Source organism: Epibacterium ulvae, from assembly GCF_900102795.1.
Taxonomy (GTDB): Bacteria; Pseudomonadota; Alphaproteobacteria; order Rhodobacterales; family Rhodobacteraceae; genus Epibacterium; species Epibacterium ulvae.
The window spans coordinates 1-85,426 of the sequence record NZ_FMWG01000014.1; the positions used below are offsets into that span (position 1 = coordinate 1).

The following is an 85,426-nucleotide window of genomic DNA, read 5'->3' on the forward strand; positions in this document are numbered from 1 at the left end:
ATGGCTAAGGAAAAGTTTGAGCGTACGAAACCGCACGTTAACATCGGCACCATCGGCCACGTTGACCACGGTAAAACCACGCTGACGGCAGCGATCACCAAATACTTTGGTGACTTCAAAGCTTACGATCAGATCGACGGCGCACCCGAAGAAAAAGCGCGCGGCATCACCATCTCAACCGCGCACGTTGAGTATGAAACCGAAGGCCGTCACTACGCCCACGTTGACTGCCCAGGTCACGCGGACTACGTGAAGAACATGATCACCGGTGCGGCGCAGATGGACGGCGCGATCCTGGTTGTGAACGCAGCTGATGGCCCAATGCCCCAAACCCGTGAGCACATCCTGCTGGGTCGCCAGGTTGGCATCCCCAAAATGGTTGTCTTCATGAACAAAGTTGACCAGGTCGACGATGAAGAACTGCTGGAACTGGTGGAAATGGAAATCCGCGAGCTGCTGTCTTCCTACGACTACCCAGGCGACGATATTCCAATCGTAGCGGGTTCTGCTCTGGCGGCGATGGAAGGCGACAAGCCAGAAATCGGCGAAGAGAAAATCAAAGAGCTGATGGCGGCTGTTGATGAGTACATCGACACTCCTGAGCGCGCGGTTGACCAGCCCTTCCTGATGCCAATCGAAGACGTGTTCTCGATCTCTGGTCGTGGTACCGTTGTGACCGGTCGTGTTGAGCGCGGCGTGATCAATGTTGGCGACAGCATCGAAATCGTTGGTATCCGTGACACTTCCACCACCACCTGTACCGGTGTTGAAATGTTCCGCAAGCTGCTGGATTCCGGCGAAGCGGGCGACAACATCGGCGCCCTGCTGCGCGGCGTTGACCGTGACGGCGTTGAGCGTGGTCAGGTTCTGTGTAAGCCAGGTTCGGTTCAGCCGCACACCAAGTTCGAAGCAGAAGCCTACATTCTGACCAAAGAAGAAGGTGGCCGTCACACGCCGTTCTTCGCGAACTACCGTCCACAGTTCTACTTCCGGACCACTGACGTCACCGGCACCGTTACTCTGCCTGAGGGCACCGAAATGGTAATGCCAGGCGACAACCTGAAGTTCGACGTTGAGCTGATCGCGCCGATCGCGATGGAAAACGGCCTGCGCTTCGCGATCCGCGAAGGCGGCCGTACCGTTGGCGCGGGCGTTGTGTCTAAAATCACTGAGTAATTCGCGCCTGCGAATAACTTAAGAAAGGCCGCCCTTGGGCGGCCTTTTTGCGTTGGTCCCCTTGAGTATGACCAATCGCTCTACAAGTTGCCACACGTTAAAGCCTCAGGTCATTTGATGAGGTAAGACGACAGATTACCAAACATTGGAGCTTATATTGTTTTCACGCTTCTTCTTTAATCGCATTCCATGGTGGGTTTTCGGCAGTATGTTTACGATGTCAGTGCCACTTACGGGGATTGTAAGCTATCAGGCGTTTCACGCGCAAAGCGTTGCAGAGAGCGTTGAAAACCAACCTCCAATGCACACGATCTTATTAGAGAATTTCGACTATTCCAAAGTCGTCAATGTCTATGGTGAAACGCGCATATCAGGCGTATTCAACGGAGTTGAAGGGCCTTTTGGAGATGATGAACACTTTGTCCTGATAGAACCCCAAAGTGGGATAGGGGCACATGTCATTTTGGTTGATAAGATCTCGAACCGCGATGAAACACTCATACAGCTACGCTCCCAGACAGGATCAGATGGACGGCTGACACTTACCGGATTTGTCAGAGATGATCGAGCAACGGTCCTTGGGACCATGACCGATACAGCGGATGTAAAAAGCGCCCTTTTGCACAAGAACATTCAGCCTGCTGAAACGATTTATCAGATTGACCCCTATTGGGGAGATCGTCCGGATGCCCTATCGATGTACCGGATCGACAAATGGGGTATTTCTGGTGTTGCAGTGATACTAACGCTGATGCTTGGGTTTGTTACTCGGATGCGCTGGCGGATCAGGCGCGCCAAGGTTCTTGAACGCAAACGTATCAAGGCGGAACAGAAAGAGGCAGCCTGGGTGGATAGCCCCATTCAAACAGCCAAAGGCGGATGGTTTGGCCGTTAGCTATCGCAAAATCATTCAAAAACAAAAGAGCCTGGCATACGATATGCCAGGCTCTTTTTCTTTCAGGTCTGAACTACGTATTATTAGTCCAGTGTGCGTGTGACTTCTTCACGCTCAAAGATTTCGATCACGTCATTCGGGCGAATGTCGTCATAGTTTTCAAACGCCATACCACATTCTTGACCAGACTGAACTTCGGCAACTTCATCTTTAAAGCGCTTCAGCGTTTTCAGCGTGCCTTCGTGGATCACAACGTTGTCACGCAGCAGGCGTACACCAGCCGAACGGCGGGCGACACCTTCGGTGACCAGACAGCCTGCGACTTTGCCGACACCGGTGACCTTGAAGACTTCTTTGATGTTGGCATAGCCAATGAAGTTCTCTTTGATCTCGGCAGACAACAAACCAGACGCTGCAGCTTTCACATCGTCAACCAGATCGTAAATCACCGAATAATACCGGATCTCTACGCCTTTTTGGTTGGCGGTGTTGCGCGCAGATGTGTTTGCACGCACGTTAAAGCCCATGATCGGCGCGCCAGAAGCTTCGGCAAGACCGACATCGGTTTCGGTGATCGCACCCACACCAGAGTGCAGAACGCGCACGCGAACCTCGTTGTTGCCGATTTTCTCCATCGCCTGAACGATGGCCTCAGCAGAACCTTGCACGTCAGCTTTGACCAGAATTGGCAGTTCAGAGACGTTTTCGTCTTCTTTTGCCTTCTGCATCAGCTGTTCCAGCGTGGTCGCCGCACCCGCTGCTGCACGTTTGTCTTTCGCAGCCTGTTCACGGTATTCTGCAATCTCACGCGCTTGCGCATCAGTTTCAGTTACATTCAGAACGTCACCTGCTTCGGGGGTGCCGTTCAGGCCAAGAACCTCAACCGGAACGGAGGGGCCAGCCTCTTCTACGCGTTCGCCCTTATCGTTGATCAGCGCACGGACTTTACCGTACTGCTCACCCACAACAAAGATATCACCCTGACGCAAAGTACCGGTCTGAACCAGAACCGTCGCCACAGGACCGCGGCCCACGTCCAGCTGCGCTTCGATCACCGCGCCCTGTGCCGCACGGGCTGGGTTGGCTTTCAGCTCAAGGATCTCTGCCTGCAGCGCAATTGCTTCCAGCAATTCCTCAAGGCCTTGACCAGTGTGTGCTGAAACCTCAACGTCTTGGACTTCACCAGACATGGCTTCAACGATCACCTCGTGCTGCAGCAGCTCTGCACGCACTTTCATCGGATCCGCAGCGGGTTTGTCGCACTTGTTGATCGCAACAATCATTGGCACGTTGGCCGCTTTGGCGTGGTTGATCGCTTCAATGGTCTGCGGCATGACAGAATCATCCGCTGCAACAACCAGAATAACGATATCCGTCACCTGAGCACCGCGTGAGCGCATAGAGGTAAAGGCCGCGTGGCCTGGTGTATCCAAGAAGCTGAGCACAGTGCCGCTTTCGGTTTTCACCTGATAAGCACCAATGTGCTGAGTGATGCCGCCTGCTTCACCTGCCACAACACGCGCATTGCGGATCGCATCCAGGATCGAGGTTTTACCGTGGTCAACGTGGCCCATGATAGTGATCACAGGTGGGCGAGACTTCAGGTCTTCTTCTTTGTCTTCGATCTCTTTGATCACATCTTCGACGTCTGAGTCGGAAACCCGCGTTACCTTGTGGCCAAATTCTTCGATGATCAATTCAGCAGTGTCGGCGTCAATCGTCTGGTTTTGTGTAACCATCATGCCCATTTGCATGAGAGATTTCACAACATCAGCAACACGTTCAGCCATACGGTTTGCAAGCTCGGATACGAGGATCGCTTCGGGAAGCTGTACTTCGCGAATGATCTTTTCCCGCTCAACCGTGCCGCCCATCGCTTTTTGGCGTGCACGCTCTTGTTTACGGCGCATAGAAGCCACAGAGCGCTGACGTCCGTCACCACCACCTGTTGCCTGACCAAGTGTCAGCTTACCAGAGCGACGGCCGCCGTCATCACGGCCTTTGCCCCGGCCTCGTTCATCACGATCACGGTCGCCTTTACGGGGCGTTGCAGAAGGTGCTTTTCCGCTGGGCGCGGGACGTCCGCCACCTGCAGGTTCTGTTTTTTTCTTTTCAGCAGCAGCGGCAGCTGCCTGAGCCGCAACGCGTTTGGCATCTTCTGCCTCTTTGCGCTTACGCTCTTCTTCTTCTGCCTTTGCCTTTGCTTTGGCTTCAGCTTCGCGCTGTTCACGTTCCTTGGCTTCAGCTTCTGCACGGCGGCGCGCGCGTTCTTCCTCGCGTGCTTTTTCTTCGGCTTCACGTGCAGCCGCTTCTTCAACCTCGCGGGCTTTTGCAGCTTGCAGAGCTTTCAGACGGCGCGCCATTTCCACATCAGAAATACCTGCGGGGCGACGCGAACGATCCCCCGAACCACCGATATTACCACCAGATTTACCGGCAGGACCGGGCTTAGGAACCACAACACGCTTGCGTTTGGTTTCCACTACGACGTTTTTGGTTCGACCATGGCTGAAACTCTGTTTCACGTTCCCCGGACGGGAACCCTGCAGACCTAACGTCTTTTTGCCGTCATTATCGCTCATAAAGCTCTTTATCCTTCCGTGCGGCCCTTGCCGCCCTTCACATCTATTACATCACGCAACCCTTGAAGTCGTTGCGCCTCGTCTACAACACGTTTGCTGAGTCCACCAGAGGCGAGCGCCGCATGTATCACAGTTTCGCGCCCAAAAGCCATCCCCAGCTCATCTGCTGTCAGACATCCGATAAATTTCCCTTTGTAGGGCGTGCTCAGTTTTGACTTGCCACGTGCGGATCCATCTAGGGCCTGGATAAGTACCCAAGCATCTTCTTTGTATAGCCAGTCTTTGACTTTCTCATATCCGGCAATGGCATGGCCAGATTTACGCGACAGGCTGATCAGATCAACCAACCGTCGTAAAATCTGGCGTTCAACCTCAACAACCAGATCTTCACCGACAGTGGCCTGCGTTTTGAAACCGCGCGAAAAGAGTTTTTTCTTAACGGCAGTTTCTAGCGCATCTCGTGTTGAAGACACGTAAACCCCGCGTCCGGGCAATTTACCCATGACATCAGGATACACCTGCGCATCAGGCCCCAATACGAACCGGATCAGCCCAGATTTTGGCTGTACCTCACCTGTGGCAATGCATTTACGCTCTGCCTCTTCGGTGCGGTCTGTTTTGGTGCCTGCGCGCTCCATCTACACATCTCCCGAAGCCTGAAATCAGGCTTCGTCTTCCTCATCTGCGGTTTCATCTTCTTCAGCGCTTGCCAGCTCTTCTGGATCAACCCAGCCAAGCACAATGCGCGCAGTCATGACCATGTCCTGTGCCTCTTCCAGCGAGATGCCAAAAGGTTCCAGAACGCCGTCATCCTTAACGCGCTGACCATCTACAGTGGTCCAGCCACCTGCCAACTCCCAGTCCGCGCAGGTTGCGAAATCTTCTAGGGTTTTAACATCATCTTTGGCGAGCGCTTCTACCATCTGGGGTGTCAGACCCTCAAATGCAATGAGGTTTTCTTCGACGCCCATCTCACGCGCCGCATCCAAAGCTGCTTTTGCCTGCGCTTCCAGATAATCACGCGCACGCGCCTGCAGTTCAGAGGCTGTGCCTTCGTCAACACCGTCGATGACCAGAAGCTCATCAATTTCAACGTAAGCCACTTCTTCAAGGCTTGAGAAGCCTTCAGAAACCAGCAGCTGAGCAAAGAATTCGTCCAGATCCAGGGTGGACATAAACAACGCGGTGCGCGCTTCAAATTCTTTCTGACGGCGTGCGGATTCTTCCGCTTCGGTCATGATATCGATGTCGAGCTTGGTCAATTGTGACGCCAGACGCACGTTCTGACCACGGCGACCAATGGCAAGGCTCAGCTGCTCTTCAGGCACAACAACTTCGATTTTACCCGCTTCGTCATCCAGAACAACCTTGGACACTTCGGCAGGTTGCAGCGCGTTCACAAGGAAGGTTGGCTGATCTTCATTCCATGGAATGATGTCGATTTTCTCGCCCTGCAGTTCGTTCACAACCGCCTGTACACGAGATCCGCGCATACCCACACAGGCCCCAACGGGGTCGATAGATCCATCATAGGAAATCACAGCGATTTTTGCGCGCGAACCGGGATCACGGGCAACCGCTTTGATTTCGATGATGCCGTCATAGATTTCAGGCACTTCCATCTTAAACAGCTCAGCCATGAATTCAGGCGCTGTGCGGCTCAGGAAAATCTGAGGGCCGCGCTGTTCGCGACGCACATCTTTGATATAGCAGCGAATACGGTCATTCGGGCGATAGGCTTCACGACCGATTTTCTCGTTGCGGCGCAGAATGGCTTCGCCCGCGCCCAGATCCACGATGACATTGCCATATTCTTCGCGTTTGACCAGACCGTTGATGATGGTGCCGGCGCGATCTTTGAATTCTTCGTACTGGCGGTCACGTTCGGCTTCACGGACCTTCTGCAGGATCACCTGTTTTGCAGATTGCGCTGCAATACGGCCCATTTCAACCGGTGGGATCTCTTCGACGTAGGTGTCACCAACTGCAGGGTCAGCCATATATTGTTTGGCCTGTTCGACGGTCAGTTCTGACTGGTAATTTTCCAGTTCTTCCTCTTCGACCACGGTGCGCACACGGGTAAAGGTCGCACGGCCGGTTTTCCGGTCGATTGAGACACGAATGTCCATTTCCGAGCCGTAGCGGCTTTTGGCAGCACGCGCGAGCGATTCTTCCATCGCTTCGACCACCAGACCGGGGTCGATCATTTTTTCGCGGGCCACGGCCTCGGCGGTTTGCAACAGCTCCAGCTGGTTTGCAGAGGTAATCGCCATTACTTCGTCTCCTCTTCGGACCCTTGTTCGGTCTCAATCTCGTCGAATGCGTCTTCGTTCAATGTGCCTGCAGCCTTTCGTTGGCGCAGCATTTCAGTAATCAGATCGTCAGTCAGTACCAGTTTGGCATCAGACAGCCAATCAAACTGCAGACCGATGGTCACTGTTTCACCGTGTTCCTGGATATTGATCAGAACATCTTCATCCTCAACACCAGCCAGTTCCCCTTTAAAGCGGCGGCGGCCGTCAATCAGCTCGGTGGTTTCCAGTTTGGCTTCATAGCCTTGGAACATGTCAAAGTCTTTCAACCGGGTCAGCGGCCGGTCGATACCAGGGCTAGAAACCTCTAGGTCGTAAGCGTCCAAAATAGGATCTTCCACGTCCAGCGTTGCGCTGATGGCATTGGAAATTGTGGCGCAATCGTCAACTTCGATGCCACCTTCAGGCTTATCAGCCATGATCTGCAGCGTCGTCGTCTTGCCAGACATCAGGCGAATACGGACCAGCTCATAGCCCAGATCTTCGATCACCGGTATGATGATCTCAGCCAGACGCCGGTCTATCGCTGCTTTGGCGATCAGGTCATTGGTCATAGGGTGTCCAAACACAAAAAAACGGGCGCGCGGCCCGTTGACTTATCCGGTGGTGCATAAGGTACCAGACCCCAACGCGCCGCTGTTGCGCGCTGTATACGCCCGTTCATACGAATCTGCAAGGAAAACCTAAGACACCCAGTTTGCAGATCGAACCGGACACAAAAAATCACATTTCTTTAAAATATAACTGAATAACAATCCGGTCCAAATTGTTTCATAAGAAGAGCCATAAGGCACTGACCTAATTGAAACCAACAAAAATGGATTTTACGACATGTGGACCTCACTGATCAAACCGACTGCGATTCTTTCGCTGATGCTGTCATCCTCTGCCGTTTGGGCCAGCGATTGGGTTCTTAATGCGGACCAATCCGCGCTGACGTTCGGCTCGATCAAAAAAGATACGGTGGGCGAAGTACACAGCTTTGAAACCTTAACAGGTACCGTCAGCGATGCAGGCGCAGTTGAAATCACCATTTCGCTGCCTTCAGTTGAGACTTACATCGACATTCGCAACGAGCGCATGAATGAGCATGTGTTTAAAGGTGCCGAAGCCGCCAAACTGACTGCTAGCGTTGATATTGCAGCGATGAATGCCCTGGCTGTGGGCGATCTTCTGGCCACCGATGTAACCGCCAGCCTGAGCTTCCTTGGCCGTGACATTCCTGTTGATGCAGAATTGATCGTTGCGCGCCTCAGCGAAAAGAAAGTCATGATCTCGACCGCAAACATGATTTTTCTTTCTGTTGAAGACGCAGGCGTCACCGAAGGCGTTGATATGCTGCAGACGCTTGCAAAGCTCAGCGGGATTACCCGCACAGTGCCAGTCACAGCACGCTTTGTGCTTGAAACGGATGGCGAGACCGCTGCAGTGGCAACCGAAGCCCCCGTTGCTGTTGCCGCTTTGGGTGATGCAGAACGCGGCAAAAAGGTCTTTAAAAAATGCAAAGCCTGCCATGTGCTGGAAGAAGGCAAAAACCGCGTTGGGCCTAGCCTGCACAACATCGTGGGCAAAGCTGCCGGTAGCGTGGACGGATTTCGCTATTCAAAATCGCTCAAAGAAGCGGATTTGACCTGGACCGAAGAAGCACTGGACGCATTTTTGACCAAACCACGCAATTACCTGCCCGGTAACAAAATGTCCTTTCCCGGCCTGAAAAAAGAAAAAGACCGTCAGGATCTGATCGCCTACCTGCGTGAAGCAAGCTGATCACAAAACATTCAGGATGGGCGGTCTGCGCCCATCCACCAGCGTTCAGCCAAACGTCCATCGTCTAGAATTGCACCTGTACCAATCTGGCGAGGAAGACCAACCGTTTCATCAACTGCAAAAGCAACGTCATGGGACGAGGGATAGAAAAACACAGACCTCTGGCTGCGCAATGGATCTGGTTTTGGCAGAGCCGCGACATCCACAAAACCATCCCGCAGTGCTTCGGCACGGGTGTTCTCATCTGGGATGACAATAATTTCGACCGCCTCAAACCAACCGGCGTGACCGTCTTTGTAATGTGTCAATTGGCGCTCTGCCCGGAAATGGCGTGCTTCCTTGGCCCGAACGACCCGGTAAAGACCTGTTCCATCCGCCTGATCAAGTGGATCTACCGCAACACCATCTGCTGTAATAACATGGGTCTGATCTGCCAGAAGATAGGGCAAATGCGGATTTGGCCTATCAAGCTCCAGCCGCAGGACATGTGTATCATCACACCAAATTCCTAGAACCTCACCCTCGCTGAGTGGGGCACGCAACAGCGAGGCCTCAACATCGGCCGAAGTTAGCGACCGACCAGAGTGAAACATCACATCTTTGCGCAACTGAAAGGTCCAGACGCGCGCATCCATGCTGGATGTCCAGCTTTCTGCCAATTCACCGCGCACCACGCCATCTGGGCCAATTTCTGTCAGAGCGTCATAAACAGCCCAGCGCGCCACCTGCCCCATCACATCTCCGTCACGTGGGACGGCGAGGCGCAAAACACCGCCAGATTTTGGCGTCGCATGTACAGAGGCTCCGGTAGCCGCCAGCAAAGCGGCTGCAGCACCTGAGGTAAACAACGCACGGCGATCCAGACGTGTCATAGATCCGACCACTCAGCAATTCGTTTCATAGCGCGCACAAGTTCCAACGTGATTCCCGGTTCCGACAAAGCATGGCCCGCATCACGCACCATCACAAGTTCACTGTTTGGCCAAAGCTCATTCAGACGCCAGGCTGAGGTGGGCGGGCAAATCATATCGTAGCGCCCCTGCACAATGATACCCGGAATATGTGAAATTCTTCCTATGTTCGCGAGAATATGGCCATCACAATCCAGAAAGCCCTCGTTGATGAAATAGTGGCTTTCAAGCCGTGCAAAAGCGCGCGCATAATCACCGGGAGGCATTCCAGAGACACCATTTGATGACATCGATGCAAGCGCATTTTCCCACGCCGACCAGCTTTGCCCATACCGCTTTTCTTCCGTTATATCGCCAGAGAACAGGCGCTTATAGTAGGCTGTAATAAGGTCGCCCCGCTCATTTTCAGGGATAGGTGCCACAAATCGTGCCCAGGCTTCCGGCCAGAAACGCCCGGCATCACCGCCATAAAACCACTGCAATTCTGCCGCTGTCATCAAAAACACGCCGCGCAAGACCATCGCCATCACGCGATCTGGATGTGTCTGCGCATAAACAAGCGACAAAGTCGCGCCCCAGCTGCCTCCAAACACAATCCATCTGTCGATCTCAAACAGACGACGGATCTGTTCCATATCTTTGATCAGATGCCAGGTTGTGTTGTCCTTTACCTCTGCAAAGGGGCGTGATTTGCCACAACCTCTTTGATCAAAGAGAATCACCCGATAAACTTCTGGATCAAAAAAACGCCGCATCGCAGGGCTGCAGCCGCCACCCGGTCCGCCATGACACACGACAACCGGGATGCCGTCAGGATTGCCTGATTGCTCAACATAGATGCGATGGCCCTGGCCCACATCAATCATACGCTGATCAAACGGATCGATCGGCGGAAAAAGAAAATGCACTGCGCGCTTTTGGTCCGGGTATTTGTCCATTACAGGCCTATATTAACACTGAAACCTAAAAGAACATACGGAGACAGGAATGCAAGCGCCTCAGTCCACAGTAGACCCGTCCGAGATCGCAAAATTTGAGGCGATGGCCGCCGAGTGGTGGGATCCAAACGGCAAATTTAAACCGCTCCATATGCTCAACCCTTGTCGCCTAGATTATATCACATCACAGATTGCAGCTGAATTTCAGCGCGACCTGACCGTGCCGTCCCCGTTTGAAGGACTACGAATTCTAGACATCGGCTGCGGCGGTGGATTGTTGAGCGAGCCTATGGCGCGCCTTGGGGCAACTGTCGTAGGCGCAGATGCGGCCGAAGGCAATTTACCCGTTGCGCGCATTCATGCGGAAAAGTCCGGGCTAAATATCGACTACCGCCATACCACCGCTGAAGCTTTAGCTGAGGCTGGTGAGCAGTTTGACGTTGTCCTGAATATGGAGGTGGTCGAACATGTCGCCGATCCACTTAGCTATCTAAGTGCAACCGCAACCTTGCTGAAACCTGGTGGACTGCAGATCTGTTCAACCCTTAATCGCAACGCCAAAAGCTATGCGATGGCGATTGTCGGCGCTGAAGTCATTATGCGATGGCTGCCACGCGGTACACATGAATGGTCTAAATTCATCACCCCGGATGAGCTGTTTGATCTCCTGAAACAGGCAGGGCTTATGCCGGTAGATCGCAAAGGTTTTGTGTTTAATCCGCTTGGATGGTCCTGGTCCATTTCGGACCGTGATCTCAGCGTAAACTATGTTACGGCAAGTACAAAGCAGACCTGATGCTGTACGAATCTAACCGTCACAGCCCATATTAACCATATGTTTACATATGTGATCACAGACTGAACTAACCTTTCGGATAGGCCATCATCCTTCTGCACTATTTCTAGGATCGATTGTCTTTGATAGGTAATCAGAACACCAGAAGATGACCCGGTCTATTTCCACCACTCACATGACCCGGCGCTCTCGCACAATGATTTGCTGAGAAGCTAGGGTCTAAGACACATCGTGGTCCTTTTGGAGGATGGGGAGGGCGCCCGGCAACGGGTGCCCTTTTATCATTCTAGGTTTCATCATCCAATTTTTCACGAAGCTCTCGCAGAATTGGCAACGTCGCGCGAACCCTGTCCTGCCCCAGATCGCTCACCACTTCAGAGATGAGTGGAACAATCCCCGCCAAGGCTGCATCCCGCGCTTGACGTCCCGCGGGACTAATCGCAACCATTTTACGCCGCGCATCATCCCAATCTGGCCGGATGTGCACATAGCCCGCCATTTCCAGCTTGTGCAATGTATTGGTCATGGCACCGCGTGTCACATGGAACAGCTTTGCCAATTGGGCTGGGGAACGCTCTAGCCCTACGCCCACCCCCGCGAGATGATTTAATACTGAAAAATGTGACAGCTCCATTCCCTTGGGCAGAACCTTACTCAGCCGGGAGCGCGCCAGCTGGTCGGCCATCAGAATTTCACTAAAAAGTGAAACAGCAAGGGAGTTGGTTTCATCCATCAGGTCCGCTGAACTCTCGGTCATGGGTCAAGGAAGGCACACGCCTGCGTGCTTCTTCCACGTTTTCCATGCTAAGATCAACGTAAGTCACACCATTTGTGGTGCCAGCGTCAGATAAAACCTCGCCCCATGGCGAAATCGCCATGGAATGACCAAAGGTGGAGCGTTGGCGCCCCCGCACAGCGGGATGTTCCCCAGTTTGCGCAGGCGCAAGCACGTAACACCCTGTTTCAATTGCGCGCGCCTGCAAAAGCGCCTGCCAATGGGCAACCCCTGTGACAGGTGAAAAGGCGGCTGGGACTGTCAGAATTTGCGCGCCGGATTGTGCCAAGTGTCGATAAAGACCCGGAAAGCGTAGATCATAACAAATTGACAAACCGATCTGCGCGAAACCCGCATCGGCAACCACCGCCTGTGTTCCCGGGCGATAGCCAGCAGATTCCCGGTAGGTTTCTTCAGGAGACACCGCCACATCAAACATGTGGATCTTGTCATATTGCGCCGCAATACGACCATCTGGCGCGATCAAAAATTGACGATTTGCAAATCGCCCCTCTGGGTCAGAGGTTTTCAAAGCGAGTGATCCAATGGTCAGCCAAATCTGATGGTTGCTAGCCGCTTCTTGCAATGCGGCCAGCGTGGGATCTTGATCTTGCGTGTACAAAACGTCTTGCTGCCGTGCACGGCTGGCAGACAAACAATTCGTTACCTCTGGTGTCAGAACATAGCCAGCGCCCGCGTCCGCAGCCTCGGAAATCCAAGCCAAAGCGGATTTGATATTTTCTTCTGGGGTGTCAGAAGAGGTCATCTGCACCAAAGCTGCACGCATCTTATTCGGCCTTTAGGCTGCGAGGATGGAATCCAACTTGCCTGCACGCTCAAGCTCATAAAGATCGTCGCAGCCGCCCACATGATCTTTACCGATGAAAATCTGCGGTACGGTGCGGCCGCCATTGGCACGCTGGATCATTTCCTGTTTGCGCTTGGGACTGCGCAACACATCAACTTCTGCAAACTTAACGCCTTTTTGTTTCAGCAAGCGTTTGGCAGCGTGGCAATAGCCACAGAGAGGAGAGGTGTAAATTTCAACGGGCTTCATAGAGCACTCCGGGCTTAGAATTTCACTGCAGCGCAATCTGGGGATGGCTTCACGAAAAATCCAGTGTCATCACATTTTGTTCATCTTCTGCGCCACCCGCGCCAGAACCACAACCCGGACCTCTGCGGCGCCTGCGCGCAGACAGGCCTCAGTGCAGGCAGCCAACGTCGCGCCCGATGTCATAACATCATCAATCAGAATAACGGTTCGCCCTGCCAACAGCTCTCCATGACGGCTGTGTGCAGCAATTGCGTTTTTCATTGTCCGGTAGCGCTGATCACGGCTTTTGCGATCCAAGGAGGGTGTTGGCCATCTTCGACGCAACAGATCTGGCCAATAGTCCAGACGACCATGTTCCGCAAAAGCACGCGCCAGCAATTCAGATTGATTATATTTGCGACGCAGCATGCGCGTCCAATGGAGCGGTACTGGCGTCACAATCGGGTTGTCCTGCAAAATTGAACGGGCCGCGCGATACATCCACCCTGCGGCAGCCCGCGCAACATCTGTGCGGTCACCGTGTTTCAACCCCATGACCAGCTGTTTGGCCCGGTCTTCATACATCAAAGCAGCCCGCCCTTGGCTCCATGGTCGCGGTGTTCCAAGGCAATCGTCACATTCTAACCGATAGCCATCGTCTTCACCCTCAAGAGGAACCCCACATCCTTGGCACACTGTTCCGCCGATAAAATGCATCTCGCGCCAACAGGTGCCACATATTCCGTACTCATCCCCGACAAAACCATCGCAAGACAAACACTGCGGCGGGTAGACAAGTGAAACTGCTGTTTGAATCTGCGCGTGCATCATCATAAACATCCCTCATGACCCAGACATCCACGACACACCCTCAATTGTTTGATCGCACTGCCCTAGATCTCCATCGTGCCCGAGCCAAAAGAGACGCGCTATTTTTGCACGACATGGCCCGGGACGAGGTCGAGGATCGGCTCACTTTGGTTAACAGAAGCTTTACGCGACCAGCTATTGTTAGTGGTTTTGGCGAAATTTGGGAAAATTTTAGCCCAAACGCCACAATTGTGCCCGATTCTGAGGTGCTGGATCTCGAACCCGGTGCGCATGATCTGGTTATTCATGCAATGGGGCTGCATTGGGCGAATGATCCGGTGGGGCAGCTTATTCAGTGTCGCCGCGCCCTAAGTGAAGATGGATTGTTGCTGGTCATCATGCTGGGCGGGCGCACACTTCACGAACTACGCTCCGCTTTGGCCGAGGCCGAGACCCGTGTGATGGGCGGGCTTTCACCACGAATCGTGCCGATGGGCGAGGTACGTGATCTGGGAGGCTTGTTACAGCGTGCTGGATTTTCCCTACCCGTTGCTGATGTCGTGCCCCTGACCGTCGAATACCGCGATATTGTGCATTTGATCCATGATCTGCGGCACATGGGAGAAACCAATGCACTTGCGCAACGCCTGAAACGCCCCTGCCCGCGCCAGTTTTTTGTCGAGGCAGAAGCGCAGTACCGCTGTCATTTCGCGACGGAAAATAATCGCCTGCCTGCAACATTTGAACTGGTCTGCCTGACGGGCTGGTCCCCATCCGATAAGCAACAACAACCTTTACGACCCGGGTCTGCAAAAATGCGTCTGGCCGAAGCGCTGAAAGTGCCTGAAACCAAACTGCCGGATTGATAATCTAGCCTTATCGCTGCGCCAATATGTTGCAATTGGAATCCTTCCAACTACTTGCTTAGATCACATTTGATCTCTTCCAAACTTCAAAGGAATTCTCCATGACTGCAGATGCTCAGACCGCCGTTTGCCCGGCGCATGCGCCCGCGGATCACCCTGCGATTAAACCAGAGAAGGTTGGTATCCTGCTGGCCAATCTTGGCACGCCAGATGATTACTCTTATTGGCCTATGCGCCGCTATCTGAACGAATTTCTCTCAGATAAGCGTGTGATCGATTACCCGAGATGGAAATGGCAGCCGCTGTTGCAGCTTATTATCCTGACCAAACGCCCCTTTTCCTCTGGCGCGGCCTATAAATCGATCTGGAATCACGACAAAGGGGAAAGCCCTTTGATGACCATCACCAAGGATCAGACTGCCAAAATGGCAGAGGCCCTGCATGCGCGGTACGGTGATCAGGTCATAGTTGATTTCTGCATGCGCTATGGCAGCCCCTCAACCCAGTCCAAAGTGCGCCAGATGGTTGAGGCGGGCTGCACAAAAATTCTGTTTGTACCGCTTTATCCGCAATATGCAGGTGCAACCTCTGCGACGGCAAACGATCAGTTCTTCCGCGCCCTGATGAAAGAACCCTGGCAACCAGCTGTGCGCACGATCGCGCCTTATTTTGACCAGCCCGCTTATATCGAAGCCCTCGCCCAATCCGTAGAGCGCGCCTACGAAGCAGCCGAAAATCGCCCCGATATACTTGTGGTTTCGTATCACGGCATGCCCAAGCGATATCTTATGCAAGGCGATCCCTATCACTGCCAATGTCAGAAAACCACGCGCCTGCTACGTGAACGTCTGGGATGGGACAAAACCCAGATCACCACAACCTTCCAATCCGTCTTTGGCCCAGAAGAATGGTTGAAACCCTATACTGTTGATCACGTCGCAGATCTGGCGCGTGACGGTAAGAAAAACATCGCCGTGATTGCACCAGCCTTTTCAGCCGATTGCATCGAAACACTGGAAGAGATCAACGAAGAGATTCGCGAAAGCTTTGAACATGCTGGCGGGGAGGATTTTCTGTATATCCCCTGCCTGAATGACGAACCCGCCCATATCGACGCACTTTCAGGCGTCATCGCAGAGAATCTTAAGGGCTGGCTGGATTAATTGTTCTGTGATCGGTCCAGTTCACAGAAATTTGAGCAAGAAAAAAGGCGGTGTGAAAACACCGCCTTTTCTATGTCAGATGTGCGGTAATTAGCTACCAGCAACAGCCGCACCAACGATAACCAGCAGCAGCAATGGCAGCAGGATACCGGAAGAAGAGCCTTCAGCTGCTTCTACGATTACAGGTGCTTCTACGATTGGCTCTGCCAGGTTACCCGCATATGCGGTTGAAGCAGCAGCGACCAGAGCAGCGGCGATAACGAGTTTTTTCATATTAACCTCCAAAAAAGCGCACAGTTCAACTGTATACACGCAAGACTTACCTCGTGATTTTTACTAACCAGCTCGAAAGCAAAAATGCAATCACTTGCGCAATCAAACGGGCGGCAATCAGCCAACAATCGTCAAATTAGCAACACCTGTGTTCCCACTTTTGCAAGGCTATAAAGCTCGGCGATATGCTCATTATAAAGGCCAACACAGCCATTGGATGACTTGCGCCCGATCTTGCGGGTGTCATGCGTGCCGTGGATGCGGTAGTATTTCCAACTTAGGTAAAGCGCGTGTGTTCCCAATGGGTTATCAGGACCTGCCGGTATAAACGCTGGCCATTCAGGATTGCGTTTTCGCATGTTCGGCGTCGGCGCCCAGCTGGGGCCTTCGACTTTTCGGATGATCTGTGTCCGCCCGCGACGGGTCAAATCATCAGACAATGGAACCGAAGAGGGGAATAATTTGTAAGTTGCCTCATCTTCGGACCAATAGTGCAAAGCACGGCTGTCGATGTCGACGAGAATCGCCCCTTTACGAAGATGATCGAAGTAGGGGCGCCAGTCTTTGGATCGGAAAGACGAGATATTGCGTTTGACGGGCGGCTCAGGTTCTGGCGGTGGGCGCAAAGGATCAAAGGCAGGTTCAGCTACCTCTTGCGCAAGGGCAGGTGCAGCCAGAAATGCTGCCGCGCTGCTCAAGAACAGCCGTCGGGACGGGGTATTAATACGGAAGTCAGACATAAATGAACTCTCTGCACACTCAATTGAAGGCATGTGAACATGATATGACCCGAAAGCCGCAGTCGCAAATCAAACCCTACCGAAACCAGCATTATCCCGCCCGCCCATTTGCGCCAAAGCAACAGGAACGATATGAGCAACAGGAACAGATCCTATGTGGTGAACTATGTCGCGTCTTTTTTTGATACTCGCACTTTCTCTGACAACCCTGGCTGCTGCCTGCACGACCGCAAGTGTTCCGACAGCTAATCAAGGCGGTGTCTATAAAATCCGGAATGCAGACAGGGTGCAATTGCGCATGCTTGATTCTGTGAACGCGCTGCGCGAAGCAGCTGGCCGTCCTCCCGTAAAACTGGATGCATTGCTCAACGCAGCCGCGGCAACACATTCGCGGGACATGTCTGTCCAAAACCGTCCCTGGCATTTTGGTTCAGATGGTTCGTCCCCATTGGATCGCGTTGCGCGCACAGGCTACACGGGAACATTGGTGGGGGAAGCAATCTCGGAAACCTATGAGACCGAATTGCAAACGCTCACAGCCTGGATGGAAGAGACTGGCACTCGCTCGGTTATCTTGGATCAACAAGCGCAAAACATGGGTTTTGCTTGGTTCCAAGAGCCAAACGGAAAACTATGGTGGACCTTGGTGATGGCGATCTGAACGCCATCACAGTTTGTGAAATCACGCGTTGATAAAAATTGGGATGCCCGTGTTCACCATCGCGTAGATTTCAGCCATTTCTTTATTCTTCACTGAAATACAACCCGCTGTCCAATCATCGAGACGCGCTGCACGATCACGATCTTTCCGGCGATTGGGCTCACCGTGGATAAAGATATCTCCACCGGGGCTTTTGCCCATGGCGCGCGCCTTTGCGATGTCACGTGCGTTGGGATAGGAAATCCCGATCGACAGGAAAAAACTGCTATTGGGATTACGGCGATCAATCCAATAGGCCCCCTCTGGTGTCCGACCATCGCCTTCAACGGTCTTGTGCCCACGTGGAGCAAACCCCAAACCTACACGATATTTTCGCAGGACTTTGCTATCGTTCATTAGGTACATCCGACGCAGGCCTTTTTGGACAACAATCGAAGTCACCTCTGGCCCATGATAAGGGCGCACTGCAGGTGTGGAACGCGAACTACATCCTGCTACCGCCAGGCTGGCAACAGCTGCCAAGCCAAATGCACGTCTATCCATTGCTCGTTCTTTCTACTGCCTCAAGGACGCCAATAACGATGTTTTGATCTGCGCCCAAATCACTTCTTTGTTTGTTCAGCCAACAATTTTTCGATGCGCTCCAAACGCCCCAATACATCATCACGGTAGGCATCTGTCTGGACACCTTCTTCGGCACTGTGCGCGTCTTGCATAGAATTCACAATCAAACCTACCAAAAGGTTAACAACGGCAAAGGTTGTCACCATAATAAACGGAATGAAAAAGGCCCAAGCGTAGGGGTAAACCTCCATCACCGGGCGCACGATTCCCATGGACCAGCTTTCCAAGGTCATAATCTGGAACAGCGAATAGCCTGATTGTCCTAATGTGCCGAACCATTGCGGAAAGGTATCAGCAAAGAGCTTTGTCGCAATCACCGCACCAATGTAGAAGATAATCGCCATCAAAAGGAACACAGAGCCCATCCCGGGCAGGGCAGTCACAAAACCTTCGACCACCCGGCGCAGACTGGGCGCGACTGAGATCACGCGCAACACCCGCAAGATACGCAAAGCCCGCAAAACTGAAATCGCCTGCGATCCCGGAACCAATGCAAGCGTTACAATGATCAGATCAAATACACTCCATCCGCTGCGAAAGAACGCCAGTCGCCGTACAGCAAGTTTTGCGATGATCTCAACCACAAAGATGGTGAGGCAAGTTTTATCAAGTAAAACAATCAGGCCACCAAAGCGCGCCATGATGGTATGAGACGTCTCTAAGCCTAGCGTAACAGCGTTCAGCAGAATGACAAAAATGATAAACCGCCCAAAAGCGGCGCTGTTTAAGACATTGGACACAAGCGTGAGAGGCATGAAAGGCTCCGCAAAATTAAGAGTCTAAAGTGAAAGAGGCTGCGAGCTCCGCATGTGAGGACCAGCGAAACTGATCTACCACTTGAACCCAGTTCAGATGATAGCCTGCATCAACCAAAACACGGGCATCCCGCGCAAACGTGATCGGATTGCATGAAACATAGGCAACCACTGGCGTCTGCGCCTTTGCCAACTCTCGGACCTGCGCCTCGGCTCCTGCCCTTGGTGGATCAATGACAACCGCTTCATAACGCGCGCCAAACGGGTTCAATTCATCCGGCAGGACGGGACGGCGAAACAAATCACGGGTTTCTGATGTGACTTTGCGCAGCCCTTGGGCCTTGCGCCACCCTGTATCCAGTGCAGAAATCATATCACGTTCACCTTCAACCGCGTGGATTTCCGCACCCTCTGCCAAAGGCAGCGCAAAGGTCCCGCAACCGGCAAACAGATCCATAATCCGTTTGGCACCTGCGGTGATTTCTTTCACTGTGTTCAGCAGCGCCTGCTCTCCATCACGGGTGGCCTGCAAAAAGGATCCGGCTGGTGGGCACACACGCGCTGCGCCAAAGGCTTGTACCGGGGGTTGTTCCATGGCGATCAGCTCATCCTCCCACACGAGACGTGCGAGTTTAAACCGATCTACAAGCTGTGCCAGATCCATCCGTAACGGCCCATCCAACGGCTTTCCATGCTTCACAAGAACATCCAGCCCGACTTCGGAAGTGGTCACAGTCACCGCCAATGGCGTTTTGCGACTGGCTCCAATCATCGCCAATGCCTCAGCCATCGGCAGCGCGGCCATCAAATCAGGAGACAGCAGCTGGCAATCAGGAATTTCGGTGATCACGCCAGAGGCGCGCCCATGAAACCCAACAGTAGCGCCCTTTTTCGTGCGCCGCGCCGCAAAGGTCGCGCGCCTACGGGAGCGTTCAGGCGAGGTATTAATAGGGCGAAATTCAGTCTCTAGCCCTTGTGCAAGAAGGGCCTGCTTTACAAAATCCTGCTTCCAGTCAGCCACAAATGTATCTGCTGCATGTTGCAGCTGACAGCCGCCACATGATTTATAGTGGCGACAGGGCGCCTGCACCCGATTGTCACTGGGAGTTTCAATGCGGATCTCGTTCAGGTTTTGCCCATCTGCAATCCCGCTCACCACTTCACCGGGAAGCGTACGGGGTGCAAACAAGGGGCCATCAGCGATTCCGTCGCCCTGATGGCCTAAACGAGTGATGGTTGCGGTAAGTCTGGCTGCCTGTGTCATGTCGCGGTGATACCTGAGCCCTGCCCAGCGCAAAAGCGCTTTATTCGGCTGCCTCGGTTTGTTCATCGGTTTGAATGAACCCACCAGACTGACGCGCCCAGAACTGTGCATAGCGCCCTTGGGCCATCAGCAATTCACTATGACTGCCCATCTCAATGATCTGACCCTGATCCATCACAATAATCCGATCCATTTCGCTGAGCGTCGATAAGCGATGCGCAATGGCTAAAACGGTTTTCCCCTGCATTACACGTGTCAGAGCAGACTGGATCGCGGCCTCCACCTCAGAATCAAGTGCAGATGTGGCCTCATCCAACACTAGGATTGGCGCGTCCTTCAAAATTGCGCGCGCCAATGCAATCCGCTGTCGTTGTCCGCCTGAGAGTTTTACGCCCCGTTCGCCCAGATGCGCCTCATAGCCTTTGCGGCCCTGTCCATCTTCAAGATCCTGAATAAATGCATGCGCTTCTGCCTGCTCAGCCGCTCGCACCACTGCCGCTTCATCTGCATCAGGGCGACCATACAGAATGTTATCAAGCGCCGAACGATTAAACATGGCCGTTTCCTGCGTCACCATACCGATCTGATGGCGCAGAGAATCCTGTGTCACACGTGAAATATCTTGGTCATCAATCAAAACGCGACCATTTTCGGTTTCGTAAAGGCGCAGCAAAAGAGAGACGAGCGTGGATTTCCCAGCGCCAGATGCTCCCACAATGCCAATCTTTTCGCCCGGTTTAAATGTGAGCGAGATATCCCGAACACCGCCGATGTTACGACCATAGGCAAAACTGACCTGATCAAACTGAATTTCACCCTTTGACACAGAAAGTGCAGTTGCGTCTGGCAGGTCTTCAACCCGGTTGCGGGGCGTCAGGGTTTTCATACCGTTTTCGATTTCACCCACGTTGGAATAAATTGCCATCAGCGTAAAACTGACCCAACCTGTCATCTGTGCGATACGGATCGCTACGGCGCCAGCCGCCACGATGTTGCCTTCGGTTGCTTGGCCTTGCTGCCACAACAGCAATGTCGCACCGATCAATAAAACCGGTAAAACACCCGCAATTGCCACCAAACAGAACCGGAAACTGGCTGAAATATATCCAAACTCTAAGGCACGTTCACGAAATTCGACCATCGCATCTTGGGCCGCGCGCTCTTCATGTGCGGAATGCGCGAACAGTTTCACCGTTTTAATATTGGTGATCGAATCCACCACTTGCCCCGTGATATTGGCCCGCGCGCCTGCCCGTGCGGCTGATTTTTTGCGCACGCGGGGAATAAAATAGCGCAGCAAGGCAAAATACCCGACCAACCAGAACACAAAGATAAAGGTGATCCGCCAGTCCACCGACCCAAGCAGCACGATGGCACCCACCAGCGACGCGAGCGCAAAGGCCACGACATTGATCACTTCGGTTGTAACACTCGCTACGGCATTAGCCGTTTGCATCTGTTTTTGCGCAATCCGCCCGGCAAAATCATCATCGAAATAACTGACAGATTGCCCCAGCGTCCAACGGTTCAGGCGCGATTGCACCAAAGGCCCGATATTAGGTCCCACAATGATCGAATTTGAGGCTGCCGACAGACCAAAAAGAACCGGGCGAACAAACAGGAAGAACGCCAAACCGCCGAGTAACATCAAAAGGTTGCGACCTTGAAAGATCTGACCTGGTCCGGTTGTCAGCGCCGTGTCGATCACCAGCCCCAGAATATAGGCGGTACTTGCCTCCATCGCGCCTGCCAAAGCAGAACAACAGGCAGCTATACACAGCATTGGCCATGCGCCCGATAGACACCAGCGCATAAATGCACCAAGTGTCTCAGGCGGTTGACCCTTGGCTGGCCTGAATGCGTCGATTAAATGTCCCAGCTTCATTCTGCCGCCTCAAGATTCAAAAAGCCGCCGGATTGGCGCGCCCAGAACTGTGCATATAGGCCTTCTTTTTGCAAAAGCTCTTCATGGCGACCTTCTTCTACAATTTTTCCTTTATCTAACACCAGAATGCGGTCCATTTGCGCAATCGTGGACAATCGGTGCGCAATCGCGATCACGGTTTTGCCCTGCATCATCCCATAAAGCGTTTCCTGAATCGCGGCCTCGACTTCGGAATCCAAGGCTGACGTGGCCTCATCCAGCACCAATATCGGTGCGTCCTTCAAAATGACGCGCGCCAAAGTCACCCGCTGGCGTTGCCCACCAGAGAGTTTCACGCCGCGTTCACCCACGTGCGCGTCATAGCCTTTACGACCCTCTGGGTCCTGTAGGTCTAGAATAAAATCATGTGCCTCAGCCTGTTTCGCTGCTGCAAGCATTTCGTCTTCGCTCGCATCTGGACGGCCATAAAGAATATTATCACGCACAGAGCGGTGCATCAGCGCGCTGTCTTGTTGCACCACACCGATATGCCCGCGCAAAGAGGCTTGCGTCACATCACGAATATCCTGCCCATCAATGCGGATGGCTCCGTTTTCAACATCATAGAACCGCAGTAACAGCTTTACCAAAGTGGACTTACCAGCACCCGAGCGGCCAATCAGACCAATCTTTTCTCCAGGTCTGATCTTCAAAGACAACGCATCAAGGCCACCCTGCCCGCGGCCATAATGGTGGCTGACCTGATCCAGATCTACCCCGCCGCTTTGCAATTTCAGGGGTTTGGCATCCGGGCGGTCCACCAGATCAATGGGCTGTGCAATCGTTTCCATCCCCTCTGAAACAACGCCCAATTGGCGGAAGAAGGCTGTCAGCGCCCACATGATCCAACCTGTCATGGCATTCAGACGTAACGTGAGCGCGGTTGCCGCCGCTACAACACCGATGCTTGCGCTTCCTTGCATCCAAAGCGCAACACCCCAGCCAACCACGCCCACGATCAACAGACCATTTAAGGCAACCAACACGCCATCCATGATGGTAAAGATCCGCATTTCCACCTGAAATGTCTTTCGCGTGCCTTCTATCGCTTCCTTTGCATAGGACAGCTCACGATCATGATGGGCGAACATTTTGACAGAATGGATGTTGGAATAACTATCCACCACTCTCCCCGTAACTGTAGAGCGCGCATCAGATGATGCCTTGGACGCCGGGCCAACCCGTTTAACTGTCCATCGGACCAAAAGTGCATAGAGGGCAAACCAGATGGCCAATGGGATCATTAACCGCAAATCAGCAACCCACAACAAAACAGCGGCACCAATCAAGTAGGCCAGTGAAAAGGTAATTGCATCAAAGACTTGAAACACCACTTCTCCAGCAGCGGGGGGGGTTTGCATGATCCGGTTGGCGATGCGTCCAGCAAAATCATTTTCAAACCAGCCCACAGATTGCCGCAGTACATGTTTATGTGCGCGCCATCGAATAAGCGTGCCAAAGTTGGGTAGGATCGTATTGTTCAGCAGCAGAACATCCAACAACTGAATCACTGGGCGCACCAATAGAATAAACAAGGCAACGCCAATCAATTCGGCACCATGACGTTGCCAGACCTCTGCCGGATCCCCGTTCAAAAGATCAACGATACGGCCCATATAATAGATCAGACCAATTTCGACCGCGGCTACGGCAATTGACAGCAAAGCCGCCAGTATAAAAACCCGCTTAAAAGGCTGAGAATAGTCGCGTAGAAACGGCCACAGACGCGTCGGCGGCGTGTTCTTTTCGCTGTAAGTACAATAAGGGTCGACAAGGTTTTCGAAAAATCGAAACATGATAAAGCTCCATCAATGAGCAAAATATAGACATGCAGATGCGTGCTGCGGCCAACTAAGACCCCAGTCAAACGGGTAGGGTCTCAGACGTTAAAGAAACCAGATCCCGTAATGCATAGGCAGTCCTCCATCATGTGTGTGTGACATCCTATACGCGAAACACTCACCAAAGTCACCTGCAGAGTTGTGCGAGATCAATAAGTTTCCGTCATCCAGAGGATTTCAGCAATGCGTCTTTGTCTAGAGCAAAGCCACTGTTGATCCAAAGACCTTCAAGGCGGCGCAGCTCATCCCCCAATGCAACGCCTTGAAAACGTGCGATCAGATCTTTGGAAGAAATCGGGAATTTAGCCTGCGCGCCAAGCCTGATATCGCGCTCTAAATCAGAAATGACAGGTTGCTCCAACAAAGCTGCACGCAGAAAAAGCGCCTCTCGGGCCTCCTCGGAACCAAGGCGATAACCAAGTTCAGCAGCACCCTGCGTGCCTGTTGCGGCAGCGCGCAACCGGCGCAGACGTGCGCCTTGCGCTTTGCTTAACCGCATAGGCGCGACCAGTTCCTGACTGCCCAGCGCGGCCAGCCTGCGGATCGCATCAGGCATCATCCCTTGATCAAAATGACACAGCAAAGCGAGCGCACGGTCGTCTATGCCGGGGAGCAAAGTACCCAAAACACCAGTCTGGCGCATTCCAGCAACGGCCGGCGCAGGATCACGCGCCGCCAGGAGCTTTAATAATTCGGTGCCCACCCGTTCACGGGACAATTCAGACAACCCATCCAAATTGCTTGCAATTGCATCCAAAGCGTCAGGATCAAAGCCTGCATCAACATCGCCATACCACGCATGAAATCGGAAAAACCGAAGCGCGCGCAAATAGTCTTCGCGGATGCGATCACCGCCATTCCCGATAAAACGCACACGCCGGGCTTTCAAATCCTCTAGCCCCCCCAAAGGATCGAAAACCTGCCCCGCTGCATCGGCATAAAGCGCGTTCATCGTGAAATCGCGACGGTGCGCATCTTCTTTAATATCTGTAGAAAAAGCCACCACAGCCCGGCGACCATCCGTTGCAACATCTTTTCGAAAGGTGGTGACCTCGTAAGGTTTCCCATCGACCACAAGAGTGATCGTGCCATGTTCGATACCTGTTGGTATTGCCTTGATGCCTGCAGCGCGCGCCAATTCTAAAACCGTTTCCGGCCGCGCATCTGTCGAGATATCAAGATCATTCACTGGCGTACCCAGCAAGGCGTTGCGCACACATCCGCCAACAAAATAGGTCCGAGCACCTTTCGCGGTCAGCGCTGTACAGACCTTTTGCGTGTCCTTTTCAGTTAACCAAGGCTGGTCAATCGTGATCATACCGCCATCCGATCTGCCAACCCATGCAGCATACGCGCTGTGGCACCCCAAATATAATAGGGGCCATACGGCACTGTATAATAGTGTCGACGCTGCCCCCGCCATCTGCGGCCTTCTATGGTAAAATTCTCAAGGTTCAAAACATGCGAGAGAGGCACTTTAAATATCTCATCAACCTCACCGGGTTCGGGACGGGGAGTAAAGCACTGCTCAATCACCGCAACAACTGGCGTAACCGTAAATCCTGTCACGGTTTCATGGTTCGGCAATGTGCCAAGAACACGGGCATGGCTTTGTGGCAGACCAATTTCTTCCCATGCTTCACGCAAAGATGCTGCAACTGGTCCAGTATCATCTGCATCGACTTTTCCACCGGGAAACGCAATCTGCCCTGGATGATGTTTTAACGCCGAGGAACGTTTCGTCAGCACCACCTGCGGCGCAGCCTGCGTAAGGTCAATTGCCATCAGAACACCTGCAGGCCGTAATCTTCGTCCTGCAGGTAAAACCACATCTGGATTCAAATCAAAGTCAGACGACCCGTTTCCGGATCGCCCAAGCGCATGTTCGAGCTGGGTAAACAGCTTAGTCACGCGCATCCTTTTCCGCATCAAACCCTAGGGTCTTTGGATCCAAATCGTAATGCGCGCTGCAAAATTGGCAATCTGCAGTCACCCGTTCGTTTTCATCTGTCATCTTTTCAATATCTTTGGCGGAATAAATCGACAGGCTCTGACGAACACGCTCTTCAGAACAGGTGCAGCCGAACTTGACAGATTGTGCATCATAAACGCGCGGTTGTTCCTCGTGAAACAATCGCAGCAAAAGATCTGTTGGCGGCACCGATGGGCCGATCAACTCTAACGCTTCAACCGTGCTCAACAGCATATTGACGCGATTCCAGTTTTCTTCGATCTCACCGGAAACCAAATCCTCTGCCGTCATGGATTTGCCTTCGCCATCTTGGTCCGCCACAAAAGGCGATGCTTTAGGCATATGCTGCAACATCACGCCACCAGCACGCCAGTGTTCGGGCACACCCGGCGTGATAGAGCGGCCAAATTCCAGTTTAAATTTAGTCGGCAGCTGCTCGGACTGCGCAAAATAGGCTTCAGCACTGGATGAAATAGAAGTTTCATCCAAGGCCGTCAGCCCCTGATACGGCTTGGTCCCCTGCCCCTGATCGATCATTACCGCAAAATAACCGCTACCCACCTGTTCATAAGGTGTGCCGCCATGAACCAAACGATCTTTGTCAAAGCTTGCATAGGCCCGGATGCGAGCCGTTTCGCCCTCTTTCTGGGGCGCATAGTAATCCGTCGCGATCATGCGAACAGGACCATTAGACTGAACCTGTAGCGACAATTTCCACTGAAGCTTTACCGTCTGTCCAATCAGCGCGGTCAGCAACGCCATTTCAGCCACCAACGCTTCCACCACTGGAGGGTAATCATGTTGTTTCAAAATGCCATCCAAAACACCATCCAGACGCGCCACGCGGCCGCGCATGTCGGATGCATCGAGCTGAAAAGGAAGGACGGTATCGTCCCAGGCGATTTGAGAACTAAGGGTCATGGGGTTTCCTTAATGGCCAGAGATTGGCATATCGGCCCTATATAAGCTGAGGAACACAAAGGGGAAGAGGGCTAAGGCATGATCCCACGATTTGGTGCGCCAGCGCGCAAAGACAAACATTATACACTGCGTCACGGCGCGTATGCGCTATTGCCGCGCGATGGCAAATTGCTGATCACCTGTCAAATGACAGATATCGCGGACCTGCAATTGCCTGGAGGTGGCATTGATCCCGGCGAATCTCCAATTGCAGCATTGCACCGCGAAGTGTTTGAAGAAACCGGCTGGTCCATTTGTGCACCACGCCGATTGGGCGCGTTTCGGCGGTTTGCCTATATGCCAGAATACGATCTATGGGCTGAAAAACTGTGCCATATTTACGTCGCGCGCCCTGTACGCTCTCTTGGTCCACCTCAGGAGGACAATCACCAAGCACTTTGGACAACACCCGATGCCGCTATTGACACACTTGGTAACGATGGTGATCGCTACTTTGTCAAAACCTATTTTGACAGACTGTTCTGAGGCCGCTGCGCATCCATCAATCTGGATGATATTCAAAAAGAGTCGCTGAAACATCATCTTCAAGACCATGTTCCTTGCTCATGATTTGAGTAAGGTTCCAATAAAGTTCATCTAAAAATTCTTTGCCGCTTTGCCCTGTGTCACATTGGCGGACAAGATCCAGCAATCCCTCGTCATCCAACATTTCGCCGTTTTCAAGCCGAGCTTCCGTAATACCATCAGAGTACAGCAATAGCCGATCTCCCGCTTGCAGGTGCAGTTCTTCCTGCGAGTAGGAAATATCTGGCACCAGACCAACCGGCACACCACCCTGACCAATGAATTCCGTGGTGCCATCTTTGCGTAACAACAAAGGATGCGGGTGCCCGGCTTGTACCAGTTTCAACAGACCACTGCGCAGATCGACAATGCAGTAGGCCATCGTGAAATATTCTTCGATCCCAGTATCCGCAATCAATCTGGCATTCAGAATAGTGGCGACATCTTCTGGGCGCTTCAGGGCGTAAAACCGATTAAAGCGTTTTTCCATAGCAACATTCTGATCAAAATGTTTGGATGAAAGATAGCCCCCCAAACGGGCTGTCATCATCGCCGAAGTGATACCATGGCCAGAAACATCAATGGAATAAAATCCAAGGCGGTTTTCACCCGGAGAAAACATACCCACAAGATCGCCGCCAATATGTCCGCAAGGTCTTAACAGCAAGCTGACATTTGAACTGCCAAAATCGCGCGACAATTCAGGTACAAGTGATTCTTGAATCTTACGCGCCTGCATCAGATCCTTATCAATCGCATCATAGACGCGCTGCAATTCATCCAATGTTTCTGATACAATCTTGTTCTTATCCGAGAGCTCTCTCTGCATGCGTAATATACGCTCTCCAGCAGAGATACGCGCACGAAGTTCATCCGAGCTCACCGGTTTTGTCAGAAAATCATCTGCTCCAGAATGCAGACCTTCCGCGATTTCATTCTTTTCACTTTTGGAGGTAAGAAGAATAAAATAACTATAATTATCAGATGCTTGTTTTCTTAATGCCTGACAGAATTCCAGGCCATTCATGCCAGGCATCATCCAATCACTTAAAATAAGATCCGGTGTTTCAGCTTGGCAAATTTCCATCGCTTTTTCACCGCTCTCCGCCTCAACAACATCAAAGCCCCATTTCTTAAGAGAAGCGGCAAGAATTCTGCGTTGCAGCCGACTGTCATCAACCACAAGAACGCGCCTGATTGAACCAGTCATCGCGCCGGGATCCACATCATCAAATTGCGTGTTTGGCAGCACCAAAGGTACCTCGTTAAAAGCTGTGATCGATTATTCTTCACTCTGTACTATCCCGCCAGAGACTTAAGAGAACATGAAAATGAAATTTTTAGCGATTCCGTACTTTCATACTAATTTTACCCTTGTCAAATTATCATCGCGTGAAGTCTGCGACGAGTGAGAAAGTAAGGGTATGATAGATTGGTCAAGAGTAACCGAACTCAGAGATGAAATCGGAGCTGAAGACTTTGAAGAAGTTGTTGAAATATTTCTGGAAGAAGTCGAAGAGGTTATTGGAAAGCTACAGTCTGATGACCGTGGCACTCTTGAACAAGACCTACATTTCCTGAAGGGGAGCGCCCTAAATTTGGGCTTCCAGAGCTTTTCATCAAAATGCCAAGATGGAGAATCACTATCCGCTCGCGGTGAAGCAAGCACAGTGGATTTGAAAGAAATTTTAGCACTTTATGAAAATTCAAAAACTTCCTTCTTGGGGGAATTACCAACACGTTTCTAAATAACAAACTGGGCCATGGTGTCGTCATTTGTGATGTCTGTAAACGTCATTCCAGCGTCTTCCAAACGCGCAGATAGCTGCACAAAGTGACCGGGAGCATTGGTTTCGATACCAATAAGCACTGAACCAAAATTTCGCGCTGACTTTTTCATATATTCAAATCGCGTAATATTATCTTCCGGTCCGAGAAGTTCCAGAAAATCTTTTAACGCACCAGGGCGTTGAGGAAGACGTAGAATGAAATATTTCTTCAATCCTGCATACCGCTGTGCGCGCTCTTTGACTTCCGGTAAACGTTCGAAATCAAAATTTCCTCCAGAGGTCAGGCACACAACCGTTTTACCACGCAGATAGGCGTGGATATCTTCAACCGCTTCAATCGCAAGTGCACCTGCTGGTTCAAGCACAATTCCTTCAAGATTGAGCATCTCAACAATCGTATTACAAACCCGGTCTTCGGAAATTGCGATCGTGTCTGAGATATGCGTGTCTTTCAGCAGCTCAAACGGTTTATCACCGATGCGCCCAACAGCGGCACCATCAACAAATGTGTCAACTGTATCTAATGCAACCGGCTGATGCGCCATCAAAGCAGCCCTCAGACAGGCCCCACCCGCAGGTTCCACCAACACACAATGCGTGCGTTCATTAAAATACGTGACAACCCCAGACGACATCCCGCCACCGCCAACAGGTAAAATGACATGATCAGGCGCACGCCCCAGCTGCTCTTCGATCTCGACCGCGATTGAGGCCTGACCTTCGATGACATCATCATCATCAAAGGGGGATAAAAAATGCCCGCCATTGTTAGCGCACCACTCTTGCGCGGCAGCGAGACAGATATCGAAATAATCCCCCACAAGGTGGATTTTCACATGCTCACCGCCAAACATCTGCGTTTTCTGAATCTTTTGTTGCGGTGTCGTGACCGGCATAAAGATCACGCCCTGTTTGCCCATCTGCTTGCACATAAAGGCAACACCCTGAGCGTGGTTCCCCGCCGAAGCCGCAACAAAAAGATCCTGATCTGGCTGCTTGCGCATCGCATTCAGCGCGCCCCGGATTTTGTAGGATCTGACCGGACTCAGGTCTTCACGCTTCAGGTAAATATCTGCGCCAAAACGCTCAGACAGCAGCACATTGCGCTGCAAGGGAGTCGCGGGAAATACATCACGCATCGCAGCTTCAGCAGCACGCGCGCGGATTTCAAAAGAGGGCAAGGCATCAGTCATGCCCCCTTGGTGGCGCAAGCCCAGGCCGATGGCAAGGGGCGTGCGCAGTATTCATATTAATACAGTCAGGAAAGCGAGCGCCCTTCGACGTAGTGACCGTAAAGCGTGGTGATGACGCTGACTTGGACCATCCCCCAAACGCCTTGGACAAAAAGAAACAAGGGCAGGCCCAAAACTGGAATCGCCGCGATCGAATCCGCGCTCCGTTCCAATAGAAATGAAACCAAAGAAGAGAGGAGGACCAGTACGAGAATAGCGGTCTCTGCGCCTGTGGTCTGCCCCCAAGCTTCTTTAATTTTGAGAGGCTTTCCTATCGCTGCAGCTGGCAGGATTATAACCAGCCGATAAAAGCAAAAAGTCACTCCGATAACGATAAAAAACATCATCACCACCATCATCATTGGCCCAGCAGCCGATCCTATCGTCAAAAAAATACCGAAGGGGATCACACTAACAATCATTAGCAGACACAAAAGCAGAAAATGGGCAACATAGGACATCATCGGGCCAATCCTAAAAGCGGGTAAGAAAAACAAACCACGATCTTCAAGAAGCACGTAGCGGTGCCAAGCAGTAATCCCCCAAACCAATAGAGTAAAAAACATTAACACAATGGCTCCAGCTGACAGTTCTATTTGGACCGAAGACATTGCTTTGCCAGCAGCAGACCCAAAGAACCCGACAACGCCTAAGACCCACAGAGCACCGATCGCACTAAGAGGCAGGATGGTCTTGAGCACTTGGGGAAAATTACGCAGCACCATCACAACGGAATGTTTGAAAATAATGAAACCATGCATGATGGTTCTCCTTAGTCTTTCTTAAAAATCTTTGGGCACTATACGAGCGGTTTCGCCACGGAAAACCCTAATTTCCTTGCCTTGCTCGACAAAACCCGCTACGGCGCGTACGTTCTGACTGAGAGGAAAACCATGTCCGCGCCCAAGAAAGTTGTGCTCGCCTATTCCGGCGGCCTCGACACCTCGATCATCCTGAAATGGTTGCAGACCGAATATGGCTGCGAAGTTGTGACCTTCACCGCTGACCTTGGTCAGGGCGAAGAGCTGGAACCGGCCCGTAAAAAGGCTGAAACCCTCGGGATCAAACCGGAAAACATCCATATCGAAGATCTGCGCGAAGAATTTGTTCGCGATTTTGTCTTCCCGATGTTCCGCGCCAATGCACAATATGAAGGCCTGTATCTGTTGGGCACGTCTATTGCGCGCCCTCTGATTTCCAAACGTCTGGTCGAGATCGCAGAAGCCTGTGGTGCGGATGCTGTTTCACATGGCGCAACCGGCAAAGGTAACGATCAGGTTCGTTTTGAACTGGCCGCCTATGCGTTGAACCCTGAAATCACTGTCATCGCGCCTTGGCGTGAGTGGGATCTGGGAAGCCGTACCAAGCTGATTGAGTTCGCGGAAAAGCATCAAATTCCGATTTCGACAGACAAACGCGGCGAAGCCCCCTTCTCGGTTGATGCAAACTTGTTGCATACCTCTTCCGAAGGAAAGGTGCTTGAAAACCCGGCTGAGGATGCGCCCGAGTACGTCTACCAGCGCACCGTTCACCCCGAAGATGCACCAGATACGCCTGAGTTCATCGAAATCGGCTTTGAAAAGGGTGACGCAGTCAGCATCAACGGCGAGGCCTTGAGCCCAGCAACTATTCTGACCCAGCTGAATGACTACGGCCGCAAGCACGGCATCGGTCGTCTGGATCTGGTCGAGGGTCGCTATGTGGGTATGAAATCCCGCGGTATCTATGAAACCCCTGGTGGTACCATTTTGCTGGAAGCACACCGCGCAATCGAATCCATCACCATGGACAGTGGCGCGATGCATCTTAAAGATGAGCTGATGCCAAAATACGCCGAGCTGATCTACAATGGCTACTGGTATTCCCCTGAACGTGAAATGCTACAAGCCGCGATTGACGCCAGCCAAACCCATGTGACCGGGACTGTGCGCCTGAAGCTGTATAAAGGTCTGGCACGCACCGTAGGTCGCTGGTCTGATCACAGTCTCTATTCCGAAGAGCACGTAACCTTTGAAGAGGATATGGGCGCTTACGATCAAACCGATGCAGCGGGCTTTATCCAACTGAATGCTCTACGTCTGAAATTGATCGCAATGCGCAACAAACGCGTCGCGAAATAAATCCAAAAGAAAAAGCCCAGCTCGTTCAACAAGCTGGGCTTTTTTGTGTCTGTGGTGAATGGCTTAGTCGTCGTAGGAAATAATGGTCATAACTGCGACCATTACAATCGCGTATGCCACGTGACCAACAAGAGCGACCCAAGTGATACCTGAGAAGTTCAGGAAAAACGGCAGGCCTGCCACAGCCGTAATGCCGCCGATCGCAAACACCCACAACCCTACGCCATAGATCGCTGATGGCAGCAGCCAATGTGTATTCCCCATGATGCGTTGCCAAATGGGGCGGAAAATAAACAGCCATCCAATGGGATATCCAACCAATCCAACAAGGTAAAAGTGAACGAAGTAGCCTGCAAAGGTGCTTTTGGGCAAACCAAGCGTGCCCAAGAGGCTTTGTGCCAGCCCATGTGGAGACAATGTTGCAAAACCTAAGCTTGGGCTAACCAATTGCCCCCAAAGATCAAAAGCGATTGTTGCAAGCACACCTGAAATGAACATCAGTCCAAGGGTTTCTACGGTCAGTGCGGGGCGCGTAATTTTATGCTTCATCATCGTATCTCTTTTTTGTTTTGTGCGTTTGATCTCCAAATAGGGAGGAAATCGCGAATACAATAGCTCTTGTAAAACTTCTCTCACCAAGGTGACGATCGCGCAGAAACTGTAACATTCCCCTTTCTCCGTTCAACACAGCTGAACTCTGATAAAACGCTATAACACTGACGTGAGCACGAATTGCCAAATGCTGTAAACTCATCGAAGTATAGAGCAGGAGGGCCAAATCATGCGGCTATTTTCATCTGCACGTAAACACATGTTATTGGGCGGGCTGATCGCTCTGGCATCTTTTGCGCAAGCCAATTCAAGCTCTGCTGGTACCGAGACGCTAACGGTCGCCGGCGGGTGTTTCTGGTGTGTCGAAAGCGATTTTGAAAGCGTTCCAGGAGTTTTGGATGCGGTCTCGGGCTTTACCGGAGGCACGGTTGATAATCCTACCTATAAACAAGTGACGAAGGGTGGCACCGGCCACTATGAAGCGGTCAAGATCACTTTTGATTCTGACAAAGTCAGCCGTGCAAAACTGCTGGATCTGTTTTTCCAGTCCGTTGACCCAACCGATAGCGGAGGGCAGTTCTGTGACCGTGGTGCATCTTATCGAACAGCTGTTTTCGTCTCAAACACAGAGGAACAAAAGCTAGCTGAAACGGCCGTCCGAAACGCCCAGCGCGCGCTTGGTCAGACCATTGTAACACCTGTGCTGCAAGCAGGCGCATTTTATCCGGCAGATGCCTATCATCAGGACTACTACAAAGGGTCACGGTTGGTGATTACGCGCTTTGGCCCCAAGAAACAGTCTGAAGCCTACAAACGCTATCGGGCAGCCTGTGGACGTGATGTACGTGTGCAGCAACTGTGGGGCAATGACGCGCCCTTTATCAAAGCACATAAATAAGAAAGAACCGGGCGCTGATCAGCGCCCTTTCTTTTGACAGCACGTAGATAAGGCGTTTTGGTAGGACTGATAACCGAACAACCCGCATCACATTGAAAATTGAGCCTTATCGACGAGAGAGCTCCACAGCAAAATGCTCATTTCATAAATTGAATTTCTATTCCTTATTTTCAACAGGACGGAATTTTTCGACAGCTTCATCAAAGTAGTCAGTCATCTGGATTTGATGTCCAGATACATTTTCGAGTAATTGCATTTCTTCTTCTATGCTGGTCACGGGATATGTCCGATCAGCCCACGCATCTACGATCACAGCATCAGGGTTCCATGTATGTGGGTTTGTGATATCGCTGTCGGGATTTCGACCGATAACAACCATGGTGTGGTCTGGTCCGTCAGTCAGAGAATAAGGTTGGTCTGTGATGGAGTTGCGGAGTGTTGGGATTTTCATAAGTATACCTGCACTGTCCAAGTCATTGAGTTTTATCAATTCAGGATTTAGGTCAGGATGATTTTGATTTATTTTCGCAAATGCAATTTTCCCCATTTCGTCGCAATTCCCTGCGACCCAGGGTGTTTGATTGTTGGAAAAGTCATTTTTCATTGAACTTTTATAGTAGTCTGAAAGTGCAGTTAAGTCGGCATCTGCAACAATGTTTTTTATTTCTTTCTTACTTATGGAGTGGGGTGCTTCACTTAAAAATTCAGTAATTTCAAACTCAGATTCATCATCGACAATCTCTCGTAACTTTTCTAATTCTTTGCTAATGCGATGTTTATCCCCGTGTTTAAAAGCTCTCGCGTTCTCATCTAGTTTTAGCGTCGAACTATCCCTATTATCAGCTATGACACGCATCACATTTTTAATGTATGATATCGTCTCTCGACCAATTTTTTTTCTAATCTTAATGTTGTTATCAATTTCATACGAGTTAGCTTTCCAAGCCTCTGGGAAAGTATTGTTTGAGGGGTTGTTCACCTCGGCTTTAGTTTGCTCAAATAATTTTTGTTTCTTGTAAGCAGAAGATTTCAAAAATGCAGCAGTATTGGAACTTCCTGCTTCAGAAAAAATTCTTGTTTCAGGTACCGCTGGTTGGGAAGAATGTGTATTTGGGGTGATCTCCTTATTTCTCCAAAAAATTAATAAAATTCTCCAAAATGCACGTATATATATTTTTTATAAATACCTAATAACGCTATGACTAAGCTGGAGGTTTTCGAAAATATAGAGACAATGAAATTGCTGTCGTCAACCAAATTAGAGGTTCGATCACGCAGGTCTCTGGTGGGTCGTTGAACGCAGGCCGCTTCATACATGATCTTCAAAACTTATAGTAAGCGGCCTGAAAATAGGATCACAACTTGGCTTTGTTGACCTCATCAAGGGTCGGGATTACATCCGCCGTACCATGGCGCATCACCATCAATGCTCCTGCAACACTTGCTTGTGCCATGGCTTCTTCCATCGATAATCCTTGATCCAATCCCGCCAGTACATAACCCGTGAACGTATCTCCGGCCCCGGTGGTATCCACAGCCGTTACCGCATGTGCAGGAACATCCCTAACCGTTCCTGAAGCACCTTTGATATGACGTGCCCCTTTTGAGCCAAGAGTGATGATCACATCATCCACGCCCAGCGCATCAGGCGCTTTCCCGGTGCTGGCTTCAAGCTGCTGTGCTTCAATCTCGTTCAGGATCAGAAAATCAAGATTTGTCAGAACAGCTGCAACCGCCTCCGCTTCAAACGGTGCGGCTGCGTAGCAAACCCGCATACCCTTTTCGCGGGCATAGCCCACCGCCTCGGACTGCAAGTTGGTTTCGTTCTGACAGATAAACGTGTCACCGGGACCCGCCATTGATAAAGCCTGTTTCAGATCTACTTCCTGCAACGCTCTGTTTGCTCCGGGATAGAGAATGATTTGATTTTCACCTCCCGGTTCAACAGCAATGATTGCATGACCTGTCACTGTCTCTGATCGCGCCACATGGGCGGTATCAACATCAAAACTGGCCAGCCTGTCATAGGCCCAGTCGCCATCGGGCCCTACCCCACCGATATGGTGCACAACACTGCCCGCACGCTGCGCAGCAACGGACATATTTGCGCCTTTGCCACCCAAAAACCGCGAGAAGTTCTGCGCTGCAAGAGTCTCCCCTGCCGCAGGCATATGCGGCAGGGAATAGATCATATCCAGGTTAATAGAGCCGAGATTCCAGATCGCCATTCAGGATCACCCAATGTTGCTGGCAGCAAGCACCGCCATGTTCAGGATATCATTGGTGGTTGATGTGGTTGAACAGATCTGGATTGGCTTATCAACGCCTGACAAGATTGGGCCAATCACGGTTGCTCCCCCCATTTCTTGCATCAGCTTCACCGAAATCGAAGCCGAGTGGCGTGCAGGTACGATCAGGATATTTGCCGGGCCGGACAGGCGCTGGAACGGGTAAGCCTCTTGTGCCTGTGCATTCAATGCAACATCCACTGTCATCTCACCTTCATACTCAAAATCAACGCCGCGTTGATCCAAAACGGATGGCGCACGGTGCATTTTTTCAGCACGCTCAGACACTGGATAGCCAAAGGTCGAGAAACTGACAAAAGCCACACGTGGATCAAGACCCATATGGCGTGCAACACCCGCCGCGCGTTCGGCAATATTTGCCAAATCATTTTCATTGGGCCATTCATGCACCAATGTATCCCCGATCAGCACAATCCGCCCCTTTTGCAGCAGCGCTGTAACACCCGCCGCTCCATGATCAGCATCGGCATCAAACACATGGTTGATCCGGTCTAAAACATGTGCAGATTTCCGTGTTGCACCAGTCACAAGACCATCGCCATGCCCATGGGCGAGCATCGCCGCTGAAAAGACGTGACGATCCCGTCCAACCAAGCGATGCACATCTTTCTGATCAAAGCCTTTGCGCTGCAGGCGGTCGTAGATGAAATCTTTATAGAGATCGAAATGTGGCGTGTTGGCTGCATTCACAACCTCCAACTCGCGTGCGGCGTCTTCTAGCCCGGCTTCTGCCAGCTTTTGTTTCACATCATCGACACGGCCCACGACAATTGCTTTGCCGAAGCCAGAACGCTGGTAGGTCACGGCAGCGCGCAAGACCCGTGGATCATCTCCTTCCGCAAAGATCATGCGACTTTGAGAAGCGCGCGCGCGCGCATTCAAGCCGCGCAAAATCGAAGCTGTTGGATCCATACGGCTTTTCAAGTTCAGCTCGTATGCGTCCATGTCGATGATTGGGCGGCGCGACACACCCGTTTCGATCCCTGCCTTAGCAACCGCGGGAGGAATGCGATGAATCAAACGCGGGTCAAACGGAGTAGGGATAATATAGTCACGACCAAAAGAGAGCGATTTGCCATAGGCCAATGCCACCTCATCCGGCACATCTTCGCGCGCAAGTTTCGCCAAGGCATGGGCACAGGCAATCTTCATCTCGTCGTTAATTGCGCGGGCATGAATGTCCAGAGCACCCCGGAACAGATAGGGAAAGCCTAGAACGTTGTTTACCTGATTTGGATAGTCAGAACGCCCAGTGGCCACGATCGCATCAACGCGAACCTCATGTGCCTCTTCTGGTGTGATTTCCGGGTCTGGATTGGCCATCGCAAAGATCACTGGATTGTCCGCCATGGATTTCACCATGTCTTGGGTCACGGCCCCTTTAACAGACACGCCAAGGAAAACGTCTGCGCCCACCATAGCCTCTTCTAAAGTGCGCAGTTCAGTGGTGACAGCATGGGCTGATTTCCATTGATTCATCCCCTCGGTACGGCCTTGGTAAATCACACCTTTGGTGTCACAGACGATGCAGTTCTGATGGCGCGCGCCCATCGATTTCAACAGCTCAATACAGGCGATCCCCGCAGCCCCTGCACCGTTGAGGACGATTTTCACATCCTCGATCTTTTTGCCAGACAGGTGTAATGCGTTCAAAAGCCCTGCGGCGCAGATTACTGCAGTGCCGTGCTGATCATCATGGAAGACAGGAATATCCATCTCTTCCTTGAGCTTCTGCTCAATAATAAAACACTCAGGCGCTTTGATGTCTTCAAGATTGATACCACCGAAAGTAGGGCCCATCAGCTTTACCGCATTGATGAAGGCGTCAGGGTCTTCGGTATCCAATTCGATATCAATAGAGTTCACATCGGCAAAGCGTTTGAACAGAACCGATTTCCCTTCCATCACCGGTTTTGAGCCCAGCGCACCCAGATTTCCAAGACCCAAAACCGCGGTTCCGTTTGAAATCACTGCAACCAGATTGCCTTTGTTGGTGTAATCATAGGCTGTTTCGGGATTTTCTGCGATTGCCTCACATGGCACAGCCACACCGGGCGAATAGGCCAGTGAAAGATCCCGCTGCGTCGTCATTGGAACAGTTGCATTGATCTCCCATTTTCCGGGAGTTGGGTCCAAGTGAAACGCTAGCGCTTCTTCTTTGGTGATCTTTGTTTTGGCCATGGGGTCTGGGTGTCCTCTCCTACATGCTTCACTCATAGACCAGCAGGCAGAACCTCTCAATCCGGCATGATGAGTTTAGCGCTCACAGTTCAATGCCAGTTACGGGTTTTCCTTAGTGTCAGGTCACAGTAGAACCATCTACATAGAGTTTGGGGGAAAACCTATGGCTGTTACGCCCATGATGGCACAATATCTAGAGATCAAAGCTGCGCACCCTGATGCGCTCCTATTCTATCGAATGGGTGATTTCTATGAGATGTTTTTTGACGATGCGGTCAACGCTGCAGAAGCACTGGATATTGCTCTCACCAAACGAGGCAAGTTGAACGGTGAAGACATCCCCATGTGCGGTGTGCCAGTCCATGCAGCCGAAGGGTATCTGCTTTCTCTCATCCGCAAAGGATTTCGTGTGGCTGTCGGTGAACAACTTGAAAGCCCAGCAGAAGCCAAAAAACGCGGATCTAAATCAGTCGTAAAACGCGATGTTGTGCGTCTAGTGACACCCGGTACGCTTACAGAAGATTCCTTACTAGAAGCGCGCAGACACAATTTTCTTGTGGCTTATAGTGAAGTGCGCGATCAAGCTGCACTGGCCTGGGCAGATATATCGACCGGTGCGTTTCACGTGATGCCTCTCACCGCAGTCAGACTATCACCTGAACTTGCCCGTCTGGCGCCATCTGAACTAATTGTTTCGGAAGGTGCCTCTTTCGAAACAACACGCCCCTTGGCAGATGAATATCGCATTCCAATCACCCCATTGGGTAAAGCCAGCTTTGACAGTTCGTCAGCAGAACGTCGGGTTTGCAACCTATTTAACGTCAGTGCATTAGATGGATTTGGCACGTTCAGCCGCGCCGAAATCTCTGCAATGGGCGCATTGATCGACTATCTGGAGATCACGCAAAAAGGTAAATTGCCCCTGCTGCAACCGCCAGTGCAAGAAGCCGAAGATCGCGTAGTTCAGATCGACGCTGCCACACGGCGCAATCTGGAGCTGACGCGCTCGCTGTCTGGCGGACGCACAGGCTCGCTGCTTGCTGTGGTTGATCGCACCGTGACACCAGGCGGCGCACGTTTGCTGGAACAACGGCTTTCAAGCCCCTCGCGCAATATGGATGTCATCCAATCACGCCTTGCGGCTGTGGATTTCGCCGTTGATCAAAGCCCGTTGTCACAACGCCTGACCGAAGCTTTACGCAAAACACCCGATCTGGACAGGGCACTCTCACGTCTTGCACTTGATCGTGGCGGGCCACGCGATCTGGCAGCCATTCGCAATGCGTTGACGCAGGCAGAGATTATCGCAAATCTTTGCACGCCCCATGAGCTTCCACAACTTACGGCCAATGCCGTTAGCAGTTTGCTTGGCTTTGATGAATTACTTGCTCTGCTAGACACCGCCCTTATCGCAGAGCCTCCCCTACTTGCACGTGATGGTGGTTTCATCGCATCAGGGTATGAGCCGGAACTTGATGAAGCGCGTACCTTGCGGGATGAGGGGCGCTCTGTCATCGCTGGCTTTCAGCAGAAATATGCAGAGCAGACGGGTATCACATCACTGAAAATCAAGCATAACAATGTGCTTGGCTATTTCATCGAAACAACCGCAACCCATGCTGACAAGATGATGTCGCCCCCACTGTCCGAAACCTTCATACACCGTCAAACAACGGCCAATCAGGTCCGTTTCACGACAGTTGAACTGAGCGAGATAGAGACCCGTATCTTAAATGCAGGAAATCTGGCATTAGAGATCGAAAAACGGCTCTATACAGGACTATCAGAGGCCATTCTTATACAGGCTGCAGGCCTGAACCAGACTGCACGCGGCCTTGCAGAATTGGATCTGGTTAGTGCCTTAGCGGATCTTGCAATTGCTGAAAACTGGTCGCGCCCTAAGGTCGATAATAGCCGTACCTTTGATATTTGCGGTGGTCGGCATCCCGTTGTTGAACATGCGTTACGGCAGCAAAATGGAGCTCCTTTTGTGGCCAATGATTGCGATCTGAGCGCAGAAACCGGCGCTGCTGTATGGCTGCTCACCGGTCCAAACATGGCGGGTAAATCGACCTTCTTGCGCCAGAATGCCCTAATCGCGGTTCTTGCACAAATGGGCAGCTATGTACCCGCAGAACGTGCCCATATTGGATTAATCAGCCAATTGTTCAGCCGTGTTGGTGCCTCTGATGATCTCGCACGTGGGCGTTCAACCTTCATGGTGGAAATGGTAGAAACCGCGGCGATTTTAAATCAGGCCGACGCACGGGCACTGGTTATTTTGGATGAAATCGGACGTGGAACCGCGACCTATGATGGGCTCTCTATCGCTTGGGCCACGTTGGAACACCTACATGAAACCAACCAATCCCGTGCGTTGTTTGCCACCCATTATCACGAGCTCACGCAGCTTGCGACAAAACTGCAAGGTGTCGAAAACGCGACGGTTTCAGTGAAAGAATGGGAAGGCGAAGTGATCTTTCTACACGAGATCAAGAAAGGCGCGGCAGATCGATCTTATGGGGTTCAGGTTGCGCAGCTGGCAGGATTGCCGGCGAGTGTCGTTGCGCGTGCACGCGATGTTCTGGATATGCTCGAAAACGGTGCAACCCCCAAAATCCAGATCGATGATTTACCACTGTTTGCAGCGGTAGCCCCTACGCAGGTGAAAACAGCGACCTCAGCCTCAGACACACTTTTAGACACCATCAATCCTGATGAGTTGTCTCCACGTGACGCGCTAGAGATGCTGTACAAACTTAAAGACCTGAAAACAAAATAGCGGCCCGAATACATACATCAGACCGCTATCTATAGTTTGGAAGCTATCTGAGGCGGTGGAGCCTCAGATCCGTTAGGCAGGTGTGGATGACACGCCAACCTGCGCCGGCCGCAGCAAGCGGTCGTGCAGCATAAAGCCTTCGGCAGAAACCTGAATGATGTCGCCGGCTTTGGTGCCCGGCACAGGCGCTTCAAACATGGCTTCATGGAACTGCGGATCAAACCGGTCCCCTACTGCTGGGGTGATCACCTGAATTCCATGCTTTTCAAACACACCAACAAGTGCACGCATTGTCAGCTCAACGCCTTCGATCAAAGCAGCAGAGACTTCACGCTGCTCATCTGTTGCAGCTTCCAAAGCCCGTTTCAGGTTGTCATAGACAGGAAGCATATCCCGCGACAGTTTTGAGCCACCATATTGCTCTGCTTCGCGACGCGCCTTGTCACCGCGCTTACGTGCATTTTCAGCATCTGCCAATGCGCGCATAAAGCGATCTTTATACTCATCACGTTCCGCACGCAGGCTGTCGATTTCCAGATCGCCCTCGTCGATCTCATCCGTCAGCTCTGCCAACTCTTCCGCTTCCGCAGTTGCGATATCATCCAGGAAATCTTCGTTTTTCGGCTCTGCCATGTTTCACCTCTAGCTCCGGTCAGACAATAATTTGCCCACCAGTTGTGCCGTGTAATCCACAATCGGCACGATTCGTCCGTAATTCAGGCGCGTCGGGCCAATGACCCCCACCGCACCAATGATCTTTCGATCCGAGTTCATATAGGGAGACACCACCAAAGAGGAACCCGAAAGTGAGAAAAGTTTGTTCTCAGAGCCAATAAAAATGCGCACACCTTCGCCTTCTTCGGTTAATTGCAGAAAATCTGCGATATCCCGCTTGCGTTCAAGGTCATCAAAGAGGTGCCGCATCAGTTCCAGATCCGCCTCAGCATCATTTTCGGCCAATAGATTTGAGCGACCACGCACAATCAGGCGTGCATCTTCGGAATCATCATTGTCCCAAACCGCAAAACCACTTTCAATCAACTCGCCGGCGAGCGAATCAATCTCTTGGCGGCGCTTCTGGATTTCGCTTTGAACATCACGCCGCGCTTCGCTAAGCGTGCGCCCTTCGATCAACGCATTCAGGAAATTCGCAGCCTCTCGCATTGAACTGGGCGTCTGACCAGGCGGTGGTGTAAAAAGACGATTTTCGACCTGACCATCTGAAAACACCAAAACAACAAGGGCCCGATCAGGTGCGAGAGAGACAAATTCGATATGTCGAATCTCAGCCTCATGTTTTGGGGTCAACACCAGAGAAGCTCCTTGTGTGACTCCTGATAACGCAGCACCAACCTGATCCAGCATCGCGCCCACATCGCCGGCATTTTGGCCCATTGTGGCGTCTATTTTTTGTTGATCCTGACGGTCGAGATCTCCGACCTCAAGAAGGCTATCCACAAACATACGCAACCCCATTTGGGTTGGCACCCGTCCTGCGGACACATGTGGACTGTCAAGAAGACCCAAGTATTCCAGATCCTGCATAACATTACGCACTGTCGCCGCACTGATCTTTTCGCTCAATGATCGGGTCAAGGTACGACTGCCGACCGGACCGCCACTGTCCAGATAGGTTTCAACCACGGCGCGGAACACATCGCGAGAGCGATCGTTCATGTCACTCAGGATGCTTTCTGCGTCATTCATGATTTGCCACACCGATATTAGATCTGCTCTGTCATCTACGTAGAATAAACAGCAATGTCAGCAAGCCAAGCCTGAAATTCATGATCCGTGCTTGCATCCGCGCCGACGCCAAGGCTATCCCAAGCGCAGTAGATAAAGGATTACCGATGCGACCCTCCGGACGACAGCTTGATGAAATGCGTTCTGTTTCTTTTGAAACCGGCTTTACCAAACATGCAGAAGGCTCATGCCTGATCAAAATGGGTGATACCCATGTGTTGTGCACCGCAACCCTTGACGAGCGCGTGCCACCCTTCATCAAGGGATCGGGTTTGGGTTGGGTGACTGCAGAGTATGGAATGCTGCCCCGTGCAACCAACACACGGATGCGTCGCGAAGCGGCCAGCGGTAAACAAGGCGGCCGTACCGTAGAAATCCAGCGCCTGATCGGGCGCGCGCTCCGCGCCGGCGTGGATCGCGTCGCCTTGGGTGAGCGTCAGATTACCATCGATTGCGATGTCCTGCAGGCAGATGGTGGCACGCGCTGTGCGTCTATCACGGGTGGTTGGGTCGCTTTACGTCTGGCTGTGAATAAATTGATGAAAGCCGGCGACGTGAAAATTGATCCTTTGGTAGATCCCGTGTCAGCGATCTCATGTGGTATCTATGCAGGTCAACCTGTTTTGGACTTGGATTACCCCGAAGATTCAGAAGCCGGCGTGGATGGGAACTTTATCATGACCGGCAGTGGCAACCTGATCGAGGTTCAAATGTCCGCCGAGGGATCTGTCTTCTCACGGGATCAAATGAACCAACTGATGGATCTGGCCTCAAAAGGCACATCTGAACTGGCTGAAATGCAAAAGGCGGCCTGCGCATGACCCGTAAATTTGAAGGCGACCAGCTACTGGTCGCCACACACAACAAAGGTAAGCTGTCTGAAATGAAGACACTGCTGCAACCTTATGGCGTGACGGTTGTTGGCGCGGCTGAGATGAACCTCCCCGAGCCTCCAGAAACCGAGGACACCTTTGTTGGAAATGCACGTATCAAAGCTCATGCCGCTGCAAAAGCTACTGGCCTACCAGCTCTGTCTGATGACTCTGGTATCACAATTGATGCACTAAATGGGGCACCTGGTGTCTATACAGCTGATTGGGCTGAAACAGGTGAAGGCCGCGATTTCATGATGGCCATGACACGCGCGAATACTGAATTAGACGCAATCAACGCCCCCCTGCCCCGGACTGCTCAGTTTCGCTGCACGCTGGTTCTTGCCTGGCCAGACGGACATGATGAAGTCTTTGAAGGCGTCATGCCCGGTCAATTGGTCTGGCCCATTCGTGGCGCACACGGCTTTGGCTATGATCCAATGTTTCAACCCGATGGTGAAATCATCACATGTGCTGAGATGGCTCCAGAAGATAAACACAAGATCAGCCACCGAGGCCGCGCCGTAACTGCTTTCGTCAAAGGATGCTTCAGTGGATGACTGGCGTAACGGGGGCTTCGGCCTGTATGTCCATTGGCCATTCTGCCAAGCCAAATGCCCCTATTGCGATTTTAACAGCCACGTCGTTTCTCATATTGATCAAAGCCGTTGGGCAGATGCCTATATCATCGAACTCGAACGCCATGCGGAACAGCTAAAGGGTCGAGTTTTGAACTCGATCTTTTTTGGCGGTGGCACACCGTCTTTGATGCACCCAGATACTGTTGCGACAGTCATTGAAAAAGCGCGTTCCATCTGGCCCTTTGCCAATGACATTGAAATCTCATTAGAAGCAAACCCCGGGTCAGTTGAGGCTGGACGCTTTGCCGGCTATCGCGACGGCGGTATCAACAGAATTTCAATGGGCGTTCAGGCACTCAACGGCGAGGATCTACGGCGTCTTGGTCGTATCCATTCAGTTGCAGAAGCTAAAACAGCTTTTGACACCGCACGTTCTATCTTTGATCGGGTTAGCTTTGATCTGATTTATGCCCGACAAGGACAGAGCCTAGAGGACTGGCGGCTGGAACTGAAAGAGGCCCTATCTATGGCGATAGATCATCTGTCTCTTTACCAACTGACAATCGAGGACGGCACCGCATTTGGCGATAGATATGCACGTGGTAAACTTCGTGACCTGCCAACGGATGATACTGCTGCAGACATGTATCAAGCGACACAAGACATCTGCGCAAACTATGATATGGTCGGATATGAAATTTCAAACCACGCCAAAGCCGGCGCTGAATCGCGACACAATCTAATCTACTGGCGCTATGGAGACTATCTGGGTATCGGGCCTGGTGCACATGGTCGTTTATCTTTGAATGACACAAAGATCGCGACTGAGTGCCATCGCGCTCCTGGAGCTTGGTTAGACGCTGTCAAAAATGGCTCCGGAATATCATCAACCGAAACGCTAACACCCCAAGACAGCGCTGTTGAATTTTTGATGATGGGCCTTCGCTTAAAAGAAGGTATTGATATGCACCGCTATACACAGCTTTCTGGAACATCTCTGCCCGCTGCTGGCGTCCAACACCTTGTCGATATGGGAATGGTAACTACCTGTAAGGAGAGATTGGCCGCGACAGACAAAGGTCGTGCGGTTTTAAACGCTGTATTACGCGAACTTTTACTGGATTAATATGCGGGTTCTTTATTCAGCTTTAGGCTGCCTTTGTGTAGCCCTTGCAGCGATTGGTGCAGCCCTGCCCCTACTGCCAACCGTGCCATTTCTACTCCTCGCGACGTTCTTCTTTGCACGTTCCTCAGAACGCTTACACACCTGGCTTATTGGACACGCAACCTTTGGTCCAATGATTGAAGACTGGCAAAGCTCTGGTGTAATCCGCCCAAAAGCAAAAATAGCGGCAACCGTATCAGTTGCCGCTGCTTTCAGTCTATCGCTTGCTTATGGGCTTTCACTGCATCTTTTACTAATCCAAGCCACCACATTAAGCGTCGTATTACTGTTTATATGGACACGCCCTAACGGCTAAGCAAATTGCAAAGCTCATCCAATTGATCCAGATCGTTATATGAGATCGTAACTGAACCAGATTCTTTGCCTGGCGTGTGATCAATAGAGACTTGCATCTTTAAGGTTGCTGATAGGTCACCTTCCAATGCGCGCGTATCTGCATCTTTATCATCAGATGGTTTTGATCGACGTTTCGCAGCTGGCCTATCCCCTGTTACATCTTTCTTTACCAAAGCTTCGGTCGCGCGAACCGACAAGCCACCTTTAACGATCTTTTTGGCAAGATCAGATGCATTATCAGATGTGATCAATGCGCGCGCATGGCCTGCAGACAATTGACGTTCATGAACCAACTGTTGCACATCGTCAGGCAGGTGAAGCAACCGGACAAGATTGGCGATATAACTCCGGCTCTTCCCCAGTGCTTCCGCCATCTTCTCTTGTGTGTGGCCAAATTTTTCCATGAGCTGCTTGTAGCTCATCGCTTCTTCCATAGCATTTAGATCAGCACGTTGAATGTTTTCGATGATAGCAACTTCCATCATCTCAACATCAGAATAGTCGCGGATCAGAACCGGAACTTCGTGGAGTTTAGCACCCTGAGCAGCTCTCCAGCGACGTTCACCCGCAACGATCTCATACATTCCACCGGGTCGTGGACGCACGATCAGCGGCTGCAAAACGCCTTTTTCCCGGATCGATGCTGTCAGATCATCCAGATCTTCTTGAAGGAATTGCCGACGTGGCTGATCAGGATTTGCACGTACCTTTTCAATCGGGACCAATACTTCTGCATTCCGCGGCGCTTGCGTCGCGGTGCTCACGGGTTCAGGATTTACGTCTGCCATCAATGCCGATAGTCCCCGTCCAAGGCCACGGGGCTTTCCCTTTTCTTTTTCTTTTGCCATTAGTGCCTCCGTACGGCTAGGCCGCTATATTTTGATGCTTAGTCAACATTTCGCCTGCCAATTCACGATATGCCTTAGCACCTGTAGAATTGGTATCGTAACTGAGAACAGGTAACGCAAATGAAGGTGCTTCGCTGACACGTACATTGCGCGGAATTTTTGTCTCGAATACCAACTCTCCAAGGTTATCCCGTGCGTCTTGTTCAACCTGCAATGAAAGATTATTACGACGATCATACATCGTCAAAACGACACCTTCGATCCGAAGGTTTGGATTGGCTGATTGGCGCACATCCCGAATGGTGAGCATCAATTGTGATACCCCTTCTAGTGCGAAGAATTCACTCTGCAACGGAATCAACACTGAATCTGATGCAACCATTGCATTGACTGTCAGCAGATTCAGCGAAGGCGGGCAATCAATCAGGATATAATCCCATTCATATTCTTCCATTAGCGGCTGACGTAATGCATCATGCAAAAGGAAACTGCGTTTTTCATTTGCAAACAGTTCAATATCCGCTGAACTCAAATCGATCGTTGATGGAATAATTGCAAGATCGTCAATTTCTGTCTGACGAATTACATCAGCTAAGGGCGCATCTTCTACCAACAGATCATATGTGGTACGAATCCGATCCGGCGTTTCAATACCCAATCCAGTTGATGCATTCCCTTGAGGATCCAGATCGACAACCAGAACACGTAAACCACTTTCAACAAGTGCTGCTGCGAGATTGATTGTTGTCGTCGTTTTCCCTACACCACCTTTTTGATTAGCAACCGAAATGATGCGTGGCCCATATGGGCGGGAAAAATCAGACACGAGCGATCCCCTGAATTTTTAAAATAACCGCTTTTGGTTCGGTTTCACTTCTAATGCTTTCGCAATCAAACTGCCATCGCTCTCTTGCGTTATCCACTTCTTTTTTCCAAGTTTGCCCTTTGGGGAAAAGAGCCACACCATCCTTCGCAAGATGTCGCTCACAAAATTCAAAAAGAAGGCTTAAATCTGCAAGTGCACGAGCTGACAACACATCTGCGCACATTGCATCAACGTGCTCAATACGCTTACTAACAACGTTTATGCTTATACCGCATTCCCGCGCGACGTTTCGAAGGAATGCAGATTTACGTTGATCACTTTCTATCAAGGTAAATTTCGTATTTGGACTTATCTCATGAGCAAGGATTGCAGAAACGACGCCAGGGAAGCCGCCTCCGCTGCCGATATCTACCCAATTTTCAGAAAAATCTACTGAACGAAAAACTTGAACTGAATCTTGAATATGTCGCGTCCACAGATCCGTAAGGCTGTTTTTTGAAACAAGGTTGATCTTTGGGTTCCATTTAATGATGGTTTGTTCAAAGATCTGAAGTCTTTCAAATGTTTCACGTGAAACATTTAAACGTTCGTGCCAATCCTCGTTCATACCGCACGTGCCTTATTAATATTATCACGCTTTAAACGCGCCAGAAGCAATGCCAACGCCGCTGGAGTCACGCCTTCAACACGTGAGGCTTGCGCCAGACTTTCAGGTTTAGCACGGGTCAGCTTTAACTTCACTTCATTTGATAATCCATCAACAATGTCGTAATCAAAATCGACAGGTATACGATATCCTTCGTCTCGTTTCATCGCAGCAATTTCTTTTTGTTGCCGCGTAATGTAATGCGCATACAGTGCGTCACGCTCAACTTGCCGGCGGATATCGCTGGATGTATCGGACAATTCAGGCAGCAGCGCTATCAAATTTTCAAAATTCACATCAGGAAATGCCAAAATAGCCGTGCCAGTCCGCTTATTTCCGTCTTGATTTACTTTGATACCCACTCTTTGAATTTGGGTAGGTGTAAAAATCTGACGATCTAAAACATCCCTCGCCTTCGTCAACTGGTCCATCTTCTCACCAAACAATGCCTTGCGTGCATCAGAGACACAGCCAAGTTCAACACCTGTAGGAGTCAATCTTTGGTCCGCATTGTCAGCACGTAGTGAAAGCCGGAATTCTGCTCTTGATGTAAACATACGATAGGGTTCGGAAACCCCATTTGTTGTTAAATCATCAATCATCACGCCAATATAGCTATTTGATCTACAAAATACGAACGGTTCCTTATTCAAGCAACTTAAAGCAGCATTTAATCCCGCGACCATCCCCTGCGCTGCAGCTTCCTCATATCCCGTCGTTCCGTTGATCTGCCCCGCTAGATACAATCCTGGAATATCTTTTAAAGACAGTTGCGAGGTAAGCGTACGTGGGTCGATGTAATCATACTCAATTGCATATCCCGGTTGCAGAATTTTAGCATTCTCCAGACCAAAGATAGAACGTACATAATCATATTGAACATCTTGAGGTAGGCTCGTCGAAATACCATTGGGGTAAATAGTATGATCATTCACTCCCTCTGGTTCTAGAAATATCTGATGAGATGTCTTTTCAGAGAAGCGTACGATCTTATCTTCTATAGAGGGGCAATAGCGCGGACCAACACCATCGATATGTCCCCCATACATTGCTGAGCGTTCCAAATTTTCTCGGATGATATCATGCGTCTTCTGGTTCGTGTGCGTTATTCCGCAGCTTACCTGCTTCGCAGAAAGCCGCTTGGTCATGAATGAGAAAAATACAGGATCATCATCTCCTGGCTGAGAATCCAGTACATCCCAGTTGATAGTACGGCCATCTAACCGTGGTGGCGTACCAGTTTTCAATCGACCGAGTGGTAATTTAAAACTGTCGAGCCGTTCTGCCAATTTGATCGAAGGCTTATCTCCCATACGACCGCCAGGCCGCGAGACATCCCCTATATGAACAACACCGCGTAAGAACGTCCCGGAAGTCAGAATTACACTCTTTGAAGAAATCTCGCTACCATCTGCCAATTGAACACCAGAAACGTGTCCTTTTATCATAATAAAATCAGTAACTTCACCTTCGACTATATCAAGGCTTTCCTGATTTTCAGTAGCACGCAGCATTTCGGATTGATAAATGGCCCGATCAGATTGTGCGCGTGGGCCTTGAACAGCTGGTCCTTTACGTCGATTTAGAAGCCTAAATTGGATACCTGCTAAATCAGCAATTTTCCCCATCACACCATCAAGAGCGTCAATTTCGCGAACCAAATGCCCCTTACCCAGGCCGCCAATGGCCGGATTGCACGACATCACTCCAATTCCAGCACGCTTGAGCGTCACCAACAGAGTACGAACACCTAAACGAGCAGATGCATGAGCTGCTTCAGTTCCAGCATGGCCGCCACCGACAACGATCACATCGTAATCTGAATGTTTCACGTGAAACACTCCTTATTTTCCAAGACAAAAACTAGCAAAGATCTCATCGAGAAGATTTTCAACCCCTACCCGCCCTACAAGCATTTCTAGAGCGCGGATCGCAGATCTCATTTCTTCTGCAGCAATATCATATAACTCTGGGCCGTTTTGTAAAATCTGCTTGGCTTCGTTTAACGCTGCTAGGGCAGAATTCATAGCGTCTTTATGACGTGCGCGTGTTGCAATACCTGCAGAAGCAGCACGTAGTTTCAATTGGCTAGAAATATCTGCAACAAGCTGATCTACGCCTTCGCCGGTTTTACCCGAAATGGTATTCCCAGCTTCAGGTCTGATATCTGCCTTTGGTAACAAACGGATATCCCCTTTTTGAACGGTAATATCCAATATCTCATTTTCCTCTACGAGGAAAACACGAAGATCAGCGGACACCGCTCTGTTCTTTGCCCGTTCAATACCAAGACCTTCTACATGGTCATCCGTTTCGCGCAGGCCAGCCGTGTCCAATAGCGTTACAGGCAAGCCTTCCAAATCCATACTTACTTCAATGATATCCCGTGTAGTGCCCGCAAATTCTGACGTGATAGCAGCATCGCGCCCAGCAAGTGCATTCAGCAGTGTTGATTTTCCAACATTCGGTGCTCCAACGATCGCAACTTCAAATCCGCTTCTAATGCGCTCAGCTATTCGAACGCCAGCGGTTTCCCTCTCTAAGTCCAATATAACAGAAGACAATAGAGCTGATACCTCTGGTGTTACATCAATAGGAACGTCTTCGTCTGCGAAATCAATTGTAACTTCGATCAAAGAGGCTGCACGAATTAAATCTGCACGCCATTTTTCGGCCAATTCTCCAAGTGCGCCGGCAAGGATAATCTGTGCTTGTTTTCTTTGTGCCTCAGTCTCGGCATCAATAAGATCGGCAAGACCTTCAACTTGGGCGAGATCAAGTTGCCCATTTTCTAAAGCACGCCGCGTAAACTCACCTGGTTCAGCAATCCTTGCATCGGAACAACTTTCCAAGGCTTTGAGAACTGCAGATACAACAGCTATGCCGCCATGTATCTGAAATTCTACAATATTTTCACCGGTAAAACTTTTAGGTGCTTCAAAAGTAAGAACCAGAGCTTCATCTAGGACTTGGCCGGCTTCATCGATCAGAACCCGCAATCCTCTACCAGATTTAGGTAGGGGTTTCACACAAAGTGCCCGTGCCGTTTCAAAGGCTAGTGATCCAGAAATACGAATAACAGCAACGCCGGCCTTGCCTTGGGCAGTGGCCAGCGCGAAAATTGTATCCATGATGCCGTCGTCCTCTCTTGCCGGCGATAGGCTAGGTGTTCATCGAATCGAAAAACTCACCATTGCTCTTGGTCTGCTTCAATTTAGACAACAAGAATTCGATGGCATCCGTTGTCCCCATTGGATTGAGAATACGACGTAGTACAAATGTCTTTGCCAAGTCGCCTTTATCAACCAAAAGATCTTCCTTACGGGTTCCAGATTTAAGGATATCAATGGCTGGGAAGACGCGTTTGTCGGCAATCTTACGATCCAGAACGAGTTCAGAGTTACCAGTTCCTTTGAACTCTTCAAAGATAACTTCATCCATGCGGCTACCGGTATCAATCAGCGCCGTCGCGATGATGGTCAAAGACCCACCTTCTTCGATATTACGAGCTGCACCAAAGAACCGTTTAGGGCGTTGCAAAGCATTTGCATCAACACCACCTGTAAGTACTTTACCTGAAGAAGGCACCACAGTGTTGAAGGCTCTACCAAGTCTTGTTATCGAATCAAGAAGAATAACTACATCTCGTTTATGCTCGACAAGACGTTTTGCTTTTTCAATTACCATCTCAGACACTGCAACGTGACGTGTTGCCGGCTCATCGAAGGTTGAGGAGACGACCTCACCCTTCACTGAGCGCTGCATATCTGTGACTTCTTCCGGGCGTTCATCGATCAAGAGAACGATCAAGTAGCACTCAGGATGATTTTTTTCGATTGAGTTTGCGATATTCTGTAGAATGACCGTTTTACCAGTCCGCGGTGGCGCAACGATCAGCGAACGCTGTCCCTTACCGATAGGGGCAACAAGATCAATGACACGAGCCGATTTGTCTTTGATCGTTGGATCTTCGACTTCCATCTTCAGGCGCTCTTCTGGGTAAAGCGGCGTGAGGTTGTCGAATGCAATCTTATGGCGGGCTTTTTCAGGCTCTTCAAAGTTGATTGCAGTGACGTTTATCATCGCAAAATACCGCTCATTTTCGAGCGGCGCTTTGATCAACCCTTCAACAGTATCCCCTGTACGCAAAGACCACTGACGGATCATATCTGGTGATACATAGATATCATCAGGGCCCGGAAGGTAGTTCGCTTCTGGAGAGCGTAAAAAGCCAAACCCGTCTTGCAGAACTTCCAAAACACCATCGCCGGCGATCTGCCATCCCTCATCGGCGCGTTCGCGCAGAATCTGGAACATCATCTCACCTTTACGCATAGTAGATGCGTTTTCGATCTCCAGCTCTTCGGCCATTGCAAGCAAGGCTTTTGGGCTTTTTGCTTTGAGATCAGCAAGATTCAGGGTTTGAACGGTCATCAGAATACGGCCTTTGCTGCCCTATATCAGGGGGCGTCATCACAGAAATAATGGAAAATACGGTTACCCGAACGGGGCCGTTTGAACCACTTCATAAGCATTCAAACGGTATGAGTCAAACCGTGATCAAAATTTGAAAATTACAGAAACCACAATAACAACCATCAAAACGGTAGGGACTTCGTTCATCATACGATATTGTCGCCCCGTTAGTTTGTTGCGTCCTCTTTCAAAATCTTTGTGGCGATAGATTAGCCAATGATGGAACCATGTCATCGCTATGACGCTGACACCCTTCGTATAGGGCCATAGAGTGCTCCAATCGACTATTCCCGGGGTTATCACCATGAAAAGTCCTGCAAGCCACGTCACGACGCTTGCAGGACGCATGATCACTCTTAGCAATTTGTCTTCCATGACAAGAAAGACAGGTTTGCACTCTTGAACCTTCTCAGCCTGTTCCACGTGGTAGACGAAGAGACGAGGAAGATAGAATAGCCCTGCCATCCAAGAAATCACTGCCATGATATGAAGCGATTTTGCATATGGATAGAGCGTATAAAGTAAGTCTGTCAGATCCATAGGTTCGTTTTCTCGTCCATGATCACTCCCTTAAATAAATATATATATTTTAAGAAGATGATGTTTTTGTAGGTAAGGCCAATTTCCGTGGATAATTGAGTCTTCCTTTTGCTTATCCCCAGTGTGGGTAAGATTCCAGAACATGTTTCTGATTCTGTGCGCGACTCATCTTTTGAGCCTTAAGAATAAGTTAGTTTGAATTTTCGACTCAGCCGGCCGAATCTGGGGATAACTACGGGGGGAATCGCCGGCGAATCCTTTTTCCCGGATTTTTGAGTTATCCTCATCCACGAAGGGCGAATCTGCCGGCGAATGGGGCGAGATTTTCGAACTATCCAAGGGTTGCCATTTTGGAGCAGATTCATACAAACCATCCTGAAACCATTTCAATGTTGCACACGGGGTTTTCCACATGTCTGCCCACATCGTTCTGGCGTCTGGATCCGAGATCCGTGCCACTTTGCTGAAAAATGCCAAGGTTCCTTTTGAGGTACAGCCAGCACGTGTGGATGAGAGCAGTCTTAAACAGGCATTGCTGGCTGAAGGAGCAAGCCCGCGTGATATTGCCGATGCGCTTGCAGAAACAAAAGCTCGAAAAGTAAGCGGAAAGCACCCCGGGAAAATGGTATTGGGATGTGATCAAGTTCTTGATTTTGAAGGGTTAATTTTTTCAAAGTCAATGTCTGAAGAGGATGCGTTGCAACACTTGCGGCAGATGAGAGGAAAACGCCATAGCTTGCTGTCTGCAGCGGTCATATATAAAGACGGTGAACCGATATGGCGGCATGTTGGTCAGGTTCGGCTGCGCATGCGTATGAGTTCTGATAAATACCTGAAAGACTATGTAGCGCGTAACTGGCCAAGTATCCGGGAGTCCGTCGGAGCATATCAACTTGAAGAAGAAGGCGTTCGGCTGTTTTCCAGCATTGAAGGAGATTACTTTAATGTTTTGGGGTTACCGCTGTTGGAGCTTTTGAACTATCTCGCACTGCAAGGAGTGATTGAGCAATGAGCGACGCCAGAATTCCCCTCGCCGGCGTAATCGGCAATCCGATTGCGCATTCACGGTCGCCTTTGTTGCACAATCACTGGCTCAAAACCTATGGGATCGCCGGCCACTACGTGCCGCTTCATGTCGAAGAGAAAGATCTTGAACGGGTTATTCGGACGTTGCCCAAGGCTGGCTTTGTCGGGGCAAATGTGACGATCCCGCATAAAGAGGCGTTGATGGACATCGCTGATCAGGTCACGGATCGCGCAAAACTCATGGGTGCGGCGAACACGCTTATTTTCCGCACGGATGGGAAAATTCTGGCTGATAATACTGATGGGTACGGATTTATAACCAATCTTGCCCAGGGCGCACCAGATTGGGATCCAACATCGGGACCAGCAGTTGTATTTGGTGCCGGCGGTGCGTGCCGCGCCGTGATTGCATCTTTGCTTGAAGCCGGCGTGCCCGAAATCATTCTGACAAATCGCACCCGCGAACGAGCTGAGCAGTTGCAATCGGATTTTGGTAAAAAGATCCGGGTAGAAGACTGGGTTCAGGCGGCGAATATTGTTGAAGAGGGCAAACTGGTCGTTAATACAACTTCTTTGGGTATGGTTGGAAAATCACGGTTACGTATTCCTTTAGATGGCTTGCAGCCAGATGCTGTTGTGACTGATCTGATCTATACACCTCTAGAAACCAATCTGTTGGCAACTGCTCGGGAAATTGGTTGTACCACAGTGGACGGTTTGGGCATGTTATTGCATCAGGCAGTACCGGGATTTGAGCGTTGGTTTGGGAAACGCCCAGAGGTTGATGAAGCAGCCCGCGCGGCTGCGTTGGCATGAGTTTTTGCCTTGGTCTCACTGGTTCGATTGGCATGGGAAAATCCACAACAGCCCGTATGTTCAAATCAGCTGGTTGCGCTATTTGGGATGCGGATCAGGCAGTACATCGCTTGTATGAAAAATACGGTGCTGCTGTTGCGCCAATTGCAGCTGCCCTGCCCGAGGCGATCACTGACAACACAGTTGATCGGCGCAAGCTACGTGATCTCATTACCCGTGATTCAACTGTATTGGTGCAATTAGAAACGATAGTGCATCCATTGGTTCAGGCGGATCGCAAGACATTTAGGGATCAGGCACCGGCTGAGGTTTTGGTTTTTGATATTCCCCTTCTTTTTGAAACTGGTGCAGAGATCGAAATGGATGCAGTAGCCTGTGTTCATGTGTCAGCAGAGCGACAAAAAGAACGCGTTCTTGCACGTGGAACTATGACGGAAGTGCAATTTCAAAAGATCCTTGAGAAGCAGATGCCAATATCGGAAAAATTGACCCGCTCAGAGTTTCACATTGAAACGGATACGCTGGACCATGCACAGAAACAGGTAGAAGATATTCTGACACAGATCAGAAAACGGATTTCTCATGCGTGAAATTGTATTGGATACAGAGACAACCGGTTTTGATCCTGAATCCGGTGATCGGATTGTAGAGATCGGGGCAGTTGAACTGTTGAATCATATGCCAACAGGTGAAACCTACCACGTTTACATTAATCCTGAACGTTCAATGCCGGCTGAGGCTTTCGGTGTGCATGGTATTGGACCTGATCTATTGGAGCCTCCGCAGCCACCAGAACCCGGAGCAGTCACCCTGCGTGATAAGCCAGTTTTTGCTAAGATCGGCCGGGGATTTTTGGATTTTGTACGTGATTCAAAAATGGTGATCCACAATGCCAGCTTTGATATGAAATTTCTCAATGCTGAGCTGCGCTGGATGGGGCTGCCGCAGCTTCCAATGGAGCAGGCGTTAGACACCTTAGCGATTGCCCGCAAACGTTTCCCTGGCTCGCCGGCAACACTTGATGCGCTGTGCCGACGGTTTAGCATCGATAATTCCAATCGGACATTGCACGGGGCTTTGCTCGACTCGGAAATTCTTGCAGAGGTCTATCTTGAACTGATTGGTGGACGACAACCAGATTTCGGGCTGTCGGCAACGGCTGGCGCAGGTGGTGGTACGATTTCAGATGATTGGCGCCCCGAACCACGTTCAACGCCCCTGCCCTCACGTCTGAGCGCAGAAGAAAAATCTGCGCATGATGCGTTTGTTGAAAAACTCGGCGACGATGCACTTTGGAAAACGTTGGGTGCGTAAATAAAAACGCTGCTGAAAAAACAGCAGCGTTTCCATAATTAACGTGAATTTTTAGGCCTGTGCGGCCGGAGCCGTTGCTGCAGCTTGTTGGCGGCGTGCCAATTCATTCCGGTAGATTGCCACAAAATCGATGTTGTCGAGATTGAGAGGAGGGAAACCGCCGTCACGAGTGATGTCTGACACAATGCGACGCAGGAATGGAAACAGCATCCGTGGGCATTCGATCATCAAGAACGGGTGCATTTGGTCCTCTGGGATGCCGGCGATGTTGAAAATACCAACATATTCCAGCTCCAACATGAACAGGGTGTTTTCGTCGGCTTTGTTTTTAGAGGTAATCGTCAGTTTGGTGATGACTTCGTATTGGTTTTCAGCCGAGCGTTTTTTCGCATCGAGCGCAACCTGTACGTTCACATCAGGTTGAACATCACCACCGGTGCCTTTTTGTGCCATGACGTTTTCAAATGACATGTCACGGATATATTGGCCCAAGATGTTCATTTGTACTTGTGGCTGTTGTTGCGCCTGTGCGGGTTCTGCGGCGCCATTTTCTTCGGCCATGTTTAGCTCCTAAACGATAAATTTGCCGTTTGCTTAACAGTTTGACATCCATATCTCAACGGTTGCGGAAGCGCTGTGTGAATGAGGCTTACTTCTCGTGGTCAACCCATTTTGAAGGAGTATTGGGATCATGATGTGGTGTCAGATCTTCAAAGTCACCATCAATCACGTCATCACGACCTTGAGGTCGCGTATTTGGTTTAAAACCGCTGTTTTGGCTGTGAAACTCTTGAGAACCCATTTGAAATTTCGCCACGTTGATCCGTTTACGCAGAAATTTATAGATGGCTTCACGGCCCTTTGGGACCAGAAGCGTGAATCCCACAGCATCCGTAAAAAAGCCAGGTGTCAGCAATAATGCGCCGGCAAAAAGGATCATGGCGCCATGTGCCAAAGGTTCAGCGGGATCAGATAGGGTTTGAAATGAGTTGCGCATCTGACCCATTGCCATTTGTCCCTGCGCTTTTACCAATTTTGCGCCCAGAACCGCTGTTAGAATAACGATTAAAAGGGTGGGCCACAGGCCGATTAAGCCGCCAACCTGAATAAACAGAGCGATTTCGATCACTGGAACCAACAAAAAGGCCAAAAAAAGATACATCAGGGTTTCCTTAGTTGATGCGTGCTAAGGTAGACTTGCTCTACCCTGTCCCCTACATAAGAGCAGAGCCTTCGGGTTTCAAACAAAGCACGAACACCCAGCATGAGGTAAATATGGAATCTCCTATGGTTTCGATTTTGGTTCTGGCCGGCATTGCCATCTTCCTGTTTCTACGCCTGAGAAGTGTTTTAGGCACTCGAGATGGTTTTGAAAAACCCCGTATGCCCGAACCAACAAGCCGCCGTGGTCAACCTGATCTAGAGGTGATCGAAGGTGGACCGGATAATGATATTACAGATCATGTTGCGGAAGGCAGCGCACAAGCCGACGCTTTGGCAGCGATGAAGCGGGTTGAACCCGGATTTGGTGTCAGCGATTTTGTTCAAGGCGCCCGTGGAGCCTATGAAATGATCCTGATGGGTTTTGAAAACGGTGAACTGAACGATATTCAGCCTTTTATTGCCGAAGACATCTTTGAAAGCTTTGTCGAAGCTGTATCACAGCGCGAAGATCAGGGTTTGTCTATCGAGGCAAACTTTATCGGTGTGCGTGAAACCACATTGCTGAATGCGACCTTTGATGAGACCACACGCATGGCGGAAGTCACAATGCGGTTTGTCGGCGAGCTGACCTCGGTTGTATATGATCGTGATGGCAATGTTGTTGAAGGTGATGCAAAAACTGTCAAAAAGCAAAAAGACACTTGGGTCTTTGCGCGTAATATGGGCGGTGATGATCCAAACTGGCAATTGGTTTCAACAGACGCATGATCTCTGCATTTCGGAAGGCCTTGGGCACCGCAGCGCTTTGCGGTGCAGCCCTTTGGGCCACATCCGAAGTGCGCGCTGAGACATCTTATAGATTGGCATCCTTTGATCAGCTTGACGGGTGGGCACAGGATGATCATGAAAAAGCTTTGGGGGCTTTTTTAGAAACTTGCCGGGATCTAAAAGCCTCAGATTGGCAATCGCTTTGCGCATTGGCCCAACAGCAACCGCCATCGGCCGCACGTTCTTTTTTTGAACTCTTCTTTCGTCCTGTTCTGATCGAAGACGGCAAACAAGCTTTGTTCACGGGGTATTTTGAACCTGAACTGCGTGGATCGCGTTATCGTGGTGGGCGGTATCAATATCCGGTCTATAAAATGCCCGCCGAAGCCCGTCGTGCAGGGACGTGGCTAACGCGGCGCCAGATTCTGACAAGCGGCGTTATGGAAGGGCGCGGGCTAGAGATAGCCTGGGTAGATGATCCAGTTGAATTGTTCTTTCTTCAGATTCAGGGATCAGGACGTATTCGTCTTCCTGATGGCCGCGTTATTCGCGTAGGATATGGTGGGGCAAATGGACATAATTATCGATCCATCGGGCAAGAGTTGGTACGTCGCGGTATCTACAATGCGCATCAGGTCAGCGCGCAGGTGATCCAGAACTGGGTGAAACGTAATCCTGCGGCCGGCCGTGAGCTGTTGTTTCACAATCCAACATACGTGTTTTTTCGCGAAGTCACTGGAGTAAAATCCAGCAAAGGGCCTCTAGGCGCGATGAATCGCTCGATCACTGCAATGCGTAGCGTTGCTATTGATCCCTCATATACGCCCTTGGGCGCGCCGGTTTGGGTTGAAAAGGATGGCGCACGTCATGTGCGGCAATTGATGATTGCTCAGGATACTGGATCAGCAATCAAAGGGGCACAGAGGGCAGATATTTTTATCGGAACGGGGAACCAAGCAGGCCAAGAGGCCGGAAAGCTGCGTGATCCTGGCCGCATGTTTGTGTTACTGCCCATCCAACGGGCCTATGCGCTGCTGCCGGAAGACCTTTGAATGACACGCCGAAAACTGACCGAAGAAGAGCTTGATCTGTGGAAGCAGGTCGCGCGTCAAACAGAGCGGTTGCATCCAGAACGCCCAAGTGTGTCTGCAGATCTGCCAACGGCATCAAAGCAGGGCAAGAAAAAGCAGCCGGTTGAGCCGCCACTTTTTGAAGTTTTTAAGGTCGGGAGTAAGGCAACACCATCCACGACGGGCCATCGTCTAAAACCTGCCGTTGCCAGTGCGCTTGCAGCGCACCCTGTTAAGATGGACGATAAAGCGTTTCGCAAACTGAAACGGGGTAAGCTAAAACCCGAAGGAAAGTTGGATCTGCATGGTATGCGGATTGATACGGCCCACCCTGCCCTTACGGGATTTATCCTAAGGTCACATGCTGCAGGAAAACGTTTGGTTTTGGTGGTAACGGGTAAGGGAAAAGACCGGGACGAGCCGGGACCAATCCCAGTGCCGCGTGGTGTGCTGCGCCACAATGTGCCGCAATGGCTTGCCTTGCCACCGTTGGTACAGGTTGTGTTGCAGGTGACGCCGGCTCATATCAGCCACGGCGGAGATGGGGCTTATTATGTTTATCTCCGCCGCAGTCGCTAGTTTTGGGTCGCTACAGTACGTAACGACTCAGATCTGAAGAGCGTGACAGTTCTCCCAGATTTTTGCGCACAAAGTCAGCATCAACTTTGACAGTTTCACCGCCACGGTCTGGTGCGCTAAAGGAAAGCTCTTCAAAGACGCGTTCAATTACGGTGTAAAGACGGCGTGCACCGATATTTTCGACGGTTTGATTCACCTCGGCTGCGATTTTAGCAAGAGCCGCAATTCCATCTTCTGTGAAATCTACGACAACCTCTTCGGTGCCCATCAAGGCTGTGTACTGGCGGGTCAGCGCGTTGTCGGTTTCTGTCAGAATGCGGACAAAATCTTCTTCTGTGAGGGGGCGTAGGTTCACGCGGATCGGTAAACGGCCTTGTAATTCAGGCAAGAGATCTGATGGTTTGGCGATGTGGAACGCACCGGATGCGATAAACAGGATATGATCGGTTTTCACTGGTCCATGTTTGGTGCTGACAGTGGTGCCTTCGATCAGCGGTAACAAATCCCGTTGGACCCCTTCACGGCTGACATCCCCACCGCGCGCATCTGATCGAGCGCAGACCTTGTCGATTTCATCCAAGAATACGATGCCGTTTTGCTCAACGGATTCAAGAGCGGTTTTGGTGACGGTTTCATCATCCAAAAGCTTGTCCGCTTCTTCTCCAATCAAGATGTCGTAGCTTTGTGCAACCGTCATCTTTTTCCGGGTGGTGCGCCCGCCCATGGCTTTTCCAAATAAATCGCCAAGGTTCATCATGCCCATATTTGCGCCAGGCTGTCCCGGTATTTCAAACATGCCACCCATGGGGTTTGAGGTATCCGCCAGATCAAGCTCGATTTCCGTATCATCCAGCTCGCCGGACTTTAGTTTTTTGCGGAACATATCAAGCGTGGCGGATCGTGCATCTTCGCCGGCGATTGCAGCCAGGACACGATCCTCGGCAGCTTTGTGCGCTTTGACTTTTACGTCTTCGCGCATCAATTCACGGGTTTGCAGGATAGCGGTGTCTACAAGATCGCGCACAATCTGTTCTACGTCGCGGCCGACATAGCCGACTTCTGTGAATTTGGTTGCTTCAACTTTCAAAAAAGGAGCACGCGCAAGCTTTGCCAGCCGGCGTGAAATTTCGGTTTTACCAACACCAGTGGGCCCAATCATCAGAATGTTCTTGGGGTAGACTTCATCGCGTAAATCATCAGGCAGTTGTTTGCGTCGCCAGCGGTTGCGTAAGGCTACAGAAACAGCTCGTTTTGCTTCGTTTTGGCCAATAATGAAACGGTCTAGTTCCGAGACGATTTCGCGAGGAGTGAGATCAGTCATAAGCATCCCAAGTTAGTGAGAGGGGGGCAGCCGATGGATCGGCAGAATACCCGAAAAAAGTGAAAGCAGAGCTGCGCGGATACGGGTCCAGAATGCCCCAAGCGCAACAAGAAATACACCAAGGGCCAGAACAGTCACGGCGGTACCCTCCCCATCAAAGACGGTAGAGGCCAGCGTGACGATATATCCGATTGCGGCAATCAAGAAGGAGCGCCGGTCGATCACAATGGCGACAAGTGCGAAGAGTGCGAGAACACCTAAGAGGAGTATATCAGCAGCAGCGGTTTCCTGATTCATCAAAGACAGCGCAAGCGTGTTCACAAGGGCAGGGGCTGCGACAACATGCAGCCAGAACCCCTGTGCAGATCGACGTGTAACCCGATGTGGGTCGCTTAGATCAAACCACATTGCGATGGCAAAGACGACAAGGCCAAGGGCAAGTGTCACCAAGGCAAAAGGTCCATTGGCAGACAAAAGGAACAGATCACTGAATTGTTCTGGTGCACCGGCTTGCAGCCCAGCCAAGAGAAGCGCATGTGTAAACCCACCAAGCGCGATCAAAGCCATCGCAAAGGGAACTTTGAATCTGAGCCAGAATACGAACACAGATAGGGTCGTAAGACCCAGTGGTATCGACAGGCTGGAATAATCCTGCTGTGCAATCATAAAGGGTTCAGCAAAGAAAGAACCAAGACCAGACCCAGCGTTGCCTGCAAACAGGATCGATAGGGCAATTGCTGGCGCGACCATCCGTCGCCGGCGAATAAAATACTCGGACAAGCCCCATAAAATACCCGCGCCAAGGAGTGCTGACCAAATGATTTTATCTTGAAAACCGCCAATCTGTCCCACAAGTGAGAGACCGGTGAAGGCGATCCAACCGCTTGCCAGAATGATCAATCCGATGACGATAAAGATCTCGTTGAAGCCTTTGAACAGCTCAAACGGTTCATCTCCTTCGCGCAGACCTTCACGTGCACCGGTGCGGCTGTGTGCCAGTGCTTGTAGCGATGCGGCTTGTGCCTCAGATAACAAGCCCGAGCCGACAGCAGCGCGAAGATCATCCTGTGAAATCATACTTTGATGCGCTCCACGGTAAGTTTGCCATTGGTGTAAACACAAATATCCGCTGCTATTGCCATGGCGTCGCGCGCAACATCTTCGGCTGATCTATCGCTTTCCATCATGCCACGGGCGGCAGCCAGTGCAAAGTTTCCGCCTGATCCGATAGCAGCCACATTGTGTTCTGGTTCAAGCACATCGCCGGCACCTGTGATTACAAAGAGATCTTTGCCGTCCGTCACGATCAGCATTGCTTCCAGCTTTTGTAGGTATTTGTCGGTGCGCCAGTCTTTGGCCAATTCAACGCTGGCGCGTGCCAATTGACCAGGCGTTGCTTCCAATTTGGTTTCCAGACGCTCCAATAGCGTAAAGGCATCTGCAGTGGAGCCGGCAAAGCCTGCAACTACCTCATGGCCACCGGGAGAGAGGCGGCGCACTTTGCGTGCGGTGCCTTTGATCACAGTTTGTCCCAAAGATACCTGCCCGTCGCCGGCGATAACCACTTCGCCATCCTTTTTGACACCAATGATCGTTGTACCGTGCCAGCCCGGGAATTGCTCGTCTGCCATAATCGTCTCCGCTTTTATTGGCTTCTATATGGAACCAAGCGACAGTTGGTACAAGAGACCTGAGATTCAATGGCTGAGAAGTTTGAAAGAATTGGCCACTTATTGCTTTTGATGAAAAGTTTACAAACTGCACAAATGCTATGCACTGACTGCAATGCGGGGCTGAATAACGGGCAATTGTGAGACTCAGCTGGAGCTCCTAAGTAGGGCTCACAACCGACGCAGGGTCGGCTGTTTCAAAAAAGGAAGCGCACTATGGCTTACATCGCACAACACACCGCGCCATTCGGAGCAGTCAATGAAATCCGTTCGGTGAGTTTTTTCTCTTCGCTTGTTCAGGCTGTTGTTTCTTGGAATGACGCACGTAAAACCCGCAATGCTCTTTCCGAGCTGACAAAGGCTCAATTGGAAGACATCGGTTTGACCGAGTATCACATCGAAATCCAATAAGAGATTTCTGATTGACCACGAAGAGCCACCCTTTGGGTGGCTTTTTTGTGTTTAGAGGGTCTTTTATGCCTCTAAGCAAAAGACAAAAAGGCGCCCCAAAGGACGCCTTTCGAGAATTTTAAGCGATTTACTTAGATGGATTCATCAATCCAGCTTTGCAATGCCGCTTTGGGGGCAGCGCCAGCGCGGTTGGAAATGACCTGACCATCTTTGAAAATAAACAACGCGGGGATGCCACGTACGCCCATTGCAGCGGCTGCATTAGGATTGTTGTCTACATCAACTTTGGCGATTTTCACCTTATCGCCATATTCAGCGGCAAGCTCTTCCAGAGCCGGCCCGATTTGTTTGCACGGACCGCACCATTCGGCCCAGAAATCTACGACTACAGGAACGGATGAGTTTTTGACTTCGGCGTCAAATGTATCGTCAGTGACGGCTACGGTGGACATGCGCATGTCTCCAATATGAGTGGGCAACTGATGGGGAACCTAGGTAGCCCATCCACAATCGTCAAGGTTCCAGACGCTGGAAGTATGCATTGGACACCAGGTCGTGAGGCAAGTGCATCAACGTCGCTGTGCGTGTCCAGATCAAAGCTGTTTTGATCGGTTTATCTGGAAAAATCTGTTTTAAAGCATGTGCATAAGCACCCATTTGGCGCAATAATCCAAGTGGACAGTGATCACTGTCGCTGGGCACATGTGCATTTGATTTGAAATCAACGGCCAAAATATATTCGTCGGTGATAACCAATCTATCAATCACGCCATGCATTCGTGCGCCGTCCGTATCAGCGGTGATCGGGACTTCACATAAGGTATCTGTAGCAAAAATTTCAGTCAGATCCGGATTCGTAATTACGGATGTTGCTTCAGACAAAAGGTCGGGTAAGATTTCTGTGTCGGAAATTAACGCAGCAGCAAGGGTTGGCCAATCTTCAACAGCACGCCTAGGTAGATGTTCTAGCAGCAGGTGTAGCTGACTACCGCGCGCTTTGGCAGCGTCTTCATCTTGGCCTAGCTCACCCGGCAATGCTTTTGCTCCACCAAGGTCAGACGGGGACACAGTTGATGCCTCAGGAGAATAGTCTGGGGCAGCATAGGTGAATACGGCGGGTAATTCCGGCTTTTCAATGTTGTGCACTTCGGGCGTTACAAGCGGCAAACCATCCCAATCACCATGCTCAAGGCGTAATCCTGTGTCGCCATGTATCGAAAGCTCCACTGCGCCACGTTCCTGTGCACCTTGTTCGACCATTTGATACCAGCTGTCACCCTCTTTGGATAATTCACCCGCCGCAGCTACGATCAGCCATTTTTCTGCCCGCGTCAGTGCCACATAAAGCAGCCGCAACCGTTCATTGTGCAGCTTTTCCTGTGCTGTATTCCGTGCCTCCAGCATTGCAGGCGGCATTTGTTCTTTCGGCAGTTTCCACAAGGGTGCCCCCTGTGCGAGCATGATTTCATCATCACTGGGCGCACGGCGTTTGGCTGTATCCGGCAGAATCACAATCGGGGCTTCCAGCCCTTTGGACCCGTGTACAGACATCACACGGATCATATTGCCGGCGGCCCCCATCTGGCGCTTGATTTCAAGCTCATCAGCCTGCATCCAAACCAAAAAGCCTGTGAGACTGGGAATGTCTGTACGTTCATATGCCAGGGCTTGCGACAACAGAGCGTTTATCCCGTCTTCAGCTTCTGCTCCAAGCCGGCCCAGAAGATTTATACGACCCTTGTGCCGGGTCAGAATACGTTCGATCAAATCAAACGGGCGCAAAAAGTCTGTTTGATCTCGCAGGTCGTTGATAATGACAAGTGTGTCGGGAAATTCATCCGCGCGATCGCGTAGTGCGGTCCATAAATATTTGCTTTCCCGGCGGTGGGCGAGATCGAAAAGCTGTTGTTCGCTCCAGCCAAACAGCGGAGATTTTAGCGCCGCTGCAAGAGACAGCGAATCTTCGGGTGTTGCGAGGAAAGACAGCAGCGCTGCAATGTCTTTTACCGCAAGTTCAGCGCCGACTTTTAGCCGATCGGCGCCGGCGATGGGCAGGTTTGCAGCTTTGCAGGAACGGATGATTTCAGAAAACAATTCTGAGCGGCGTTGTACCAAAATCAGAAAATCACCCGGTTGCACCGGACGACGCTGAAAGGTCCCGCGCGCAGCCCCATCTTCGGGAATTGTGACACCGGAATCGATCATCGCACGAATTTCGCCGGCAATGCGTTCCGCCAATATAACAGTATGATGACGCGCGCCGGGGCGATCAACAGGATCGGTCCAATCCCGGTCATCGTCCTCATCAACCTTTTGAACCAACGGCCAGACGTCCACCCGACCCGGAAGATCGGATTTAAAAGCGCGATGCAGCGCGTCTTTGTGAAAGCCGGCGCGGGGGCTGTCTTTGAAGACCTGATCAACCAATCCCAAAATGGCTGCCGAGGATCGAAACGAGAACTCCAGCGCTGCATTTTGCAAACCGGGTCCAGTTTCTGCAAGCCGGTCAGAAAATTCCGCCTGCATACGTAAGAACGCATCTGGATCTGCGCCTTGGAACGAATAGATAGATTGCTTCATGTCGCCGACCACAAAGATCGTGCGTTCCACTCCAGATCGCGCGCCCTCGCCGGCTGTGAATTCCTGCGCCAGCTTTTCAATCACGTCCCATTGTACGGGGCTTGTGTCTTGGGCCTCATCCACCAGAATGTGATCGATGCCACCATCCAGACGATAAAGCACCCAAGCGGCAACGGCTGGATCGTTCAGTAATTGACGTGCTTTGAGGATCAGATCATCAAAATCCAGCCAACCGCGACGCTGTTTACGTCGCTCGTATTCGGGCAAGAAGGCCGCTGCAAATGCATGCAGCTTATGAGATTTATTTACTGCAACCAGTGCAAGCCGGTTGGCACGGGCCTCTTCAACACGGCGCATGAAGGGTTCCAACTGATCCATCAGGCTTAGATTGGCTTCGCGGATCTTCTTTGTTGGAAAGCTGTTTATCTTGGCGCTAAAGGGAGATTTGGCAGAAGCTCCGGTTAGAAAAACGGACTCTAATACGGGTAAGTCTGCCAACGTTGGATGACTGATACCTTGCAGTTTTGTAGCGGCTTTTTGGTCCGTTGTTCCCCCTGCAGATAGCGCATTGCGCAGCTGGTTGATAACATCAGCCTCCCCCCCGCAGAAAACGCGCGCCTCTAGTGCGGTTGCGTCAAAATCGCTGGGCACATCGAACAGAGCGCACAGTTCTGCGCGTGATAGCGGTATTTCAAACGCGGCGCGGCGCTGGCAGATGGCGGCCGTGATCGTTTGAAAATCGCTGCCTGCAACATGTGGCGCGAGTGCTTCGACTAAATCAGCTTGCTCACCTCTCGCAAGATCTTCCACCACTTCAGCCTGCAATAACGTCGCTGCTCGTTCTTCCATTTCAGAGAATTGTGGGCTGACACCAGCCTCTAGGGGGAAGCGTCGCAACAGAGACGAACAAAAGGAGTGGATCGTCTGAATTTTCAAGCCACCGGGTGTTTCAATCGCGCGCGCAAACAAGGTGCGGGCCTGTGCCAGCCCATCAGGCGTAATAACATCTTCGGCCCCTAGATCCGTCAAGGCACCGATCAATGCGTTATCGGGTAACATTGCCCATTCGCCCAACCGTTTGAACAGCCGGTTCTGCATCTCGCTGGCAGCGGCCTTGGTGTAGGTGAGACATAAAATATGTTGGGGTTGCACGCCTTTTAAAAGCAGGCGTGCTACACGGTCGGTTAGAACCTTGGTTTTGCCTGAACCGGCATTAGCAGCAAGCCAGGTGGAGGCATCAGGCCGGGCTGCGCGGAATTGCGCCTCGGATGCAGCGTCGCGTGCAGTCATGTCAGGTGTTCCTGTTTCGCCTCAGAGCTTCGATCCCATTCGCCAAATCTTGCAAGATGGTCATAATCGCCGGCGATATCGTCTCGGTGCACCATACGCCGACTGGAATATCCCTGGTTTGGATCAAAATAGGCCTCGATGAGAGATTTAAGCTCTGTCCAGATTTTTGCCGGCGGTTGTTCATCCAAGGGGGCGCGAACCTCTTTTAGGCTGCTGCCTAAACCAATGAAAAGTGCGCGCTGGACTTCGGATGGGCCAAGATCTGCAAATGCACCTTCTTCAGCCATTGCCGCTTCAATCAAGAGCTGTTTTTCAAATTTCTTCTGTTGGGCTTCAGAAGGCGGAGCCCCTGTTTTGTAGTCATACAAATGCAGGAAACCGCGATCATCCATATCTATTCGGTCAGCACGGCAGGCGATGGTGAAATCAAGCGGTTCCAGCCTCGCCTCTCCTTTGGCTTCAAATGCAACGGGGCGTGCGCGGCGTTGGCGTTCTTTTTCCGCTTGGATAAATTCATCTGCAATGCGTTTGATACGCGACAGCCATAAGGTGCGAGCAATGGGCCACGGAACATGTTCAGCCAAAAGCTGATGGGCTGCTGTGATCAGATTGTCTGAATGCAACGCATCCGGGTTTGCAAGCGTGTCTTTAATGAAGGTTTCAAACACCTCATGAACGACAATACCGCGTAACAGGGCATCAGGTTTCTGTACCAGAGAATCCAATGGTTTCAGGCGCAACACATGTTTTGCGTAAATAGCATACGGGTCGCGGATCAGACGCGGTATTTCCGTTATGGTCAACCGGCGGGGTCGAGCGCTTACTGGGGGGCAGGGAGCGGGGCGGGGTGCCGCTGGCGCCGGACGCGGTGTTTCCAATACATCCGCCCAACCCAGCCATGTTTGACCGCGCGCGCGCATTTCAGACAGAAGCTGAGGGCCGTGCAGATCTGGCAGGCCTGACAAAAGGTTTGTCATCCGGTTCAACCAGCGCGAGGGAACCGTGTCGGATTCGTCAGACCGTTCTGCACGGGTTAGCCAGACTTCAGGCGCGGCGATGGCTTGCTGAAAGTCATGAGCCGCCAGACCAATCCGACGTTCAGGCAGCAAAAGCCCAGCCTGATTGCGCAATTGGCGGTTCAACCATGGATCTGGCGCGGCTGCTTCGGGCCAGCTGCCTTCGTTCAAGCCGCCAAGGATGACGAGGTCTGCGCCCTGAACACGTGCTTCTAGTGTGCCCCAAATCATAATTGATCCATAGGGTGCGTCCCTGTCGCGCACTTCTCCTTGGCTCAGCAAAGCACCCAACAGATCGGCAAAATCCTGCGCGGACATCTCGCCTCCAAAGGGGGCCTCAGCGGTAAGGGTTTCGATCACTTTCAGCGCTTCACGACCAGCCTTTTGATCCCAAAGCGTGCCGGATCCTTCGTCCGCGCTGCCTGTTGAGAGCTGTTCGGCCAATTCCCGCAATTTGTTGACCCACATTGTAAGCGGGAGCGCGTGTTTCTGGGTTTTCTCGTTAAAACAGCCGGTTAACCATTGGATCCAGCCGGGGATGAGATCGCGCTCCATCCCAAAAGCGGCAAAGCTTTCGCCATCTGGGAAAGGTGGCCCATTGCGGCGCATATGCAGTTCTAGTTCCCGCGTATGACGCAGGTGATCTCCACGCGCGCCGCCATCATGGCACAGCGGATGTTTGAGGAGAGTAAATAGCGCATCTGGTGTCAATGGCCGACAAAACAGCCCGGCAACATGGCGTAAGAACCGCCCTGGTGGCGAGAGTTGCAAAGGGAGGCCTGCAGAATCATCTGGCAGAATATTCCAGCGATCCAAGGCCGCAGAAACCTGACGCGTTAACATACGATCCGGGGTAATTAACGCAGCGGTTTGTCCATCTTCTGCGGCTTTTCGTAAGCGCAATGCAATCGCCAGTGCCTCTGCGCGAGGGCTTGGCGCCTCCACCAGCGTTAGGTTTTGTGTGGCATGGTCGAGATCTTTGAGCTTTGGTCCCTCGCTCATCCAAGCATCTGTGACTGGGGCCGGGCGCAGGGCGAGAGAAACCAGACGATTGCGTGCAGGTGAGGGAGGCTGTTCCTTGGTCCAGAGCTGAACATCTTTCGGTTCCATCTCTAGATCGCGCATCATCTTGTGAAATCGATATTGTGGGTGGTCTTCTGAAATGAGCGGATCATCCAAACCTGCCCAAACGGCATCTGGTTGATCGAAATCATAACCGGGAAGAATGATTGCGCCTTGTGGCAGGCGGGCTATGGCCTCCATCAGCATCAAGGTTGTTCCACGTGAACCGGTGGAGCCGGCCAGGATAATGGGATGTTGTGGTGGGGAAACCTGCCATTGGTGGATTAGGTTTTCTACCATTTGGCGTTGGCGCGCCTGTGAATCCATTGCGCCATCGTGCAGTGCAACAAATTCATCTGCGATACCAATAAACGCCTGCGCCCGTGCCCAATGTCCTGACATGTCAGATACATCAAGGGTTCGGATTGTATCGGTGCTCACTCCTTCGCCCTGCATTTCGTCAATCAATTCCGCCAGACTGTCCGAGAGGTCATAAAGCGAAGCACGCGCTGCAAGATCAGGCTGTGCATCCAGTAACTTCGCAATCAGTTGGGAGAGTTCTAATCGCCGCCGAAGGGGTGGAAGCGCAGGAGGCAACCCATTCAATGTTGCTTGTTGGGACAGATCCGCCAAGAGTGACAGTTTTGGGAGCAACAGCGCTGGGCCTGCATCGAACAATTGTCGCACGCGTCGCTTCATACGGGCGGTGTTTACGATCACTTCAGCACGTGCCAGTTCCTGTGGTGGCAAATGGCGTGTGCGCGCAACCAGACCATGCACAAGGGCGCGTGGAAAGTCTACACCGCAGGGGACGGCAAACAGTCGGGGCAGCGCGCTTGGATCAAACATTTTTGGCCATTAAGTCTTCAGCTTGCGTGATACCTTCGGGTGTTCCAACATCACACCAAAAGCCGGGATATTCGACGGAATAGAGTCTGTTTTCCTGTGCCATCATGTCCCACACAACATTGAGCGAAAAGGACGTTTCAGGGATGTCTTTCAGCAGATCTGTTTTGAGGATTTGCACACCGCTATAGACCAGGTTCCCACCACGGATCAACGCGCCCGTATTTGTGACCGAGAAATCACCAGTGCCTCTACGGCCCACGCAGCGCTTTATGGGCACACAAACCAAGAGTGCGTCCATTTGCGATGGATCCCAGGCTTTGGCTGCGCAGCTGAGCGGGTTTTCCCCTTTCCAAATGACATCTGGATTAACGGTAAACACCGGATTGGGGCCCAGCGAAGGCAAAGCATTGCGCAGGCCCCCACCGGTATCCAGAATTTCAGAGGCTTCGTGACTGATTTCCACGCCTTTTGGTTCCAGATGTTGGTGTAGCGGGGCCGGTAGGTAATGGGTGTTGGCCACGATGATGTCGGCACCAAATTGATCGATCAGATCCAATGCGTGATCTATCAGCGGACGTCCTGCAACGGGGACCATGGGTTTTGGCATTTCAAGCGTTAAAGGACGCATGCGTGTGCCAAAGCCCGCCGCAAATAGCATTACGGACTTAGGAGTATGATCGGTCATGGTTGTAGTTTTTCCAATGTCTCGGGCGTTGGTTCAGGAAGCGCGACACGTAAAATATCAGCTATAGGATGTAAGGCAGGCTGGTCCAACCCGCGGCAGATATAGCGCCAAACTCGCGGTATGAACTGCAGGTATTTTGGCTTATTATACTGCTGTGATAACCGTGCAAAAACACCCATGATCCGGATGTTGCGTTGCACACCCAAACGCCAATACGCGGTTTCAAAGGATTGAGCCTCGATACCCGTTTGTGCAATGTAATGCGTGATCATTTGACGTTCCAATGTAGGGGATACATCGCGTCTGGCGTCCTGCAACAGCGACACGAGATCATAGGCCGCATGCCCTACAAAAGCATCCTGAAAATCTAACAGCCCGACATTTGCCTTGCCGCTCCGCTCAGGTAGCCAGATCAGGTTTTCAGCATGAAAATCGCGCTGGGCTAACACTTTTGGTGCCACCGTGATGTGTTCCATAAGAGGTTGGAACGTTTCAGTAAATAATTGCCACAACGCTGGATCACTCCCCCAAATTGGAGTGCGGTAGTGGGTAAATGCCAAATCACACATCTGTGTGAGGTGATGTGCATCGTAAGTGGCTAAACCGGCAGGTAAAGGCGTGTTGCGCAACGCAATCAGGACCTCTGTCGCAGCCGTATAAAGATGAAGCTCTTTTGCTTCATCGTTTTCGATCACCTCTTTAAAGCGCGTATCTCCCAGATCTTCGAGGAGCAAAAAACCGTTGTCAGGATCTTCGGCCAGAATTCTAGGCGCGCTAAAGCCATGTTTTACAAGATGCTGAGCGATTTTCACAAATGGGCGGATATCTTCGCCGTGTTTTGGTGGCGCATCCATCAAAACGGCTGTCGTTGCGCCAAGCTGTAACCGTTCGTAGCTGCGATTGGAGGCATCACCAGCAAGGTATGACGGTATAGCCTCGCGCCAGGGTGTTGTTTCCAGAAAGCTGCGTTTCAGGTGATTGCGATCTGTCATGATGTGGCCTGCGCGATCAAGCGATCCCATTTGGGATCTTGCCAATGTAAGGAAAGCGCACGTGCATTTTCATCACTGTCCGAGAGCGAAAAGCGCATTCTTAACGCATGTCCGGGGGTGAGTTCCGCAAGTTTTTCTGGCCACTCTACCAAAGTGATTGCGTGATCAAATGCTTCAAACAGGCCTAACTCTTCGACTTCTTCCAATGAGGATAGACGATAAAGATCGCTGTGCCAGATTTCGCTGTCTGGTCCGTCATAGATTTGCACCAGGGTGAAGGTGGGAGAGGGGACGTCTTCGGGAAGGGGGAGCAGCGATTGTATGAGAGTGCGTGCAAAGAATGTTTTACCTGCGCCAATCTGACCTTCCAGTAAAAGACAATCCCCAGGTAAAAGCGCGCCTGCAAAAAGGCGCGCCAGATCTTCTGTCTGTTCAGGCGAATTCAAAGCAAGAGATGCAGCGTGATTTGTCATGGCGCCACAATGACTTTGTGGCGCAAAAGCTGCAAGTCACTCGGTCCTTAAGATTGGCCAGCGATGGCAGTAAAGCGCTGTTGTTCCAAGGGAAGCGTCGGGGTATCGGCGGATTTAAAACGCACCATAGTTGCACCGTTTTGCAAAGCGCAAACCTGACAGATCAAATGATCTCCACTTCGTGTTTGCACATTACACCACCAAGGATCCCGATTTTCGGTACCAAGAGTAAAGTCGCGGATCGATCCCCAGGTCGATGTTGCAACAGACTTATCTTGCCACACGCGGCAAGCATCTACGATTGACACTTTCGCAAAGCTTGAATCTGGATCCATGTTCCACATCTTGTGGTACACTTCATTTGAGAAAGACATGGTGCCATCTTTGCTGAATACGGCGATTGCTTCGTCCATGTGATCCATGATCGATTGACCGACTTCCAGCTCAGAACGGAATTGACGTGTCAGAGTGATTTCTGCGGTGATGTCCTCGAACAAGAAGGCGATTGCCCCATCTGGGTGTGGACGACCTGAGACGGCATAAACTGATCCTGATGGCATGGACCATGTCTCCTGATATCGACCTTCAGCAGCTGCTTCTAGCAGGTCCGCCATTTGGTGGCGCCAGCTGGAATAGTTCTTTGGTTCAGGCATCATGCGTTGATCCCGAAGACGGTCAAAAAAGGTCAGCATATTTGGGCGCGAGCTGAGAAAGCTTGCAGGCAGCGCTGTAAGGTCAATTAATACCGGATTGAACAAAACCAGCTGTCGGTTCCGGTCAAAAATCGCGAGACCGATCGAGAGCTGTGCGAAGGTTTTCGCAAGCGTTTGTACAAAATTGCGCTGGGCAACCTCTGCATCAACCACAGCATTCACATCGACGGCATGACACAGCCAGCCCGCTTCGGTTTCTGTGGTCGATACATTATACCACAGCTTTTTTTCCATTTCTGGCAAAGGGATAGAGATACGCTCTGGACGACCACTTGCTTTGGGCTCTTCTAAGTCGGTGAACAAAGGCACCTCAAAGTCCACATCGCGACCACGGATTTTATTGCTGAGATCATCATAGGCAATATTGGTCCAGGTTACGTCACCTTCATCTGATTGCAACCAAACAGGGTAAGGAGCCTGATGCACTGCCGCACGCAATGTTGTCAGCTCTTGATCCAGAGATTTGTTTTGTTCTTCTATTGTGCTGCGACGCAATTGAACGCGCGTGATGCCGTCAATCCATTCGCAATGCGCCTCGCGGCTGTCGGCGTTTGCGGTGCCCGAAAGGACAAGAGGGCCGACATCTTTTAAGAAGTTAGGAGACTGTGGTAGGCCGGGATAACTGCGGGCCAATTGATCGCGTAGACTGCTCCAGTTGAAATCATCAGTTCGGTCACCGATGAATTTCTTTGCTCCAGAAGACCAGCCGATCAGCGTGTTTTCATCAAAGAGAAAAACCGCGTCCGTGCGCCCATCGCCGAGTAGCAGATCATGTTCCATGGATTTTGCACCAGAGGTAGGCGAGAGCCACCAGACTGCGACCGCAGCAGTTGCGGTACATAGTGCTGCCAGTATGATCCATTCTATTGAAACGATGTCCTGCATTATCCTGCCTCGATCAGTTCGTTGTTTCATACATCGTTGTTCATAATGGTTAAACGAAGTTTAATTGGTTGATGAAAAATAAATAATTAGACTACGATTTTCTTGTTTTTGCCCAAAGGAAGCGCCTGATCTCCCTCAATCGCATCAATTTTATGCCGCGGCCATGAGACCTGAACGATGGCACCGCGGCGGATTGTATTGGGCAACAGTGTTTGAAATGGATCTGAGCCGTTGGCAAATTGCAGTTGCGCGCCGCTGCGTTCCAGAAGCGTTTTGGCGATAAAAAGACCAAGCCCCATACCTTCATATTCTGGCCGCTGGCGCCGGTCAGTCTCGCTGCGTCTTTTGCGCACAAATGGATCGCCGATTCGACCAAGGAGGTGAGAAGGGTAGCCTACGCCGTCGTCACTTATTTTGACTGAAATGCTCTCATCGCTCCAGCTGGCCTCGACCCATACGTTTCCACGGGCAAAATCTACCCCGTTCTGGATTAGATTGCGAATGCCGTGGATGATTTCAGGTTTGCGCAGAATATTGGGTTGATCACTGTATTGGCTGTAAAGTGCGGCCACTTCGATGTGGATTTTTTTGCCGCGGGTCATATGCGGTTCGGCGGCTTCGTCTAGCACCGCTGACAAGGGAGCTTGTTGCATATGGAGATCAGATTTACCGGCCCGTCCCATATCACGCAGAATATCACGACAACGGTCAGCTTGATCCCGGATGAGTATTGCGTCTTCTTGCAATTCGGGACGTGTTTCCAGTTCTTCAGCCAGTTCCGAGCTTGCAAGTTTAATCGTTGCAAGTGGCGTGCCCAATTCATGCGCCGCTGCGGCGACAACCCCTCCGAGATCAGTCAGTTTCTGCTCACGAGATAAGGCCATTTGGGTTGCAGACAAAGCATCTGACATTGACCGGATTTCTGAGTTAATCCGATAGGAATATGCGCCGTTGAAGAGAATAGCGATGACAATCGCGATCCAATTTCCGAACATAAAGATTTCAGGGAGTACCAATTCACTGCCATCTGTCAGAACCAGTTCCAAATGAAATGGCAGTAAAAGTGTGACAAGGGCGACAGCTGATCCACCAATCGCAAGCGCAGAACGCAATCCCAGGGTCGAGGCTGAGATGGTTACAGGCCCCAGAACCAAGAGAGCAAAAGGATTGTTAAGTCCGCCTGTCAGATACAAAAGGAATGTCAGCTGCAGAAGGTCAAACATTACCATCAAAAAATTCTGATATTCCGTCAGGCGTTTGTTTGCGGGAAACATAAAGGTTGCCGCTAGATTGCTGACGATTGAGGTTCCGATTGCCAGAAAGCACAATCCCAAAGGTAACTGCAGACCATAAAGCCATTGTCCGATAAACAAAGCTGTCAGCTGGCCAAAAATCGCAACCCATCGCAAGAGCGTCAATGTGCTGAGACGGATCCAGTTGCTGCGCTCTTGGCCGTTCATTAACGGTGGGGTGCTCTCGCTCATGTGACGCTTTGCTCCAGTTGAACCTTGGGAAATACATGATAGGACATGGCAGAACCATTTTTGAAGTTTTCGAAATGGCTAATGGTCTGGCTTAAAAGGTGCTGCAATGACTCGACTTTTTGCAATTTTGGCCGCAACAGCGGCGGTTGGCGCGATGGGGGCTGCTTGGTATGTAACGCAATCGCGTGACAGGGATCAATTTGCGCAATGTCGCAGCAGTCAGATTGCAGGTGGAGCAGCTGCGATTGGTGGCCCGTTTGAGCTTGTCAATGCTTCGGGGGAGACGGTATCCCACACCGATGTCATCACTGAGCCATCTCTAATTTACTTTGGGTATACGTTTTGCCCGGATGTCTGCCCCTTTGATCTGGCGCGCAACTCTGATGCTGTGGATGTTCTGGCCGAAAACGGACAATCGGTGACCCCGATTTTCATTTCAATTGACCCCGAGCGCGACACGCCAGAAGTCGTAGGTGATTTTGCCTTTAATCTGCATGATAAGATGATTGGTCTCACCGGATCTGCTGAACAGGTCAAAACGGCCAGCAAAGCTTATAAGACTTACTATAAAAAGCAGGAAGGTGATCCAGAGTATTATCTGGTTGACCACTCTATCTTTACCTACCTAGTAACCCCTGAACACGGGTTTCTTGAATTTTTCCGGCGTGAGGACACGCCAGAACAAATGGCAGAAAAAGTTGGCTGTTTTCTAGAAAATGCCTGATTCAGACTGAGCCAAGCGCGGCGATTTGACCTTTTGATAGACTGAAACATATCGTTCAGAAGGCAAACGTCGCGGCCAGCGGAAAGGATGAGACTATGGCAGATATTGATCCAGAGGCACTTGGGGCCGATAAAAGCCTCTTATTGGTTGACGATGACGAACCTTTTCTACGCCGTTTGGCAAAAGCCATGGAAAAACGTGGATTTGAGGTAGAAACAGCTGGCTCTGTTGCTGAAGGAACTTCAATTGCAACCGCGCGACCTCCGGCCTACGCAGTTGTGGATCTACGATTAGATGATGGCAATGGTCTGGATGTTGTGGAAGCATTACGCGAGCGGCGACCGGATAGTCGTATTGTTGTGCTGACAGGATATGGTGCTATTGCAACCGCTGTGGCTGCGGTGAAAATTGGCGCAACAGATTATCTGTCCAAGCCTGCAGATGCGACAGATATTATGAACGCGCTTTTGGCAACTGGTGATGAATTACCACCGCCACCAGAAAACCCAATGAGCGCGGATCGCGTCCGATGGGAGCACATCCAGCGCATCTACGAATTGTGCGATCGCAACGTTTCAGAAACTGCTCGTAGGTTAAACATGCATAGGCGCACGCTGCAGCGTATTCTGGCAAAACGTAGTCCACGTTAGGAGCACACAATGACTGATCGCACTTTGGGAGCACATGATAAGCCATCTCCCGAAGGCGGTTGGTCTGAAACATGTGTGACACTTAATTCTCCTTATGTTGTACCGCCGCTGATTAGCGGTTTGGTACAGCCTGCCGGAATATTGGCTGCAGATGGCAGTTATTGTGATCACGGGGCTCTGTGGCGTCGGCATCGGTCAATCACGACGCCACCTGACATCCCTTCAAACGTACCCGATCAGCTTGCGGGGCGTTGGCTGTGGGGCGGTGTGCTATGGGCTCATTTTGGCCATTTCCTTGTTGAAAGCACCTCGCGCCTTTGGGCATTGGATGACTTGTCAAAAGATATAGATGGTATCTTATTCATCCCGAAGCGTCCTAGTGAGGAAACCGAAATCCGTGGTTTTCATCGTCGGTTTGTTGATCTGATTGCACCCGGATTGCCGATACGGGTTGCCAATCAGCCGACGCGTGTTGAAGAGCTTATTGTCCCGGGGCAAGGGTATGGTTTGGGACAGATCATTTCTGGAACACAACGGTTTCGAAATTTTATTCAAAGCAGATTTGCGTGTGATATTGCGCCGGAAGGTCCGGACAAACTTTATATTTCTCGTTCCAAATTGGGTCTGCGCAAGGGAGGGTTACTTGGGGAAGAGCAGCTTGAAACTCTTCTAGAAGAACAGGGATACACTATTTTCCATCCGCAAGATCACAGTCTTGATGTGCAACTCGCTCGGTATAAGGCCGCAGATAAGATCGTTGCAGTGGATGGCTCTGCCCTGCATCTCTATGCGATGGTCGGACGTTCTGATCAGAAGGTGGCGATGATTTTGCGCCGTATGTCAGGAGCCAGCCAGCAATTGGTGGACAATGTTTCTGCGTTCACTGGCTGCGGTATGGTCGTCGTAAACGCTTTGCGCACGGAATGGCTACCGATTGATCAGCAAAAATCAAACCGGTTGAGCTTTGGCGAATTGGACCACAGTAAGGTTGCGATTGCACTGAGTGCGAAAGGGTTTATAGCAGCTGACAGCGAATGGCCTGCGTTGAATAGCCGCGAACGGCGCAAGTTGCTTTGGCGAAAAGGTATACGCGAAGATGAAAATTTCGTGGAATCGCCTGAATTCCGCAAAAAAGCTATTCGAGAGATGCGACAAAAGCGCCGCGCCAGACGCGTCGCACGTTTGGCTTCGGAAGGGGATCAGAGCGCTTCGAGCAACTCTTGATGTCTTGAAACAAAATCGTATCTCACCTCTTTAGGAGGGCGTAGGTCAATTTTCAGATCTTGTATTATTTCGGGTTTTGGGCGACCAAAAAATTTGCTGGCTTCTTGTTCTGAAAATCCGGCAATCTGCACGGCTTCCATCCACGCACTGATTTTGTCTGCGCGTTTAATCTGCGCTTTGACAGTCTTCGGTAAAATTGCGGGTAGGCCAAATCGAATATGAATAGCGGCCATTAAGCGATCGTCTAGTATGCCATAATCCGGTCCTACAGCGGCCTTTACGGGTGAAATCATATCACCAATGACGTATTCTGGAGCATCATGCAGCAATGCCGCAAGCTGCCATTTGACTGGGGCTTTAGGATTGAGGCGGGTGAATAAGGTTTCAACCAGGAGAGAGTGTTCAGCCACTGAATAGGCAAAATCGCCGCGTGTTTGACCATTCCAGCGCGCGACAAAGGCCAATCCATGGGCAATATCTTCGATTTCAATATCAACCGGTGTTGGGTCCAATAGATCCAATCGGCGACCTGAAAGCATCCTTTGCCAAGCTCTTGGTGTTGTTGGCATTTTTTACTTTCCTCAGTTTAAATTACAGCGCCGGGTTGTTCTTTTACGAGGCGTTTTACGGTGGTGTATCCACAAAAACTTGAGCCCGCGTGTGTTTGTAATACGCCAGAAGGCACCCCATCTTTATTTCATGAGAGTGGTCACGCCCTCATGTGGCGCTCTCGCTTAGACGAACCTCTAGCGAAAGGAGCTTGTTATGTTCAAGCGTTTATTGAGCACCTGTATTGTCTTTGGAATGGCAGCAACAGCACCCCCGGCCTGGGCGATGAATTGTGCAGATCGTTCGGTGGTGATTGAGCGATTGCAAAGCAAATTTTCTGAAACACTGACCGTAGGCGGTTTGCAGAATAATCGTCAAGCTTCATCACTGGTTGAAATCTGGTCATCTGGTGAAACGGGAACATTTACAATTCTGGTCACACGGCCAAATGGGATCAGCTGCGTTGTTGCTGCAGGTACTGATTTCTTTGAGGCACTGCCCGACACAACGCCGATTGGCACCCCAAGTTGATGCACAGCAACGTTATGCGTGTTTTCACGTGGAACGTGGCCATGTTCGTTGCTTATAAACCTTTGCGATGTTAGCTCCTGCCCAAGAAAATCCCAAACCGGAATGGAGCTGACTATGGCTGGGGACTATATCGTCAAGGACATCACGCTGGCTGACTTTGGTCGCAAAGAGCTGGATATCGCTGAAACCGAGATGCCAGGCCTGATGGCGCTGCGCAAAGAGTATGGCGAAGAGAAGCCGCTCAAAGGGGCGCGGATCGTTGGTTCGCTGCACATGACCATTCAGACAGCGGTTTTGATCGAAACACTGGTCGCGCTGGGCGCAGATGTGCGTTGGGCGTCTTGCAACATCTTTTCAACACAAGATCACGCAGCGGCGGCAATTGCGGCAGGTGATATCCCTGTATTTGCGATCAAAGGCCAGTCTTTGGAAGAGCATTGGGACTATCTGGACAGATCTTTCCTGTTTGAAGATGGTCCAAACATGATTTTGGATGATGGCGGCGATGCAACGCTGTATGTCTTGCTTGGCGCGCGTGCTGAAGCGGGTGAAGATATCATCCCAGTTCCCACCTCTGAAGAAGAGACTGTGATCAAAGCGCAGATCCAAAAGCGGATGGAGCAATCTCCGGGTTGGTTTACCAAAACCCGTGATGCAATTCTTGGTGTTTCTGAAGAAACAACCACAGGTGTGCACCGTTTGTATGAGCTGCAGAAAAATGGCCAGCTGCCATTCCCTGCGATCAATGTGAACGACTCTGTTACCAAGTCGAAGTTCGACAACAAATATGGCTGCAAAGAATCTCTGGTAGACGGAATTCGCCGCGCGACCGACACGATGATGGCCGGCAAAGTTGCGGTTGTTTGCGGTTACGGTGACGTAGGCAAAGGCTCAGCTGCATCATTGGCCGGTGCGGGTGCACGGGTCAAAGTGACCGAAGCTGATCCGATTTGTGCGCTGCAGGCCGCAATGGATGGTTTTGAAGTGGTTCTGCTGGAAGAAGCGCTGGACGCGGATATCTTTATCACCACTACGGGGAACAAAGACATCCTGCGCATTGAACACATGCGTGAGATGAAAGACATGGCGATTGTGGGTAATATCGGCCACTTCGACAATGAGATCCAGATTGCCAACCTCAAGAACCACAAATGGACCAATATCAAAGAACAAGTTGATATGGTCGAAATGCCTTCGGGCAATCGTCTTATCCTGTTGTCCGAAGGGCGTCTTCTGAACCTTGGCAATGCAACTGGCCATCCATCTTTTGTGATGTCAGCTTCTTTCACCAATCAGGTACTGGCGCAGATTGAATTGTTCCAACGTGGCGATCAGTACAAAAACGAAGTCTACATCCTGCCAAAGCATCTGGATGAAAAAGTGGCCGCGCTGCATCTGGAGCGCGTGGGTGCGAAACTGACAAAACTGACATCTGAACAGGCTGCCTATATCGGTGTAAAACCTGAAGGCCCGTTTAAACCAGAGCATTACCGTTATTAAACGTGCTTTGAAATAGATTTGAAAACGCCGCCCTCAGGAGACTTTGGGCGGCGCTTTTATTTGGGGGAATGATTTATAAATCTTTTCCTTTGCGGATCACGGCACCGTGACTAAGCTCCTTGTCAATAAAGATTGAATTTTTGAACCGGGGAGCCCGACATGGGAAAACGAGACGATCTGATTGCGCAATATGCTGAAGACCTGAAGGCAAAATGTGGCATGGAGCCAGATATGGATTTGTTGACCAAAGTCACAATTGGTTGCGGTCCGGCAATTTATAACGCGGATGCGTCAACTGTCGCATCTTCACAAGAGTCTGAGTTGGAAACCGTAAAAACCAACTTTCTCATTAAAAAACTTGGCCTTACGGATGGTCCAGAGTTGATGGATGCGATTAATGCGGTCGTGGAAACCTATGGCCGATCAGAACGGAATAAATATCGCGCTGTTGTCTATTATATGCTGACCAAACATTTTGGCAAAGAAGCTGTATACGGCTAACAATTAATGCCCATAAATGCCTCCCGCCCTTTGGTGGTGAGGCATTTTTCCTAAGTCCATGAAAATTTGAGCAGAATTCTCCGCGCTTATGATTTGCAGAATCAGAGGGGCTGGGGATAACTTTGATCTACAGGCTAGGATGGCCGAACCGATATTCTGATACGCGTGTGGTGGTAATGGAGCACGCGGGGTGGAAGGGAAGGTTCTGTTCGTCCCGGAACCTTCCCTTTCTTATTGTGAAATGCGCTGCGTTAACATCATTACGTACATGCCAATTGATATCAGGCGGGGCTTGTTGCGCCCATTTTGCAGATAAGCTCCCATTCTTCAGCGCTGACAGGTTGCACTGATAGACGGGGGCTTTTTACAAGTGGCATATTTCCCAGTTCCGCCGTCGCCTTGATCTGTTCTAGCGTGACAGGCTTTGTAAAACTCTGGCGCGCCTTGATATCCACGCAGTCCCAACGGGGATCATCAATCGTGCTGTCTGGATGGCTTTCAGCGCAGATTTCGACGATGCCGACGATCGCTTTTTCTTTTTGAGAATGATAGAAAAACCCAAGGTCTCCGAGCTTCATTTGCCGCATGAAATTGCGCGCTTGATAGTTGCGCACGCCGTCCCACTCTTCACCGGTTTCGCCCTTGGCTCGCTGTTGGCTCCAGCTCCAAGCGGAAGGTTCCGATTTGAACAGCCAGTAGGCCATCACCCGATAACCTTTTTCCAGACGATCAATTCAACTGACTCAAAAAGACCGGCTTTGGCGTAAGGATCATTGTCGGCCCAGTTTTGTGCAGCGGTCATGTCTTCTACATCTAAGATGATCAAAGAACCGATCATGTCGTCAGTGTCTCCCAGCAAAGGTCCGGCTTGGGCGACGACACCTGTCTCTTCGATATAAGCAAGGTGCGCCGTGCGATTGTCCAGGCGTGTTTGCAAGTTTCCTGATTTGTCGCGTGCGATGAGGGCAATCAGCATGTTATTCCTCTTTCAATGGTCTGTTGAGCAGTTGAGCGGTGGCTTCGGTGATCGTCAAGCGTTGATCCAGTAAAGCCACAACAGTTTGAGTAATTGGCATATCGATCCGCATGTCTGTTGCCTTAGCATATGCTGCACGCGCGGTGGCGGCGCCTTCGACGGTGACGTTTGGGTCAAAGGTGTCACCGGCGCCGATGGCCAATCCCAGTCTGTAATTGCGAGAGAGGTCAGATCCACAGGTCAGTGCAAGGTCTCCAAAGCCAGAAAGGCCTGCAAGTGTCTCTCGTTTAGCCCCAAGTGCCAGCGCCATGCGCTGCATTTCAGCAAACCCACGGGTCATCAATGCAGCACGTGCACTATCGCCAAGACCTGCACCGATGACGGCACCGCAAGCGATGGCGAATACATTTTTGAGTGCTCCGCCCAGTTCAGCGCCAATTGTATCCTGTGTGCGATATAGACGCAGATTGTGCGTTGTCAGCTGGTCTTGTAGATTTTTGGCTGTTGTGGAGGTGGCGCAGGCCAGAGTTAAAGCGGTCGGCAACCCTCGCGCGATATCGGCTGCAAAACTGGGGCCTGTCAAAAGCGCAGCACGTTCATTTGGCAACACCGCGCGCAGTACACCGATTGGGCCAAGGCCAGTGTTCAATTCAACGCCTTTACAACATGCCACAAGTGTTTTTGACCGTAGAAAGTCCTTGTTTTCCAAAAGAAAGTTCCGCATTTTTTGCATCGGGACAGCCAAGAGAAGCGTATCTGCCTGCGTGGCTTTGTTCAGATCAGAGCTGACAGTTAAATGATGTGGGAAAGGAAGTGAGGGCAATCGTTTTTCGTTTGTGCGCGCATGATGCATTGCGTTTGCATGGTCTATATCACGTGTCCAAAGTGTAACGGGTGACATATCAGCCAGTGAGATTGCCAAGGCGGTTCCAAATGCGCCGGCGCCCAACACTGCAACGCTCATGCTTTTGCACCTTTGCGGCCACTGCCCAGAAGCGCGGGGCTTGTCTGATCCAGAGGCCAGCGTGGGCGTGCGGCCAGATCCATTCCATCCCGCGCGCCGGACTTGAAACGTTCAAGGCCTGCATAGGCAATCATTGCAGCATTATCTGTACATAAGGAAAGAGGCGGCGCAGTGAAGGCAACTCCAGCGTCCGTACTTGCAGCTTCTAACCCCTTGCGAATGGCTGTATTAGCAGCAACGCCACCGGCTACTGCAATTGTGGGGTGGCTTGGGTTACTTTCAAGGTAAACAGCAAGAGCACGGCGTGTTTTGCCCACCAGGACATCCACAACAGCCGCTTGAAACCCAGCACAGAGATCGGCGCGATCCTGCCGGGTCAGCCCGCCTTGTTTTTCCGCGATCTGATCGCGCATGCGCATCAGCGCAGTTTTCAGGCCGGAAAAGGACATATTGCAATCAGGCCGGTCCAGCATCGGACGAGGAAAGCGAAACCGTTTGGCATCACCCTGTGCGGCTTCGGCCTGAACTGCGGGGCCACCGGGCTGCGCAAGACCCAGCAAGCGGGCGGTTTTGTCAAAGGCTTCGCCGGGTGCGTCATCGATCGTGCCACCAAGACGGGTAAAATCCTCGGGACCACGGGCAATCAGGAACTGGCAATGGCCACCTGAGACAAGCAACATGAGATACGGATAAGGAATTTGATCCGTGAGCCGCGGCGTAAGCGCATGACCAGCAAGGTGATTTACACCAATCAATGGCAGGCCGGTTGCTGCAGCAATGCCTTTGGCGCACATAACACCGGACATAACACCGCCGATCAGTCCGGGTCCTGCGGTGACTGCGACGGCATCCAGATCAGCGAGCCCTATTTTCGCATCCGCTAAAGCATCACGTACGCAAAGGTCCAGTTTTTCGGCATGCGCGCGCGCTGCAATTTCTGGCACGACCCCCCCATAGGCACTGTGAAGGTCTGTTTGTCCAAAGACAATCGAAGATAAAATTTCAGGTTGAGCGGAACCCTGTTCGCGGACAACGGCTGCTGCTGTATCATCACAGCTGCTTTCCAGTCCCAAAATGGTGATTGTCCGTTCCATGGCCTTACCGTTGCATCAAAGTGGCTTGGGGGCTACCACCTATTTAACCATCTAACAATCCCAGGAGATCGTGATGACGGTGCTCTTGCTGACACGGCCAAAAGACGCTTCGGCGCGGTTTTGGAGCCAGTTCACCGCTGATGAGCAAGCATCTTGGCAGAGTATTGTATCGCCCCTTTTGCAGATTGTCGCAAAAGAGGTATCGATTGATTTGTCGGGCTATGCTGGTGTGGTGTTTACCTCGGCCCATGCGGTGGAGATCACGTCGCAAAAGACGATGCAGCGTGGCCTTGCATTTTGTGTGGGAAGACATACCACAGACCGAGCTGTCGAATTTGGATGGGACGCATATTGTTTCGGGGCAAATGTCGATGGTTTTGTGCGTGCGCTTGATCCTGTTCAGGGGCCCCTCCTGCATCTTCGCGGACAGCATACACGTGGCGATCTTTGCAACCGATTGCAGAATCAGGGGCAACTTTCTGAAGAGACGATCGTATATGATCAACGGTATTGTTCGTTTTCAGCGGCTGCACAGCGGGCACTTGAGGCAGAAGTTCCGGTGATTGCGCCAATTTTTTCCCCTCGAACTGCAGAACAGTTTGTAAAACTCTGCAGCGCAGCGCAAAATCTGTATTTGGTGGCGATGAGTGAGGCAGTGGCCGAACCTTTATCTGCTTTGGATGCCAAAGACTTGATTGTTGCGCAGGATCCAACTGCTGCGGCGATGGCTGAAGGCGTGCGTTTGGTCGCAATGCGTTTGGCACGGGTTGAGGGTAATAAAACTGCGCAGTAGGGTGCGCACAAAGGTCGTTTGAGTTTTGACAACGGAAAGGGATATCGGCGTGGCAAAGAAGAGAAACTCCAAGGCACCGGCAGCAGCAAAAGCTGAAGTCGAAACTTTGGACCAAGACAAACGTCAGCACGGCGATGATGTGGTGGAGACAGAAGTAGGGATTGACGATGTCGAAACCGTAGAGAGCCTCTCTTCCGAGACCGAGACCGAGACCGAGACCGAGACCGAGACCGAGACCGAGACCGAGACCGAGACCGAGACCGAG

At 51.1% G+C, this 85,426-nt stretch carries 86 protein-coding genes; 32 read left to right on the forward strand and 54 right to left on the reverse strand.

Annotated features, from left to right (window positions below; translation table 11 throughout):
- Positions 1 to 1,176: elongation factor Tu (tuf, locus tag BLP79_RS16825; RefSeq protein WP_090218782.1), on the forward strand; the 1,176-nt coding region annotated here is incomplete at its 5' end.
- 217 nt (positions 1,177 to 1,393) lie between these two features.
- The gene (locus BLP79_RS16830; protein WP_100269094.1) at positions 1,394 to 2,071 is read left to right on the forward strand and encodes a hypothetical protein; all 678 of its coding nucleotides are present in this window, start codon (positions 1,394 to 1,396) and stop codon (positions 2,069 to 2,071) included.
- Positions 2,072 to 2,154: 83 nt separating this feature from the next.
- Here BLP79_RS16830 and infB read toward each other — a convergent pair whose 3' ends face one another.
- From infB to rimP, 4 genes are read right to left on the reverse strand one after another with little or no spacing between them, the layout of a single operon-like run.
- Positions 2,155 to 4,653 (reverse strand): translation initiation factor IF-2, encoded by a 2,499-nt coding sequence (gene infB / locus BLP79_RS16835; protein ID WP_090220867.1) that lies wholly within the window; start codon positions 4,651 to 4,653, stop codon positions 2,155 to 2,157.
- A gap of 8 nt (positions 4,654 to 4,661) precedes the next feature.
- Positions 4,662 to 5,291 (reverse strand): RNA-binding protein, encoded by a 630-nt coding sequence (locus tag BLP79_RS16840; protein ID WP_090220868.1) that lies wholly within the window; start codon positions 5,289 to 5,291, stop codon positions 4,662 to 4,664.
- Positions 5,292 to 5,315: 24 nt separating this feature from the next.
- The gene (gene nusA, locus BLP79_RS16845) at positions 5,316 to 6,926 is read right to left on the reverse strand and encodes a transcription termination factor NusA (protein WP_090220869.1); all 1,611 of its coding nucleotides are present in this window, start codon (positions 6,924 to 6,926) and stop codon (positions 5,316 to 5,318) included.
- A complete protein-coding gene (gene rimP, locus BLP79_RS16850) occupies positions 6,926 to 7,519 on the reverse strand; it encodes a ribosome maturation factor RimP (RefSeq protein WP_090220870.1) in 594 nt (197 codons plus the stop codon). Before rimP ends, nusA begins: the two co-directional genes overlap by 1 nt.
- Before the next feature lie 277 nt (positions 7,520 to 7,796).
- On the opposite strand from rimP, the gene BLP79_RS16855 reads away from it, so the two are divergent.
- Positions 7,797 to 8,732 carry a c-type cytochrome gene (locus BLP79_RS16855; RefSeq protein WP_090220871.1) on the forward strand — a complete coding sequence of 312 codons (936 nt, stop codon included), beginning with the start codon at positions 7,797 to 7,799 and terminating at the stop codon, positions 8,730 to 8,732.
- An 11-nt stretch (positions 8,733 to 8,743) separates the two neighbouring features.
- On the opposite strand, the gene BLP79_RS16860 is transcribed toward BLP79_RS16855, so the two are convergent.
- Both BLP79_RS16860 and pip read right to left on the reverse strand, forming a co-directional pair.
- The gene (locus BLP79_RS16860; protein WP_090220872.1) at positions 8,744 to 9,604 is read right to left on the reverse strand and encodes an ABC transporter substrate-binding protein; all 861 of its coding nucleotides are present in this window, start codon (positions 9,602 to 9,604) and stop codon (positions 8,744 to 8,746) included.
- Positions 9,601 to 10,581 carry a prolyl aminopeptidase gene (pip, locus tag BLP79_RS16865; RefSeq protein ID WP_090220873.1) on the reverse strand — a complete coding sequence of 327 codons (981 nt, stop codon included), beginning with the start codon at positions 10,579 to 10,581 and terminating at the stop codon, positions 9,601 to 9,603. The genes BLP79_RS16860 and pip overlap by 4 nt, the downstream gene beginning before the upstream one ends.
- A gap of 49 nt (positions 10,582 to 10,630) precedes the next feature.
- Here pip and ubiG point away from each other — a divergent pair, with 49 nt between their 5' ends.
- A complete protein-coding gene (gene ubiG, locus BLP79_RS16870) occupies positions 10,631 to 11,377 on the forward strand; it encodes a bifunctional 2-polyprenyl-6-hydroxyphenol methylase/3-demethylubiquinol 3-O-methyltransferase UbiG (protein WP_090220874.1) in 747 nt (248 codons plus the stop codon).
- Between the two features lie 286 nt (positions 11,378 to 11,663).
- Here the strand turns inward: ubiG and BLP79_RS16875 are convergent, their stop codons facing one another.
- From BLP79_RS16875 to BLP79_RS16890, 4 genes are all read right to left on the reverse strand, one after another.
- A complete protein-coding gene (locus BLP79_RS16875) occupies positions 11,664 to 12,110 on the reverse strand; it encodes a MarR family winged helix-turn-helix transcriptional regulator (RefSeq protein WP_090220875.1) in 447 nt (148 codons plus the stop codon).
- A complete protein-coding gene (locus tag BLP79_RS16880; protein ID WP_090220876.1) occupies positions 12,103 to 12,939 on the reverse strand; it encodes a carbon-nitrogen hydrolase family protein in 837 nt (278 codons plus the stop codon). The genes BLP79_RS16875 and BLP79_RS16880 overlap by 8 nt, the downstream gene beginning before the upstream one ends.
- Before the next feature lie 12 nt (positions 12,940 to 12,951).
- Positions 12,952 to 13,209 (reverse strand): glutaredoxin 3, encoded by a 258-nt coding sequence (grxC, locus tag BLP79_RS16885; RefSeq protein ID WP_090220877.1) that lies wholly within the window; start codon positions 13,207 to 13,209, stop codon positions 12,952 to 12,954.
- Between the two features lie 69 nt (positions 13,210 to 13,278).
- Positions 13,279 to 14,019 (reverse strand): ComF family protein, encoded by a 741-nt coding sequence (locus tag BLP79_RS16890; protein WP_090220944.1) that lies wholly within the window; start codon positions 14,017 to 14,019, stop codon positions 13,279 to 13,281.
- 14 nt (positions 14,020 to 14,033) lie between these two features.
- On the opposite strand from BLP79_RS16890, the gene BLP79_RS16895 reads away from it, so the two are divergent.
- Positions 14,034 to 14,864, forward strand: coding sequence for a methyltransferase domain-containing protein (locus tag BLP79_RS16895; protein WP_090220878.1), 831 nt, complete (start codon positions 14,034 to 14,036; stop codon positions 14,862 to 14,864).
- Between the two features lie 101 nt (positions 14,865 to 14,965).
- Positions 14,966 to 16,027: a ferrochelatase gene (hemH, locus tag BLP79_RS16900; protein ID WP_090220879.1), complete on the forward strand. Its 1,062-nt coding sequence runs from the start codon at positions 14,966 to 14,968 to the stop codon at positions 16,025 to 16,027.
- Between the two features lie 90 nt (positions 16,028 to 16,117).
- On the opposite strand, the gene BLP79_RS16905 is transcribed toward hemH, so the two are convergent.
- Positions 16,118 to 16,300 (reverse strand): hypothetical protein, encoded by a 183-nt coding sequence (locus BLP79_RS16905; protein ID WP_090220880.1) that lies wholly within the window; start codon positions 16,298 to 16,300, stop codon positions 16,118 to 16,120.
- Between the two features lie 131 nt (positions 16,301 to 16,431).
- Positions 16,432 to 17,040, reverse strand: a complete 609-nt coding sequence (locus BLP79_RS16910) for a L,D-transpeptidase (protein ID WP_090220881.1) — start codon at positions 17,038 to 17,040, stop codon at positions 16,432 to 16,434.
- Between the two features lie 166 nt (positions 17,041 to 17,206).
- On the opposite strand from BLP79_RS16910, the gene dalA reads away from it, so the two are divergent.
- A complete protein-coding gene (gene dalA / locus BLP79_RS16915) occupies positions 17,207 to 17,701 on the forward strand; it encodes a divisome-associated lipoprotein DalA (protein ID WP_090220882.1) in 495 nt (164 codons plus the stop codon).
- Between the two features lie 21 nt (positions 17,702 to 17,722).
- Here dalA and BLP79_RS16920 read toward each other — a convergent pair whose 3' ends face one another.
- The 8 genes from BLP79_RS16920 to hslO all read right to left on the reverse strand — a co-directional run bounded on the left by BLP79_RS16920 (position 17,723) and on the right by hslO (position 27,002).
- Positions 17,723 to 18,244 carry a L,D-transpeptidase family protein gene (locus tag BLP79_RS16920; protein WP_090220883.1) on the reverse strand — a complete coding sequence of 174 codons (522 nt, stop codon included), beginning with the start codon at positions 18,242 to 18,244 and terminating at the stop codon, positions 17,723 to 17,725.
- Positions 18,245 to 18,303: 59 nt separating this feature from the next.
- The gene (locus tag BLP79_RS16925; protein WP_090220884.1) at positions 18,304 to 19,080 is read right to left on the reverse strand and encodes an ion transporter; all 777 of its coding nucleotides are present in this window, start codon (positions 19,078 to 19,080) and stop codon (positions 18,304 to 18,306) included.
- A 16-nt stretch (positions 19,081 to 19,096) separates the two neighbouring features.
- Entirely contained in the window at positions 19,097 to 20,344 is a 1,248-nt protein-coding gene (locus BLP79_RS16930; RefSeq protein ID WP_090220885.1) for a class I SAM-dependent RNA methyltransferase, read from the reverse strand.
- A gap of 40 nt (positions 20,345 to 20,384) precedes the next feature.
- Complete coding sequence (locus BLP79_RS16935) at positions 20,385 to 22,229, reverse strand: ABC transporter ATP-binding protein (RefSeq protein WP_090220886.1); 1,845 nt, start codon at positions 22,227 to 22,229, stop codon at positions 20,385 to 20,387.
- Positions 22,226 to 24,064, reverse strand: coding sequence for an ABC transporter ATP-binding protein (locus BLP79_RS16940; RefSeq protein ID WP_090220887.1), 1,839 nt, complete (start codon positions 24,062 to 24,064; stop codon positions 22,226 to 22,228). Before BLP79_RS16940 ends, BLP79_RS16935 begins: the two co-directional genes overlap by 4 nt.
- Before the next feature lie 208 nt (positions 24,065 to 24,272).
- Complete coding sequence (locus tag BLP79_RS16945; protein ID WP_090220888.1) at positions 24,273 to 25,427, reverse strand: CCA tRNA nucleotidyltransferase; 1,155 nt, start codon at positions 25,425 to 25,427, stop codon at positions 24,273 to 24,275.
- Positions 25,424 to 26,026: a CoA pyrophosphatase gene (locus tag BLP79_RS16950; RefSeq protein WP_090220889.1), complete on the reverse strand. Its 603-nt coding sequence runs from the start codon at positions 26,024 to 26,026 to the stop codon at positions 25,424 to 25,426. The genes BLP79_RS16945 and BLP79_RS16950 overlap by 4 nt, the downstream gene beginning before the upstream one ends.
- Positions 26,013 to 27,002 (reverse strand): Hsp33 family molecular chaperone HslO, encoded by a 990-nt coding sequence (hslO, locus tag BLP79_RS16955; protein WP_090220890.1) that lies wholly within the window; start codon positions 27,000 to 27,002, stop codon positions 26,013 to 26,015. Before hslO ends, BLP79_RS16950 begins: the two co-directional genes overlap by 14 nt.
- A 78-nt stretch (positions 27,003 to 27,080) precedes the next feature.
- On the opposite strand from hslO, the gene BLP79_RS16960 reads away from it, so the two are divergent.
- A complete protein-coding gene (locus tag BLP79_RS16960) occupies positions 27,081 to 27,527 on the forward strand; it encodes an NUDIX hydrolase (protein WP_090220891.1) in 447 nt (148 codons plus the stop codon).
- A gap of 16 nt (positions 27,528 to 27,543) precedes the next feature.
- On the opposite strand, the gene BLP79_RS16965 is transcribed toward BLP79_RS16960, so the two are convergent.
- Complete coding sequence (locus BLP79_RS16965) at positions 27,544 to 28,776, reverse strand: fused response regulator/phosphatase (protein WP_090220945.1); 1,233 nt, start codon at positions 28,774 to 28,776, stop codon at positions 27,544 to 27,546.
- A gap of 214 nt (positions 28,777 to 28,990) precedes the next feature.
- On the opposite strand from BLP79_RS16965, the gene BLP79_RS16970 reads away from it, so the two are divergent.
- Entirely contained in the window at positions 28,991 to 29,314 is a 324-nt protein-coding gene (locus BLP79_RS16970) for an Hpt domain-containing protein (protein ID WP_090220892.1), read from the forward strand.
- Here the strand turns inward: BLP79_RS16970 and ilvA are convergent.
- Together ilvA and BLP79_RS16980 are read right to left on the reverse strand one after the other, a co-directional pair.
- Positions 29,311 to 30,549: a threonine ammonia-lyase IlvA gene (gene ilvA / locus BLP79_RS16975; protein ID WP_090220893.1), complete on the reverse strand. Its 1,239-nt coding sequence runs from the start codon at positions 30,547 to 30,549 to the stop codon at positions 29,311 to 29,313. The genes BLP79_RS16970 and ilvA overlap by 4 nt on opposite strands.
- A gap of 65 nt (positions 30,550 to 30,614) precedes the next feature.
- Positions 30,615 to 31,349 (reverse strand): hypothetical protein, encoded by a 735-nt coding sequence (locus BLP79_RS16980; protein ID WP_090220894.1) that lies wholly within the window; start codon positions 31,347 to 31,349, stop codon positions 30,615 to 30,617.
- Between the two features lie 132 nt (positions 31,350 to 31,481).
- Between BLP79_RS16980 and BLP79_RS16985 the strand changes: the two genes are divergently transcribed.
- Positions 31,482 to 32,708 carry an argininosuccinate synthase gene (locus tag BLP79_RS16985; protein WP_090220895.1) on the forward strand — a complete coding sequence of 409 codons (1,227 nt, stop codon included), beginning with the start codon at positions 31,482 to 31,484 and terminating at the stop codon, positions 32,706 to 32,708.
- A 63-nt stretch (positions 32,709 to 32,771) separates the two neighbouring features.
- On the opposite strand, the gene BLP79_RS16990 is transcribed toward BLP79_RS16985, so the two are convergent.
- Positions 32,772 to 33,257, reverse strand: a complete 486-nt coding sequence (locus BLP79_RS16990) for a hypothetical protein (protein WP_090220946.1) — start codon at positions 33,255 to 33,257, stop codon at positions 32,772 to 32,774.
- A gap of 232 nt (positions 33,258 to 33,489) precedes the next feature.
- Between BLP79_RS16990 and msrA the strand changes: the two genes are divergently transcribed.
- Positions 33,490 to 34,158 (forward strand): peptide-methionine (S)-S-oxide reductase MsrA, encoded by a 669-nt coding sequence (gene msrA / locus BLP79_RS16995; protein WP_090220896.1) that lies wholly within the window; start codon positions 33,490 to 33,492, stop codon positions 34,156 to 34,158.
- A 157-nt stretch (positions 34,159 to 34,315) separates the two neighbouring features.
- On the opposite strand, the gene BLP79_RS17000 is transcribed toward msrA, so the two are convergent.
- The 3 genes from BLP79_RS17000 to BLP79_RS17010 all read right to left on the reverse strand — a co-directional run bounded on the left by BLP79_RS17000 (position 34,316) and on the right by BLP79_RS17010 (position 38,648).
- Complete coding sequence (locus BLP79_RS17000) at positions 34,316 to 35,191, reverse strand: hypothetical protein (RefSeq protein ID WP_090220897.1); 876 nt, start codon at positions 35,189 to 35,191, stop codon at positions 34,316 to 34,318.
- Between the two features lie 322 nt (positions 35,192 to 35,513).
- The gene (locus tag BLP79_RS17005; protein ID WP_090220898.1) at positions 35,514 to 36,386 is read right to left on the reverse strand and encodes a ribokinase; all 873 of its coding nucleotides are present in this window, start codon (positions 36,384 to 36,386) and stop codon (positions 35,514 to 35,516) included.
- Positions 36,387 to 36,392: 6 nt separating this feature from the next.
- Positions 36,393 to 38,648 carry an NADP-dependent malic enzyme gene (locus tag BLP79_RS17010; RefSeq protein ID WP_090220899.1) on the reverse strand — a complete coding sequence of 752 codons (2,256 nt, stop codon included), beginning with the start codon at positions 38,646 to 38,648 and terminating at the stop codon, positions 36,393 to 36,395.
- Between the two features lie 163 nt (positions 38,649 to 38,811).
- Between BLP79_RS17010 and mutS the strand changes: the two genes are divergently transcribed.
- Positions 38,812 to 41,430, forward strand: coding sequence for a DNA mismatch repair protein MutS (mutS, locus tag BLP79_RS17015; RefSeq protein WP_090220900.1), 2,619 nt, complete (start codon positions 38,812 to 38,814; stop codon positions 41,428 to 41,430).
- 72 nt (positions 41,431 to 41,502) lie between these two features.
- On the opposite strand, the gene BLP79_RS17020 is transcribed toward mutS, so the two are convergent.
- Complete coding sequence (locus BLP79_RS17020) at positions 41,503 to 42,063, reverse strand: nucleotide exchange factor GrpE (RefSeq protein WP_090220901.1); 561 nt, start codon at positions 42,061 to 42,063, stop codon at positions 41,503 to 41,505.
- 9 nt (positions 42,064 to 42,072) lie between these two features.
- On the reverse strand, positions 42,073 to 43,137 hold the full coding sequence (gene hrcA / locus BLP79_RS17025; RefSeq protein WP_090220902.1) for a heat-inducible transcriptional repressor HrcA: 1,065 nt from the start codon (positions 43,135 to 43,137) through the stop codon (positions 42,073 to 42,075).
- Positions 43,138 to 43,283: 146 nt separating this feature from the next.
- Here hrcA and rph point away from each other — a divergent pair, with 146 nt between their 5' ends.
- From rph to BLP79_RS17045, 4 genes are read left to right on the forward strand one after another with little or no spacing between them, the layout of a single operon-like run.
- Positions 43,284 to 43,997 carry a ribonuclease PH gene (rph, locus tag BLP79_RS17030; RefSeq protein WP_090220903.1) on the forward strand — a complete coding sequence of 238 codons (714 nt, stop codon included), beginning with the start codon at positions 43,284 to 43,286 and terminating at the stop codon, positions 43,995 to 43,997.
- The gene (gene rdgB, locus BLP79_RS17035) at positions 43,994 to 44,608 is read left to right on the forward strand and encodes an RdgB/HAM1 family non-canonical purine NTP pyrophosphatase (RefSeq protein WP_090220904.1); all 615 of its coding nucleotides are present in this window, start codon (positions 43,994 to 43,996) and stop codon (positions 44,606 to 44,608) included. Before rph ends, rdgB begins: the two co-directional genes overlap by 4 nt.
- The gene (gene hemW / locus BLP79_RS17040; protein WP_090220905.1) at positions 44,601 to 45,755 is read left to right on the forward strand and encodes a radical SAM family heme chaperone HemW; all 1,155 of its coding nucleotides are present in this window, start codon (positions 44,601 to 44,603) and stop codon (positions 45,753 to 45,755) included. Before rdgB ends, hemW begins: the two co-directional genes overlap by 8 nt.
- A 1-nt stretch (position 45,756) precedes the next feature.
- Positions 45,757 to 46,110 (forward strand): YbaN family protein, encoded by a 354-nt coding sequence (locus tag BLP79_RS17045; protein WP_090220906.1) that lies wholly within the window; start codon positions 45,757 to 45,759, stop codon positions 46,108 to 46,110.
- Here BLP79_RS17045 and BLP79_RS17050 read toward each other — a convergent pair.
- From BLP79_RS17050 to BLP79_RS17080, 7 genes are all read right to left on the reverse strand, one after another.
- Positions 46,100 to 46,999 carry a ParB/RepB/Spo0J family partition protein gene (locus tag BLP79_RS17050; protein ID WP_090220907.1) on the reverse strand — a complete coding sequence of 300 codons (900 nt, stop codon included), beginning with the start codon at positions 46,997 to 46,999 and terminating at the stop codon, positions 46,100 to 46,102. The two genes, BLP79_RS17045 and BLP79_RS17050, sit on opposite strands and share 11 nt — an antisense overlap.
- 16 nt (positions 47,000 to 47,015) lie before the next feature.
- A complete protein-coding gene (locus BLP79_RS17055; protein WP_090220908.1) occupies positions 47,016 to 47,825 on the reverse strand; it encodes a ParA family protein in 810 nt (269 codons plus the stop codon).
- A complete protein-coding gene (rsmG, locus tag BLP79_RS17060; RefSeq protein ID WP_090220909.1) occupies positions 47,818 to 48,432 on the reverse strand; it encodes a 16S rRNA (guanine(527)-N(7))-methyltransferase RsmG in 615 nt (204 codons plus the stop codon). Before rsmG ends, BLP79_RS17055 begins: the two co-directional genes overlap by 8 nt.
- Positions 48,429 to 50,303 (reverse strand): tRNA uridine-5-carboxymethylaminomethyl(34) synthesis enzyme MnmG, encoded by a 1,875-nt coding sequence (gene mnmG, locus BLP79_RS17065; RefSeq protein ID WP_090220910.1) that lies wholly within the window; start codon positions 50,301 to 50,303, stop codon positions 48,429 to 48,431. The genes rsmG and mnmG overlap by 4 nt, the downstream gene beginning before the upstream one ends.
- Positions 50,304 to 50,315: 12 nt before the next feature.
- A complete protein-coding gene (gene mnmE / locus BLP79_RS17070) occupies positions 50,316 to 51,602 on the reverse strand; it encodes a tRNA uridine-5-carboxymethylaminomethyl(34) synthesis GTPase MnmE (protein WP_090220911.1) in 1,287 nt (428 codons plus the stop codon).
- Between the two features lie 31 nt (positions 51,603 to 51,633).
- Entirely contained in the window at positions 51,634 to 52,905 is a 1,272-nt protein-coding gene (rho, locus tag BLP79_RS17075) for a transcription termination factor Rho (RefSeq protein ID WP_090220912.1), read from the reverse strand.
- 126 nt (positions 52,906 to 53,031) lie between these two features.
- Positions 53,032 to 53,487: a CopD family protein gene (locus BLP79_RS17080; protein ID WP_090220913.1), complete on the reverse strand. Its 456-nt coding sequence runs from the start codon at positions 53,485 to 53,487 to the stop codon at positions 53,032 to 53,034.
- Positions 53,488 to 53,899: 412 nt separating this feature from the next.
- Here BLP79_RS17080 and BLP79_RS17085 point away from each other — a divergent pair, with 412 nt between their 5' ends.
- From BLP79_RS17085 to dnaQ, 4 genes are read left to right on the forward strand one after another with little or no spacing between them, the layout of a single operon-like run.
- Entirely contained in the window at positions 53,900 to 54,499 is a 600-nt protein-coding gene (locus tag BLP79_RS17085; protein WP_090220914.1) for a Maf family protein, read from the forward strand.
- On the forward strand, positions 54,496 to 55,329 hold the full coding sequence (locus BLP79_RS17090) for a shikimate dehydrogenase (RefSeq protein WP_090220915.1): 834 nt from the start codon (positions 54,496 to 54,498) through the stop codon (positions 55,327 to 55,329). The genes BLP79_RS17085 and BLP79_RS17090 overlap by 4 nt, the downstream gene beginning before the upstream one ends.
- Positions 55,326 to 55,919 carry a dephospho-CoA kinase gene (coaE, locus tag BLP79_RS17095; RefSeq protein ID WP_090220916.1) on the forward strand — a complete coding sequence of 198 codons (594 nt, stop codon included), beginning with the start codon at positions 55,326 to 55,328 and terminating at the stop codon, positions 55,917 to 55,919. The genes BLP79_RS17090 and coaE overlap by 4 nt, the downstream gene beginning before the upstream one ends.
- Positions 55,912 to 56,643 carry a DNA polymerase III subunit epsilon gene (gene dnaQ, locus BLP79_RS17100; RefSeq protein ID WP_090220917.1) on the forward strand — a complete coding sequence of 244 codons (732 nt, stop codon included), beginning with the start codon at positions 55,912 to 55,914 and terminating at the stop codon, positions 56,641 to 56,643. The genes coaE and dnaQ overlap by 8 nt, the downstream gene beginning before the upstream one ends.
- Before the next feature lie 51 nt (positions 56,644 to 56,694).
- Here the strand turns inward: dnaQ and secB are convergent, their stop codons facing one another.
- Complete coding sequence (secB, locus tag BLP79_RS17105) at positions 56,695 to 57,204, reverse strand: protein-export chaperone SecB (protein WP_090220918.1); 510 nt, start codon at positions 57,202 to 57,204, stop codon at positions 56,695 to 56,697.
- Positions 57,205 to 57,292: 88 nt separating this feature from the next.
- Positions 57,293 to 57,805: an FxsA family protein gene (locus BLP79_RS17110; RefSeq protein ID WP_090220919.1), complete on the reverse strand. Its 513-nt coding sequence runs from the start codon at positions 57,803 to 57,805 to the stop codon at positions 57,293 to 57,295.
- A gap of 113 nt (positions 57,806 to 57,918) precedes the next feature.
- Between BLP79_RS17110 and BLP79_RS17115 the strand changes: the two genes are divergently transcribed.
- Genes BLP79_RS17115 through BLP79_RS17125 form a run of 3 tightly spaced genes read left to right on the forward strand, consistent with a single transcriptional unit; the run spans position 57,919 to position 60,224 of the window.
- A complete protein-coding gene (locus BLP79_RS17115) occupies positions 57,919 to 58,575 on the forward strand; it encodes a Tim44/TimA family putative adaptor protein (RefSeq protein ID WP_090220920.1) in 657 nt (218 codons plus the stop codon).
- Positions 58,572 to 59,627 (forward strand): murein transglycosylase A, encoded by a 1,056-nt coding sequence (mltA, locus tag BLP79_RS17120; protein WP_090220921.1) that lies wholly within the window; start codon positions 58,572 to 58,574, stop codon positions 59,625 to 59,627. The genes BLP79_RS17115 and mltA overlap by 4 nt, the downstream gene beginning before the upstream one ends.
- On the forward strand, positions 59,628 to 60,224 hold the full coding sequence (locus BLP79_RS17125) for a Smr/MutS family protein (protein WP_090220922.1): 597 nt from the start codon (positions 59,628 to 59,630) through the stop codon (positions 60,222 to 60,224).
- Between the two features lie 10 nt (positions 60,225 to 60,234).
- Here the strand turns inward: BLP79_RS17125 and hslU are convergent, their stop codons facing one another.
- Genes hslU through hslV form a run of 3 tightly spaced genes read right to left on the reverse strand, consistent with a single transcriptional unit; the run spans position 60,235 to position 63,176 of the window.
- The gene (gene hslU / locus BLP79_RS17130) at positions 60,235 to 61,545 is read right to left on the reverse strand and encodes an ATP-dependent protease ATPase subunit HslU (protein ID WP_090220947.1); all 1,311 of its coding nucleotides are present in this window, start codon (positions 61,543 to 61,545) and stop codon (positions 60,235 to 60,237) included.
- Positions 61,546 to 61,557: 12 nt separating this feature from the next.
- Positions 61,558 to 62,622, reverse strand: a complete 1,065-nt coding sequence (locus BLP79_RS17135; RefSeq protein ID WP_090220923.1) for a hypothetical protein — start codon at positions 62,620 to 62,622, stop codon at positions 61,558 to 61,560.
- A complete protein-coding gene (gene hslV, locus BLP79_RS17140; protein WP_090220924.1) occupies positions 62,619 to 63,176 on the reverse strand; it encodes an ATP-dependent protease subunit HslV in 558 nt (185 codons plus the stop codon). Before hslV ends, BLP79_RS17135 begins: the two co-directional genes overlap by 4 nt.
- Before the next feature lie 255 nt (positions 63,177 to 63,431).
- Between hslV and BLP79_RS17145 the strand changes: the two genes are divergently transcribed.
- The gene (locus BLP79_RS17145; RefSeq protein ID WP_090220925.1) at positions 63,432 to 63,626 is read left to right on the forward strand and encodes a DUF1127 domain-containing protein; all 195 of its coding nucleotides are present in this window, start codon (positions 63,432 to 63,434) and stop codon (positions 63,624 to 63,626) included.
- Positions 63,627 to 63,757: 131 nt separating this feature from the next.
- Here BLP79_RS17145 and trxA read toward each other — a convergent pair whose 3' ends face one another.
- The 8 genes from trxA to regB form a co-directional block, all read right to left on the reverse strand.
- On the reverse strand, positions 63,758 to 64,078 hold the full coding sequence (gene trxA, locus BLP79_RS17150; protein WP_090220926.1) for a thioredoxin: 321 nt from the start codon (positions 64,076 to 64,078) through the stop codon (positions 63,758 to 63,760).
- 61 nt (positions 64,079 to 64,139) lie between these two features.
- Entirely contained in the window at positions 64,140 to 67,496 is a 3,357-nt protein-coding gene (addA, locus tag BLP79_RS17155; protein WP_090220927.1) for a double-strand break repair helicase AddA, read from the reverse strand.
- Positions 67,493 to 70,423: a double-strand break repair protein AddB gene (gene addB, locus BLP79_RS17160; protein ID WP_090220928.1), complete on the reverse strand. Its 2,931-nt coding sequence runs from the start codon at positions 70,421 to 70,423 to the stop codon at positions 67,493 to 67,495. The genes addA and addB overlap by 4 nt, the downstream gene beginning before the upstream one ends.
- Positions 70,416 to 71,108, reverse strand: a complete 693-nt coding sequence (locus tag BLP79_RS17165; RefSeq protein ID WP_232716605.1) for a nucleotidyltransferase family protein — start codon at positions 71,106 to 71,108, stop codon at positions 70,416 to 70,418. The genes addB and BLP79_RS17165 overlap by 8 nt, the downstream gene beginning before the upstream one ends.
- Positions 71,105 to 72,130, reverse strand: coding sequence for an aminoglycoside phosphotransferase family protein (locus BLP79_RS17170; RefSeq protein WP_232716603.1), 1,026 nt, complete (start codon positions 72,128 to 72,130; stop codon positions 71,105 to 71,107). Before BLP79_RS17170 ends, BLP79_RS17165 begins: the two co-directional genes overlap by 4 nt.
- Positions 72,097 to 72,573: a tRNA (adenosine(37)-N6)-threonylcarbamoyltransferase complex ATPase subunit type 1 TsaE gene (tsaE, locus tag BLP79_RS17175; protein WP_090220929.1), complete on the reverse strand. Its 477-nt coding sequence runs from the start codon at positions 72,571 to 72,573 to the stop codon at positions 72,097 to 72,099. Before tsaE ends, BLP79_RS17170 begins: the two co-directional genes overlap by 34 nt.
- 47 nt (positions 72,574 to 72,620) lie before the next feature.
- Positions 72,621 to 74,171: a PAS-domain containing protein gene (locus tag BLP79_RS17180; protein ID WP_090220930.1), complete on the reverse strand. Its 1,551-nt coding sequence runs from the start codon at positions 74,169 to 74,171 to the stop codon at positions 72,621 to 72,623.
- Between the two features lie 86 nt (positions 74,172 to 74,257).
- Positions 74,258 to 75,655 (reverse strand): sensor histidine kinase RegB, encoded by a 1,398-nt coding sequence (regB, locus tag BLP79_RS17185; RefSeq protein ID WP_090220931.1) that lies wholly within the window; start codon positions 75,653 to 75,655, stop codon positions 74,258 to 74,260.
- Positions 75,656 to 75,761: 106 nt separating this feature from the next.
- On the opposite strand from regB, the gene BLP79_RS17190 reads away from it, so the two are divergent.
- The 3 genes from BLP79_RS17190 (at position 75,762) to BLP79_RS17200 (ending at position 78,253) form a co-directional block, all read left to right on the forward strand.
- Positions 75,762 to 76,379 (forward strand): SCO family protein, encoded by a 618-nt coding sequence (locus BLP79_RS17190; protein WP_090220932.1) that lies wholly within the window; start codon positions 75,762 to 75,764, stop codon positions 76,377 to 76,379.
- Between the two features lie 95 nt (positions 76,380 to 76,474).
- Positions 76,475 to 77,029 (forward strand): ActR/PrrA/RegA family redox response regulator transcription factor, encoded by a 555-nt coding sequence (locus BLP79_RS17195; protein WP_090220933.1) that lies wholly within the window; start codon positions 76,475 to 76,477, stop codon positions 77,027 to 77,029.
- Positions 77,030 to 77,038: 9 nt separating this feature from the next.
- Entirely contained in the window at positions 77,039 to 78,253 is a 1,215-nt protein-coding gene (locus BLP79_RS17200; RefSeq protein ID WP_090220934.1) for a glycosyltransferase 61 family protein, read from the forward strand.
- Here BLP79_RS17200 and BLP79_RS17205 read toward each other — a convergent pair.
- On the reverse strand, positions 78,229 to 78,822 hold the full coding sequence (locus BLP79_RS17205; RefSeq protein ID WP_090220935.1) for an HD domain-containing protein: 594 nt from the start codon (positions 78,820 to 78,822) through the stop codon (positions 78,229 to 78,231). The genes BLP79_RS17200 and BLP79_RS17205 overlap by 25 nt on opposite strands.
- A 196-nt stretch (positions 78,823 to 79,018) precedes the next feature.
- Between BLP79_RS17205 and BLP79_RS17210 the strand changes: the two genes are divergently transcribed.
- The 3 genes from BLP79_RS17210 to BLP79_RS17220 all read left to right on the forward strand — a co-directional run bounded on the left by BLP79_RS17210 (position 79,019) and on the right by BLP79_RS17220 (position 81,334).
- On the forward strand, positions 79,019 to 79,333 hold the full coding sequence (locus BLP79_RS17210) for a hypothetical protein (RefSeq protein ID WP_090220936.1): 315 nt from the start codon (positions 79,019 to 79,021) through the stop codon (positions 79,331 to 79,333).
- A gap of 114 nt (positions 79,334 to 79,447) precedes the next feature.
- Positions 79,448 to 80,833 (forward strand): adenosylhomocysteinase, encoded by a 1,386-nt coding sequence (ahcY, locus tag BLP79_RS17215; RefSeq protein WP_090220937.1) that lies wholly within the window; start codon positions 79,448 to 79,450, stop codon positions 80,831 to 80,833.
- A gap of 159 nt (positions 80,834 to 80,992) precedes the next feature.
- Positions 80,993 to 81,334 (forward strand): DUF2853 family protein, encoded by a 342-nt coding sequence (locus BLP79_RS17220; RefSeq protein WP_090220938.1) that lies wholly within the window; start codon positions 80,993 to 80,995, stop codon positions 81,332 to 81,334.
- 281 nt (positions 81,335 to 81,615) lie between these two features.
- Here BLP79_RS17220 and BLP79_RS17225 read toward each other — a convergent pair whose 3' ends face one another.
- The 4 genes from BLP79_RS17225 to tsaD are packed head-to-tail and all read right to left on the reverse strand — an operon-like array spanning position 81,616 to position 84,368.
- Positions 81,616 to 82,038: an EVE domain-containing protein gene (locus BLP79_RS17225; protein ID WP_090220939.1), complete on the reverse strand. Its 423-nt coding sequence runs from the start codon at positions 82,036 to 82,038 to the stop codon at positions 81,616 to 81,618.
- Positions 82,038 to 82,310, reverse strand: coding sequence for a YciI family protein (locus BLP79_RS17230; RefSeq protein WP_090220940.1), 273 nt, complete (start codon positions 82,308 to 82,310; stop codon positions 82,038 to 82,040). Before BLP79_RS17230 ends, BLP79_RS17225 begins: the two co-directional genes overlap by 1 nt.
- 1 nt (position 82,311) lies before the next feature.
- A complete protein-coding gene (locus tag BLP79_RS17235) occupies positions 82,312 to 83,274 on the reverse strand; it encodes an NAD(P)H-dependent glycerol-3-phosphate dehydrogenase (RefSeq protein ID WP_090220941.1) in 963 nt (320 codons plus the stop codon).
- The gene (gene tsaD / locus BLP79_RS17240; RefSeq protein WP_090220942.1) at positions 83,271 to 84,368 is read right to left on the reverse strand and encodes a tRNA (adenosine(37)-N6)-threonylcarbamoyltransferase complex transferase subunit TsaD; all 1,098 of its coding nucleotides are present in this window, start codon (positions 84,366 to 84,368) and stop codon (positions 83,271 to 83,273) included. The genes BLP79_RS17235 and tsaD overlap by 4 nt, the downstream gene beginning before the upstream one ends.
- A 73-nt stretch (positions 84,369 to 84,441) precedes the next feature.
- On the opposite strand from tsaD, the gene BLP79_RS17245 reads away from it, so the two are divergent.
- Complete coding sequence (locus BLP79_RS17245) at positions 84,442 to 85,161, forward strand: uroporphyrinogen-III synthase (protein ID WP_090220943.1); 720 nt, start codon at positions 84,442 to 84,444, stop codon at positions 85,159 to 85,161.
- 49 nt (positions 85,162 to 85,210) lie between these two features.
- Positions 85,211 to 85,426, forward strand: a 216-nt coding sequence (locus BLP79_RS17250) for a hypothetical protein (RefSeq protein WP_211477635.1), incomplete at its 3' end; no start/stop codon positions are given.

Coding starts and splice junctions, on each gene's coding strand:
- BLP79_RS16830 (WP_100269094.1), top strand. CDS start 1,394: ATGTCAGTGCCACTTACGGGGATTGTAAGCTATCAGGCGTTTCACGCG.
- infB (WP_090220867.1), bottom strand. CDS start 4,653: ATGAGCGATAATGACGGCAAAAAGACGTTAGGTCTGCAGGGTTCCCGT.
- BLP79_RS16840 (WP_090220868.1), bottom strand. CDS start 5,291: ATGGAGCGCGCAGGCACCAAAACAGACCGCACCGAAGAGGCAGAGCGT.
- nusA (WP_090220869.1), bottom strand. CDS start 6,926: ATGGCGATTACCTCTGCAAACCAGCTGGAGCTGTTGCAAACCGCCGAG.
- rimP (WP_090220870.1), bottom strand. CDS start 7,519: ATGACCAATGACCTGATCGCCAAAGCAGCGATAGACCGGCGTCTGGCT.
- BLP79_RS16855 (WP_090220871.1), top strand. CDS start 7,797: ATGTGGACCTCACTGATCAAACCGACTGCGATTCTTTCGCTGATGCTG.
- BLP79_RS16860 (WP_090220872.1), bottom strand. CDS start 9,604: ATGACACGTCTGGATCGCCGTGCGTTGTTTACCTCAGGTGCTGCAGCC.
- pip (WP_090220873.1), bottom strand. CDS start 10,581: ATGGACAAATACCCGGACCAAAAGCGCGCAGTGCATTTTCTTTTTCCG.
- ubiG (WP_090220874.1), top strand. CDS start 10,631: ATGCAAGCGCCTCAGTCCACAGTAGACCCGTCCGAGATCGCAAAATTT.
- BLP79_RS16875 (WP_090220875.1), bottom strand. CDS start 12,110: ATGGATGAAACCAACTCCCTTGCTGTTTCACTTTTTAGTGAAATTCTG.
- BLP79_RS16880 (WP_090220876.1), bottom strand. CDS start 12,939: ATGCGTGCAGCTTTGGTGCAGATGACCTCTTCTGACACCCCAGAAGAA.
- grxC (WP_090220877.1), bottom strand. CDS start 13,209: ATGAAGCCCGTTGAAATTTACACCTCTCCTCTCTGTGGCTATTGCCAC.
- BLP79_RS16890 (WP_090220944.1), bottom strand. CDS start 14,019: ATGATGCACGCGCAGATTCAAACAGCAGTTTCACTTGTCTACCCGCCG.
- BLP79_RS16895 (WP_090220878.1), top strand. CDS start 14,034: ATGACCCAGACATCCACGACACACCCTCAATTGTTTGATCGCACTGCC.
- hemH (WP_090220879.1), top strand. CDS start 14,966: ATGACTGCAGATGCTCAGACCGCCGTTTGCCCGGCGCATGCGCCCGCG.
- BLP79_RS16905 (WP_090220880.1), bottom strand. CDS start 16,300: ATGAAAAAACTCGTTATCGCCGCTGCTCTGGTCGCTGCTGCTTCAACC.
- BLP79_RS16910 (WP_090220881.1), bottom strand. CDS start 17,040: ATGTCTGACTTCCGTATTAATACCCCGTCCCGACGGCTGTTCTTGAGC.
- dalA (WP_090220882.1), top strand. CDS start 17,207: ATGTCGCGTCTTTTTTTGATACTCGCACTTTCTCTGACAACCCTGGCT.
- BLP79_RS16920 (WP_090220883.1), bottom strand. CDS start 18,244: ATGGATAGACGTGCATTTGGCTTGGCAGCTGTTGCCAGCCTGGCGGTA.
- BLP79_RS16925 (WP_090220884.1), bottom strand. CDS start 19,080: ATGCCTCTCACGCTTGTGTCCAATGTCTTAAACAGCGCCGCTTTTGGG.
- BLP79_RS16930 (WP_090220885.1), bottom strand. CDS start 20,344: ATGACACAGGCAGCCAGACTTACCGCAACCATCACTCGTTTAGGCCAT.
- BLP79_RS16935 (WP_090220886.1), bottom strand. CDS start 22,229: ATGAAGCTGGGACATTTAATCGACGCATTCAGGCCAGCCAAGGGTCAA.
- BLP79_RS16940 (WP_090220887.1), bottom strand. CDS start 24,064: ATGTTTCGATTTTTCGAAAACCTTGTCGACCCTTATTGTACTTACAGC.
- BLP79_RS16945 (WP_090220888.1), bottom strand. CDS start 25,427: ATGATCACGATTGACCAGCCTTGGTTAACTGAAAAGGACACGCAAAAG.
- BLP79_RS16950 (WP_090220889.1), bottom strand. CDS start 26,026: ATGCGCGTGACTAAGCTGTTTACCCAGCTCGAACATGCGCTTGGGCGA.
- hslO (WP_090220890.1), bottom strand. CDS start 27,002: ATGACCCTTAGTTCTCAAATCGCCTGGGACGATACCGTCCTTCCTTTT.
- BLP79_RS16960 (WP_090220891.1), top strand. CDS start 27,081: ATGATCCCACGATTTGGTGCGCCAGCGCGCAAAGACAAACATTATACA.
- BLP79_RS16965 (WP_090220945.1), bottom strand. CDS start 28,776: ATGACTGGTTCAATCAGGCGCGTTCTTGTGGTTGATGACAGTCGGCTG.
- BLP79_RS16970 (WP_090220892.1), top strand. CDS start 28,991: ATGATAGATTGGTCAAGAGTAACCGAACTCAGAGATGAAATCGGAGCT.
- ilvA (WP_090220893.1), bottom strand. CDS start 30,549: ATGACTGATGCCTTGCCCTCTTTTGAAATCCGCGCGCGTGCTGCTGAA.
- BLP79_RS16980 (WP_090220894.1), bottom strand. CDS start 31,349: ATGCATGGTTTCATTATTTTCAAACATTCCGTTGTGATGGTGCTGCGT.
- BLP79_RS16985 (WP_090220895.1), top strand. CDS start 31,482: ATGTCCGCGCCCAAGAAAGTTGTGCTCGCCTATTCCGGCGGCCTCGAC.
- BLP79_RS16990 (WP_090220946.1), bottom strand. CDS start 33,257: ATGAAGCATAAAATTACGCGCCCCGCACTGACCGTAGAAACCCTTGGA.
- msrA (WP_090220896.1), top strand. CDS start 33,490: ATGCGGCTATTTTCATCTGCACGTAAACACATGTTATTGGGCGGGCTG.
- BLP79_RS17005 (WP_090220898.1), bottom strand. CDS start 36,386: ATGGCGATCTGGAATCTCGGCTCTATTAACCTGGATATGATCTATTCC.
- BLP79_RS17010 (WP_090220899.1), bottom strand. CDS start 38,648: ATGGCCAAAACAAAGATCACCAAAGAAGAAGCGCTAGCGTTTCACTTG.
- mutS (WP_090220900.1), top strand. CDS start 38,812: ATGGCTGTTACGCCCATGATGGCACAATATCTAGAGATCAAAGCTGCG.
- BLP79_RS17020 (WP_090220901.1), bottom strand. CDS start 42,063: ATGGCAGAGCCGAAAAACGAAGATTTCCTGGATGATATCGCAACTGCG.
- hrcA (WP_090220902.1), bottom strand. CDS start 43,137: ATGAATGACGCAGAAAGCATCCTGAGTGACATGAACGATCGCTCTCGC.
- rph (WP_090220903.1), top strand. CDS start 43,284: ATGCGACCCTCCGGACGACAGCTTGATGAAATGCGTTCTGTTTCTTTT.
- rdgB (WP_090220904.1), top strand. CDS start 43,994: ATGACCCGTAAATTTGAAGGCGACCAGCTACTGGTCGCCACACACAAC.
- BLP79_RS17045 (WP_090220906.1), top strand. CDS start 45,757: ATGCGGGTTCTTTATTCAGCTTTAGGCTGCCTTTGTGTAGCCCTTGCA.
- BLP79_RS17050 (WP_090220907.1), bottom strand. CDS start 46,999: ATGGCAAAAGAAAAAGAAAAGGGAAAGCCCCGTGGCCTTGGACGGGGA.
- rsmG (WP_090220909.1), bottom strand. CDS start 48,432: ATGAACGAGGATTGGCACGAACGTTTAAATGTTTCACGTGAAACATTT.
- mnmE (WP_090220911.1), bottom strand. CDS start 51,602: ATGGATACAATTTTCGCGCTGGCCACTGCCCAAGGCAAGGCCGGCGTT.
- rho (WP_090220912.1), bottom strand. CDS start 52,905: ATGACCGTTCAAACCCTGAATCTTGCTGATCTCAAAGCAAAAAGCCCA.
- BLP79_RS17080 (WP_090220913.1), bottom strand. CDS start 53,487: ATGGATCTGACAGACTTACTTTATACGCTCTATCCATATGCAAAATCG.
- BLP79_RS17085 (WP_090220914.1), top strand. CDS start 53,900: ATGTCTGCCCACATCGTTCTGGCGTCTGGATCCGAGATCCGTGCCACT.
- BLP79_RS17090 (WP_090220915.1), top strand. CDS start 54,496: ATGAGCGACGCCAGAATTCCCCTCGCCGGCGTAATCGGCAATCCGATT.
- coaE (WP_090220916.1), top strand. CDS start 55,326: ATGAGTTTTTGCCTTGGTCTCACTGGTTCGATTGGCATGGGAAAATCC.
- dnaQ (WP_090220917.1), top strand. CDS start 55,912: ATGCGTGAAATTGTATTGGATACAGAGACAACCGGTTTTGATCCTGAA.
- secB (WP_090220918.1), bottom strand. CDS start 57,204: ATGGCCGAAGAAAATGGCGCCGCAGAACCCGCACAGGCGCAACAACAG.
- BLP79_RS17110 (WP_090220919.1), bottom strand. CDS start 57,805: ATGTATCTTTTTTTGGCCTTTTTGTTGGTTCCAGTGATCGAAATCGCT.
- BLP79_RS17115 (WP_090220920.1), top strand. CDS start 57,919: ATGGAATCTCCTATGGTTTCGATTTTGGTTCTGGCCGGCATTGCCATC.
- mltA (WP_090220921.1), top strand. CDS start 58,572: ATGATCTCTGCATTTCGGAAGGCCTTGGGCACCGCAGCGCTTTGCGGT.
- BLP79_RS17125 (WP_090220922.1), top strand. CDS start 59,628: ATGACACGCCGAAAACTGACCGAAGAAGAGCTTGATCTGTGGAAGCAG.
- hslU (WP_090220947.1), bottom strand. CDS start 61,545: ATGACTGATCTCACTCCTCGCGAAATCGTCTCGGAACTAGACCGTTTC.
- BLP79_RS17135 (WP_090220923.1), bottom strand. CDS start 62,622: ATGATTTCACAGGATGATCTTCGCGCTGCTGTCGGCTCGGGCTTGTTA.
- hslV (WP_090220924.1), bottom strand. CDS start 63,176: ATGGCAGACGAGCAATTCCCGGGCTGGCACGGTACAACGATCATTGGT.
- BLP79_RS17145 (WP_090220925.1), top strand. CDS start 63,432: ATGGCTTACATCGCACAACACACCGCGCCATTCGGAGCAGTCAATGAA.
- trxA (WP_090220926.1), bottom strand. CDS start 64,078: ATGTCCACCGTAGCCGTCACTGACGATACATTTGACGCCGAAGTCAAA.
- addA (WP_090220927.1), bottom strand. CDS start 67,496: ATGACTGCACGCGACGCTGCATCCGAGGCGCAATTCCGCGCAGCCCGG.
- addB (WP_090220928.1), bottom strand. CDS start 70,423: ATGTTTGATCCAAGCGCGCTGCCCCGACTGTTTGCCGTCCCCTGCGGT.
- BLP79_RS17165 (WP_232716605.1), bottom strand. CDS start 71,108: ATGACCGATCATACTCCTAAGTCCGTAATGCTATTTGCGGCGGGCTTT.
- BLP79_RS17170 (WP_232716603.1), bottom strand. CDS start 72,130: ATGGGATCGCTTGATCGCGCAGGCCACATCATGACAGATCGCAATCAC.
- tsaE (WP_090220929.1), bottom strand. CDS start 72,573: ATGACAAATCACGCTGCATCTCTTGCTTTGAATTCGCCTGAACAGACA.
- BLP79_RS17180 (WP_090220930.1), bottom strand. CDS start 74,171: ATGCAGGACATCGTTTCAATAGAATGGATCATACTGGCAGCACTATGT.
- regB (WP_090220931.1), bottom strand. CDS start 75,655: ATGAGCGAGAGCACCCCACCGTTAATGAACGGCCAAGAGCGCAGCAAC.
- BLP79_RS17190 (WP_090220932.1), top strand. CDS start 75,762: ATGACTCGACTTTTTGCAATTTTGGCCGCAACAGCGGCGGTTGGCGCG.
- BLP79_RS17195 (WP_090220933.1), top strand. CDS start 76,475: ATGGCAGATATTGATCCAGAGGCACTTGGGGCCGATAAAAGCCTCTTA.
- BLP79_RS17200 (WP_090220934.1), top strand. CDS start 77,039: ATGACTGATCGCACTTTGGGAGCACATGATAAGCCATCTCCCGAAGGC.
- BLP79_RS17205 (WP_090220935.1), bottom strand. CDS start 78,822: ATGCCAACAACACCAAGAGCTTGGCAAAGGATGCTTTCAGGTCGCCGA.
- BLP79_RS17210 (WP_090220936.1), top strand. CDS start 79,019: ATGTTCAAGCGTTTATTGAGCACCTGTATTGTCTTTGGAATGGCAGCA.
- ahcY (WP_090220937.1), top strand. CDS start 79,448: ATGGCTGGGGACTATATCGTCAAGGACATCACGCTGGCTGACTTTGGT.
- BLP79_RS17220 (WP_090220938.1), top strand. CDS start 80,993: ATGGGAAAACGAGACGATCTGATTGCGCAATATGCTGAAGACCTGAAG.
- BLP79_RS17225 (WP_090220939.1), bottom strand. CDS start 82,038: ATGGCCTACTGGCTGTTCAAATCGGAACCTTCCGCTTGGAGCTGGAGC.
- BLP79_RS17230 (WP_090220940.1), bottom strand. CDS start 82,310: ATGCTGATTGCCCTCATCGCACGCGACAAATCAGGAAACTTGCAAACA.
- BLP79_RS17235 (WP_090220941.1), bottom strand. CDS start 83,274: ATGAGCGTTGCAGTGTTGGGCGCCGGCGCATTTGGAACCGCCTTGGCA.
- tsaD (WP_090220942.1), bottom strand. CDS start 84,368: ATGGAACGGACAATCACCATTTTGGGACTGGAAAGCAGCTGTGATGAT.
- BLP79_RS17245 (WP_090220943.1), top strand. CDS start 84,442: ATGACGGTGCTCTTGCTGACACGGCCAAAAGACGCTTCGGCGCGGTTT.